The sequence below is a fragment of the Tolypothrix sp. PCC 7601 genome (assembly GCF_025677855.1).
Taxonomy (GTDB): Bacteria; Cyanobacteriota; Cyanobacteriia; order Cyanobacteriales; family Nostocaceae; genus Aulosira; species Aulosira diplosiphon.
The window spans coordinates 5,594,135-5,709,477 of record NZ_CP064879.1 but is presented as its reverse complement, the minus strand read 5'-3'; the positions used below and the strand labels follow the sequence as shown (position 1 = coordinate 5,709,477).

Here is a 115,343-nt window from a genome sequence, read left to right as displayed (position 1 = left end):
ACGATTCGCCCCTGGTGCAGATCGTTTTGAAGGAGTCAAAACTCAGCCAGCCGAAAACGGCGCACCCATCCTCACCGATGCTTTGGCATATATAGAGTGCGAAGTCAAAAGCCGCATGGATTGCGGCGATCACTGGGCAGTTTACAGCACCGTCTACGCCGGACGAGTATCTAACCCAGAAGCCTTAACTGCCGTACATCACCGTAAAGTTGGTAACCATTATTAGGGACTGGGGACTGGGGATTGGGGACTGGGTACTAGGAAGTAGCAACGCAAAAGAGAAATAAAAAATGCCCATTACCCATTACCCCTTACCCATTAGCCATTACCCATTACCCATTACCCAATCATGCCTACAAATAAACCTCGTGACGTTCAAGTTTACCCCATAGCTACCGATACTACCGTACTGCGATCGCGCAGTTGGTCAAGGTTAAGGTTTGAAATCGAATATGCTTTGGCTAAGGGTACTACTGCTAATTCTTATGTGATTCAAGGCGATAAACTTGCCCTGATTGACCCACCTGGAGAAACTTTTACAGAAATCTATTTAAAGGCTTTGCAGGAAAGATTTGATGTTGAAACCATTGAATATGTAATTTTAGGTCACGTCAATCCCAACCGCGCCGCTACTTTAAAGGCTTTGCTGGAAGTTGCACCGCAAATTACCTTTGTCTGTTCTAATCCAGGGGCGATCAATTTACGTGGGGCCCTGGAAAACCAAGACCTAAAAATTCTGGTGATGCGGGGGGAAGAAACCCTGAATTTAGGTAAGGGTCACGATTTGCAATTTATTCCTACTCCCAACCCCCGCTATGCAGACCTCCTCTGCACCTACGACCCTCAAACGGAAATTCTTTACACAGATAAGTTCTTTGGGGCGCATATTTGTGGCGATCAAGTCTTTGATGAAGGTTGGGAATCGATTAACGAAGACCGCCGCTATTATTTTGATTGCTTAATGGCTCCCCATGCGCGCCAAGTAGAAACAGCATTAGATAAACTGGCTGATTTTCCAGCGAGAATTTACGCCACCGGACATGGGCCTTTGGTGCGTTATGCGCTGATTGAACTTACCAAAGCTTACCGCGAATGGAGTCAGCAACAAACCACTGCTGACTTGACAGTAGCCTTAATTTATGCATCAGCATACGGGAATACAGCCACCTTAGCCCAAGCGATCGCACGGGGAATTACCAAAGCTGGTGTCGCTGTTGAATCAATTAATTGCGAATTCACCGATCCAGAAGATATCCGTGCTGCTGTCGAGAAATCTGCTGGCTTTGTCATTGGTTCGCCTACTCTTGGTGGTCATGCACCCACACCCGTACAAACAGCCTTGGGGATTGTACTCTCCACCGCTACCACCAATAAACTGGCTGGGGTATTTGGTTCTTTTGGCTGGAGTGGTGAAGCAGTCGATTTAATTGAAGATAAACTCAAAGACGCAGGTTATCGTTTTGGTTTTGACACCATCCGCGTGAAGTTTAAACCCGACGATCCTACCTTGCAATTGTGCGAAGAAGCCGGAACAGACTTCGCGCAAGCATTGAAGAAAGCAAGAAAAGTGCGATCGCAAAGTGTCCCTGCTACCAATGTAGAACAAGCTGTAGGCAGAATAATTGGTTCTTTGTGTATCGTTACAGCCAAGCAAGGAGATATATCCAGTGCCATGTTAGCCTCTTGGGTTGCTCAAGCCAGCTTTAGTCCCCCTGGGTTAACCATCGCCGTTGCTAAAGACCGCGCTGTCGAAACTTTGACCCACACAGGAAATAAATTTGTGCTGAATATCCTCAAAGAAGGAAATCATTTAGGTTTGATGAAACACTTTCTCAAACCCTTTGGCCCAGCACAAGACAGATTTGCAGGTGTCGCCACTGAAGAATCTGAAAATGGTTCTCCGATTCTGAATGATGCTTTGGCATATTTAGAGTGTTCCGTCAAAAATCGGCTAGAATCTGGCGATCATTGGCTCGTTTATGCAACCGTCGAGAATGGCAAAGTCCTCAATCAAGATGGTGTCACAGCAGTGCATCATCGTAAGTCGGGAACCCATTATTAAGTAAAAGGAACAGGAATTTTAAATTTTGAATTCCCCTTCAGGGGTCATACAGTTCAGTTAAGTCATACCATTTTGAAAAAAGAACACGACAGATTGGTAGTAGGGCACGGCATCCACAATCTTTTGGCATATCAAATATCTTACTGGTGCCCAGTGGTGTCAACTGAACGTGAAACCCGCTCTTGTGCAAGGTTTCGCCCTCACCCCCAGCCCCTCTCCCGCAGGGAGAAGGGGTTAGGGGATGAGGGCGCGAGGTATTTGTACAACGCCCACCCTATATCGCTTTTAGCTTAAGTTGACACCTATGACTGGTGCCGTGCCCGTACAAAGAATTTATCTGTCGCACACAGGATTTGAATTGGTATCAATTAAGAAAATTAATTGACAACAAAACCAAAAAACCAGTTACTCAACAAAAAACTGAACAATAATTTTGGAGGGGGTTTGGGGGACGCAACCGTCCCCCAATCGGGGGTTTGGGGGAGAATCCCCCAAATGAGCTAGCTTTTTCCACAAAAGCATAAATATTTTTTGTCTCACGCATAGACGCGAAGGAGAAGGCGAAAATCGGTGCAAGAAGTCTACTAATTATCTGATCTGTATTGCCTCAAGGAGTTAACCCTTAATTATCATTCCATCAAAAAAGCTCAAGCATGATCGCTTGAGCTTTTACAATATTGTTATGAAGTTGATATAGCCAATGGGGTAAAAACACCCCATCGCTTTTGACATCAATAAAACAGCTTAGTAACGGTTGCGTCCACCGCCACCGCCACCGCCGTAACCACCGCGGCCACCGCCACCAAAGGAACCACCTTTATTTTCTTTTGGTCTAGCCTTGTTGACTTTTAAGTCACGGCCCATCCATTCAGCACCATCAAGTGCTTCAATAGCGGCTGTTTCTTCATCATCTGAACTCATCTCGACAAAAGCAAAGCCGCGTACACGGCCTGTTTCGCGATCTGTGGGAATTTGAACTCGCTTTACAGAACCGTACTCTGCAAAAACTGCAGTTAAAGCGTCTTCTGTAACTTGGTAAGAAAGATTACCTACGTAAATTGACATAAAATGTCTCCAAAATCATAAACGTGTAGAGATTTAGATTTCGGAGAGAGTCTGAAAATACCAAAAGGAAAAAGCCTGTCAATACTAACAAAAACCACTATCACCGAATTAATTCTCATCTTTAATTAATGATATAGCAACTACCTCTTGAAGAGGAACGGTTAAAAAAAACTTTTAAGTAAAGGGTTAAAAATTAAAGTTAAATTATGAAAGTCCTGAATGTTGCTCAAGATTTAAGGGCCTAGGGTCAAAAGTCTCGTTTTGATTTTTAACTTGGAATTTTTTGTTCCCCTTGCCCTCCTGAGACCCCCTATGGAATCATACTGACACTCTCTACTCTGGTTTCCAAATACTGACCAATCATCAACTGTTCACCAGCACGAGAGATAATTGTCTGGCGGGTACGGTATTTACTCCCAATTAGCTTTAACTCTTCTTCAAAAACTGAGTTATTGTACTCTGTTCGTAAACAAAGTGTTTTGGGATTGGGGAAATAGAATTCTGCGGTAATTGGTTTTGATGTCGCAAAACCGCGATCGCGATACAAAATGTTTCCTAAAGCACCAAATAAAGTTGAACCTTGAGATTCTTTTTTACCTGTAACTGAATCTGTACTTTCCCAAATTACTTCAGTACCGCAGACTAAACTGACTGCATCTGGTAATTCATGCAACTTAGCTAGTTGTTGTAATTCTGCGCTTCCCTGTTCTAAATACCGAATAGCGATCGCACTAACAATTTCTTTGGTAGTCCCCGATGACAGGGTGTAATAGCGCCGTTGCGATCGCCATTCACCAACCGATTCCTGAAAAAATTCAGCAATCTCGGATTTTTCAACTGTTTGTACAAGTTTTACTGGTAATGTCACTAATTGCCTGCCTTCAGCACAATGATAGAGATTGTTGGGTTTTGAAACTCGATACATTAAGTTTGTACCGAATACCAAATTTCTTTACTATTTTTAATCTAAACTAGATATTAAAAACATTACTGATAGTTTGGCTACAATGCTAAACATCGGCATTTCAAATTGTTTCTGCCCAAGGATAGAAGCAAAAAGTTAAGAAAGTATTTTTGTAGTCTGGATCGGTCATATATCTTCCGACAGATCTTAGTAAGACTAAAAATACGTATACTAAATTTACCCTTGGATTCAGTATGCTCAAATTCCCTGGCTCTGCATCAGCAGACAAGCCCAGGAAATTTTTCGGATTTTAGATTTAAAGAATAATTTCATACAGCTCGCCAGTAGAAGGTTGTTATTCAACGCCGCCTAATGACGAGCAAAATTCATGATTTTGGACGGAAATCAACCGCACAAATTCTCAACAATGCCAAATACCATCAAAGCATCTCAGTTAATTAACTCTCAATTACACCACACAAGTAATCAAGAACATAGGCGGAAGTTTCCTCATTTTTGTGGATCTCAGTCTAGTTTATTGATTGCTTGCTTCCTAGGCTTGAGCTTGATGACAGTAGGTTGTGGTTCCTCCCCTAAAGAATCAGCCGATGCACAATCTCAAGGGCCGAGTACTGCAAGACAAGGGGGAGGCGCAACACCCGTAGATGTGGCGATCGCCCGCACAGAGAACTTGCAAACAGCACCAGAATATACAGGGACTACCACACCCTTCCGCACAGTTTCACTGCGATCGCAAGTAGAAGGAAGGCTATTAGCTTTAAATCTAGATGTGGGAGATCGAGTCAAGCAAGGGCAAAACATTGGCCAGTTAGATGATGTCCTCTTGCTCACAGACTTAAAGCAAGCAGAAGCAGAGTTAGCATCCCTCAAATCAGAAGTCGCAAGGGCAACAAATCAGGTAAGTAATGCCCGTGCCGAAGTCGAAAGGGCGCGCTTAGAATTGTTGCAAGCCCAAGCCGACTCACAACGCCAGCAGCAATTAGTCAAACAAGGTGCGATCGCCGAGCAAACAGCCCAACAAGCCCGTACAGCAGCTCAAACAGCCGCCCAAGCCCTTCGAGCCGCTACCGAGCAAGTGCGTACAGAACAGCAAGCAGTCGCCGCCGCCCAAGGTAGAGTTGTCGCCCAACAAGCAGTAGTCGCCCAAGCCAAAGAACGCCGATCCTACAGCCGTTTGACATCTCCCATTACTGGTGTTGTTACCGAAAAGGTTACAGAACCAGGCAATTTGCTCCAAGCTGGGGGCGAAGTCTTAAAAATTGCCGACTTTAACCAAATCAAAGTCGTAGTGCAAGTTTCTGAATTAGAACTAGCACAAATTCGCGTGGGGCAATCTGTGCAAGTCCGCTTAGATGCCTTTCCCAACCAAACATTAACCGGGAGAGTGACACGCATTTCCCCAACCGCCGATGCTACGGCTCGTTTGATACCAGTAGAGGTAGTAATTGCCAACAGGGAGGGCAAAATTGGTAGTGGACTGCTAGCACGCGTCAATTTTGCCACCCAAGCCGCACAGCGAGTAGTAGTACCGCAAACAGCTATTCAGAAGCAAGCCACAAATTCCGCCTCTTCCCAACCAAAAACCAGTAAACAAGAGTCAGATAACCAAACTGGAACTTTGTTTGTAGTCACCAATGTCGAAGGTAAAGCCCAGGTAGCCGCCCGTTCTGTCACCCTGGGGAAAAGATCTGATGGCAAAGTCGAAATTTTATCTGGGTTACAACCAGGCGATCGCTATGTAGTGCGTAGTGGTAAACCACTAAAAGATGGAGACGCTGTGCGTCTTTCAATTATTTCAGAAAAATCTTAGTCCGCCCCTACGGGGAATCAACAGTAATTTTTGAAAAAACAATTAGAAAGATGCAGCAGGTTAAAAACGGTAGCGGATTCAGTCTAAGCGCCATCTCCATCCGCCAACATATTGGCACACTCATGCTGACTTTGGCGGTGATAGTAATGGGTGTTTTTTTTATCATTAATCTTCCAGTAGATTTACTGCCATCCATCACCTATCCCCGGATTGGGGTACGAGTACAAGCTCCTGGTGTCTCCCCAGAAGTAGCAGTTGATGAAGTCACTAAGCCTCTAGAAGAAGCCTTTTCCGCCACAGAGGGCGTAGTACAGGTTTTTTCCCAAACACGTGAAGGCCAAATCAGTATAGATTTGTTCTTCCAACCAGGAGGCAATATTGACCAGGCTTTAAATGATGCGACAGCAGCTTTTAACAGAGCTAGAAGCACCTTACCCGACACCATTGAAGAACCACGTTTATTTAAAGTCGATCCTTCCCAGCTACCTGTATATGAATTAGCATTAACCTCACCTTCTTTAGCAGGTGTTGATTTACGGGTTTTTGCCGAAGAAGAACTAGCCAGAGAATTGGGTGTTGTCCCAGGCGTTGCAGGGGTAGATGTATCAGGTGGAGTGCAAGAAGAGGTCAGAATTAATATTGATTTGGATCGCTTGCAAGCTTTGGGTGTAGGTTTAACCGATGTCTTAGATGAACTGAGAGACCGTAACGTCGATGTTTCTGGCGGTCGGATTTTGGGGCAAAATTCCGAACCTTTAACCCGTACTGTGGGGCGTTTTCAAAGTGCTGACGAAATTAGAAATTTGTCGTTTGAAGTAGGCTCTGCTCCAGCTAATGGCACAGCTACCAGTTCCCCAACTACAGTTCCGCAACGCCGCGTCTATTTGCGAGATTTTGCCGAAGTCATTGATGGCTCAGAACAACAGCGAGTTTACGTCCTCCTCAACGGGGAAGAAGCTGTAAAAGTCAGTATTCAAAAGCAGCCAGATGCTAACACCATTGATGTTGTGGATGGTGTGAAAAAACGTTTAGAAGAATTGCGAAAATCTGGTGTCATTCCTGAGGGAACTATTTTTACACCAACTTTAGACGAATCAAGATTTATCCGTAATTCCATCTCTAATGTTACCAGTTCAGGATTGGTGGGTACTGCATTAGCTGCGATCGCAGTTTTACTATTTCTTGGTTCCTTGAGACAAACTTTTATTATCGTCGTTGCTATTCCTTTAGCCACTCTCGCGGCGATTATCTTGATGGGAATATTTGGCTTATCCCTCAACGTTTTTAGTTTGGGCGGTTTGGCGCTGGGTGTGGGTATTGTTGTAGATAACTCCATCGTGATGTTAGAAAACATTGCCGAAGGTGCGGGGATGACTCCAGGTAAAGATACGAAAACCCGCTTGAGTTCTCAGCAACTAATTTCCCAAGCAGAACAAAGTAGCCAAGAAGTAGAATCAGCCTTAATTGCTTCCACGAGTACCAACTTAGTGGCGGTGTTACCGTTTTTGCTCATTGGTGGCTTTATTGCCTTACTCTTTAATGAGTTAATTATCACTATTAGCTTTTCTGTAGCCGCCTCCATTTTGATTGCAGTCACCGTTGTCCCAATGCTGGCTTCACGAATGCTAGCATGGCGATTTTCCAGTCGATTGAGTCAATTTTGGTTTCTGCGGCAGTTTAATCGTCGTTTTGATGCAGCTACGGTTGGATATGGGCGCTTTTTATCAGGAATATTGCGCTGGCGGTTAGTGACAGTCGCCCTAGCCTTGCTGCTATTCGGTGGCGGTAGTTTATGGATGGCTCCCCAAATTCCCCAAGAAATTTTGCCCCGAATTAATACCGGACAAGCAAACTTAAATGCTCAGTTTCCTCCCGGTACTCCCCTAGAAACCAACCAAAAGGTGATGAATGCGGTGAACGAAATTCTCCGCAACCAGCCAGAAACCGAATATGTATTCACTACAATTGGTGGTGCGCTCTTTGGTAATACTACCAATGCCAACCCCCTTAGAGGTACCAGCAACATTACCCTCAAACCCGGTAGTGATGTAGAAGCTTATACTGAACGAGTTAGTCAAGAATTTAACAAGCTGAATTTAGCGGGAATCCGTCTGCGCCTTGCACCAGGACAAGTTCGGGGTTTAATTGTCAACAATTCTCCAGTCCGAGGCGCTGATGTTGATGTGATTTTACAGGGAAATAATGCAGAGACACTGCAACAAGCTGGTCGTCAGGTATTAGCAGCCTTGGAAGAACAAGCCACCCTAGCCAGATTCCGTCCTGATGCTGATGACCGACAACCAGAAATTCAGATTCGTCCCGACTGGGAGAGGGTTGCAGCCGTTGGCTTGACTGCTCAAGAAATAGGAGACACAATTCAAACTGCGATCGAAGGTAGTATTCCCACTCAACTACAACGTGGTAATCGTTTAGTAGATGTGCGGGTGCAGTTAAATGAAAGCTCTGTACAAGCACCTTCGCAATTAGAAAGGTTACCTTTATTTGTCGAGAACAATCGCCAAGTCCGTTTGAGTGATGTCGCCACAATTATCGAAGCTCAAGCACCTGGAGAAGTGCAACGGATTAATCAACGTCAGGTGTTCTTGATTGCTGGTAATTTGAGTGAAGGTGCAAGTTTGAGTAATGCCTTAGCGCAGGTAAATACAGTCATAAATAGTCTTGATTTACCCGAAGGTGTCAGTATTTTACCAAGTGCAGCCGTTGAATCTAATCAACAACTGCAAAGCGCATTACAACTGTTAGGGGGATTAGCTACCTTTTTAGTTTTTGTGGTGATGGCGGTGCAATACAATTCCTTGATTGACCCATTGGTAATTATGTTTACAATTCCGTTAGCATTAGCTGGGGGTATTTTTGGACTTTATATTACCAAAACAGCTATTGGTGCAACTGTGATTGTCGGTGCTGTGTTGTTGGTAGGTATTGTTGTTAACAACGCCATCATCATGGTAGAACTGGCAAATCAAATTCTAGAACGAGAGAAAGTTGACCGCAAAACAGCCATTTTACAAGCTGCACCGCAACGTTTGCGTCCAGTCTTGATGACCACAATTACTACAGTTTTAGGGATGTTTCCCTTGGCTTTGGGAATTGGTGAAGGCTCAGAATTTTTGCAACCATTAGGCGTAGTAGTGTTTTCTGGTTTGTCCTTAGCAACACTCTTGACTCTATTTATTATTCCCTGCTTTTATACCCTGCTACACGATATTTTTAGTTGGGGTTGGACAAAGCCAATTTTTATGCAACTGCGTTTATGGAAGAAAAATTTTTCGTGACATAAACCGCAAAACATCTAAGTTTGTAGGTTAAATTGTTTCAAAATCTTGTAGGGTGGGACGGACAGCCCACCCTGACTATGCATAAATTCCCATTATGCTTTGCCATGCTCCCAAACCTTACGCACCATATTGGCTTGGTAATCATTCAATCAATACAAATTTTTTGAGATGGGAATTACGGTAATTCTGACGGCGTGATAAAGCAGCAGTTACTAGAACCCACCAAGCGATGGGAGATAAAATTCCCCCATCTATCATCTTGAACAGTTCTGTTAACTGCCTATGCTTGAGTGCTACAATAAACCAGTGCAATTTAACGTAATTTCTCGTATTTTCAAGACTAGGTAGATGAAAACGATGTTTCTGCTCAACTAAAGCATAAATCTTCTCTTTCATCAAAATATTTGTATCTAAGCGCTTCAATAGCGAAAATTTTTGATTATAAGCACCAGGCCAAATCGTGCGATAAGCTAGGCATTGATTTAAGAAAATAGCATCGCCAAACTGAGCAATGCTGATCCAAGAATCAATATCATCGCAGTTAGCATCAAGCTGGGGATTCCAACCACCAGTTTTCAAGAAAGTATCACGGCAGCAAGCTACTTGTACAGGCGTGCCAAAAGGTACAAGCTCTAAGAGCATACCGTAATGAATATCAGCTTGGGGAATATAAAAGGCTAACCCTGGCCCAACTTTTGGTGTGCGGCTGAGTTCCTGTTCATTGCTGTCTACTTGAGAGCCAATACAAGAACAGATAACAGCACTGGGATGGAGAGAAATTGCCTTTGCCATCTCTTCTATACAATTAGGCGCAAGATAGTCGTCATCATCCAAAAACTTAATCCAGTCGCCACTGGCTTTGGTAACTCCCGCATTCACTGTAGCTGCATGGCCTTTATTTACCTCATTGCGATGGTAAATTACAGAGTTACCCAAGCTTTTCACGTAAGCTTCAGTTTCATCAGCAGAACAGTCATCAGCCACCACCACTTCACAGGGAATCGTTTGGTTAAGAGCGGAATTAATAGCTCGTTTAAGTAAGTTTAAGCGATTATAAGTGCTGATAACGACACTAAATTTCATAGTTACAACCACTAGAGGTTTACAGTTAAACCCTGATTACAGGGCTGTTTTTCAGGTGTTGACTCCTGAGAAAAATTTGATCAATCCAAGTTGAAAAATGGGTGATTTGCTTTATCACCTAAGCTAATGTTACGAATTAGACTAGTTATAGCTCAGTGAACATCTGCTTTTACAGCTAGGAATGATTGGAAAAATCAAATTCTCAGCTTTATAGTTCACGTTTTACATAAAATTTTTTACATTCTTATGTAACATTTTTTCTCTAAGATAATTTACGTATCAGGAAAATCATCCACTAAAAACTACTGGACTGTCTGGCTGGAATAGATTTATGATTGATGATCGTGAGTTTTTTAAACCAGACAGTCAATGAACGCTCAAGAGATCATCCGTTCCATTGAAGCGGAACAACTAAAAACGAATCTGCCCGAAATTTATGTGGGCGACACCGTCAAAGTAGGCGTGAAAATTAAAGAAGGCGATAAATATCGCGTTCAACCCTATGAAGGTGTAGTGATTGCTAGACGTAACGGCGGTATTAACGAAACAATTACAGTCCGCCGAGTATTTCAAGGCGTTGGCGTTGAGCGGGTATTTCTGCTGCATTCGCCTCGCATTGAAAGCATCAAAGTCATGCGTCGTGGTAAAGTACGTCGTGCCAAGCTCTACTATCTGCGTCAACGTGTGGGTAAAGCAACCCGAATCAAGCAACGCTTTGATCGCCCTCTGTAATTTACAATTACAGGTATGGGAGATGTGTTAGACAAAAAGCGGCATCTGCCGCTCACTTGCCCAAGAGAAATATTTAAGGTAAGATAAGATTCGGAATTGCGTTAGAATAAAAAAGTTCAGCGCAATCACTGAATCGAAGACAGCTTGTGCGCTCTTAGTTCAGTTGGTAGAACGCAGGTCTCCAAAACCTGATGTCGGGGGTTCAAGTCCTCCAGGGCGCGCTCAAAAGCAAAAAACAAAGCCCGAAATAACAACACAGCTGCTATAATTAGCGGTTAGTATTGATATTTTCGGGTATAATTATGTTTGCAGCTTTTTTGCTTCCAGATTTAAGTTGGGGTTGAGTCAAGCTGTAAACCTGAATTACAAAACGGGGGTATGAACGGCTGTGGCCAAGAAAAATGAAGCGGAAATCCCAGAAAACAATAATGGGTCAGCCTTAAACAACTTTTTTCAAGGAACTAAAGAAGAACTGGAGAAAGTAGTGTGGCCAAGTCGCAAACAACTGGTGAGCGAATCAGCAGCTGTTTTGTTAATGGTGACACTCTCCGCATCTTTAATATATTTGGTTGATGGATTGTTTGGCTGGGCAGCAAAACAGGTGTTCTGATGACTTTTGCAACAGACGAACCACGCGACTCAACGTTGCAGTCAGAGGAAGCCGCAGAAGCTGCGCTCAAAGAAGCACGGTGGTATGCGGTGCAAGTAGCCTCAGGCTGTGAAAAGCGCGTTAAAACAAACTTGGAACAGCGCATCCAAACCTTTGATGTGGCTGATAAAATTATCCAAGTCGAAATTCCACATACGCCAGCGGTCAAAATCCGTAAAGATGGCAGTCGCCAGCACACAGAGGAAAAAGTTTTCCCTGGTTATGTGCTGGTGCGGATGGTCATGAATGATGATACGTGGCAGGTAGTACGCAATACATCCCATGTAATTAATTTTGTGGGAGCAGAACAAAAACGTGGCAGCGGTAAAGGCCGTGGTCACGTTAAGCCAGTACCTCTGGGTCATTCAGAAGTTGAACGTATATTCAAACAGACTAGCGAACAAGAGCCAGTAGTCAAAATTGATATGGCGACTGGTGATAAGATAGTTGTGCTTTCTGGGCCGTTTAAAGACTTTGAAGGTGAGGTAATTGAAGTTTCTCCAGAGCGGAGTAAACTCAAAGCCTTACTATCGATTTTTGGACGAGATACACCAGTAGAGTTGGAATTTAATCAGGTAGAAAAACAGAGCTAAATAACAATGGCAAAGAAAGTAGTGGCGGTCATTAAACTGGCCCTGAATGCTGGAAAAGCCAACCCAGCACCGCCAGTAGGCCCTGCTTTGGGTCAACATGGCGTTAACATCATGATGTTCTGCAAGGAGTACAACGCCAAGACAGCAGACCAAGCTGGAATGGTAATCCCTGTAGAAATTTCGGTTTATGAAGACCGGAGTTTTACCTTTGTACTCAAAACCCCTCCTGCATCAGTACTGATTCGCAAGGCGGCGAAGATTGAGCGTGGCTCCAATGAACCCAACAAAAAGAAAGTTGGTAAAATCACCAGGGCGCAATTACAAGAAATTGCTCAAACTAAACTACCTGACCTCAACGCCAACGATATAGATGCGGCAATGAAGATTGTGGAAGGTACTGCCAAGAACATGGGCGTAACGATAGCAGACTAGTCAAGAGTCAAGAGTCAAAAGTCAAAAGACTCAGTACTCATAAATAAAAATTATCGGGGGAGAGGCAAAGCTTCGGAATTACCCCAGGAGAGAAAGATGGGAAGAAAAATTTCACGTCGCTTGCAGGCATTGCAAGCAAAAGTAGAAGATAGAGATTATGCACCCTTAGAGGCGCTAAACCTCCTAAAAGAAACAGCAACAGCAAAATTTCCAGAAGCAGCCGAAGCGCATATCCGGTTGGGAATTGACCCCAAGTATACAGACCAACAATTGCGGACAACCGTAGCACTGCCCAAGGGTACAGGCCAAGAAGTACGTGTGGCAGTAATTGCTAGAGGTGAAAAGGTCAACGAAGCAAGCAATGCTGGTGCGGATGTTGTAGGTTCAGAAGAGCTAATTGACGAAATCCAAAAAGGTAGAATGGATTTCGACAAGCTAATTGCCACACCAGATGTCATGCCTCAGGTAGCAAAGCTAGGTAAATTGCTTGGGCCCCGTGGTTTAATGCCATCACCTAAAGGTGGAACCGTGACATTTGATATCGCTAGTGCGATCGCAGAATTTAAAGCTGGTAAATTAGAATTCCGTGCTGACAGAACAGGCATCGTCCATGTTATGTTTGGTAAGGCATCCTTCTCGCCAGAAGATTTGTTAATTAACCTCAAGGCGTTACAAGAGACAATTGATCGTAACCGTCCTTCAGGAGCTAAAGGCCGTTATTGGCGCACAGTATACGTATCTTCCACAATGGGCCCATCGATTAAAGTCGATATCAGCGCTCTACGGGATTTGAAACTGAACGAAGCCGCATAATAGAGGCTAGAGGGTAGGGGCTAGAAGATTAAGCTACCATACTCAATGACCAATACCCAATCAATCCTAATCGAATAAAGAAAGCCGGAGACAGCAGGAGCCATTGGCTTAATATCCTGCCGAGGTTGAAGCTCTAAATTGCCTGAAGTAGAACCTTTAACGGTGTCATTACTATGGCAGCAAGAGTCTTGCTACTAAACCCCGGCCCTAAAAGCTGGGGTTTATTGTTTGGGTAAGTCATAACAAAACGCGTAGGGGAAATTAATGATTTTGCCCTAGGAGGTGAAATAAAGATGGGAAGAACGCTAGAAAACAAACAAGAGATAGTAGCCGATCTCAAAGAAACTTTGAGTGAGTCAACATTGGCACTGGTAATTGATTATCAGGGTTTAACTGTTGCTGAAATCAGTGACTTACGGCGGCGGTTACGTGCGAGTGGTACTGTTTGTAAGGTAACAAAAAACACCTTAATGGGCATTGCTATTCAAGATCAAGAACAATGGCAACCACTGTCAGAACTGCTAAAAGGATCTTCTGCCTTTTTGTTAGTTAAAGACGATTTTTCTTCTGCAATTAAGGCTTACCAAGATTTCCAAAAAGCTACCAAGAAGACAGAACTTCGTGGCGGCGTTATGGAAGGTCGCTTGCTGAGGGAACCCGATGTTAAGGCTCTAGGAGACTTGCCATCTAAGGAACAACTCATGGGTCAAATTGCTGGAGCAATCAACGCTTTGGCTACCAAGATTGCTGTTGGTATCAACGAAGTTCCTGGTTCACTGGCGCGTGCTTTGCAAGCAGTGGCTGATGCAGAAAAAGGCGGTAGCGCTGATAGTGCTGGCGAATAGAAAAAAGTCAAAAATCAACGGTCAACAGTCAACAGTTAATGACTAATGACTAATAACTAAATCAAACATCACAGGAGTTATATCAATGTCTGCTACAACCGATAACATTCTAGAACAATTGAAATCTTTGACCTTGCTAGAAGCTGCTGAATTAGTTAAGCAAATTGAAGAAGCTTTTGGCGTAAGTGCAGCTGCTCCTGTTGGCGTAGCGATCGCAGCTCCTGGTGCTGCTCCTGCTGCTGAAGTAGTAGAAGAGAAGACCGAATTCGACGTGATTCTTGAATCAGTTCCTGCTGACAAGAAGATTGCTGTACTAAAGATTGTTCGCGAAATCACTGGCTTAGGTTTGAAAGAAGCCAAAGATTTGGTAGAAGCTGCGCCCAAGCCTGTTAAGGAAGGTATTGCTAAGGAAGCTGCTGAAGATGCTAAGAAGCGCATCGAAGAAGCTGGTGGCACAGTAACAGTGAAGTAATTAATTTTTCATTACTGTGTTTGAATGAGGAGCCTAAATCAGGCTCCTTTTTTTGCTATTTCTCAACATTTAGCAATTGAGTGAAATGATTAGGCGATACTTCCACGCTTGCGAGCTTCTTTGTAGGAAGTACCGACATTTTTCAAGCCGGCTTTTATCATTTGTTTTTCCAAGAGGGCAAAAAAACGTGCTTTGTCACCGCCGCGGACTACAGCCTGATTATGTGCTTCTGCGATCGCAACTGGGTAACCATAGCCTTTTTGTACCTGTGCTAGCATCAATCCTAAAGTTTGGTCAAATATAGCTGTATTTTCTGCTACCCATGCTGGAACTTCTATCCGGGCAATTTCGGTGCCTACATGGATGTAGCAAAAGTAAATTTTTTGGTCGTCATATAAATCTAGAATTTTGGCATTACTGCGCCATAAAGGGCCGCGCTGTCCTGGTTTTAGTTGAGTTGACCAAAGGGATGTATCTCGTAAAGGTTCAAAGATTTTACAAGGTATCTTTTCTAACTGGTTAGGGCAATAACTTATACAATCTGGTACGGGGTGGGGACAAGCTAACAGGCGCAGAAAGTTCATACCCTCAACATTGCGTGAGGCGCTAAGATAGCCCATCAGTGGAATTTGAGCATCGCGCAGTCTTTGCCAAGCTTCGATAATCGGCGGTAAAATGCGATCGCGCGCATCAATAGGTAACTGTTCTAAAAACCAATAAATTAAAGAACCATCTACCATTGCGAGAGATGGTGCTTCTCCCTTCACAGCACAAGCCAATTCTGCTAATACTGTGGCTTCACTAGCAGTGCGGCGATAACCCATCCATTCCTCAGTTCTAATTCCCCACTGCCGAGACATATATAAATCTTCTGGACGGTAAAATACCTCTGGCAAGCTATCTAATATAGGATGGCGATTTTGTCCGTAGTGTAAAACGACTCTGCCAATATTGAGCAAATAACAATAAGCAATTTCGTGATGGTTAGGCGCAATTTGCGAACCATCCGTAGCAATTACAGTATGAATTTTTGGGGGAACTGGAATATCAATACAGGTTTCTAATGGCTCCATAGGAGTAGCATTAGCAAAGAGAATGCGATCGCGCCATTTTTCCTGTCGATCAATTAAATCTTTTTGAAATGCGTAAGCTTGTTGCAGATGTTTTTGCGCTAATTCTAAACGCTGGCGACTGGCAGCAGCTTCTACGGTAAGATGCTGACTTAAACCTTGCATTTGTCGCGCTAGTTTTGTCAGATCAAGCATAAAACTTTCTTGTATTTGAAGACTTTGACAGGAGTAGGTTATTCTTCATAACATCGGATGGGATTTTGAAATGAATGAAGCTACCCAAACAATAAATAATTGATTACATTTTTTCTAATGACACTAAACCATTCTCTTGAAAATTTACTTCTAAATGATATCCTGCCATCAGAGAAGTTCCTAGCAAAGGTTTATAACCAGCAGCTAGAACTGGTACTAATTTTTCTATACCATCCCATAAAATTGTTGCAAAATGTATAGATAATAAAGCTTCACTACCATCAGCTAACCTTGCAGATGTACTTGAATATAGGGGAAGATTCATTGCATTGACTGCCTGTGGTGGTAAAGTCAGATGGTCATTAAATCCGGTATCAATCACAAAATCTAAAGAAAATTCTGGCTGCAAAGGTAAGCGAAAAACTACTGGAATGATTGCTTTACCATCAATTACTTTTCCATAAATCATCAAGCAGTACGCTCCATTGCACCACCAAAACTTACGGCTACATCATAACCAATTCTTATAGTAAATAACCTAGCATTAGGGTTTTTCTGTTTTAGCTTTAATGCTGCTTCTACACCAGTTTTATCAATTTCATATTCACCACTTTCTGCATCAATTACAATCATCTTGCCTATATTGTCACCATACTCAACTTTTTGACGAATATCGTTTTCATAAAATTCCTTAGCTCTTCGGGCTACTTCTTCTACCGTCCAGAAAATTGATTGCATAAAAATTACACCTAGATTTGCTGTATTTACCTGAAATTGTAAATCTTTTATGCATAATACCCTACAGCTACCTGCATTTTAGGTGTTACTGTAGGGTACTAGAATTAAACTCAAAATGTAGCAACTACGAATTACGAATTAGTAATTACTTAATGAGATACAGCTATTTTTTCATCAGTTACCTGATTATATTCAGCAACAATTTGGCGGAATAATTCACCTTCAATTGTTTCTTGATCTGATAACAAATCAACAAGACGTTCTAAGGCTATGCGGTTTTCTGTCAGAATTGTTTTTGCTGTTTGATAGCTTTGGCTAATAATGTCTCGGACTTGAGCATCTATTTTGGAAGCTATTTCTTCAGAATACTCTGATTTATTCATCCAATCGCGCCCTAAAAAGACTTCTCCTCCTTGATTTTCTAGGGACAATGGGCCTAAGCTCGACATCCCAAATCTTGTTACCATTTGGCGTGCTAAGTTTGTTACTTTTTGCAAGTCATCACCTGCACCTGTGGTAACTTCTGGCTTACCAAAAACAATTTCTTCGGCAGCGCGGCCACCTAAAATTGAAGTAATTTTGCCAATAATTTGGGCGCGAGAAATTAAACCTTGTTCTTCGTTAGGAGTAAACCAAGTCAACCCTAATGCTTGTCCTCGGGGGATGAGAGTGACTTTCTGTACTGGGTCGTGGTCTTTAATTAAGGTGCCGACTAAAGCGTGTCCAACTTCGTGGTAGGCTATGAGGCGTTTGCTCTTGCTATCAACCAAAGCTGTGCCTTCCATTCCTGCAACTACTCGGTCTACAGCATCATCAATTTCCAGGATGGTAACAGCTTCTTTTCTACGTCTGGCGGTGAGAATTGCAGCTTCGTTGAGTAAGTTAGCTAAATCTGCGCCTGTAAATCCGGGTGTGCGGCGGGCGATCGCATCTAGGGATACACTAGAATCAATTTTTTTATTGCGGGCATGAACTTTTAAAATTTCCAAGCGCCCTTTCAGATCCGGTGCATCAACCATTACTTGACGGTCGAAGCGTCCGGGACGGAGTAACGCTGCATCAAGGACATCGGGACGGTTGGTAGCAGCAATAATAATGATGCCTGTGTTACCTTCAAAACCATCCATTTCGGTGAGCAGTTGATTGAGGGTTTGCTCCCTTTCATCATTACCACCACCAATTCCTGCACCTCTTTGTCTACCTACAGCGTCAATTTCATCAATAAAGATGAGACAAGGAGCATTTTCTTTAGCTTTCTTAAATAAGTCACGGACGCGAGATGCACCTACACCTACAAACATTTCCACAAATTCCGAGCCGGAAATGCTAAAGAATGGGACACCAGCTTCCCCTGCGATCGCTTTTGCTAATAAAGTTTTACCAGTACCAGGAGGGCCAATTAACAGTACACCTTTAGGAATCCTTGCGCCTACAGCTGTAAATCTTTCTGGCTGTTTTAGGAAAGTGACAACCTCTTGCAATTCTTCTTTGGCTTCTTCTACGCCGGCAACATCTTCAAATTTTACGCCTGTCTTCGCCTCCATTTGGAAGCGCGCGCGCGATTTGCCAAAGTTCATCGCTTGACTAGAAGCATTAGTTGAGCGTCTGAGGAACAATAGCATTAAAGCTACAAGTGGCAAAATCCACATCAGGTTAATCAATAACCCAACAGCCGCTCTACTGTTAGCAGAGGAAACTTCCGCAAAATCCACATTTTTCTCTTTGAGTTTATTAATTAACTCTGGGTTTTGCTCTAACAGTTTTACCTGGATGGGTGAATCTGATTTTTGCCCAACTAAATAAACCTTGGCTATCTGTTCAGTTTCATCCAGCTCGACTTTTGCAACTTCTCCCCTTTCGGTTTTTTTAATCAACTCCCCATAAGTCAAAGAGTTACGCTCGGCTTTTTGCGCCAAGGCAGGGTTTCCACCTAAAATGCCTGGCAATAATATTAAGCTGGCTGCTACTGCACCAGTCCAAGGAACACGCTTTGCCGTTCGCTGTTTGTTCAATGCCTTTTTCCCTAAATTTGTCATAATAATTACCCTTTTCCTGCTGGCAAAAGCTGAACGCTGATTTTATGCCTATTCTTCTAGAAGAAATTGAAATAACTGGAAATAATTGAATTCTGATCTAGTTTAACTTCCACATAAAACCATTTCCCAAACTCTCTATCAGCTTTGAGGAATACGCTCCTATCTGCAAGGGGAAATTTACCTACTAGGGGAATGAACCTGAAAACTGATCTGAAGTTTCCTGGATTGCTAAGTGCTGACATTCCTCTCGAAGCTGCATACATAGTAACTATTCTGACAAAATTCTGTCTGAGGTGGGGCTTTTACCCCCTTAACATCAAAATTTTCTTAGAGATGTAATTTGACATATTACGCAACAAATCGCTAAGATAAACATAATCGTAATGATTCCGCCTTTCAAAAATCTTGCTACTTCCGGTCATCTCTGCTAGTAGCAGGATGGTTAAAAGTTTTTGGCATTTCATACTTGGTGTTTGGTAATGGGTAATTGGTCATTTCATTGGTAATTACCCGAATTCCCAATTCTCTAATTAGTAAATTTATTTAGTCTGTGGGTGGATTTTATGGTAAAAATTGTTGGTATTGGTGGCAGTTTAAGACCTAACTCTTATACCCAAATTGCTTTACAAGTTGCAGCGCAAAGGGTAGAAGCATTAGGTGCAGAAGTAGAAATTCTTGATTTGCGGCAGATGCAGCTACCATTTTGCAATGGTGGTAAAGACTATTCCGATTATCCAGATGTTCAACGTTTGCGAGACACGGTAACTAATACTGATGGGTTAATTTTGGCTACACCTGAGTATCATGGTGGCGTTAGCGGTGTACTGAAAAATACTCTAGATTTGCTCAGTTTTGATGAACTGTCTGGTAAAGTAGCAGGGGTAGTTAGCGTATTAGGTGGACAATCCAATAGTAATGCCCTCAATGAACTACGATTAATTTTGCGCTGGGTACATGGTTGGGTAATTCCAGAACAAATTGCGATTGGACAAGCTTGGGGCGCGTTCAATGCTGAAGGTAAGCTGTTAGATGAAAAACTCTCCCAACGCTTCGATCAATTTGCTCAAAGTTTAGTGGATAATACTCGCAAATTGCGGGGAGTACAGTAAAGTAAGCAACTAACATTTAATTTGCATCATCAGGGTTGATAATACTAGATATTTTGTTGAAACCCTGATGATATAAAAGTCATATTTGATTTTTGGATTTCTAGTAGAATGCGTTAGCGATAGCGTAACGCATCAGCGCGAAAGATTTTTGTGGATTACGGCTTACTGAGATTTTTTCAGAAATCAAATCGGATTCCTAATAGATATAAAAATTGGGTTTATTTTAAGTAAGTTTGTTTTAAAACCGCTTCTATAGAATTCAAATGCTGATATTGTTTTATAAGTGCTTGAGCCTTTGTTTCTCCACTCTCTAAAATATTTTTTAGTGGAGTTAAGAAATCAATATCTGGGTCGTTTTTAAGAGCTGCTGCTGCTACTTTTAAAATCTTATTGGCATTGTCAAAAATCTCTGCATTACTAAATCCCTGTTTTGCCGAAACTTGGTGTAATTCGGCATCTGGAATAGTGGCTCTACCTGTCAAAGTTTCATCTAAAACTAAACCTTTCAACAAAGCTAATAGAGCCGCATAAAGTGAAAAATCATCGCAACTATCAAAAGCTTTAAATTCAATTCTACCGACTTCAGCAGGTATACGCGCTACTTTTGTTAATGAAGGAACACTGGTAATTAATTGTTCTGCTTTTTCTACAAATACTAGTGTAGCTGGTCTTTTACCAGTTCTGACAAATGTTCTGACCGACAATCCATCCCATAAATTGCCATTATAAAAAGGCGCACTATAGCTAAAAGGAACTATATAAGGGCTGTAATAAGTTAATTTTCTGCCAACATCAATTAGTTTTTCTACAGACAAGTCTGCTATAGAAATATTTAAATCTGGCCCGTAAGTAACCATGTAGATATTAGCAGTATGCTCGTCAGGATAAGACTGTAGCTGCTGAATTTCATAATCATTTAATGGTGGGTTAGGTTCAAAAATTGTCTTGTAAGGATTAAAGCTAGCTAAAACAGGTGAAAAGCCATAATCTGCTGCTACTTCACGCAATAAGCGAAAACTTTCTGTCAATTCATCAACAGCACCTTGAATATGAGAATGTATAGTTGTTCTAATTTCAATACCTTTAGGTAAGCAATCGATGACTTTATCAGAGTCAGCGAATCTTTCAAATCCCTCAATATACCATCTCTTTTTTTTAATACCAGCATCACCAACGCGTAGCTGAGAATAATCATTAGGATAGGTGGGTAACCTTTCCACAATTTGATTGAATTCTGCATATTTTGTCTCTGCAAAATCAGCAAACTTTCCTGCTTGGTTCAGAAAAGCAACTTCATGTTCAATCCCGAAAAAAAACATCATTATATTCCTTAAAGATTTGGCGTTCAGCTAAATTTGAGTGCTGAGAACTGGTTGGAAAGCTATTTCCACAGCTATTGTTGATGAGAATAGAGTTTTGAAATCCTCATCTTTGCTAGCTACCTGAGATAGTTTTGCAATAGTTAGTGTAACAAATTTGTAATTAATTGCCGCAAAAATCTTGATAATTTGGCTACATCCTATGACTATTCTGCTCTTTGAAGCTCAAAAGCGAAAAAGCTTTTTGCAGATACAGCTAGCTTAAATATAAAAATTATCAATACTTTTTTCTAAATGTGTTTAAATAGTGCTAAAGAAATAAGCACTGTTGCCTATTTTGTTGAGTCATCTCAATTTTTGTTAATTAGTTATAATTCCTGTGTCTGTACAAAAGCGCAAAAACGCTTTTTCCCTTGACTTCCTACTTCTGTTTGATCTGAATGAAAAATCTTTCACTGAACGCGATATCAAGGGCAGATTTCTGCATTGAGGCTGACAAAAAACCAATTTTTACAGTCTCTAAAGTTAAATATGTAACAGTTTAATTACCTTGAAGGTAGCTTAGTATTTAGTGTATGGACTGAGGACAGCTTGAGGCATTGTTTATGAAAAGTGTCGTTCAATCCCCCTACAGTAGTGAACAAGTTGCAGTCTGGCTGCGTGGATTGCTGACTATCGCTTGGGCTGATGGTAACTTTGACCCTCATGAACAGCAGTTAATTGCTAGTATCACAGAGGAAGAATTGGCCCCTGGGATTCAATTTGATTCGCTGGAAGTTATCACACCAGAGGAATTAGCCAAAACTTTGGGCAAAGGTACCGCAGCAGCAGAGAACTTTTTGCGGACTGCGGTGATGGTAGCGATCGCAGATGGTACATATTCTCCCAGCGAAGACCAAGTTCTGCAAGAGTTATGTCATGCCCTGGGACAGCCAAAGGATTTAATTGAAGCTCTGCGTCATACCCTAGAACATATAGATGATGTAGATCCTGTAGAGAGTTTCCTACAGCGCGAAGCATCTGCGAATCCCTCTTTAACAATTGCGCCCTATGCACCTCCTCAGGATGCACTCACTCCCCTGCGCGATTGGATGGATGGATTAGATATTGAAGATCCTAGAGTTGCTCGCTTCTTATGTAAAATGATTCCTTCACAATGCCCTTTTGAACGGGATGTGAAGCTGTTTGGTCGTAAAATTGTACATATTCCGCCACTATGTAAAATTAATCCTTTGTATGAACAAATGGTAGGATTGCGTTTTCGCGCCCTTTCCTATCTAGCAGATGAATGTGGTGAGGATGTCTCGCCCTATATCTAAGTGCTGAGTGCTGAGTTAAAACGATAGAGTAAAGAGAGAAGGCCAATATTGTTTTGTTTAGCCCATAGATACAAACGCAAGCAAGATTGTGGTCTCAATAAAACTTATAATTTAAAACTCTAACTCAGGACTTCAGACTCAGCACTCCAAAAATATGCAATTTATTGATCAAGCAGTTATCGAAGTAGAAGCTGGTAAAGGCGGCGATGGTATTGTCGCCTTCCGTCGAGAGAAGTATGTGCCTGCGGGTGGCCCTTCTGGTGGAAATGGTGGACGTGGTGGTTCAATAATTTTTGTAGCTGTCGAAAATCTGCAAACTTTGCTAGATTTTCGCTACAATCATCGATTTCAGGCAGAAAATGGGGGTCGTGGTGGCCCTAATAATTGCACAGGGGCTTCAGGAAAGGATTTAATTATTGAAATTCCTTGTGGTACAGCTGTTTATGATGCGACAACAGGTGCTTTATTAGAAGATTTAATCGAACCTGGACAAAGATTTCGTGTTGCGGAAGGTGGTAAAGGCGGATTAGGAAATCAGCATTTTTTGAGTAACCGCAATCGCGCCCCAGAATATGCACTTCCCGGTTTACCTGGAGAAATGAAGGTTCTACGTTTGGAATTGAAACTTCTGGCTGAGGTAGGAATTATTGGGTTACCAAATGCTGGTAAATCCACTTTAATTTCATCTTTATCGGCTGCACGTCCTAAGATTGCTGATTATCCTTTTACTACCCTAATTCCGAATTTAGGTGTAGTACGTAAACCCTCTGGTGATGGTACAGTTTTTGCCGATATTCCTGGATTAATTGAAGGGGCTTCTCATGGTGCAGGGTTGGGATATGACTTTTTGCGCCATATTGAACGTACAAGAGTTTTGCTGCATTTAATTGATGCTACCAGCGAAGATGTATTAGGTGATTTCAAAACAATTCAACAAGAATTAAAAGCCTACGGAAGAGGTTTAGCAGAACGTCCACAAATTTTGGCGCTGAATAAAATTGATGCGGTTGATCGAGAAACTGTAGACTTAGAGGCATTAGCTACAGAATTAAATCACCTCTCTTATGCTCCAGTTTTCGTAATTTCAGCTGTTACCCGCACTGGTTTGGAACCGATGTTACAGGAAGTTTGGGGAATTCTTGACCAAATGAATGCTGTCGAAGAAGCGGAAGTATTAGGTTAGGTGAAATCCTATGACGGAAAGAAACAATGATACAAGCCCCCGGATTTATCCGTGGGGTCTTTAATTTTGAATTTTGAATTTTGAATTTTGAATTCGGAGCAAAGCGACGTGACTATTGCACAGACACAAAAGTATTATTCACCGGAAGAGTATCTCGAATTAGAGGTTAATTCTGAGGAACGACATGAATATATTGATGGTCAAATTATCCCTATGACAGGCGGAACACTAAATCACAATCAAATTGCTTTAAACTTTAGCGGTGCGCTAAATTTTGCGCTCAAGCGTCAACCTTATCAAGCTTTTGTAACTGATCAGCGTTTGTGGATTCCTAATAAGAGAATTCATACTTACCCTGATGTAATGATAGTCAAAACACCTTTGGAATATCAAGAAGGAAGACGTGATACTCTGATTAATCCAATATTTGTTGCTGAGGTGTTATCAAAATCTACTAAAAGTTATGACAGGGATGAAAAGTTTGCTGCTTATCGGACTATTCCTGGTTTTCAAGAGTATGTTTTGATTGACCAATATAGAATGCACGTTGAGCAGTATTTTAAAACTGAAAACAATAAATGGATATTTTCTGAATATGAAGATGGAGATGTAATTTTATCTCTAGCGTCTGTTTCTTTTCAAATTACACTAGCTGATATTTACGATAAAGTTGATTTTAATACTGAGGAAGAGTGAGATTAAATAGGTCGGTGTAATTCAAAGATAACTAGTTAAGGCTGTCATTTGTCCTTTGTCATTAGTCATTGGTAAGAGTTTCAAGCCTATTTCTATTTCGTAATCTAGTTTGGTTTATTTCCAATCACTTATTTAATTCAAATTAGGTGACGAGAAATGCTGTGCTAGATTCGATGGAGTCTGGTGTAGAAAGTCGGCGGATAAGCGCAGCTTTTATAGGATACGGCTGACGATTAAAGGATTTCACCCCCTCACTTCACGATTTTGTTGGGTGGACAGTGCAATATACCTCTTGCAGAAGTGCTTTTTGCAAGAGATGGAAAAAGGGGAAAGGGAAAACACAAAACCTTTCCCCCTTAGCCTTTTCCCGACTTATGCAAGAAGTCTAAATATTAATAGTGCGATCGCCTCTGTAAAACCCGATTGTGTCGTAAAATCTAGGTGTCTAATTTTACCCACATATCTGAATTTACAAATCATCATTGATTATTCAGTTATATTGCCTTGTAAGTGGGAATTATAAGAAGGTATTGAATATCACCTAAAGAAAGTTGCAATGATAAATGCGATCGCACCGTTTGCTTATTTTTACAGACTTTACAGTAAGAACAAAAGCAAGCTTTTCCCAAAACGCCATCTGTGGCTAGTATTAGTTGGTGGAATATTAGCGCTGTTGGTGGTGCTAACGGGAGTTCACCCAGGACTAGCCCAAAACCCAGAACCAACACCAACAGCAAAAGTAGCGCCAAAACCAGAAGAAGCATCAACAAATGAATTTGTAGTCGCTACAAGGGTGATAGCACCCTTTGTATTTGCGGAGAAAGGTGAACTATCTGGTTTTAGTATTGATTTATGGCGCAGTATTACAACCAAATTAGGTATCAACTCAAAATTTGTGGAATATCCCAATGTCCAAGATTTGCTTTCTGCTGTTAAGGATGGCAAAGCAAATGCTGGAATTGCAGCTATTTCCATTACAGCTGAACGTCAGCAGAATTTTGATTTCTCTTTACCAATGTTTGCTGCTGGATTGCAGATCATGGTAAGACCACCGGAAACAAATGGTGGTGCTTTATCTAATATTTTGCAATTGGTTTTTTCTGCGTCACTTTTGCAAGTAGTTGGCATTGCACTGCTGCTGATTGTAGTAGCAGCTCATGTTATTTGGCTGTCCGAACGCAATCATAAAGAAGGCATGATTGATAAATCATACTTTCCTGGGATTTTTAAAGCTTGTTGGTGGGCTGCAGCCACATTAGCAACCCAAGCTGACGAAATGCCCAAGGGAGTAGTAGGACGTTTTATCGCCATTATTTGGATGTTTATCGGTGTGTTGTTTGTTGCCTACTTCACAGCCGCAGCTACTACATCGCTAACAGTACAGCAGCTTCAAGGAGATATTAGAAGTGTAGATGATTTACCCGGTAAGCTAGTAGCAACAACATCTGGAAGTACAGCCGCCAAATATCTCAAAGAACATAATATTTCTACCTTAGAAGTTCCGAAAATTGAGGAAGCTTACAATGCTCTGCAAAATAAAAAAGCGGATGCTGTCGTATTTGATGCTCCCGTACTCCTGTTCTATGCGGCTCATGAAGGTCAAGGTAAGGTAGAAGTTGTTGGTAGCGTCTTCCGTGAAGAAAACTACGGTATTGTCCTACCAAATAACAGTACTTACCGCAAACAAATTAATAGTGCATTGTTAAGTCTGAGAGAAGATGGCACTTATCAATCCCTTTATGATAAGTGGTTTGATGTTAAAAAATCTTAAGTTCTGCCAAACAATCACCATTTGCAGTGATGAATAAATGGAAGGCAATAATTTCGCATCTACCTCTGTAATTACGAATTACGAATTACTAATTACGAATTATTATGAGCCTTCTTGTGCAATTTGAGCTTTTGCTTGTTGCCACAAACTTTCCAACTCCTGTAAGCTGTAATCCGAAAGGGGGCGGTTAACAACTGCCTCCATTTTTTGTAACCTTTGGATAAATCGCTGATTTGTACCTTGCAATCCATCACTAGGATCGAGATTATGCCAACGGGCTAGCTGAATAATTGCAAACAGTAAATCGCCTAATTCTGCTTGTTGTGCTTCTTTTGTTTCTGAGGCTAAAGCCTGTTGGAATTCGCTTAACTCTTCATGAAATTTTTCCCATACTCCTGCAATATTTTCCCATTCAAACCCTACAGCCGCAGCTTTTTGGGAAATTTTCATCGCCGCCGTTAATGGGGGAAGGCTACGCCCATAGCGGCTAAGTTTAGTACTAAGTTTTTGATGTTCTGGGGATGGTTCGCCTTTTTCTGCGGCTTTAATTTCTTCCCAGTTTTGCCGCACCTCATCGACACTCGCTACTGTCACATCACCAAATACATGGGGATGACGACGAATCAACTTTTGGGAAATACCGTCAGCAATTTCTTTAAGAGAGAATTGCCCAGCTTCACTGGCAATTTGAGCTTGTAAGACTACTTGTAAGAGTAAATCTCCTAATTCCTCTGCGATCGCATTTTGATCGCCACTCTTAATTGCATCCACCACCTCATAAGCTTCCTCAATGACATAAGGTGTCAAACTTTCCGGCGTTTGTGCCAAATCCCAAGGACAACCACCATCAGGCGATCGCAATTTTGCCACCACATCAATTAATTCTTGTAATGCTGCTAGATTTTCGTTCATAGTAATTTGTTATTGGTCAATGGGCATGGGGCATGGGGCATGGGGCATGGGGCATTGGGCATTGGTCATTTCCTCTTGTTCCCTTGTCCCCCTGCGTCCTCTACCCCTCTGCTTCCTCTGCTCCCCTGCTTTTTCACACCCACTCGCCGACGAGTTGGTTTACGTTTCTTAATTTTGCCACTAGGAAGCAACGCCCGAACACCTTGCCTTTTGACTCGCTTGTATGTGGAATTGCTCCAATCGCTGAGAGTATGGCTCATAGCACCGAGTTCCATGCCTAAGAATAGGGCGAGGAATTCAGTACCGTAACTTGTGAGCGATCGCTCCACTGTTCCACCGACGTTTTGCCAAAGAGAGGCGGTATTCAAGAGCTTTTCGGCAATGGCTACGAAAACGATTGTGGCGATCGCTAGCAAGCAGCAGAGATAAACTACTCGTAGCGTCGTGCCAATAATCGGCCCGTGGGATAAAAAAGAGCGATGGCGTAAACTTTTTTGATAAGGTAGCCAAATCCAGCGCAAGAAGCCCCAGCGTTGGTATTGAATAGAGTAAATATCCAAATCTGGGCCGAACATCAGCCCACCAAACAGAAACCCGCCGGAAACGAATAAAGTTACATTGCTACTGCCAGTCTGCCAGAAAGTCACACCCGCAACAATCGGCAGAGCATACAGCGTAATGCTATCGTGGGTTCGACCAGAGGGCATTTAATAAGTTCTCAAAAATTTTTTCTCAAAAATACTAGCGCGATTCAAAATCTTTTGCTATATTCTATAAATGTGAGTGAAAACGAGCGGGCGGTTAGCTCAGTTGGTAGAGCGCCTGCCTTACAAGCAGGATGTCATCAGTTCGAGTCTGGTACTGCCCATCACTTTAAAAAGACTAGGAGTAAGTTAAAAGCTACTTCTAGTCTTTTTGATTTAAGAGAAGATTTGCACAAGGTATGTAACTCTCATGACTACAGATAGACGTTATAACCTTGGTTAAGAAAATACAAGCTTTGGTCATGAAAACTTTTGTGTTGGTGACCAAGACATAAGCGTTGGTCACGAAACAGCAAACGTTGGTGACCAAAATCATTGTTTGATAAGTAAAACTTTTGTGTTGGTGACCAAGATATAAGTGTTGGTCACGAAACAGCAAACGTTGGTGACCAAAGTCATTGTTTGATAAGTAAAACTTTTGTGTTGGTGACCAAGACATAAGCGTTGGTCACGAAAGAGCAAACGTTGGTGACCAACGCTTCTTTAAGCTCATCCTACACGTAAAAGTAAGTGGGATTTTGCGGGCATGGGGCATGGGAACGGCATCCAACCTTCGCGGCTACACTCAAATTTCTGTAAGGAGTATTTTCATAATGCTTCTCATTGTACGCGTAGCAAAATTATGTTGATGCCAAGCTTGATAGAAATCGGGGTAAGGCATATTCTTGGCACATTCCCAGGCTAAATTGTAGAAATTATCATCTAATCGCCAATAACTGCTTAAAGCTTTAACTGCTGTAAATCGATGCTTATTATCTCGGATAATTCTCCCTAAGCTTGATGCTGCCTCCCTACGAGTGGAGTTATCGAGATTATGTGATTGCAGCAGTTGCACTGAGGCAGCGATCACAAATTCATTGCCTGGATCGATTTTTCCTAAGCTTTCTGCTGCCAACCAACGGGTAGAGTTATCGAGATTATGTGATTGCAGCAGTTGCACCAAGGTGGCGATCACATCTTCATTGCCTGTGCCGATATTGATTAAGCTTAATCCTGCCTGCCAACGGGTGGAGTTATCCAGATGTTGTGATTGCAGCAGTTGCACTAAGGCGGCGATCACATCTTCATTGCCTGTGCCGATATTCCCTAAGCTTTCTGCTGCCTGCCTAATGGTGTCTTCATCCAGATTAGGTGATTGTAGCAGTTGCACCAAGGCCGTGATCGCAACTTGATTGCCTGGGTCGATATTCCCTAAGCTATATGCTGCCTGCCTAATGGTGTCCTCATCGAGATGTTGTGATTGTAGCAGTTGCACCAAGGCCGCGATCGCAAATTCATTGCCTGGGTCGATTGTTCCTAAGCTTGATGCTACCAGCCTACGGGTGGAGTCATCCAGATTAGGTGATTGCAGCAGTTGCACAAAGGCGGCGATCGCAAATTTATTGCCTGGGTCGATTGTTCCTAAGCTTGATGCTGCCAGCCTACGGGTGTAGTCATCCAGATTAGGTGATTGTAGCAGTTGCACCAAGGTGGCGATCGCATCTTCATTGCCTGGGTCGATTGTTCCTAAGCTTGATGCTACCAGCCTACGGGTGTAGTCAGACAGATGTTGTGATTGCAACAGTTGCACTAAGGCAGCAATGGCAAATTCATTGCCTGTGCCGATTTTCTCTATGCTATATCTTGCTAGCCAACGGGTGTAGTCAGACAGATGTTGTGATTGCAGCAGTTGCACTAAGGCAGCAATGGCAAATTCATTGCCTGTGCCGATTTTCTCTATGCTATATCTTGCTAGCCAACGGGTGTAGTCAGACAGATGTTGTGATTGCAGCAGTTGCACTAAGGCAGCAATGGCAAATTCATTGCCTGTGCCGATTTGCCCTAAGCTATATGCTGCCTGCCCAATACTGTAGTCAGACAGATGTTGTGATTGCAGCAGTTGCACTAAGGCGGCGATCGCATCTTCATTACCTGGGTCGATTTCCCCTAATTGCTCTGCTGCCTCCCTAATAGTGTAGTCAGACAGATTTTGTGATTGTAGTAGTTGCACCAAAGCGGCGATCGCATCTTCATTGCCTGTGCCAATTTTATTTATGCTATATGTTGCCTGCCTAATGGTGTCCTCATCCAAATTTTGTGATTGCAGCAGTTGCACCAAGGAGGCGATCGCAAATTCATTGCCTGGGTCGATATTCCCTAAACTTTCTGCTGCCCGCCTACGGATGGAGTAATCCAGATTTTGTGATTGCAGCAGTTGCACCAAGGCAGCGATCGCAACTTCATTGCCTGTGCCGATTGTCTCTAAACTTTCTACTACCTGCCCAATGGTGTAGTCAGACAGATTTTGTGATTGCAGCAGTTGCACCAAGGCGGCGATCGCTTTTGTCCGGTCTGTTTGCTGTAAAGCTGACCTAGCTTCCTCTTTTAGAGAACTGTGACTATCAATTATCCAATTGACGATTTGTGCTATTATTTCATCTGCTCTTACATAATCTTTAAACTCTGCAATCCCTGTGGCTGCTAATAAATAAGCGCGATATTCATAAAATTTTTGACATCCATCTTTAAAACTAATTAAAGTATCAATAAACTGTTGCTTTTGCTGTTTGAAAGTTTCTTCCTCTCTTCCTAACCACAGCAATATTGTTTGCTTCCATTGCGGTTCAAAGACGCGGTATTTTGCGTCTTTAAATTTAACAGGTTTATTTTTGTGTTTACGGGGTAAAAAAAAGTTCCAGTCATCAATTGCTTTAGCAGCAAAATACTCTTGAAATGAGGCATGAAAGAAAGCATAAACAGGTTTTCTATGTGTATCTATCCCTATACTGTTCAGCCAACCTCGATTTAATGCCAAACTCAGCAAAGAATTTTTATCTTCAGCATCTCCTAAAAAGCGATTAACAAAATCCTGCTGCAAGCGAAAACGAGTGGTTTCTTGGTCTATTGCTGTTTTAGCTAATTCTCCTAATTGAATATTTAGTTGCTGAATCTGGGCAGGAGTTATCGCAACTTTGTCTTTTTTCCATTTGTAGAAGTCATCAACAAATTGCTGATAGAGTCCGGATTGAGTATCTGGTAATTTCCCATCTCCTGATTGCCAATTCAAACACAAAAGCGTTAACCGCAAAGGATTTTTCACTAAATCCTGAATCCGTTCTTTCCCCGGTTCTTTCAAGGCTATGCATAACTGCTTCCCAGCTTGGGGAATTTCAATTTTATTGAACCATTTATCAATAAATTTCTCTACATCTTTTGGATAAGAAAAATCTAAAGTGCGATAGGTATCAAAATCGTCAAGTGCATTAATACTGCCATCCCACATATTAACCCGACAAGTCAGCACAATTCGCGATTGAGAAATTGCTCCTGCTTCACGCAATTGACGCGAAATTTCTGTTAGCGAATTACCTGAAGATGCGGACATTTCATCTAACCCATCTAGCAGTAGCCACACATTATTTTGATTAAACAGAGCAACAAAATCATCTTTTAGTTGCTTGGTGGCTTCAGCTTTACCTATTTTCTCAGCTACCTGATTTAACCAAGTCTCAAAAAGATAAGCTTTTAATTCCTTCTCGCGCAAATCTGCTAATGATACCCAAATGACAATCGACTGCTGAATCTCACGAGATACCCAATCAGCAATTTGCTGTAACAGTGTTGTCTTTCCTGCACCTGGTTCACCAATAATGGCAATTCGCTTACCTTGACTTTTAGGCGTGTTCTTCTGTTTTAAAACTTCTTCCAGAAAAGCGTCATGCTCAAAATTTTTGGTAATTTCTGTTTCTTTATAAAGTTCAGATCCCTGTTCTGGAGAAACATCATCTTGAATCTTATCTGTCCCCTGTTCTAAAGAAGTATTATCTTTATGCTTAGATTGTTTTTTGCGCTCAACTAATCCCAGTGGTACGTAAACATCATCAACTTGCAGGGTGACTCCTTCAGTTAATGTCAAAGGATTTGTAGTCAGCTTGCGCCTGTCTGTCAATATTTGACGACAGATTTTCCGCCAGTCATTGGGAGTTAACTTTACCCGCTTTTCCCCGTCGGGCGACTCCAGTCAGTTAAAAGTGACTGAGCCACTAAATGTATTACCTTGGAAGACATTCTTAATCTCATCTGCTAACTTGGCATTGTTGACAACTGAAGGGTTTGAGGTGATTTCTTTTACTAATTTTTGAATTTCTTTCCCAGTCTCAGACTGATCGTTTTTAATGGCTGCTTCTACGTCTACAACTGCTTGAGCAATTTCTGGATCTTGTTCGGCTGCTGCTTTCAATTCCAGCACTGCTTGACCATAATCTAGTCTTTGGGTTTCATCAGCTTCTACAGTCGCAGTCAGCAATGGCAATTTATTCTTCTTACGTAGCTTGTCTATTAACTTGCCACTTTGCGTCCAAACCGCATCACCAATATTTTCGCCAATTTTTTCTTGTGCTTTATTCCAAAGTATAGAGGCGATCGCATTCACCACAACCGTTAGCGTCACAAGTTCCATAAACTCAAAGTCAATGTGGAAATTACTTATATCTGCTCTAATTTGGTATTATGGCAGCAATTTTTACTTACAAGCAACGGATAGTTAAGGAAGCCTAATTTGCGATCATCCACCTTTTAACTTAAATAATCAGGGCATAGCAGTGCTATGCCCCTACAACAGATGATAGATATGACGGATGTTAAGGAACTTCCAGAAAATAAATTATCCCATTTTCAGATTGGCAGAGTCTTTCTCCTCTGCATACACAGCAATGGAATATTTTTTTAGTTAAAAGTCCCTAAGCTGGCAATACTCTTGCAAAGGTTTGATCGCTATATTGCTTACAACATTCTGGACGTAAAGGATTCTTAGCAGTGTACACAAAAAACAGAGTAGACCGTGATTGTGTACGGGGTTTACCGTGATGGAAAATAGCTCTCGGATCTGCAATAACTATGCTTCCAGCTTTCCCTGGACATGATTTCCACAGTGACTTAGGCACAATTTTTTCTATCTCTGCATCATTCAGCCCGACTAAACCTTTTGCGGTTTTGGGTACAATCTTAGAGCGAATTTGCAACTGTTGAATTAATGACAGTTGAGATTTAGGAATATACTCAAATGGGCCATTTTCTACACTCACATCATTTAGGTAGATAATTACCTTAACCATGCGACGGTCTTCTGCATCTAGGTGCCATAATTCTGTAGTTAGTTGCTCATCATTGGCAAAGTCTCGCCGTAAATGTACGCCTTGAAAGGCAATCGGTAGACCGATATAGTTTTCGATAATATTCAGTAACCTTTGTTCACTTCCCCAGTGAAAAAACTCAGGTAAATCTGTGACAGTAAAAATCTGCGGATAAGCTGGATTTTCTAAGCTACCAAATTTTTGCGGATTTTTATATTTAGCAGCTAAAGCTAATTCCATATTAGCCAACTGGCTTTCGGCAGATGGAATCAATGCTGCTGTTTTGGGAAGTGCTAAATCTTGCAAAGAAGTAGTCACAACTCCTTCTTGACGCAGAGTATCAACAATCAACTTATCTTGTGGAGATAGCGCAGGTAATTTCCTGGAATGGCGCATTAAATCTATTCTGTAACGCAATTCGGAGGGGATTCTGGGAATATATTTATACAGTTGATTGAACATAGCAAAATATCAACCTTTGAATGTTGAGTAGTAATTGATGGTATTAGTTACAATTTATGCTTATTGGTTTTGGGTAAAAGGTTAAAGGTTAAGGGTTAAAGGTTTTTTTCCTTTTCCCATTATCCTTTTTTCCCTTAACCGACAAATATTGAGTTTATAGCCAGGAGTTTCGCTCTTAACTTTGCTGCATTGAAGTGCTTGCTACAAACTCATCAAAACTAATGCGATAGATAAATAAAAAATGGCATAATCATTATTAATTAACCGCTTGATTCCTACCATAATGTGACCTAATAAAAATTAGACACTTTATAGTTGGTTGAATAGGTAATTGAAGCTGACACGTAAATAATTAATGCCAAAGCTAACGGGTTGTTGTGGTATTTGAAGGGACTGACATCACGAACAGCAGATGAGTACCACTACTGATGCACCGCCAATTTGGTAGATTGCTTTTCAACTATATAACTGGAAGCGAATTATAGAAGGTGCCGTTAATCATTCTTAATATAATGTGGTGCGTCTGTGTGCCTAGCAATTGCTGAAGGAATGGGCGATCGCATCTTTGTTGAATATTGGAGAGCGATCGCACATTTTTAATCATGGACTTTGCCATCAGGCATAATTGCGCCTTGGAAGTCTACATCTGTGAGAATAGCGCCTGTCAAGTCTGCGCCTTTTAAATTGGCGTTGCGGAGGATGGCGTTGCTGAGATTGACATAGCTTAAGTCTGCATTTTGTAAACTCGCTTTTGTTAAATCTGTGGGCATATCTCCCCACTGCACTCTCCGGCTGAGGTTTGCTCGACACAATTTTGCGCCATCTAAGTTGGCGTGATGCAATGCAGCAGCTCTCAAGTCAGCGTAGCTCAAGTCTGCTCCTGTCAAAACCGCATATCCCAAATCTGTACGCTGATCGGAACTAGGGCGTAAATCTGCTTGAAATAACAGAGAACGAGAAAGCTTGACACCAGTTAAATTAGCGCCACATAAACTAGCTTTGATTAAATTCGCCGCTTCTAAATTACTCTTAATTAAGTTTGCACCAGTTAAATCTGCTTCTCTGAGGATTGCACCATACAAGTCTGCTTCACTTAAGTTTGTTCCCCAGAGGATAGATTCACTTAAATCTGCTTCACGCAGACAACCTTGACTGAAGTTAGTTTTACCGAGCCTAGTCTGACGTAAATCAGCATAGCTAAAATCTGCACCACTGAGGTTGACGTTTGTTAGCTCTGCTTCTTGTAAATTGACTCGCTGAAAATTTCTTTCTCCAGTACCGTAACGCTTAAGAATTTCATCCAAATTCATATCACTCAACTTTTGATTAATAATTAAAGCGCAATCGCCGTTTGAGGCTGGGTTAACTCTGCCATCAGTTCGGCAATAGACACGATTCGCTCAGTGTACCTAACATTCGCGCCAGAAAAGATTAAACCATTCTCTACATCACCTTGTCCTGCTCTAGCAAGGGCTTGTAGCAAACAGTAGGTTTTACCACTATCACGACACAGACATGATTCTAAACAATTGGCAATGCATCGCCGCTCTATTGATGATGAACCTGCGATCGCATTTTCTGCAAATGCATTACGTAAAGCCCGGCTAGGTTTGCCTACAGGACTAGGCACTGTCATAATATCTTCTGCACAAGCCTGAAGATGAAATTCTTTATAACGGCGATCGGCATCACATTCCTCTGTAGTAATAAAGCGCGTACCAATTTGCACACCATCTGCTGCGATCGCTAACATCTTATCAATATCACCCCTATCCCAAATTCCTCCGGTGACAATCAACGGTATACTCACACCTAACTGATTTGCAAAATACTCCCGTAATTGTGCAATCACCGACGCAATTGAAAATCCTGGGGGATTAATCTGTTCGCACTGGCTAAAATGTCCGCCTACCTTCTGGCAATTTTCCACAATAAAAGCATCAGGTAAGCGATTGTAACGTTTTTGCCAAACTTGGCAGATGAACTGCGCTGCTTCCACATTAGAAACACTTGGCACCAGCGCTACATCAGGATAGTCTGCAGTATACTCTGGTAAAGTCAAAGGTAATCCGGCTCCAGTAATAATTAAATCTGCTCCTTCAGCCGCAGCAGTCTGAGCCAATACTGGATAATCTTTAGTAGCAACTAAAATATTTACGCCGATTACACCATCTGGACTGATACTGCGCGCCTTAGCTAGTTCATCAATCAAAGCGAGTTTATTCGCTGTAAAAAAGCTACCGCGTTTGCGTTGGTCAAAATCAGGAGAATACAACCCCAGTCCCAGAGATGCAATGATACCCACTCCGCCTTCATTAGCAACAGCACCAGCTAACTTCGCGCCCGCAACACGCACAGCCATTGCACCTTGAACAATAGGATAGCGGGCAATATGTTTACCAATCCGTAGGGGAGGAAGGACATGGGTCATAACAGACTTGTTCATTTATTAACTAAATAGCTGATAAGTAATTTTATCAGTGAGGTGGTCTGTTTGACAGGTTTTAATTGGGCATTGGGTAATTGGTAATGGGTAATTGGTAATTGGATTTGTCGTTGCTTCTTTCTCCCCTTCCCCTGCTCCCTGCCCCCTTGCCTCTTCCCCCTCATCCGATCGCTCCAGCCGCACCAAGCATCGCTAGTTAGCTTGTAATTGATAGTATCTCTTCTTTTCTCTACTTATCAGCACCCTTGCGCTAAGGGTGCTTTTATTTTTGCTGTATAAAATATGGGTAAAGGTAAAAGGTAAAAGGAGAATTACCGATATTTCTGGCATTTGTAGAGGGTTGTGTATCGTCCGTGCGGTTGTTTTGAAGCAACCAGAGAATAGGGAACAAAGAATAGAAAATAGGGAACAAAAAAGCTAATGGTGCGCGGCTAGTCCGAGGTTATCAAAAACCAGCTGTATTGCCCCTTATACCTTTGAGGCTTTCCACCTGTTGTAGAATGCGTTCACTAATGCGATCGCACGCTAAATCACAGAGTTCAAAAATCATTGGATCTGCAATCTCGTAATAAGCACTGGTACCTTTAGGCTGACGAGATAAAATCCCTGCCTGAGTTAACACTTTGAGATGCTTAGACAAATTTGCCTGTCCCAAGCCAGTCGCTTCTGCAATTTCCATCACATTCATTGACCCTGACTTTAGACAAGTTAAAATGTGTAACCGACTCACCTCTGATAGCACCTTGAAATAGTCAGCAACCGCTGCAATCACAGCAGGTTCAGCCTCGGATGGCTTTGTTTCTAACATATGGAGATTTAATGTTTAGCATAAGAAGGGTGTCTTACTTAATAAGTATATTGACATTATTATGCGTTTAGCTTCATCGTCTCTCTACAGATAGAGGGAAAGGCTATTCCTATGGCAGAAGTCTTGCAGCAAATCAGCAGTTAGGTTATACGTTGATAAAAAAGCCTTCACTATATCAGAGAAGGCTTTTGGCAGTAAGAAAACTATTTCACTCAAAAGGCAATCGCCTGATGCTCAGTGGCTAACCAAAACATTTCAGCGATTTAATATCTTGTTGAGGAACCAGAACCTGTAACTTGATTAGGATCTGCATAAGCTTTGGGTGTTTCGCGCTTACGAGCTAAACCGGCTAAACCAGCTAACCCTAATAAACCTAACCAACTCCAATCAGAACCACCGCGATCGCCTCTGACATCGCTAGTTTCTCGTAATGAGGGGTCAGTTGTGGTGCCTGTGCCAGTTCCCGTAGTTCCTGTACCTGTTGTACCAGTGCCATCAGTACCTGTGGTACCTGTGCCATCCGTGCCAAGACCTGTTGTGCCTGTACCATCAGTAGCCGTGCCTGTGCCTGTAGTGCCAGTACCAGTAGAACCTGTACCTGTTGCGCCTGTGCCAGTTCCTGTGCTATTAATGCCGCTACCTGTGGAACCTGTGCCTGTTGTGCCTGTACTATCAGTGCCTGTGCCGGAAGTACCTAAACCAGAACCATTACCTGTGGTGCCAGAACCAGAGGTACCTAAACCAGAACCGCTACCTGTGGTGCCTGTGCCGGAAGTACCTAAACCAGAACCACCACCTGTAGTGCCAGAACCGGAAGTACCTAAACCAGAACCACTACCTGTGGTGCCAGAACCAGAGGTACCTAAACCAGAACCGGAAGTACCTAAACCAGAACCGCTACCTGTGGTGCCAGAACCGGAGGTACCTAAACCAGAACCGCTACCTGTAGTGCCAGAACCGGAAGTACCCAAACCAGAACCACTACCTGTGGTACCTAAACCAGAACCACTTCCTGTACCAGCGCTACCACCAGAAGAACTGCCACCACCAGAAGAGCCACTTTGGGCTGAGGCAGACATACTTAAGGGTACAGCAGTAAAACTGAGAGCAAACACACCAGCCAAAACAACTTTAGATAAATTCCAATGCCTCATGATTATGGTTCCTTAATTTAATTGATATTTTCGTGATTGATAGATTGTCAAAATGCTGTTGCAAATGAATATGTTACTCAATTCAGTCTTTTGAAACACGACAGATTGAGGAACCCGCCAACTAATGGTGAAAGGTTTCAAAACATCCGGTAGATAAGATTGGAAGAAAGCCTGGGCAGTTTTCAGCGATAGTTAAAGAACAAGAGCGTTCTCATTATTTTCATAAGGATTTTTATCTTCTGAAAAAACTTCTGCTTTTAGTATGATCCTGGTACTTGATTTAGAACTGCAACATTAAAGGAACAATATTTTGTACCCTCGTAAAAACCCCCACGACGGTTTGCTATCCGTCAAGGTAACTTTGATTAAGAATAACTGCTGTCGTTTGCCTAAACGTCTATCAGAAGATTAAAATCACTTCTATCAAAAGTATTAGCCTACCCTTGCTCATCAAGGGCTTTTGTTGAAAATCAATGGTTAATGATTCTTCGAGTATTTATGATAGTTTCCATAGCCAAAAGATTGATTTTCTTAAAAAGACAATATCTATAAAATTTGACAGTTTAATATTTTTTAAATTACATCTTTAGAAATATTGTCAAAATAGCAAAAATACTATTAATTTATCCTCTTTGTTAATAACTAATATTTCTAACTAAAGATACTCATATTTTAGCGATCGCGATTTTAATATACAAATATGACAATAGTTACCAGGAATCGTCTGCATCAATCGGTAATACCTTCTGAGAGTTTAGCTCAACAACGTCTTGCAGACGAGCGAATGCAAGATGTGAAGCTATTACTACAAAATTTAGCTCATAGTGAAGAAGCAACTATTAAACTAATTATTGATTGTCTCTATGATATTGGCTCGGTTAACTTAATTAATCAAAAATTGCGATCGCGTATTTTAAACCGCACCATGAAATCAATTGCCAGAATGTCTAAACCGGTGTTTAGAATTTTTGCATGGCATTGGTTTCAAAAGAACTGTCCGCAATTAATTGCTGATTGGCTAAAACTCAAGGTTGCTTTTGAAGATCCAACAGAATTACCTCAAGAAATCGCTGTAGCAGCTTCAGAAGTTAAACCATACTCTCAGTTAGAAGTAGACAAGATGAGCCGAGAGATTAAAACTTTGCGTCAGCAAGTCCGATGGCTAGCTGGGGTTTCTGTGGCTGCGCTTTCGGCTTTGGGGGTAACAGTGACTATATTAAACCGCACTCCAGAAGCGCCATTACAAAGTACACAGCAAATACAATCGATACTGCATCACTAGCAATACTACTCGGTGAAGCGTTTTGAACCCAAAATTGGTTTTGGGGAAAAGGTTAAAGGTTAAGGGTTAAAGGTTTTTTCTTTCCCTTGAACCATTCCCCTTTTTACCCTTAACCGAAAAGTCTTCGCATCACTAGTTACAGAGACACGCTAAAGTTGCAAATGTGCGTGCATCTAGCTGGAGTTAGGAGGAAAAAACTTATGAAAGCAGTCTTAATGACAGCCGCAGGTAGCCCTGATGTACTAAAGGTACAGGAAATTACCAATCCTGGTGTTCCTGTAGGAGATACGGAACTTTTAGTACGCTTGGTAGCAGCTGGTATAAATCCCATCGATACAAAACTTCGTCAACGAGGTACTTTTTACCCCGAACAAATGCCTGCTGTTTTAGGATGTGATGGTGCAGGTGTGGTGGAAGCGGTAGGTGCTGGAGTGCAGCGCTTTCGCCCAGGGGATGCGGTGTATTTCTGCTATGGTGGCTTAGGCTCACACCAAGGCAATTATGCTGAATATACTGTTGTCGATGAGCGCTTTGTCGCCCATAAACCGAATTCTATATCTTTTGCTGAAGCCGCAGCCGCACCTTTGGTATTGATTACTGCTTGGGAAGCTTTATATGAACGGGGAAGGCTAGAACCCAAGGAAAATGTTTTAATTCATGCGGGTGCTGGTGGAGTTGGTCATGTGGCAATTCAACTAGCTAAACTTAAAGGTGCGAATGTCGCTACCACAGTCAGTTCTCAAGATAAGGCGAACTTCGTTAAAGAACTCGGTGCTGATGAAGTCATTTTTTACAAACAAACTGACTTTGTGCAAGCCGCTTTAGATTGGACGAATGGCGAAGGGGTAGACTTGGCTTTTGATACTGTTGGTGGCGAAACCTTTGGTAAAACTTTCCCCGCAGTCCGAATTTATGGCGATATTGTGACGATTCTAGAACCCGATCCCAAAACTGTTTGGAAAGTTGCGCGAAACCGCAACCTCCGCATTGGTTTGGAATTGATGTTAACACCGATGGTTCAAGGCTTAGTAGAAAGTCTTCAGCACCATGCAGAAATTCTCGAACAATGCGCCACTTGGATCGATCAAGGGAAGTTAAAAATCCATGTTAGCCACAAATTTACTTTAGAAGAAGCAGCAAAAGCTCACCAATTACTTGAAAATGGCTCGATCGCAGGTAAAATTGTTCTGCTGATGAGCGATGAATAGTAAACAACAGTTTGAGTAAATTTTTTTGGCAACACCAAGGCTTGCAAAGGAAAGCGCAAAGGCTCACAGAGAAACTGCAGAAAATCGGTGGGAAAGACTACTCCTTCAAGGGGTGGGATGAACCGCCGCCCGCCGACTTGGGGCATGGGGAATGGGGCAAGGGAAAAGCCACCAATGCCCAATGCCCAATGCCCAATGCCCGCGAAATCTCACTCCCCTTTATGGGTGGGATGAGCTTAATTTGTGTAACTTTGCGTTTTACCTCTGCGTTCCTCTGCGTTTTATTAATTATCTTCTGCTTTGCTCTCCCAGCCTCCGCAGTTCAAACTTCTCTACAACGTACACCCTTAACTCTGGAACTGTTACAAGAAAGGGTGCGTACACCCATACTGCGGGAAGGTAATTTAACAATAGATTTGCGGCAGATGGTGATTGATTTACGCCCAGAAAATGCCAGTTTCCGCGATGCTTTTTATCAACTGCTGCGGAAAGAATTACAAAAAACTGGTGCGAAACCTTTGGGTTTAGATTTGAGCTATTCTCTGATTCAAGGGGATTTTATGGGTAGTGAGTTGGGTTTAAGAACTCCCCTTTACGCCCAAGAAATCGCCCCCATTTTTACCCCAACTGAACAAGAGCAATTAGAAAATTTGCGCCTTGTTTGCTTACAATCATTAGCAGTTTCCTTACCCAACGCTAAAGACTGTCGATCGCTATTAGGAACGCAGCCAGATACATCTAGTGAAATTACTGTATTTCGTGGCTCTTTGACACTAGTAAATACTCGCTTTAATGGCGAAGTATGGTTTCCTAATATTTTCTTCCTGCAGTCTGTAGATGCCCAAGGTGCAACATTTATCCAGCCTACCAACTGGACAGAAACTAGATTCAGCCGGGCTGTCAGCTTTACTGGTGCTACCTTTCGGCAATTAAGTAACTTTCAAGGCAGTATTTTTTTTAACAAGGCTAATTTTAAACAAACTCAATTTCAGGAACCTGTTGACTTTCAAAACAGTATCTTTGAAGATATCGCCAACTTTAATCAGGCGAATTTTAAGCAGTTGGCTAAATTTAGTATTGTGCAATGGTTAGGAAATGCTGATTTTTCGGATGTGCATTTTTTCAATCAAGCACAATTTACTAAAGCTAATTTCGATCAGTTTTTGTTTTTGACAGCAGCGACTTTTGATCAAGCAGTGATTTTTCGCGAAGCGCAGTTTGATCAACCTGTGAGTCTGCAAGGTGCTAGCATTCTTAATCTGGCAGATTTTAGCGATGCTAACTTTGCCAAAGCAGCTTTTTTAGGTGTATCTGGTCTGACTTTTAATTCTAATCAAGCGAAAATATTAGGTAATTCTGGCGAAATTGGCAAGAGATTTTGCGTCACTACCTTGCAAGGAAATCAAAATGTCTTGCGGAATTTGGGGCAAAATTTTCGTCAGCAACAGCAAATAGCCGATGCAAATCAGCTCGAATATACAAAACAGCGCTTGCGGCTAATGGAGTTAACTCGGCGTTTGGTAGGGACAAATATCAATATTGCTACCGTCACCAGGTTAAATAAATTAGGTTTTTCTACAACTCAAGCAGAAGCGATCGCCCAACGTCGTCAAGTAAAACCATTCCGCAATAGCAGCGAATTACTAACTTTAGCAGATATTGATTTAGAAACCTACAGCCAATTGCGCGATCGCCTAATTGTCAGCGAACCTTTATCAATCGGTGTGTGGTTACTCCAAGCTTGGAGTTGGCTAGCGTTGAGTGTGCTGCTGTTATTGAGTGGCTATGGTACAAATATTTGGCTAGTATTTGGTGTTGGTGGTGTGGCGATCGCTTTTTTTGGCTTGCTATTTTGGTTAGTGGATCGCTATCGGCGTTTGCGTCCCGTGCCGATTATCCCCACCTATTATGAAACCATATCTATATTAATTAGTTTTAGCTGCTTAGAATTTTTGAGTTTATTAGCCATTTTCCGCAGCGCAGAACAACCTTGGCTAACCCTGGGGTGTCTTTTGATGATTATTGTCCCCATACCGATAATTTTATTAACTAGACTTTACCAGCAAGGTCGTTATCACGATTTATTAGAAGTTTCCTACTTCACAGAAGACGGTACCTTTCGCCAGCTACGTTTATTAATTGGACGCTTACCTGTGATTCCCCGAAATCCTACCTTTCGCGAACGCTATATGCATCTTTTGTGGGATCGGCGTTGGAACTGGCTGAATTATTATGACTTTAGCCTGAATAACTTAGTCAGGTTAGGATTTAACGATATTCGGATGCGAGATGAGCATTTACCCAGCATTATCGCCACATTAGGCTGGTATGAATGGAGCCTAGGTTTACTATATATTACCTTAGTTCTGTGGACACTCTCCCGCACCATCCCCGGATTGAACTTGCTGATTTACCTCAAGTGAACTAGCTATCACAAGCTTGATGAAATTAACCGCAGATAAACGCCGATACACATGGATAAAAGAGATTTTTGTTAAAGTACCAAATTAGCTGTGTTATGCCAATTTGAAAAAAGAATGCGACAGATGGATTGACAGAACTCTTATATAAAGTATAAAGAAATACAGTTCAGTTAAGAAAATTATATTGATAACAAAACCAAAAAACTAGTTACTCAACAACATAACAGAACAATAATTTTGGAGGGGGTTTGGGGGACGCAACCGTCACCCAATCGGGGGTTTGGGGGAGAATCCCCCAATTGTTCTGGCTTCTTTAATCAGTGACAAATCAATCGCTAATGAGCTTAACCCAAGCGTATTGTTATATAAAGACTAATTCTCAATCCAAAATCCAAAATCTTATTAGTCCACTACTCTGGCTTACCCAATTACAAATTATTCATCCTGTGTCTATACTGTGGCAAAAAAATTGCTCATAAAAAAATCAGTTAAAGGTAGAAACCCTACCTCTAACCGAGTTGAAAGCATTTTGTAACCAAATACCATGTCCAATATCACACAGGGTTTTGACGTGGGTATTACAAAAGCGTGACAAAGATGCGGCCGTCACAAAGCTATCATTTGTAGCTAGTGAGTGACTCTATATTTGAGAGGTTGTAGCCCAGAGAAAAAAATGCTGGCAGAAACTCGAGGTACTGTAGTAATTACAGGCGCATCCACAGGAATTGGCGAAGCGTCTGCTTTACTCTTAGATAAATTAGGCTTTAATGTGTTTGCTGGTGTGCGTCGAGAAATTGATGCTGAAAAACTTAAGCGGAAAGCCTCATCCAGACTCACCCCAATTTTTTTAGATGTTACAGATAATGATGCGATCGCATTAGCAGTTGAAACTGTCAGCAAAGCCAGCAATGGAAAGCTAGCAGGTTTAGTCAATAATGCGGGAATAGCAATTCCTGGCCCTTTAGAACTGCTCCCCATTAGCGAATTTGAACATCAAATGCGAGTTAATGTCACCGGACAACTTGCAGTTACCCAAGCATTTCTGGGTTTACTCCGCCAAGGTCAGGGGCGAATTGTCAATATGGGTTCGATTTGTGGCAAAAGTGCTGCTCCCTTTCTCGGTGCTTATAATGCTTCTAAATTCGCCCTAGAAGCAATTACCGAAGTAATGCGGCTGGAGTTGCGACCTTGGGGAATCTCCGTTTCAATTATTCGCCCAGGTACAATTGCTACACCAATTTGGGATAAATCTCTAACGCAAGCTGACATTGATAGAGATAATCTTCCCGAATTCGCACAAAATCTCTACGGACAAGCAATGAATACAGTCCGCAAACAAGTGGGGATTATGGCTAGCAAGGGAATTGCGGCGGATCTTGTCGCTCAGGCTGTTGTTCATGCATTAACTGCAAAACAGCCCAAAACGAGCTATCTCGTAGGACAAGACGCGAAAATTGCTTCATTGCTCAAGTATCTTTTACCCGGTCAAGTCTATGACCGTTTGGTTTTAGCTTCTATGGGTTTGTAAGTCTTGCTAACTCACCTTTGCTTCCAAAGACTTAAGCAACTCAGTATTCACACCAGATTCACGTGTCAGCGCAATTTTGCCAGTCCGGGCGATTTCCCTCAGACCAAATTTTTGTAACACTTGCACAATCGCCACTATTTTACCGGGATCGCCTACTACTTCCAGCGTGAGAGAATCTTCTGCGACATCTACCACTCGCGCTCGGAAAATCTGAGATAGTTCGATGACTTCAGAACGGTTGCTGCTAGTAGCATTCACCTTGATGAGCATCAATTCTCTTTCTACACAGGGAGTTTCGGTAATGTCCTGCACTTTGAGAACATTAACTAGCTTATAGAGTTGTTTGGTGATTTGTTCGATCACGCGATCGTCACCAGGTACAACCATCGTAATTCGGGATACTCCTCCCTGTTCAGCTGGCCCTACAGCCAAGCTTTCGATATTAAAGCCGCGACGCGCAAATAAACTAGAAATGCGGGACAGAACCCCCGCCTCATCTTCTACCAAAACTGAAAGGGTATGTTTCATCTTTGCCAAAACAGGCTCAGGCATCATTTTACTAATACAAACATTAGCTAATAATTGCCCTACAAGTATTGCCTACTAAAATTTATAAGGAAATCTGTTTTCTAATTTTAAACTCAAGGCTGCACTGATTACACTTTCTGATAGAACTTAAATTTCTGGACAAATCATCCTGTAAGCAGAAACCTCTGAGCGTTGATATCTTTTCACTGGCAGATGTGGAGTATCTGTAAAAATTTTATCCTCAAATTGTACAGACCTCTTACAGGAGAAAAAATATTATGGGTTGGCTAAAAAGACTATTTGGTTTAGAAAAACCGCAAAATGCACAAGTAAATCCTGCTCCCCAAGCAGTACCACAATCTTCTAACGCTACCTTTGCTCCTGAGACTAGCGCTGCGTCTGCTTCTACTCAAACCATCCCCCCAGAACGGTTAGGTTTAAACGGAGAATACGACCAAAGTGGATTAGCCAAGCGTGTAGCATTAGCATTTGACCAAGACCAACAACTTGATGATGTTGATACTCTCTGGGTTGCTCAGACAGGCGGTACTGTAGTCCTCAAAGGTAAAGTTCCCAGCCAAGAGATTCTCAACCGCATGGTTTCTGTAGCGCGTTCAGTCAATGGTGCTGCAGGTGTTGAGACTAACCAAGTCACAATAGGTTAGTGAAATACCTTTGTTTCTAGCACATTAACAATCAAGACTGAAGTCTTGATTAATGACATCAATGATAAGTGCTTAAGCAAAATTATTTATGTCATTGCGAGCGAAATGAAATGTAGCGCAGCAATCTCCAAACCTTTGCGATTGCGTCGTTTCGCTTCCCTTCTCCTGACGGAGACGCTACGCGAACGGGACGCTACGCGAACGCTCCACTCGCAATGACAAATATATATTTAATTGTGCATGACTACTTACACATCAAAATTGTTGAGTTTCTGGGATAGATTCTGCATCGGGGATGACAACAGGCTGTTGGCTATCCTCAAGACATTGATGAATCCAATCTAAAATTACTTGGTTGACTTGCTCTGGAGATTCATCGTGGGGACAATGACCTACATCTTCTAAATTAAGCAGTTGCAATTTCTCATTGTATTGAGCAAATTGGCTACCAAGTATAGGAGGAACAAAGCGGTCTTTTTGTCCCCAAATCAACAGCATAGGAATTTGTAAGGTTGGTAATACTTTTTTGACGCTGGGGCTGAAGTTAACGCCCATAGTCGCTTTGAACAGCGCACTAAAAGCACGAGCTGAACCTCGGTCTTGAGGAGGCCCAGCTAAAATTTCTATGAGTTCATCGGTAATGGCTTCTGGGTTAGCGTAAGCCAGACTAGCCCAGCGACGTAGTACACTTGGTTGGCGTACAAAATTAAACACAGGTTTAAGTATGATTGGGGAGGCGACTATCTTTTTAACTGTCGTAATCAGCGGCATTAAAATTGGTCGCAGTCCAACTGGTATAGCTTCTTGCTCTAATGAAGGATCGGGCAAGCTCATCATCACTATACCCTTTACCATTTCTGGGTGAGCAGCAGCGGCGGCTAAGGAAATTAGTGAACCAGTTGAATTACCAATTAAAATAACGGGTTGACGAATAAATGCCTTCCAAAAATCGTAAACCTGCTCTACCCACAATTCTATGCTGTAACTAGCCGCAGCTTTTTCCGAAGCGCCAAAACCCAGCATATCCAGAGCATAGACTGTTTGGTGTGCTGCCAAAACTTCTAAATTATGCCGCCAATGACCAATAGAAGCACCAAACCCATGCAGCAAAATCAGGGGCGTTGTGTTTTGGTGATTTTGGGCAGAACGGATGTAAGTATAGCGAGTTTGCCAACCTCGCCAAATCCAGTCTCTTTGATTACCAACCCGTTGCTGCCAATGTAATCCAGTGGTCACATATTCCTCCCATGTCTCAAGAGCAAAACCCTCTCAACTTCCATATTAAGAGGGCGAAGAGAGCGATCGCATTTATTGAGAAAGTACATTGCTATGTTCTTGTTCCCTGTTCCCTAAATTAACGAGTAATTTCGTAATTCCTGCAAAAATTGCTATAAATTCAGGATTACTGCCGCAAACAGATTAAAATCAAGAAGCTTCCAAGCTCACGGCTTGACGTTATACGAATTGTAAATTATTGTATAAAATATTACATTTTATTGGCGAAAAGCTATTTTATCTGTAAACTTGCTATTCTGGAAATACACTTGTAAAACTCTATGTCAACCAAGTGTTAAATACTTGTTACAATACTTAACGTTTCGCCAGGTTGTGTAATTTAGATTAACGATTTTAGAGAAATTCTCTCATAATGAGTAGAATGACAAATACAGAATCAGACACAACCATTTTATAGATTAGTTAATCTAGAACTATGGCTGATTTTTCAGTTCTCAGTAGTTTTTATATTTTAACTCTGAGGCGTACCAACCAAAACCTAGGCCAATCAAGACCAAGCCAAATTCTTAAATAAAGAGCTCCCACAAATCATAATGCCTGTGATTGAGAAAAAAAGAACTCGCGATCTGCCCCAAATTAACGAACGTATTCGATTTCCGAAAATTCGCGTCATTGATACTGACGGTAGCCAATTGGGAATTATTACTCCCTCAGAAGCACTACAGCTAGCCGAAGAAAAAGAATTGGATCTCGTGCTGCTTAGTGACAAGGCTGACCCGCCAGTTTGTCGGATTATGGACTATGGGAAATACAAGTTTGAACAAGAGAAGAAGGCGCGGGAAGCCCGGAAAAAGCAGCACACGGCTGATGTGAAGGAAGTCAAGATGCGCTACAAAATAGAAGAACACGACTACAACGTGCGTGTCAAGCAAGCCGAGCGCTTTTTGAAAGATGGAGACAAAGTCAAAGCTACTGTTATGTTCCGGGGTCGAGAAATTCAACACAGTGACTTAGCAGAAGAATTGCTCAAGCGGATGGCTACTGATTTAGAGCCGTTTGGAGAAGTGCAGCAAGCACCGAAAAAAGAAGGCAGAAATATGATGATGCTGATTTCTCCCAAAAAGTAATCTTCCAGCTGTCTTATCTAAACAGTATAAATTACAACTGAAGATTTCACCTCGACATATAAGTCGGTAAAATTTATCCAAAGATGATAGTCCTGAATACTGAGTGGGAAAACTAATACTCAGTTGTTCAGGACTTTTGCCATTTCTAGGTAAGTTCTGTTGGTCAGGGATTGGTGACTGGGGATAAGGGAGATGAGGTAGATGAGGGGGATGAGGTAGATGGGGGAGAAAAAATAGACAAATTCCCATTACCAATTACCTATTACCCATTACCCAATACGCGATAAAACTACCAGAAAGTAAAACTAAATGGAACAGAAAAATAACTGGTTGCCTACAAATAGAGGCACTGTGGCACGGCTGCTACAGTGGTTGAATCTCCGGCCTGAGGAAAGCGAACGGACATGGATGATGTTTGCTTTTTATACAACTGTATCTGTAGGTTTACGGTGGGCTGAAGATAGTACAGTAGCGCTGTTTTTAGATGAATATGGAGCCGATCCACTGCCTTTGATGTATATTGCCAGCGCGGTAATCGGTTTTGGGCTGGTTGTTTTATATTCTTGGCTACAAAAAATATTTCCTTTGCGCTGGGTGATTGTGGCGATCGCACCTTGCATGGTTACGCCATTAGTTTTATTAGTATTTTTACATTGGGAAATACATATTTCCTATTTAACGGTAGTGATTGTATTTTTGATGCGGTTATGGGTAGACGCACTTTATGTAGTCAATGACCTAAATACTTCTATAGTCGCTAATCAACTATTTAATATTCGCGAAATTAAACGCACCTATCCCCTGGTAAGCAGTGGTTTGTTAGTAGCTGATGTGATTAGCGGTTTTAGTTTGCCGTGGCTACTGGAATATGCGAAGCTCAGTAAAGTGATTGTTATTGCTTGTGCAGTAATTATTTTAGGGTCAGTAATTCTTTTATATCTAAGTCATCACTATCGCACTTCCTTTCCCGACGCACCACAACGCCTACAGGCTCCAGAAGAAGCTTCTAGGCACCATCGCCTCAAAGAGCCACTCAAAGTTTATATTTGGCAATTGTTTGCTTTTGTTGGTCTGTTGCAAGTACTGGGATTGTTAATCGATTTTCAATATCTGCGCGAACTGAAATCTAATTTTGACGAGAAAGAACTGGCAAGTTTCTTAGGTTTATTTGGCGGCATGGTAGGACTGTGTGAGTTGATGACACAGTGGTTTATTTCCAGCCGCTTAATTGAAAGGATTGGAGTATTTTTTGCCGCAGCGTTATTACCAATTACGGTAGGTTGTTTCATACCTGTTGGGATTGCTTTATTCAATCTATTTCCCACAATGCAATTCTCCAGTTTTTTCTGGGGGTTAATCATTCTCAAATTCTTCGATGAACTGTTGCGCTACACCTTTATTATGAGTAGCGGCCCAGCACTGTACCAACCAATCCCCGAACGCATTCGGAACAGAACGCAGATATTATCAGGAGGAACAGCAGATGCGATCGCTACAGGTTTGGCTGGTGTAGTCATTTTTCTGACATTATTATTTTGCGCGCAATTTGTTCCTCAAGAATTACAAAAGTGGGTATTTATTGCTGAAACAGTAATCGTAGCTGCTATCTGTTTAAAAGTAGTAATGTTACTGCGATCGCACTATGTCGATTTGTTAGTTTTGAGTGCAGATCGGGGAGAGCTAAGTGCTACAAACGTCGGTTTGCGGGTACTACAACAAGGTGTAGTCAAAGCTTTAGAAGAAAAAGGTAGTTTAGCAGATAAACGCTCTTGTATTGAACTTTTAACCCAAATTGACCTCCAGGGTGCAGTCGAAGTTTTAGCACCTCTGCTCATCAAATTACCTTCAGATTTGCAATGTCAAAGTTTGGAAGTCATGCTGATGGCTGAGGCCAATCCAAAATATTTACCTGATGTCCGGCCTTTATTAGAATATTCCGAACAGCGTGTTACCCCAGAAGTATTTGCTTTAGCTTTGCGCTACGTTTGGCTGGCTGAACCACATCCTAATTTAGCTTTATTAGAAGATTACCTCAATCCCCGACAACACTCACTCATTCGTGCTACAGCCGCCGCTTTACTTTTGCGTCAAGGAACGCCAATGCAAAAGGTAGCAGCTACCACAACTATGCGGAGGATGCTCACTCATAAACTAGAACGGGAACGGGTGAATGGAGTTAAAGCCTTAAGAGAAGCAGTTTATTTGCAAGCATTGCGGATTCATATCCCAAATTTATTACAGGATGAATCCTTACGGGTACGCTGTGCTGTTTTAGAAATGATTGCTTCTACTCGCTTAGAAGAATACTATTCAGCACTATTAGCCGCACTATACTATAAATCCACCCGCAACACAGCAATGAGTGCCTTAGTGAAACTAGAAAATGAAGCCCTAGAAATGCTGTTGCAGTTGGCTACTAATAATTACAAACCAGAAATACTGAGGATGTACGCTTGGCGTACTATTGGTCAAATAGGCACTGTGGAAGCCGTAGATTGTTTATGGCAAAACTTAGAACAATCTTGGGGTGCTACTAGATATCATATTTTGCGTAGCTTATTGAAAATCCATAAACAACCAGAAATTCAGAGTTTAGAAGATAGATTTTATGAAGGTAGAGTGGGAACTTTTATTGAACAGGAATTAAAATTTTTAGGCGAAATCTATGCCGCTTTTATAGACTTTACTAAACAACAAACTACTACAGATGAGCAGTCAAAATTAGTTTTTGATTTACTGCAACGCTCCTTAGCAGAGTTAGAAATCGATGTGAGAGAAAGAATCCTACTGCTATTAAAGCTGCTTTATTCCCCAGACAAAATGCAAGCAGCAGCCTTTAATCTCCGGTCTGATTCCGGCACGAATTTAGCACGAGGCTTAGAAATCTTAGACCATACGATCAATTTACCTTGCAAAACATTGTTGCTGAATATGTTAGATCGGCGATCGCCTGAAGAAAAACTTTATCTGTTGGGCGCAGCCGGGTTAGGAGAATATGAAAAAATGTCAATTAGCGATCGCCTGCGTCGTTTATTAATGTTGTCCAACTTCCTATCTGACTGGTGTTTAGCTTGCTGTTTCCATTTTGCGAAAGTTAGCCATATCCGCCTGACAATCCCCGAAATCATGATTTCTCTGCGCCATCCCACAGGTTTTGTCAGGGAAGCTGCAATTACCTATCTCAGCGTAGTTTCACGTCGTGTTGTTGTAGAACTACTTCCCCAATTGCAAAAAGACAAACATCCCCTAGTGGTGGCTCAAGTTAAAAATTTGATGGCGAAATATCAGCTGCAAAATCCTAAAATTACGCAGGAAGTGTAGGTGGGGATTGGGGACTGGGGAACTCGGGGCCCCCTCTGGGGATAAGGGGGAATGGGGACTGGGGACTGGGGACTGGGTAAAAATAATCCTTGACTCTTGTACAGACGCGATTCATCGCGTCTCTTTGACTCTGGAGTAAAGACGCGATGAATCGCGTCTCTACAATTATGAAAATATTATTATTTTGCTTGACTTTGTTCTGCGCGAACTTCTTCTACCTCACCAACTTCAAAAATTAGGGTAAAGGATTGTCCCATTTCGCGCTCGATAAAGTTTTCTAATAACTTCACTTGTCGAGGTGTGACGGGTTCTTGCGATCGCACAATTAAACGCACTTCTGGCGGATTTGCTAGCCAGTTGGTATTACTATTAATTAAGCGTAAGCGTTGAAAGGTAACAGTTCGATTCAATAATGCTCTGCGTAAGCTCATTTCCAATTGCCCTTGTCTTACCAGCCGAGCAAAGCTGACACCTAGAGGAATGACCAAGACTGCGGTTAAAGCTAATGTCCAAATGAGAGGACGACGGGCACGAGAGAAAGATGTATATCCTGCTACCAAGAATGTCAGCATACAGGATAAAGTAATCCCCAATAAGTTGGTGAGGTAAAGCAGGGTTGCGCCTATACTTAGTGACCAGTTGCCTTGCGCCAAGCCTAAACCAATCACGCAGATAGGGGGCATAAGTGCGACTGCGATCGCAGTGCCCGCCACACTACCAGAAATTTTCGGCTCAACTTTGGCGTAGCCACTGATACCACCTGCGGCGACAGCAATGCCTAAATCTAATAGTGTGGGTTCAGAACGGGCTAGCACTTCACTACCATAGCTGGGTATAGGTACAAGCATTCCCAAGCTGTAAGCCATGACTACCGCCAAGAACGTACCCACCACGACGGCTATTATCCCTTTGCGGAAGAGAATTACATTACCTTCTAATGCGCCAAAGGCTAATCCCCGAATCGGTAGCATCAGAGGCGCAATAATCATCGCACCAATAATGACAGCACTACTATTGGACAATAAACCAAAAGTAGCGATCGCACAGGAACCCACAATCAAAGTTAGGTAGGATGCGTCTAAGGTTGATTCCGCCAGCAAATCCGTTTGGATTTTTTGGAGTTGCTCTGGTTGAGATCCTTGGCGACGAAAATTTTTAAAGCGGTCTCGAATGTTATTACCCAAGACCATCCTCCTTGAAAGGTGAATTTTTAGTCATTGGTTCATTAAAATCCTATATTTGACTGATGTCATCTAGAAATGGTCAGATGCAGAGTAAGTAAAACACTTTACCAGGATTTTCTTTATGACGCTTGAACCAGCAATTGCTGAACAAGTTATTACAGCTAACTTAAAGCAATTTCTTTTAGTACTGTCAGTCTCTTTAGGAGTAGCAACCCTACCGCAAATATTTAGCTGGTTTCGCCAGATACCTTATACCTTGCTACTGGTAATTGTGGGATTGGGTTTGGCATTTGCGGATATTCGCTTAGTCAACCTTTCGCCGCAATTGATTTTATTAATATTTTTACCACCCTTACTATTTGAAGCTGCGTGGAATTTGAAATGGTCTGATTTGAAGCGCGATTTGCTGCCAATTTGCTTATATGCAGTTTTGGGAGTAGTGATTTCTATTGTGGGGGTGGCAATAGGTCTCAATCAATTTGCTGGCTTATCTTTAACTACAGCGTTGCTGATTGGGGCGAGTTTGTCGGCTACCGATCCGGTTTCTGTTACTGCTGTGTTTCGAGAATTGGGAGTAAGCAGCCGACTGGTCACTCTCATGGAAGGCGAAAGCTTATTCAATGATGGTATGGCGGTAGTAGCTTTTGGTTTTTTAGTGGCATTACCTTTAGGAAATGCAGAATTAGAAATCCAAGCAATTTTGTTACAGCTTTTGAAAGTTATTGGTATTGGTGTGGCAGTAGGAAGTCTCATTGGGTTTGGTATTTCCTACCTAACTCAACGCTTCGATTTACCTTTAGTAGAACAATCTTTAACTCTAGTTTCAGCTTACGGAACTTACCTAATTATTGAAGACTTAGGGGGTTCTGGCGTAATTGGGGTAGTAACTACAAGCTTAATTTTAGGTAACTTTGGCTCTCGTATCGGCATGAATCCCCGTACCCGAATTATTGTTTCTGAATTTTGGGAATTTTTAGCTTTTTTTGTTAACTCAATAGTATTTCTATTGATTGGCGACCAAATTCACTTTACAAGTTTGGCAGCAAACCTCCACATCATTGCTATCACACTTGCAGCAATGATTTTGATGCGATTAATTGCGATTTATCTTCTCAGCAAATTAAGTACAAAACTGACTAACTCAGAAATTTCTTTACCTGACCAAACTATCTTGTGGTGGGGAGGATTGCGCGGTTCTGTTTCTATAGCTTTAGCATTGAGTGTACCAACAATATTGCCAGAGCGAGAAGAAATTATCGCTACAGTATTTGGAGTAGTTCTATTTACTTTGTTAGTTCAAGGACTAACGATTAAACCTTTGTTGCAAAAACTCAATCTTTTAGGCGATGCTCCCTTACGCGATCGCTATTTAGAATTATCGGCTCGTCATGTAGCTTTAGAAAGAGTTCTGCAACACCTGCAAACCGATCAGCGTCCAGGTATAGACCCAGAATTTTACCGTTATCAAGAGGCATTAATTAAAGGTGAACTTGAAGATTTACAAGCAGAAATAGACAAATTACAAAATGAATATCCCAACCTAAAAAGCTTTATATTTGAACAGTTGCGCGGAGAACTTTTCTCTATTGAGGCAGACACCTACGCGGAATTTGTGCGTTCTGGTCGCTTAAGTAAAGAACTCGCGCCTATGCTTCAGGAAGTTTTACAAAAGGGAGACTGAAAAGTATTTAGTGTTTGGTGTTTGGTGTTTGTATCAATTACCAATTACCAATTACCAATTACCCATTACCAAAAAAACCCAACAAAACAAAATTGCTTTGTTGGGTTTAATAATTTATCGCAGAGAAATTACCCGCGATTGAGTTGTTAAATTTTCAGTTGCTGCTAAAACTTCTTGCCTTGCCCACTTATCTGCTGCCAAAATGTCATCTAAAGAGGGATTTTTACAGTTATCATTTTGATGGCGATCGCACACCGATTCAATACAACGGGGAATATCTAAAAAGCGAATTTTTTCTTCTAAAAATAAAGCCACAGCTTGCTCGTTGGCAGCGTTTAACACAGCCGGCATGGAACCGCCAGCGCGACCTGCTGCATAAGCTAGCCGCATACAAGGATACTTTTGATGGTCTGGTTCGCGGAAGGTTAAGTTTCCTGCTTTTACCAAATCCAATCTTTCCCAATCTGTGTAAATGCGATCGGGCCAAGATAAAGCATACAGTAGGGGTAAGCGCATATCTGGCCAGCCCAGTTGAGCTAAAACTGAAGTATCTTGTAGTTCAATCAGCGAGTGAATAATACTTTGGGGATGGATAACAATCTCAATTTGGTCATAATCCATGCCAAAGAGAAAATGAGCTTCAATTACTTCTAAACCCTTATTCATCAAAGTCGCAGAATCGACTGTGATTTTCCGCCCCATAGACCAGTTAGGATGTTTGAGGGCATCAGCAACGGTGACTTCTGCTAACTTTTCTACTTCCCAATCTCGGAAAGCACCACCAGAAGCAGTGAGTAAAATTTTTCTTAAACCGCCTTTAGGTACACCTTGGAGGCATTGAAAAATTGCGGAATGTTCGGAATCAGCAGGTAGCAATTTTACGCCATGCTTTTCTACTAAAGGCAGAACTACAGGCCCACCAGCAATGAGAGTTTCTTTGTTTGCTAAGGCAATATCTTTACCTGCTTCAATCGCCGCAATTGTTGGTAGCAAACCTGCACAACCAACAATACCAGTCACAACAGTTTCGGCATCACCATAGCGCGCAACTTCTATAACCCCAGCTTCGCCACCTAGAAGAATTGGTTGCGGATCGAGGTCTTTGATTGCTTCTTGTAGCGCTGGCAATTTTTCTTCTACACAAATAGCTGCTATCTGCGGTCGAAACTGCCGAATCTGAGCAGCTAACATTTCTACATTGCTTCCCGCTGCCAATCCTACAATCCGAAACTGATCTGGGTACTGAGAGACAATATCTAAAGTCTGAGTACCAATAGAGCCAGTGGAACCAACAAGAGTAATAGCTTTCACAATTGTTTAAGGATTTACAAACAATTCTCACTATAAATTGCTGAGGACTCTTAATCACAGTCATGGGTAGAATCAATGCAACTCAAGATAGAGAATTACTCTTGATTAAGAAGTCATACTGCTATCAGCCCTATTGATATCCGCACCAGGAGGATACAAGCTTCTCATTTAACAAATATAGCGATCGCTTTGGCAAGCAGTCCCAATGAAAAAAATTTCCAAAGCCTTGCATAAAAGCTGTAATGGGATTTTTACTCAGAACTCAGCACTTTCACCTCAGAGGAGGAAGAAGACAATTATGGGCTTCGCTCTCTTAAATGGATAATTTAATTTCTGGAAGTCCCTTAGCAGGGAGCAGAGAGGATCAAGAAATCTCATTTGAATAAATTCCCTGATTGATTCGCTGCCACTTTTTAATTCAAAATTCAGAAATATACTTTACCCGGAAATTTTAACTTTTGACTCTTGAGTACAGATGGGATTAATTGCTCTAGACTTCTGTACAGCCCTCTCTAGTTGATTCTTCCTGAGCATTGCTCAAAACAGTGTATATAAATACTATAAATTTAATCATAATTGCCTAGAATTTGTGCAATTAGTAACCGACAGCTATTACTGATTAAGAAAGGCTAATAACATTACAAGCCTTTTTCTTTTACAGTTGATTAATTGAGTGAGTGGATGAGTGTGAGGTGTTGAATGATACTTAGAAATTTTAGAATGGTAGCCATAGTTCAAAGGATGCATCAAGGAGTCGGTTGAAAAACTCAAGTCTATGGCTAAAGTTCAAATATTTATAGCAAAATCTTTATGGAAAAATGAACTCATTTTTCCGGCAGCAGTCTGGGTTTTCAGCCGAATTTTCATCTTCATAGCCATGCTGCTGCTAGCCCCACATTTATCAGATCCAACGGACGGAACGACTCCTAACTTTGGCTGGGAAGTTGTGAATGCGTGGGATAGCGTACATTATCGCTCAATAGTCACGTCTGGCTATGAGTTTGTCGATGATGGCAACCAACATAATCTGGCGTTCTTTCCCCTATTTCCCCTAAGTATCTGGCTGTTAATGAAGCTGGGCTTATCGTTTGAATTAGCAGGAACGCTGATCAATAACATCGCATTTTGCGCCGCCCTGTACTGTGTTTACTTTTGGGTGAAACAGCATTGTGGAATCATCGCCGCGCAGTGGGTGACTGCTGTGATGGCTTGGTGTCCTCAAGCTATGTTTACTGGAGTGGTTTATACAGAGGGGCTGTATTTATTTTTGAGTACTGCGGCTTTGCGGGCTTTTGATCAACAGCAATATCGTTGGACAGCTTTGTGGGGCGCACTAGCCACAGCCACACGGCCAACAGGGATGGCGCTGATTCCAGCATTAGCGATCGCATCTTGGAGACAACGTAGACCTGCGATCGCTTATGTAGCATCTTTGGCTACAGCGATTGGTATCCTGTCATTCAGCCTTTTTTGCCTGATTAAATTTGGTCACCCATTAGCCTTCGTTCAAGCGCAACGCGGCTGGCGACCTTCTCTTGGGTTTGATGGGCAAGGTTGGTGGAATATGGTGATGGAAATTGCCATAGGAACATCCAATTGGCAGGATGCTTGGGTAAAAAATCCTTGGCACCCTCTGTTGTTTAGCATCATACTTGTCAGCGCTTATCCTTTATGGCGCTTCCGCAAATACTTAATTGAGGCTAAGGTATTTTATGGATTGTATGCTTTAGCTGGAATATTTTTCTTTCTGGTTAACGAACAATTCATTAATAATTTCCTGAACCTGTTTACAGTATTGGGTGGTGGCTTCATTTTGTGGCGATTGCGTAAGCAACTCACCCCAGTAACTACAATCTATGGTTTTTGCGGTATAGGTTTACTGTTAGCTTCTGGGGGTACGCTCTCACTCAGCCGTCTTGCTTATGGTATTGTGCCTTTAAGCGTTGGCGTAGGTGTTTTGCTATCTCGGCATTATCGCTGGGGTTATTTAACCTTGGGCTTGTTTGCTGTCTTACTTGCCAGGCTAGCTGTAGGCTTTGCCAAGCAAATTTGGGTAGGGTAAATATTGACGATTTTAGGGTACAGCAATGCTGTACCCTATTGATTTGGCAGCAGATGCTTAGGCGTAAACAATTGTAGGGATTGCCTCAACAGCATCCGAATTTTTGCAGAAAAGGAATAGAAAGATTTTATAATTTCTGAAGAATAGATAATCATTTATGGCGAAAACTTCAGAGCAGACATTTTTTAAATTTATCAAATCTCCGCTCAATTACCCCGTTAGCGTATATTTGGGTCTTGGTATTATTTTCGCTGTATTCATTCGGTGGCTTTGTATTCCCAATAAATCAGTTGATTATAAATATTTTTTAGCGCCTTGGTATGATTTCATCGCTTCCCACGGTGGATTTAGTGCTTTAAAATATGGTTTTGCTGACTATACACCACCCTATCTCTACTGGATTTTGATTGCAGCAACGCTGCTTTCTGGATTGCCAAAAATACTGGGAATTAAGCTTTTTGCCATGTCTATGGATTTTGTTTGTGCGTTTTTCACTTACAAAATTGTTAAATTAAAATATCCATCTGGCAGAATGGCAATATTTGCTTTTTTAGCAGTTATTTTAAGCCCTACAGTTATTTACAATAGTTCCCTTTGGGGTCAATGTGACGTTATCTATACAACGGGATTAGTTGCTTGCGTTTACTTTTTATCTATTTACAAGCAAATTCCAGCTTTAATTAGTTTTGGTGTAGCCGTTTCTTTTAAATTACAAGCGATGTTTTTAGCACCTTTACTCTTAATCATGGTGCTGAAAAAAAGAATCTCTTGGTATTTGCTGCCTATAGTACCCTTGGTATATATAGTTTTAATGCTACCAGCTTGGTTTGCAGGCAGACCCATGCCTGATTTACTATTAGTCTACTTTAACCAAGCTAATAAATATAAGGAACTAGCGAAAGGCTCACCAAATTTATATCAATGGATTCCCAACGATTTTTATAATATTGTAGTGCCGATAGGTTTAGCTTTAACAGTAGCAGCTATGTTGCTATTAGCCTATCTTGTTGTTTTCAAAAATCGGTTAGAAATTACTCAAGACAGACTGATTCATTTGGCAACTATATCGGTTTTGTTTATGCCCTATATTCTGCCGAAAATGCACGAAAGATATTTTTACCCTGCTGATATATTGTCAATTATCTTTGCGTTTTATTTTCCTCAATATCGCTGGGTAGCCATATCAGTACAAATGGCTTCATTTTTTGGTTATCTAGGAACTCCGATATATATCAAACTATTTGCTTTTCCTTTAGGTTTTACGCTTTGGTTTATTGTGCGTCATTGTGATATGATTTATCCGAAATTAAAAGCCAAAATTTCCTAGAGAATCATCATAAATTCTAGTGGATAAAAAAATTCCCAAATTGAATACTGTTGGTGCAATTATTTTGATTAGCACCATCATCTTATTTATCTCTAGTACCCTCAGACATGAATTATTTAACTCATCTGGAGATTTAGCATTTTTTGACCAAGGAATTTACTTAATTAGTCAGGGAAAAACACCAGTTTCTTCGATAATTGGTTTTCATGCTTTAGCAGATCATGCTGCTTGGATATTATATTTTTTGGCTTTACTCTACAAAATTTACCCTAGCGTTTATTGGCTGTTTGCAGTCCAATCTTTTGCCTTAGCGTTAGGTGCTTTACCTACATACTTGCTAGCATTGCAAGCAGGTTTAGACAAAACTCAAGCAGTCGTCATGATGGCTGTTTACCTACTATATCCAGTAGTTTATAACAGCAATTTGTGTGATTTTCACCCCGATGTAATTGCTGTTCCTGCACTTTTAACAGCAATTTTCGCTGCTAGAAGCAAAAAAATAATTTGGTTTTGCATTAGTATTATTTTGGTTTTAGGTTGTAAAGCCGTACTTTCCTTGACGGTAGCGGCTATGGGGGTGTGGTTATTCTTTTTTGAAAAGCAGCGATTATATGGTGCGATCGCACTTTTTAACGGTACAGCATGGTTTCTGATTGCGAATGAGTTGATTATCCCGTTTTTTGGTGGTGAAGCAGCATTACTCAACCGTCATCTTTATCGCTATAGCTATTTAGGAAACTCATTTTCGGAAACGATACAAATTTTACTATCCCACCCAGAAGTTATTTTCAAAAATATTTTTTCATCTATCAATTTAGAATACTTAGTGAGTTTAATAGCGCCTATATTATGGGGTTTAAAACCACAATATATGATACCTTTAATAGGTGCAATTCCTTGTATCGCATTGAATATACTTGCCGATCATCCCTCACAGAAAAATTTGGTTTTGCATTACTCCCTAGCAGCATTACCATTTTTAATGGTAGCGATAATTGCCAGCCTTGCAAGTGGTAAAGCCTGGATAAAGCAAAATCGGGTAATTATTATATGGTCTTTAATAGGGTTTTTAGTTCTAGGTAAATGGGGATTATTTACTTCTAGGTATCTCAGAAATGTAGATAATTCGCAAGCCACTAAAAATGCGATCGCTTTAATTAAAACTCCAGATAGCGTTTTCACTACAGATATAATTACGCCACATTTAACCCATAGAGAATTAATTAGCTTTAAATATAATCTCAACGACGTAAATAATTATCACTATATATTGCTGAATCTGCGCCATCCTGGTTGGGCAGCAAGTCCAGAAGATTATCAGAACTTATACAATCAGTTGCAAACTCAGCCGGAATTTAAATTGCAATATCAGCGTGATGATGTGTATTTATTTAGTAAAGAGTAGTTAATTTATGGTGCAATTAGACTAAATCCTTCAGCTTCACCTTTAACTTTACTCTTACTAAGATTTATTTTTTGCATAGCATCTTTATCTAACAGCAAATAAGACTTTTTAGCTAACATTTGTTGTAAAACAGGCAAAGGAGCAGCTGTAACCTTACAATCACTATAAAAATCTACACTAGGACGACCATAAGCAAAAGAAGTGTAAATTTGCGTTCCGGCTGGTACATTTGCCCGAATTAATGCGCCTACTGGTTTGGCGGGGAAAGTTTCATTTAACTCCCAAACCCAAGATTTTGAACTCATTAACAAGGCTAAAACTAAATACATCCCAGCAAATAATACTGGAATAAACTTACAATTCTGCTGTTTAATCAACCATGCTGTCATACCCATAGTGATTGCTAAAACAATACTCATGGTGATTAAACTAGGCTGTGGATCGGCAATTAAAAAGTAAACGCAACCTCCACAACCAACAACAGATAAGGCAGCAAATAATACAGTTAAGGCTTTCACTTTTAACTTATCTTGTTGCCAGATTTCAGTTAAGTTAACACCTATTCCTAAAGCTAAAAAAGGATATATCGGCATTACATACCAAGGTAGTTTTGTTCTCATCAAGGAAATAATCCCTAAATAGACAATTGTGGAAACGAGAATTAAACAACCCCAAGCAGTTTGGCGTTTTTTCCAGCTTAAATATAAACCTCCGGGTAAAAACAATAGCCAGGGAAAACCATATTTGAGAATCTCTAGTAAATAATACCAAGGCGGGCCAGTATTTCCTTCTACTGCTGTTCCCAGCCTATCTAAAGCTTGGGCTTGAAAATGCACTTGTAAGAATGCATCACCATAATGTTGATATTGAGCAACATACCATGCGATCGCAGGTGCATTACCTAACAACATTCCCACCCATAAATAAGGATTTTTTAATAAAATGAATTGCCTATTTACCAGAATAAATAACCCAGCAATTCCTGCCAACACTACTACTAACATTCCCTTAGTAAGAGTAATTAGCCCTAAACAAAAACCCACACCCAAAGCATACTTTTGCTGATGACGCGCCTTGAATAAACAAAACAGCAATAGTAGAAAAAACGAAATTGTCATTCCATCTAACATTGCTAATCTACCGTGACGCACCACAGGAAGCATAGTTAAGTAAACTAAAGCAGAAAACAGCGCTGGTAAACTTTCTAAAAAAACCAAACGCCCCACCATGTAAAGTAAAGGTACTCCCAAGGCTGTTAACAACGCGCCAGGAAACCTAGTAGTAAATTCTTGCACTCCTGCGATGTGGTAGCACAATGCAATTAACCACTGCATTAAAGGTGGTTTTAATAAAAATGGTTCTCCTTGAAGAGTAGGGTAAAGCCAGTTTCCTTTGCGATAAATTTCTCTAGCGACAATCGCATAAGTCCCTTCATCCCAGTCTCGTAGGGGTAAGTTACCCAAAAATATCAGCCACAAAACCAGGGAAGCTGCTAATAAAGCTAATAACCATTCTTTGTCTGTGAATGGGCGCATATTTTAAAAGTGAATTAACGGCAAAAATTTCATAATATTTGTGACTGTTTTTAAAGTCTTTAATTCGGGTACATCTGGTTTAAGTTTTTCTGCGATCGCTAATTTTGGTTCTGCTTGTCTAGGTTGAAAATTATATAAATAAACAAACGCTAAGTAAAGCCATGCATAAGGATTTTTGGCATCATATTTAGTTATTTCTGTTAAATTTTGAATTAATTCTGGAACTTGACGCTGTAAAAGTTGTGATAAAGCTAGAGTATAACGCCAATTGAGGTTATTGGGTTCATTCTGCAAATAATAGTTAGCCGCGAATTCAATTTGATTTAAATAATCTTTGTTAGCATCATATTGGTTAAAATTCCCTATTTGCACAAAGATATTATCTAGCTTACCCTGCTGAAATTCTCCAGCTAATTGCGACATTCGAGAAACTAAATCTAATGCTGGTGATTTTGCTATATTTCCTGTGTCTGTCACATCCACACTAGTGTTAGGAATATTGAAAGGTGTAACTTTGCCATTTCTTCTATCCAAATACAAGGCTGATAGTTGATATTTCCCGATTGGTAGCGTTGTTGGGATAAATGTAGATAGATTTTCCGTGACTTGAAAACTACCTTGAGGATGGCATTTTAGCCCACAATATAAATTACCTAAGGCAATGGCATGATCGTGATACCAAGCTGATTGTTCATTTTGCCATTTTAAAAGTAATAAGCCATTTTGCAAATCATCCCATGAACCTGTTATTTGATAAGTAATAGGATTATTTTTACCCACAATTAACTGATTAGCTGCTATTACTTGCTTTAAACTAATGGCAGCATTACTCTCATTTAATTTTTCAACCACTACAGCCGGATTTACGCGCTGATATATTCGTAATTGATCAGCATTAGGCAATCCCCATTCACCCTGTAATTTTAAATCAGGAGAGGACTCAACTAAAGATTTTAATTTGCGTTTAGTTTCCCCTCTTTCACCAGGTTCATCTGGTTCATGATCTCTAGTCACATACCAAGAAAAATTCTCTAAATCTTGCTCTACTTGAGATAAGTTAGTAGTTAATTTCCTACCAGAGACGCGAAAATCAGCTAATGTACCAAAATAATCTAATGTAAACTCATTAACTTGAGGCGTAGAAACCGGGATTACTCCTAAAGTTGTCCTTAAATAGGGATTAGTTTGGTTAATTTTATCGATTAATTGCGTTAAAGGATATTTTTTTCCCTCATCATTAGGTAAATGCTTTCCTCCCCATGCTTGAATTAGGGGTAATGGAAATAAATTATTGATTAAAACTATGCCACTAAGTCCAATAGCCGTAAATCTGACTCTATCAAACCATCTATTCTCAATTAAATGCAATAAATAAGCCAAAATCAAACTAATAACAGGAAAGACAGGCAGAATAAATCTAATATCTTTATTTGTGCCTAGGGAACAGAATATATAACTACTGAATAAGAAGATTAATAACCAATTTAAACCAGGTTGATGCCATATAGCTTTAATTGCTGCCTTTTTAAATTTATTTTTAATTAGATAAACCAATAAAATACCAATGCTAGTAAATAATATTGGTAATCCAATACTTTCAGGTAGCATATTTGGATAAACTAACCATCCAGCAAGAGTTGTGGCTGGTGGATCGCCTTCAGCTTTACCAACATTGTTAGCATTTAATGCAGAGGTAATAATCGTCAGCCAATTTAAGCCGTACCAAAAACCACAAATTAACCAAGCTACAGTTAAGGCTAAACCAGTTTGTAGCAATTTAATATATTGGCGTTTTCTAATAAAGCCAATAAATAGCCAAATACTAGGTACTAAAATAAAAATAAATCCTGTTGGTTTAGCCAGCATTATCAACCCTACTCCTAATCCTAGGCTTAGGGTTAATATCAAGGAATAAAAACCTGTAAAACTATCTTTCCAAACCGTTAAAATCGTAAAAGTAAAGATAACAACTGCCATTAACCCATAATCTAATAAATAATCTGTCCGCATAATTCCCAAAATAGGAAATAACAGACAAAATATGCTGGCGGTTATGCCCACCTGACTACGCTTAAATAAATATTTGCCTAAATGATATACAGATACAATAATTATTGCAGTAAATAATAAATTCACTAAAGTAGCCTGATCGTATCCTCTACCAAATAATAAGAAAAAAGGTACAGTACAAATATAAACAAAAGGTGCACGGTAACTCTGACTGCGCTGCCATAAAGATAACCACCAATCGCCAGAGAAAGGATTAAAATCTTGAAAAACTCGATAATGGTGTAATGCCATTGTTAAATGGGCACTTTGATCGTAAGCAGGGATAGATTCATCTAAGAAAAACCATGTCCTATCTATAATTAAGGCGATTAACCAAATTATGAATAATATGAAGTAATCTTTATTGACTCTAAAAAAATTGGGAGCAGCCATATTTATTAAACAAATTTAACCAAAGATTTTGTGCCACAAACTATCAATGCTTACATAGTTAAAACTATGAACTGATATCTTAAATTGTCTACCATCATCTTGACGTTCAATTTCTAGAAACAGATTCTTAGTCAGAAATTTAGTCTGATTGCTTTAGCCCTATACCGTATGTTAGTGCTGACGACTAACTCATCAAAATTGTTGTTGAGCATTAACTGCTGGTATTTTTCCTCTGGAAGGTATTTTAGTACTGAAGTGACACCTGAGTGGCGATCGCATCTCATTCATCATTCCTATTCTCAGCAGTCGTGATCGGAGTATACATTGCTGAGTTTTATTTTTTACTCCAAATGTTTTCCTTAAGCAATACCGCTAACTTGGCTTTAATACTGTTTACATAGGTGCTATACTTTGTGTCATTATTGATGCCCAGCCTCAACCTTTAGTTTAAGTATTAATCCACAATCTGTTAGGTAGAAGAAACTTGATCTATGCAATCAGCATCAATTTTAGGTTACGCAGTATAATCTAAAACTATATATTTTAGAAAAATACTTTAAAACTGCTGATGACAGCCATCACAGTAGAAATTATATTTAAATGAAATCAAAGTTATGATATGATTACAGCCATCTCTTGTAGATTTTTAAGTAAAAATACGGTAATATATAGCTCTTAATTATAGAAATATATACGTGAATTCTTAAACTTATGCATTGATAAAGTGTAGAAAAGTTTGCTGATTTTAACTATTTACAATTAGCAATAATTTTTCAGCCACTTACTGCAGAAAGTATCAGGATCAAAATCTCTAGCTGATAACCAAATAAAATTTTATTTGATGTCATTAGTAAAGAGTATCTAGCTTAACGACTAAGTTTATTTAAGCAATGAGAAACTATATTCGATTGAATGTAGTCTATTTATTTAATGGCATCAAACAGTAACAGTCGGAGAGTTAACAATTTAACTTTTTTTTAAAAAGAAAAAAATCACTCTCAGCAGTACAATATACCTGATAAACTATGAAACTGAATAATCCTTTCAATGCTAGGAGCGTATATGTAGCCTTCTATCTAGGCTAATTGGGGAGCTAACCTCTTGCGTAAAAGTAAAACAAAGCTTATTACTAAGAGGTAAAGAGTGTGCAAATTAATCAACTCATGAGACAAGGTAGCTGAGTCAATATCAGTAATCCTGCTAGCATAAACCTTATAAAAGTGCAGTCAATCATCGGATTGTACTGTTTCTTAGATTTAACTATTGATATTTACAAGTGCAAATACCAATCTTTGTGGTTTTGGGCTTGGGCATTCCACACTACCAAATACCCTATAGATAGGGTTCTCATCAAGCCAGATAATCTGGTGTTCAGAGAAACTTGTTATATCTATATTACCGATTGCTAAATTATCTGTTAATCTTGATTCAAATTTCAGGATTATCAGTAGTTATATTTGTATCTAAGTATCTAGAGAAAATGTGTTATAACTTACCGTCAGGTACTTAACTGATGGTTCGTCCCTTGAAGGAGCTATATTAAGTGGAAAACAGTAAGTCGTTTTTTTGGCCACAAGGAATATTGATTGCATTAGTTGGCTTAGTTGGGACTTTCAGTCTTGGCTTGATGATGCTTGTCAAACCAAATGCCTCTGATGCTCAAGGTCAGCCTAGTATAAGTGAAACCACTATATCTGCTCAAGCAGGAACTCAACAAAGGATAGAAAGTTTAAAGGCGACAATGCTGACAAGCTGGCAACAACAAGCACAAGCTAAGGGTATGGCTTATCCTTTACCAGCAAGTGTTGTAGGGGCGACCATCAAAGCAGCAAAACTCACTCAAGGACAAAAAGTCATTGCACTGACTTTTGATGACGGCCCTTGGCCTGAGAGTACTGCACAAGTATTAGATATTCTCAAAAAAAATGATATCAAAGCAACGTTTTTTGTAGTAGGGCAGAATGTCAAGAATTTTCCCGACATTTTAAAGCGGGTGGCAGCTGAAGGTCATACTGTTGCTAACCATACGTGGCATCACTGGTATCATTTTATGAATGCACAAACAGCTGCTTATGAAGTTGACAACACAACAGACATAATTTTTAAAACGACGGGTGTGAAAACAAATCTGTTTAGACCACCAGGAGGCATGATGCATAATGGTGTAGCTAATTATGCGAAAAATAGTAAGTATGCAGTAATCATGTGGTCTTCAGACTCTATGGACTACTCCCGTCCAAGTGTGCCACGGTTAATCAATAATGTTTTTAGGGAAGCAAAACCGGGCGGAATCGTGTTGATGCATGATGGTGGTGGCAATCGTTCCCAAACAGTAGAGGCTTTACCAACTATTATTGCCAGATTTAAGAAGGAAGGTTACAGTTTTGTGACTATTCCAGAACTTTTAGAAATGCAAGATAAAGACCAAAAGTTAATTGCTAATAAAAAGTAAAAGGTATCACTAATAATTTACTATTTAAGTTAACTTACAAATTAAAATACCCCACCTAAGCTTTAGGTATTGGTGTTAGCCTCTCAAAGCTTATGTGGGGTTTTGTTATGACCTATGAAAAAGGGTATGGGGCAATACAGTTCAGATAAGATCATTAGTGATTAATTTGTCACTTGGGAAAAAGCTAGCATAATTGGGGGATTCTCCCCCAAACCCCCGATTGGGTGACGGTTGCGTCCCCCAAACCCCCTCCAAAATTATTGTTCGGTTTTTTGTTGAGTAACTAGTTTTTTGGTTTTGTTATCAATTAATTTTCTTAACTGAACTGTATTGGGGCATAGGGCATGGGAAAATTTTCATGCTTGTTTGTGCCAAAATCTGCCGTGAATGGATAATTTGAAACAAAAGAGGGCGGGCTTTCCGTCCCACCCTACAAGAAGAATTTAGATTTTGATGATGTTAGGAAATCCCTAACAATTCCACTCAATTACTAAACTGTACTCAACTGTTTAATTTGGGGATTTGCTTCTGCACTATCAGCTTCGGAAGGTGGAACTAATTGCCAGAATTTAGGTAAGAATTCTTGCCAGTTTTGCAGAATTAACTTCGCTTTTGGTGAACCAGTGCGATCGCAATGGGTTTGAATTAATTCTTGCAGTTGTTTCTCCCCGGCTTCTGTGACTACTCGCTGAATTTTGACAATGTCCTTATTGACTAATTCAGGGAAAGAACCATCTTCATCCAAGAAGTAAGCTAATCCTCCAGTCATCCCCGCAGCAACGTTGCGCCCAACTTTACCCAGGACGACAATCACACCACCAGTCATATATTCACAGCAGTGATCGCCTGCGCCTTCAATGACTGCTAAACCTTTGGAGTTACGTACAGCAAAGCGTTCTCCTGCTAGACCGTTGGCAAATAGCACCCCACCTGTAGCACCGTAGAGGCAGGTATTGCCAATAATTACGTTTTGTGCAGGGTTATAGGTAGCATTAGCGGGAGGTTTGATGATGATTTCACCACCATGCATTCCTTTACCGACATAGTCGTTAGCTTCTCCTTCTAGACGGAGAATCATCCCAGGTAGGTTGAAAGCTCCAAAACTTTGCCCTACACTACCTTGGAAGTTGAGATGAATTTGTCCTGCGAAGCCGCTATCGCCATATTCAGATGCGATCGCACCTGCTAATCTTGCACCGACTGTTCTATCGGTGTTAACGATTTTCACAGTTTTAGCGATGGTAGATTGGTGAAAAATTGCCGCTTTAATATCTGGATCGGCTAGCAATTCATCATCTACAACCGGGCCGTTACTGTGAACTTCTTCATGCACTAACCAGCTACGGTCATTTTTGGTATCTGGTAGCTGCACTAAGCAGTTGAGATTGAGTGATTGGGTTTTGGCGAGTTTGATATCCTCACGCTGTTTTAGCAAATCTGCACGTCCAATGACTTCCGATAGCGAACGGTAGCCTAGTTTCGCCAACAGACTCCGCACTTCTTCTGCAATAAAGTAGAAGAAGTTGACCACATGTTCGGGCATACCGGAGAACCGTTTACGGAGTTCTTCTTTTTGGGAAGCAACACCTACAGGACAGTTATTGGTATGGCAAATCCGCGCCATAATACAGCCTTCAGCAATCATGGCGATGGAACCAAAACCGAATTCTTCACCGCCCATCAATGCACCGATTAGCACATCCCAGCCACTCTTGAGACCGCCATCTACACGCAAAATGACGCGATCGCGCAGGCTATTTTGCATCAGGACGCGATGTACTTCACTTAATCCGAGTTCCCACGGTGAACCCGCGTGTTTAATCGAACTTAGCGGTGACGCACCTGTACCGCCGTCATGACCAGAAATCTGGATGATATCAGCGTTAGCTTTCGCTACCCCAGCCGCAATGGTACCAATACCAATTTCTGCAACTAACTTCACAGATACCTGTGCTTTCGGGTTAATTTGATGCAGGTCAAAAATTAGCTGGGCGAGGTCTTCAATAGAGTAGATGTCATGGTGTGGTGGTGGGGAAATTAATGTGACACCAGGCTTGGAACGCCGCAACATCGCAATGTAAGGACTGACTTTCGGCCCTGGTAATTGTCCACCTTCCCCAGGCTTGGCACCTTGAGCAATTTTAATTTCAATTTGTTTGGCGCTAGCTAAGTAACCAGGTGTGACACCAAATCTTCCCGATGCAACTTGCTTAATGGCGCTGGAAGCTGTGTCACCATTCCGCAAACCTCTTAAGTGGGGGAGAGTAGCTGAGTGACCAGATTCATCAACATCATCCAAAACTTTGTAGCGGACTGGATCTTCGCCACCTTCCCCAGAGTTGGATTTACCACCAATCCTGTTCATGGCGATCGCTAAAGTTTCGTGGGCTTCTCTGGACAACGCACCTAAAGACATTCCACCTGTGCAGAAGCGTTTGACAATCTCGCTGACTGATTCCACTTCTTCTAAAGGAATGGAGGCGCGATCGCTTTGGAAATCTAACAAGTCACGCAAAGCCGTAACTGGGCGATTTTTCAGGTGTTCTTTGTACACTTCGTAGTGGTCGTATTGCTTCCCATCGACTGCTTTATGCAATGCTTTGGCCAGTTCGGGGCTATTCATGTGATATTCGCCGCCACGACGGTACTGCACAAAGCCCAAGTTTTCTAGTTTCTTAATTGTGAGTTCGGGGAAAGCTTTGTGATGGAAGGAGAGAATTTCCTGGGCTAAGTCACTGACAGTCAACCCACCAATGCGGGAAGCTGTACCTTTGAATCCTAGTTCTAGCAAATCTCTACCAATCCCAATAGCTTCAAAGATTTGCGCTGCTTGATAGCTGGACAGCAAAGAAATTCCCATTTTCGAGAGAATTTTTAGCAATCCAGAGGCGATGGCTTTGCGATAGTTAGCGATCGCTTGGTCTAGGGTAATGCTAGCAATTTGACCCCTAGCCATAAACTGCTGCGTCTTGGGATCGCCCCACCAATCGCGGACAGTATCTAAAGCCATGTAAGGACAAACTGCACCAGCCCCATAGCCAATCAAACAGCCAAAGTGATGAGTACTCCAACATTGAGCAGTATCAACAATCAGGGATGCTTTCATCCGCAACCCTTCACGGATCAGGTGATGGTGTACTGCACCTACAGCCAACAGTGGTGGAATATAGCTGTATTCGGTTCCTAGGGAAGAGCGATCGCTCAATATCAAAATCTTGGCACCCGCCCGTACTGATTCCGCAGCTTTGGCTTGTAAAGCCTCTACTGCTGCTTTTAAGCCTTCTGGCCCTGCAGCAATTTCAAATAAAGTTGACAATTGAGCAGTTGTAAAGCCAGAGAGTTTGATCGCCTCTAATTCTGCTTCGGTCAGGACTGGTGAATCTAGTTTGATTCTCTTAGCATATTCTGGCTTGACTTCTAGTAAGTTACCCCGTTCGCCTAGCTCGACTTTCAGAGACATAACTAGCTTTTCTCTGAGGGGGTCAATAGCTGGGTTGGTGACTTGAGCAAAGCGCTGCTTGAAATAGTCATACAGCAAGTGGGGTTTTTCAGACAACACTGCTAGGGGAATATCATCACCCATACAGAAGGTTGGCTCTGAACCTTGCATAGCCATTGGCTGAATCACCATTTCCACATCTTCTGTGGTGTAACCAAAGGCTACTTGATGTTGCAACAAGGTTTTTCTGTCAACTGTTTCTGCGGCTAGGTGTTCATTATTAGTTGCAGCATAGCCGTTACCGTTGCTGTTGGTTGCACCATTGCCATTACCATTGCTGGCTGCAGAATAATCAGCTACCAAGGATTTCAGGTCTTGGCGATACTTTTGCAACCATTCCCCATAGGGGTGTTGCTTGGCAATCCGCTGCTTAATCTCCCAATTTTTGAGCACTTCATTGGTAGTTAAATCCACGGCAATCATTTGCCCTGGGCCCAGTCTACCTTTTTCCACGATGCTAGCTTCCGGTAAATCTACTACACCAGCTTCGGAAGCGACGACGATGTAGTCATCTTTGGTGATTGCATAGCGAGCAGGTCTGAGTCCGTTACGATCTAATGTGGCACCAACTTTTTGCCCATCACTAAATACTAAAAGGGCTGGGCCGTCCCAAGCTTCTTGCAAGCCGCTGTAGTACTCGTAGAAATCGGTAATCTCAGGATAATCCTGTAATGAAGGCTGATTTTGATAAGCTTCTGGAACCAGCATCATCAAGCCTTCCAAAGGACTGCGTCCAGAACGCACCAATAGTTCTAAGACGTTATCTAAGGTGGCAGAGTCGCTGTTGTCAATATGAACTAAGGGCTTGAATTCCTCAATGCGAGACTCCTGCGGAGAGGCTGCGCCAACGCCCCAAACTGGATGGGCTAAACTCGCTTCTCGCGCCATCATCCAGTTAATATTACCCAATAAAGTGTTGATTTCGCCATTATGACCCAACAACCGCATTGGTTGTGCTAAGGGCCATTTGGGCATAGTGTTGGTGCTAAATCGGCGGTGATAAACAGCAAAGGCACTTTTGTAAGCGGGATTTTTTAAATCGAGATAAAAATCTCCCAACACCGCGGAACGCACCATGCCTTTATAGACAATTGTCCGGCTCGATAGAGAGCAAACGTAAAAATCCTCGGAGATGTTTTTTGCAGCTTTAAAAATGCGACGACGGGTAATATACAGCGCCCTTTCTAGTTCTTCACCACTTTTGTTGGCAGCAGCTAGAAAAATTTGCTCAATTTGGGGTTGATTTTCTTTTGCTTGTATCCCTAATGTCTCAGGCTTTACTGGAACTACGCGCCAGCCCAGTACCGTGAATTGTTCTTCAGCCGCAATTTCTTCAACCATTGCTCGGGATTTGGCGGCTGCTTGGGGGTCTTGGGGTAAAAAGATCATCCCCACAGCCAAATTACCTGTAGATGAAGATTCTATCCCCCTTTGGATATACTCTTGCTGGAACAACTCCCAAGGTATGGCGGTCAATATACCTGCACCATCCCCGGAATCTTGATCGGCACTACAACCACCCCGATGTTCTAAGCAAGTTAAGGCTGTTAAGGCTTTGGCAATAATTTCGTGGCTCGCAGAATTTTGGCGATGGGCGATGAATCCCACACCACAGGCATCTCTTTCCTCAACTAACCACCTTTGACCCTGATAACTATCTTTTTCCCTATCTGCAAATGACATGTTCTGCACTTGATTCCTTGGTGTATTATTCATAGCCTAATCCTGAAATGCTGAGTTACTAATTTTGCCGCCGCCAATGAGAAAAATTTCTAAGATTTCGCAATGGAGAATATAAACATTCACCGAAATTTAGGGAAAAAAAATTTTAACTTCGGTCAGTTGTTGTTGTTCTCCCGTGTTAAAATAATCGCGTTATTTTTTTATGTGTTTATGCTGAGTTAGACAAATTACTTTTGCCCTAAATGTCTTTATATTGATATCCTGCGTGAAGCTAAGTAGTTTCTCAATTCTTGCTTTTCCAGATGATGGCTATTTTTCAAGTAAAGCTAGTAATAGCTCACCTGAAACGAAAATCAATCTGATCGCTTCACTAAATTTTGTTGCCGAAATTACCTGATTGCGGTAACAAAATCAGCCTATTACACTATATGCCCATTTGACAATTCCTAAATATTTCTGTTGTTATCTAGATTTTGGTTAATTATCGATTGCCACTTGCGTTACTACTAGCTATACCTCACTTAAGTAGCAACAGTAGCAAACATCGGTGAGGAGGGAATATTTTAATCCAGCGCTAATCTCTAAAACTGCCGTTTTAGACTACTGGAAGTGCCAGTTAAAACACTTAATTGCAGTGGTTGTTTAGTCAAAAATGCCCTTTTGTGTCTGCAAGAGACAACAAGCCATCATATATAGTATCACGTTTTTTCAAAGCTTTGATCGTTATTGTTTTAGATTTCTGCATCATCAGTCAATATCAATTTTGGGTGATAGCTTTCACAAGTACCAGCAAATCATGTTAAAAATGCCGCATAATTATCGACACAAATGCCATACTGCTGTGTTTAAAAGAAGTCATAGCAGGTTGGTTTTGGCTCCGATTTCGCCAATAATCGCTACAGCGCTGTGTTTATATACTACCAGTGCTACAAGGGCCCAACAGTTACCCCCAACAAATATTTCCACACCATCAATCAAGCCCCAGTCTACTCAAGCTCCCTTTTCTAGAGTCATCGCCTCTGGCAATCAAATATCGCTCAATGGTCGTACTTTATCAGGAGCTTGGTTGCAGCGACCAGGAACTACCGATCAACTGACAACTCATCTGAGTGATGGTGTACTCAGGCAATTAATTGGCATAGATTTGTTGAGCAGCAACAATCCAGCTAGACAACCCATAAATTGGTTTTCGTATAGCACAGCACCATTAATTTTAGATGCTTGGTTGCAAAGAGGATATCGTTATTTAGATATTACTAGTTTTGCTCAAACAGCAGGATGGCAGATACAAGCCAATGGCAACATTTTAGCAATTTCTACACCTGCTGCGAATGTCACAGAAATCTCACAAAATCAAGAAAGTTTTGGCGATCGCGTCATTATTAATTTAGACCGACCAACTCCTTGGCAAGTTACACAAGAATTACCAGCTAAAAGTCCGCAAGATCCGGATACAGCAACAGCTAAACCTGCGAAAATTCCTCATAGAGTCTGGAAAATTGCTATCGATGGCATTGCTGATCCAGCTTTAATCCAAAGGTATACTCCCTTACCACCAGCACCCTTACCAGCGCCAATACCAAATCTGCTCAAACAATTATTACCCACCCCTGCACCAGAAACACTAATCAAGCAAGTAGAAGTAGCGAACAACCAAACGGTAATTAGTTTGAGCATTCCGTTTGGGTTGTCTCCCCGAATTAATACTGTTGCTAACCCCAACCGCTTAATTATCGAAGTTCGACCCGATGCGTTAGTAGAAAAGAATATTACTTGGGCTAGGGGATTGAATTGGCGACAACAGTTAGTTAATTTAGGCACAGATCGCTTTCCAGTTGTTTGGTTAGAAATTAATCCCCGTGCTTTTGGGCTAACGCTCAAACCTATTCGCGGTAATGTTAATGGTGCGGTAGGGACTGCACCGTTAATTCAAATGGCCCCTAAATTCTCAGCAGCAGCCGCAATTAATGGTGGTTATTTTAACCGCAATAATCGCTTACCACTGGGTGCCATTCGTCAAAATGGTCAGTGGATATCAGGCCCGATATTAAACCGAGGTGCGATCGCCTGGAATGATTCCGGCGAATTTTATTTTGATCGCCTCACCTTACAGGAAACTTTAATTGGGCCGAATAATTTGCGATCGCCAATTCTGTTTGTTAATAGTGCCTATGTTCAGAGTGGTATTGCTCGTTATACGCCTACTTGGGGTCAAACTTACACTCCCCTTACAGATAACGAAATCATCTTAACTGTTCAGCAAGACCAGGTTACCAATCAATTACCAGGTGGTAAAGCTGGGCAAACTAACTTTCCTATTCCTCCAGATGGCTATCTTGTCACTTTACGAGGTAATGCAGTGAATACTGCTGCCCAACTACCCGTTGGCAGCGTAGTTAGCATTACAAGTGGCACAATTCCTCATGAATTTAATCGTTATGCCAATATCATCGGTGCGGGGCCACTACTCATCAAAAACCGTCAAATTGTCCTTGATGCTAAGAGCGAAAAATTCAGTGATGCTTTTATTGCCGAAAAAGCAATTCGTAGTGGTATTTGCACAAATGCTACAGGTAATTTGATGATTGCTGCTGTACATAACCGTGCTGGCGGCCCTGGCCCTACATTAGCGGAACACGCAAGGCTGATGCAACTTCTAGGTTGTGTAGATGCTCTCAATTTAGACGGTGGTAGCTCTACCAGTCTCTACTTAGGAGGGCAATTAATAGATCGTTCTCCCAGTACCGCTGCACGTGTCCACAACGGCATAGGTATTTTCTTAGAACAAAAGTGATTTAGGGCATAGGGCAATTCAATTTTGGATTTTGCGAAAAGTTGCGTGCGGGGGTTCCCCCCGTTGAGCAAACTTTTCAAGACGGATTTGCAATTTTGGATTAAGGTTTAAATCTAAAATCCAAAATCTAAAATCTAAAATTCCCAATTCCTTCATAAAGTTAAGAAAAAGCTGCCCTTGTGTTTGATGAAGAATTGGTATAGACGCTGTAGTTTTAGTAGCAGTCTTTTACATCCTCAAGATTGCTTTTGTTATCGTTGGCAAGGTGCGACACGATTCTCGATTTTCGCAACTGCACGGTAACGCCAGAATTCTCATCAATGGTTCCTAAAGTACAGACGGTTTGTTATGTCTTTAAATGAGGTTACTATGGTTCAAATTTCAGAAACAACACAAACTAACGCTCTGCCCTTACCTCCAGCGATAACTTCCAGAGGCGTTGCAGCAACTGAATTACGCCCTTGGGGTTCTTTTACAGTTTTAGAAGAAGGGCGAGGATATAAAATTAAACGTATTGAAGTAAAGCCAGGACATCGCCTCAGCCTGCAAATGCATCATCACCGTAGCGAACACTGGATTGTTGTGTCTGGTACAGCTAGGGTAGTTTGTGGAGAAAAAGAAGTTTTGTTAAGCAATAATCAGTCTACCTATGTACCTCAATGTACAGCCCACCGCCTAGAAAATCCTGGCGTAATTCCCTTAGTGCTGATTGAAGTACAGAATGGTGAATATTTAGGTGAAGACGATATTATTCGCTATCAAGATGATTATGCCCGTACTGGCGATCAAAGCCGTTAAGATGCGATCGCTCATTTAGCCCTATTCTTGCCTTATAAGTTTTCTATACTCATCCCACCGCATAAAAGGTGGGATTTTTTATGATTTGGGGTTTGGTAATGGGTAATTGGTAACGGAAATTTCTCTCCTGCTTCCTCATCTCCCTCATCTCCCTTATCCCCAATCACCAGTCCCCAATCCCCATTCTGTAATACTGTAAATATGGAGTTGGAAATTTGTACAATAAATTCCATGATGCAATTGAGTCCAGCCGCTGCCAGTGAAATTAAGCGATTAAAGTTGAAGCAGCCGCAAAACGTTTTATTCCGTTTAGCAATTAAACCCGGAGGTTGTTCTGGGTGGTTTTATGATACGTCTTTTGATGAGACAGTAAAAGTCAGCGATCGCGTATTTGACCTGAATGGCATCCAGTTAGTTGTAGATGCAGATAGTTTAAAATACGTTGATGCATTAATAGTTGATTATTCAGAAGATCTGATGGGTGGTGGCTTTCGCTTCCAAAATCCTCTAGCAAGTTCTATTTGTGGCTGTGGTAATTCTTTTAACTTAAATCAAGATTCATTGAGCAATAATCAGTAGTAAAAACAACTATTTCTGAGCAATTGACCCAAATCACAAATAATAATTGACATGAAACCTTGAAAAAAGTTATAATTAGGATTTGTTAAAACTTAGACACTAAGCAGCTTACGCGCTGTAACTCATGCCAACAATACAGCAGCTCATCCGTAATGAACGCGAACAAGCGCGTCAGAAAACCAAATCTCCGGCTCTGAAGCAATGCCCACAACGTCGGGGTGTTTGTACCAGAGTATACACAACTACGCCTAAAAAGCCTAACTCAGCACTGCGGAAAGTGGCAAGAGTCAGGCTGACTTCTGGATTTGAAGTAACAGCTTACATTCCAGGTATTGGTCACAACCTACAAGAACACTCAGTTGTGATGATTCGTGGCGGTCGGGTTAAAGACCTTCCTGGCGTGAGATACCACATCATTCGTGGAACTTTAGATACAGCCGGAGTCAAAGACCGTAAACAAGGGCGTTCCAAGTATGGAACCAAGCGTCCCAAAGCAGCGAAAAAATAGGAAATAGGCGGTTAATCGCATGAATTACGATTAATCGTCTAGCCTAGAATAGCTGAGGGAGAAAAAACTGGCATTTGCGATCGCAGCATTAGTTATAGTTCTTGTGTCTGTATCCACAAATCAAGTCCTGCACTAAGCGAGCAAGTGTAGGATATTTTGATCCGAATCGTATTTGAGTGACAGCAACGCTTTAATCTAAATATTAAGGTTTATTAACGTTGTCGCCTTGTTTGTCTGATGACAGGTAACAAGTAAAGTAAGTTTGCCTGGCTGCATCTGTAAGATGAAAAAATTGAGGAAGTTTGAGCGGCGTTTCCTACCGCTTTTAGTTTCCGGTGTCTGATAGCATATAATTTCGTTGCCAAAACCGAATTAAGGGTGAAGTATGTCACGTCGTGGTGTTAGTCAAAGGCGACCAGTTCCGCCTGACTCAGTTTATAATAGCCGCCTAGTTAGCATGATCATGCGGCGAGTAATGCGTCATGGTAAAAAATCACTTGCAGCACGCATTGTTTATGATGCATTAAAAACTATCGAGGAACGCACTGGTAATCCTGCTCTAGAGACCTTTGAAAGAGCAGTACGGAATGCAACGCCTCTAGTAGAAGTAAAAGCTCGCCGGGTTGGTGGAGCAACTTACCAAGTACCAATGGAAGTGCGTTCAGAACGGGGTACTACCCTAGCGCTACGTTGGCTGGTACAATTTTCTCGTTCTAGAGCCGGACGGACAATGGCAGGCAAATTAGCTAATGAGCTAATGGATGCTGCTAATGAAACCGGCAATGCCATTCGTAAGCGGGAAGAAACACACCGCATGGCAGAAGCCAACAAAGCCTTTGCTCACTATCGTTACTAATTTTAGAAGCGATATATCGCGCATTCAAAAGCGATATATCGCGGATTTTCAAAAAAGACGGTTTTCCGTAAAAGTATAGAATCTTAACAAAGAGTAATATACAAGATATCATGAGGCAAAAACTATAGGAGGCTACTGTGGCACGTACGATCCCGCTAGAGAGAGTACGCAATATCGGTATTGCGGCGCATATAGATGCGGGCAAGACAACAACAACAGAGAGAATATTGTTTTACTCTGGGATAATTCATAAGATTGGCGAAGTCCATGAAGGAACCGCCGTCACAGACTGGATGGAGCAAGAGCGGGAGAGAGGAATCACCATCACCGCGGCTGCTATTAGTACCAGCTGGAAAGATCATCAAATAAACATTATCGATACTCCAGGTCACGTTGACTTCACTATTGAAGTTGAGCGCTCCATGCGTGTGTTGGATGGTGTAATCGCCGTGTTCTGTTCTGTAGGTGGCGTACAACCCCAATCAGAGACAGTATGGCGGCAAGCAGACCGCTATAAAGTGCCGAGGATAGCCTTTATCAACAAGATGGATCGTACAGGCGCGAACTTCTATAGAGTTCACGAACAAATGCGCGATCGCTTGCGAGCTAATGCTATTGCCATTCAACTGCCAATTGGTAGTGAAACCGAATTTAAAGGCATCGTTGACCTGGTACGGATGCGTGCCTATATTTACAACAACGATCAGGGAACAGATATTCAGGAAACTGAAATTCCCGCCGACTTGCAAGAGCAAGCAGCAGAGTACCGCACCAAACTGATCGAAGCGGTAGCAGAAACTGATGACGATCTGATGACTAAGTACTTCGAGGGTGAAGAACTTACAGAAGCAGAAATTCAGGCTGCTCTGCGAAAGGGAACAATTGCAGGTACGATTGTGCCAGTGCTTTGCGGTTCAGCATTTAAAAACAAAGGCGTACAGCTAATGCTGGATGCAGTTGTAGATTACTTGCCAGCACCAATTGATGTACCAGCAATTCAAGGTACATTGCCTAATGGTGATACCGTTGAACGTCGGGCTGATGATAACGAACCTTTATCAGCGCTGGCCTTCAAGATTATGGCTGACCCATATGGTCGCTTAACCTTTGTACGCGTTTATTCTGGTGTCCTGAAGAAGGGTAGCTACATTCTCAACGCTACTAAAGGTAAGAAAGAACGCATCTCCCGCTTAGTTATTTTAAAAGCCGACGAACGACAAGATGTCGAAGAAATGCGGGCTGGTGATTTAGGCGCAGCTTTGGGTTTGAAAGATACCTTAACAGGTGACACAATTACTGATGAAGGATCACCAGTAATTCTGGAATCTCTATTCATTCCTGAGCCTGTGATCTCGGTGGCGGTTGAACCCAAAACCAAGAACGACATGGATAAGTTATCCAAGGCACTGCAATCTCTCTCAGAAGAAGACCCGACTTTCCGTGTCCACGTCGATCCTGAAACCAACCAAACAGTGATTGCAGGTATGGGAGAGCTACACCTGGAAATTCTCGTAGACCGGATGTTACGCGAATTTAAAGTGGAAGCAAATGTGGGTGCACCCCAAGTAGCTTACCGCGAAACAATTCGTAAACCAGTCACCAGAGTTGAAGGTAAATTTATTCGCCAAAGTGGTGGTAAAGGTCAATACGGTCACGTTGTGATCGATTTGGAACCAGGTGAACCTGGTAGCGGCTTTGAATTCGTTTCTAAGATTGTTGGTGGTTCCGTACCCAAAGAGTACGTTGGCCCCGCAGAACAAGGAATGAAAGAATGCTGCGAATCTGGTATTTTAGCTGGCTATCCACTCATTGATGTGAAAGCTACTTTGGTTGATGGCTCTTACCATGATGTAGACTCTTCAGAAATGGCTTTCAAAATCGCCGGCTCTATGGCGATGAAAGAAGCGGCTCACAAAGCTGCGCCCGTTCTTTTAGAGCCTATGATGAAAGTCGAGGTTGAAGTTCCAGAAAACTTCCTTGGCGATGTCATGGGTGACCTCAATTCCCGTCGTGGGCAAATTGAGGGTATGGGATCTGAGCAAGGTCTTGCTAAAGTGACTGCTAAAGTCCCATTGGCAGAAATGTTTGGCTACGCCACCGATATCCGGTCGAAGACTCAGGGTCGGGGCATCTTCTCAATGGAGTTTAGCCACTACGACGAAGTGCCTCGCAACGTGGCTGAGGCAATCATTGCAAAAAGCAAAGGGAACGCTTAATTAAAAAAGGAAACGAGCATTCATGGCACGCGCAAAGTTTGAAAGGAAGAAACCCCACGTTAACATCGGTACTGTTGGACACGTTGACCACGGTAAAACAACATTAACAGCAGCCATCACCATGACCTTGGCAGCTCTTGGCCAAGCTGTAGCTAAAGGCTACGACCAAATCGACAACGCACCAGAAGAAAAGGCGCGGGGTATTACTATTAATACCGCTCACGTTGAGTATGAAACCGAAAATCGCCACTATGCTCACGTAGACTGTCCAGGACATGCTGACTATGTGAAAAACATGATCACTGGTGCAGCCCAAATGGACGGAGCGATTCTAGTAGTAGCTGCTACCGATGGACCCATGCCCCAAACCCGCGAACACATCCTGCTAGCAAAACAGGTAGGCGTTCCCAGCTTGGTTGTCTTCTTGAACAAAGAAGACTTAATGGATGACCCAGAACTGCTAGAACTAGTAGAACTAGAACTCAGAGAACTGCTTTCTAGCTACGATTTCCCTGGTGATGACATTCCCATCATCAAAGGATCTGGTCTACAAGCACTGGAAGCAATGACTGCTAACCCCAAGACCCAGCGTGGTGAGAATAAGTGGGTAGATAAAATCTATGAACTGATGGATGCTGTAGACTCCTACATCCCCACTCCAGAGCGGGCTGTTGATCAACCCTTCTTGATGGCTGTAGAAGACGTATTCTCCATCACTGGTCGTGGTACCGTAGCTACTGGTCGGATTGAACGCGGTAAAGTTAAGGTTGGTGATGTGGTAGAGTTGGTGGGCATTAGAGACACCCGCAACACCACTGTTACCGGGATCGAAATGTTCAAGAAGAGTCTGGATGAAGGTTTAGCTGGTGATAACGCAGGTGTATTACTGCGCGGTATCCAAAAGGCAGATATTGAACGGGGTATGGTACTAGCTAAACCCGGTTCTATTACACCTCATACTCAATTTGAAGGTGAAGTGTACGTTCTGACAGAAAAAGAAGGTGGTCGGAAAACCCCATTTTTTGCTGGTTACCGTCCTCAGTTCTATGTACGGACAACAGATGTAACTGGTACCATCCAAGCTTTCACCGCTGATGATGGCAGCGCTGCAGAAATGGTCATGCCAGGAGATCGCATCAAGATGACTGTAGAATTGATCAACCCGATCGCAATTGAGCAGGGAATGCGCTTTGCGATTCGTGAAGGTGGTCGTACCATCGGTGCTGGTGTCGTTTCTAAGATCGTCAAATAGCACCTTTTCACTTAATTAAAAAGGAGCAGAGATAGCAAACTCTCTGCTCCTTTCTCTTCCTTCAATTCAAGTGATTAGCAATTGGGAATTAGGGATTAGGGATGGAGATTTTATCTCTAGTACCAACTCCTCACTCCCCAATCTCTAATCTCCTAAAGTCCCTTAAATAATCAGAACCTAGAAAACTAAAGATGGCAACTCTACAGCAGCAGAAAATTAGAATCCGCTTACAAGCTTTTGATCGTCGTTTATTGGATACATCTTGCGAGAAGATTGTAGACACCGCTAACCGCACTAACGCCACAGCTATCGGGCCTATTCCTTTACCAACAAAACGTAAGATTTATTGTGTATTGCGATCGCCTCACGTAGATAAAGATTCCCGCGAACACTTTGAAACTCGCACCCATCGCCGGATTATTGACATTTATCAGCCTTCTTCTAAAACTATTGATGCTCTGATGAAGCTAGATCTGCCATCTGGTGTGGACATCGAAGTAAAACTTTAATTTTATAAGTCAAAAGTCAAACAATTTTTGATTTTGGGTTTTAGATTTTAGATTTGTTCCGCCACGCCACTTCTCTGCAGTTGAGCCAGCCGCTTGCGGGGGTTACCACGCCACTTGCTCCTCTTGGGGAAACCCCAAGATCGCAGTCGCTCCCTGTGGTTCGGACTGGCGTGAGAAACTCGCCCACGAGAGTGGCCCCAAAAGAGGCGGGGCTTGTATGAAAAACAATCCAAAATTCCAAATTTCAAATCTAAAATTGGCATGGTCAAAAGTGTAATCACCATTGACCTTCGACGCTTGATAGTCACTTTTGTATTAATACTTACACAGCCCTGAAGAAATATCTCTCAGGGCTTTTTCTGAGCTTGAAAACAAATGATAGAATGTAAACATTGTACGGGAGAAACAGAGACTCATAAATTTTAACGATTAAATTTATACCAGAGTAACTATGACATCCTCTTCTAGAATTGCAGTTCGCGAACTACCTCTGTTCCCGTTACCTGAAGTAGTTCTTTTTCCTAGCAGACCATTACCCCTGCATATTTTTGAATTTCGCTACAGAATCATGATGAATACGATTCTTGAAAGCGATCGCAGGTTTGGGGTTTTGATGGTCGATCCAGTCAAAGGTACCATTGCTAATGTGGGTTGCTGTGCAGAGATTATTCATTACCAGCGATTGCCAGATAACCGGATGAAAATGTTAACTTTAGGTCAGCAAAGATTTCGTGTTTTAGAATATGTTCGCGAAAAACCCTACCGAGTGGCTTTGGTTGAGTGGTTTGAAGACCAAACACCAACAAAAGATCTGCGACCTTTAGCTTCTGAAGTAGAACAACTGCTACGAGATGTTGTGCGTCTTTCAGCAAAGTTAACTGAACAAAATATTGAACTACCAGAAGATGTACCCGATCTGCCTACCGAGTTATCTTATTGGGTAGCCAGTAACCTTTATGGGGTAGCCGCAGAACAGCAGTCATTGCTAGAAATGCGTGATACAGCAGCTCGCTTGGAAAGAGAATCGGAAATTTTGACTTCTACTCGCAATCACTTGGCAGCTCGTACAGTTCTTAAAGACACTTTTAATCAAAAATTATAAGTTAATCAATGGATTCTACTGACTGTAGAGTTGTAATCGGTAGGATACTGTAGCTACCAAAAATTTTTAAAATTTCTGTGTAGGTGCTGAGTTCTGCCAAAGCAGATTGCATTTTGGGTGAATTGCGGTCTGCTTCTAAATCCATAAAAAATAAATATTCTCCCAAAGAGCGCTTTGTCGGGCGAGATTCAATGCGGCTGAGGTTAATTTCTCGTTGAGCAAATATTTGCAAGGGTTTGACAAGTGCGCCTGGGAGATTAGCGGGTAAGCTGAAAGCTAAGGAAGTATGGGTATTTGTTGTTGAATATTTCTGTGGCGAAATCTCAGTTTGAGCTTGACTAATTACCCAAAAGCGAGTGCAGTTTTCTGGATAATCGTTGATACCAGTGGCTAGTATTGGGAGGTTATAGAGTTCAGCTGCTCTCATAGATGCGATCGCCGCAGCTGTTAAATCTTGCTTTAGTAGTTGTAATGCTTCGGTAGTGGAATTGCTGGGAATTATCTGTACTGTCGGCAGAAATTGCCCTAACCAGCTTTGACATTGAGCCAACGCCTGTTGGTGAGAATAAACAGTTTTAATTTGCTCTAAACCTGAGGCACAGGAAATTAGGGTATGGGCAATAGGTAATATCAAAGCCAACTGAATTTGCAAACTATCCAATAGCCACAATGTATCCATTGTCATGGTGACACTGCCTTCTATGGAATTTTCCACTGGCACAACTGCTAACTGCGTTTGTCCTTGAGCAACAGCTTGGAGTGATTGAGCAATGCTGGGATAAGGACGTAACGTAGCTGCAACTCCTGTTGTTTGAGCCAGCCAATTGAGATAAAAAACAGCTGCTTGCTCTGCATAAGTACCGGGAGGCCCTAAATGTGCGATCGCTAGTGTCATCTTTTTAGCTTTGAGGTGCAAGTTGGATTTGTTTACAGATAGGTAAACTACACATTTTTAACAGCCATTTTCTGAAATAAATTCTGCTGATTAATCTGTATTTTAATTCCTCAGAGAATTGCTCAAAATTTTATTATTGGCAGATTTTTAACTGCATACAATACTTAATTTGTCAATGATTAATTTTGATGATTACTGATATATTTCTCTAACTAAAGATAGTCATCAAATTATTAACTTTATTATTTATAATGTATAGTTTATGAGTCACAATAGTTTTTATAATCAATAAAGCTGAGACTTTATCTCAAAATCAATCTAATATATTAAAAAATATTAAAATTAAACAACATATATATTAATTTACTCATGGCTACCCGGTTTACGGCTTCTCAATCAGTTGAAATTGCTGTTCCAAAGCAGCCTATTCCTATTCAGCACTATTTGCGTCAACCACAACGTTTGGTTCATGCTTTAGTTGACAATAATCGCATTCAGCAACTTTCAGAAGAAGTATTTCGGTTAAAAATGCGTCCTCTGACTTTTATGTCACTTAGTTTGCAACCAACTGTAGACATGAGAGTCTGGGCAGAATCTAATGGCACTATTTGTTTGCGATCTGTAGGTTGTGAAATTCTTGGTGTTGAGTATATTAATCAACGTTTTGCTTTGAATTTAAAAGGTTACTTGTCACCATCACAACTCAGTACAGGTACATACCTGCAAGGCAAAGCTGATTTAGAAGTGCAGGTAGAGTTACCACCACCATTTTGCTTTACTCCCAAACCAATTTTAGAAACCACTGGTAATGGCTTACTTAAGAGTGTGCTATTGACGGTAAAACAGCGGCTACTACATCAGCTATTAGCCGATTATCGTCGCTGGGTAATTTCTCAAACGAATGTTCAAAAGCTGAACGAAGATAGCGCAGAATTGCCCATATTAAATATGGAGTAAATTTACTCTAGGAGTCTCTGCGTTTTATTTAACCTCAATTTTGAATTTGACAAGAACGAAAGGACTTACGGTGCAACGGTGAAGGCCCGTATTTTTGTAGAGCTAGTAAATGCTTTTGACTACCATAGCCCTTGTTACTTGTTAAGTCGTACATGGGATACTTGGTTGCCAAGCGCACTACTAGCTCATCACGCCAAACTTTAGCCACAATACTCGCGGCGGCAATATTGAGCGATCGCTCGTCTCCTTTGACTATTGTTTGTTGGGGTAATAACAAGTCTTTTACTGACTGATTCCCATCTATTAAGCACAGTGCAGGCTGTACTTTCAGTTTGAGCACAGCCCGCTTCATTGCTAACAGTGTTGCCTGCAAAATGTTGATTTGGTCAATTTCCGCAGTGGAAGCGAAGCCAATTTTCCAGTCTATTGCTAATGCACAAATCTGCTGTGCTAGTTCCTTTCTGCGAGAGCTAGACAGCTTTTTACTATCTTTGATTTTAGCTGCCATCAATTCTGGCCAAGCACACTCTGGTAGCATAACGGCGGCTGCTACTACAGGGCCAAACAAAGCACCTCGCCCTACTTCATCCACACCAGCTATGCCCGCAGTACCCGCTAAGGTTGACAATTCTAACCACAGCAGTTCACTTTGAGGTATCGCAGAATTATGATTGGCGGCAGTTTGCTCTGGCTCTACCATCATGGCAGTTAGCTGTCTTCATTGTTGTCGTCGATGGCCGAGGAGCGACGACGACGGCGACGGCTAGCAGCAGTACTATTAGATTCCGTGGCTTCAGGTTCTTCTGCGATCGCAGTAAATCCTGGTGATTCAATAACTGGTTGGGGTGATGGTTTTGGCTCTACTTCAAGTTGTGATGTCGGTACTTTGATGGTGCTGACAGCAGTGCTGACTTTTTCCGTGGGGGTAGAATCAGAGGTAGATTCTGTAGTGGGAAGTTGTCCTGGTTGCACAATATTGATAATTACTGATTTCGGATTTTTCACTTCCCGATCCAACTTCACCAAGGGAGAAACACCCATCAAAGCAAAAACATCTTGTTCTTCATGGGTCATTTCTACAGTTCTAATTTCCGGTGGTTCTACCACTGGTTTGATTGGTTCTACTTTGGTAACTTTAGCCCGTTCTCCTCGATCACTCCAACCTTGTTTATTCAAGCTTGGTGGTGGTATCTCTGGTGCTGGCGCTAGTTCATTATCAGCATCTAAGTCTAAGTCGGGGTCGTTGACAAAAGCGAGTGGATTGTTGACAATCCGTCCTTCATCTTTGCCATTGGGCGCACCAATACCAATGCGACTACGACGGGTGCGGGTGCGGCGCTTGTTATGATCGCTCAGTTCTTGATAGCTGGGATGATTGATTAAGTTGAGGGCACCCAAGTCAGAATCGTTATCAAATGTATCGCCAAATCCATCGTAGGTCTCCCGTGGATCGGGAATGCGGGCCACTGGCTGACGAGGTTCTCTGGCTTCCCGTGGTTCTCGCGCCTCTCTTGGTTCCCTATTCGGCAGAGGGATAAAGCGTTCTGGTACTTCTGTGGGTATGGTGGGCAATCTACTTTCTAGTTCTCCCGGTAGACGCACAGTATGCCCTAAACCTCCACAGGTCGGGCAAGTTTCACCAAATAATTCGTAAATATTTTGACCTTGGCGCTTACGGGTGAGTTCTACTAAACCCAGTTCAGTGAGTTGAGCAATTTGGGGACGAGCTTTGTCTGCTTTCAGGGCTTTGTTAAAATGCTCCAGTACTTGCAGTTGATCGCGTCGTGATTCCATGTCAATGAAATCGACCACGATCACCCCAGCAATATTCCGCAGACGCATCTGTCGGGCAATTTCTGTAGCGGCTTCGCAGTTAGTCCACAGTACTGTCTCTCTAGCTGTTGCGGAACGTGTAAAGGAGCCGGAGTTAACATCTATGACTGTTAAGGCTTCGGTTGGCTCAATGATGATATAGCCACCAGAAGGTAAGTCTACTCTTGGTTTGAGGGCTTCTCGAATCGCGGCGTTAATCCGGAAGTATTCTAAAATTGGTGAGCGATCGCGATGATGGTCAATTAACAATCCCTGCGGTGTTTGACCCCCACTCCAGTTTTGTAAATACTGCTTAACGCGTTTTAAACCAGTACTAGAATCGACTACAATGCGATTCACATCCGCGCCGTACATATCTCGCAAGACGCGTTGGATAAAGTCATCATCTCGATTCAGCAATGCTGGGGCCCGGGTGGATTGTGCTTCTTGTTGAATGGCTTCCCACTGTTTCTGCAATACTTCTAAATCTTCGATAATTGCTTCTTCTGGTTTACCTTCGGCTTCTGTGCGGACTAATAAACCCATACCTGCGGGTTTGATCAAAATTGCTAATGCCCGCAGACGGTTACGCTCGCTTTCACTTTTAATCCGCCGAGATAAATTTACACCTCTACCATAGGGCATCAGGACTACGTAGCGTCCTGGCATAGTGATATTACCTGTGAGCCTTGGCCCTTTTGTGCCCGTTGGCTCTTTCATTACCTGCACCAACACTTTTTGTTGTGGTGCTAATAATTCTGTGATTGCGGCGGCTGTCCGCTTCAGCTTTAACGGCCCCAAATCAGTGACGTGAATAAAGCCGTTACGCTCTGGATCGCCAATATTTACAAAAGCTGCATCAATACCTGGTAGTACATTTTCTACCACTCCTAAGTAAATATCACCAATTTGGTGATGACCGGTGGCTACAACAAGTTCTTGTATTTGATCTTCCGAAAATACAGCAGCAATTTGATGCTGTTCCGCGATGATAATTTGCTTTGGCATTCAATTCCCTCAAAAATTCGTTGCACCGATGGGTAAAGGAGGTTTTTTTAGCCTCTCTCCCCTGCAAGCCCCAAAAGGTGCAGCTGATAATAATAATTGTGAATTTAAGCTCCCAGTGAAAGAGCTATGGATACTGTGATTGCGTTTACACGCCTGATTATTCCAGAAAGGCTGCATATGTTTAAGCAATTACATCAACCATCTATGGTTGATTTTTGATGCTATACCTTCACCAGTGAAAGATTAGGTATTCAGCAGTTGTTTAAAAAGCATAGAGGAAGAGTTGCCGACGGAGCCTATTGTGAGTTACTGATTCACACGGTAGCTATAGAGAGAGTGTGTTCTTTAACCTGCCTCAGTTTATCCGGGATAAAATCCTAGAAGTTGCACTCTCATATCTTTGCCTTTGCTCCCTGAGTATCAGGGTTGTGAACCAGCTAATTCAATGCAGCGCCAGAAAATTTCTCTTCATCCCATTCTAACGCAACCTTGCCAAAAATCAATTCCCACGATGTATGATGTCAGGGCAACTACTAGCCAGTTGCCCTTGACGGATTATATACCCAAAACGAGCCGATTGCGCTGGATATGCCAGAGATGAAATTCTGTGTGAGCTACATTTTCTAGCATAAACAGGATTTGTTCGGGACGCAACAGCACACCATCGGGACGACAGATACCTAGATAACGCAAGGTAGCTGTAGGCTCTGGTTGATTAGTGTTAGTTGCGACTAACTCTAGTTCCAACAAGCGATCGCGCAGATTTACGATTTGGTGTTTACCGGACTTGGTAATTTGTTCCCAGAGAATTTCTGTTTTGGTGTGAATTTGCTCAATCCAGCTTTGCCATTGTGCAGGTGTGGCTTCTCCTGTAACAGAAACAGTAATTAAATATTCTGCTGCTTCTATAATTTGGCTAGCTGCGGGAGCTTTTAAATCCAATTCCTTGACATCATATATAGGTATATCTGGGGGTAACTCCTTCGCTAAATTGGCTCGGAATGTCTTGACATCTACTGGCACAGTTAGCTCAAAATCCACAATTTCGCCTGTGCTTGTAGCTCCTAAAGCTAAAGCATTAGCCACAGAAATCCGGGGATGGGGATGAAAACCACCTGTAAAAGAGACTGGTAAGCTGGCTCTTCGCACTACTCTATCAAATAGACGCATCAAATCTAAATGGCTGACTAAAGCCATGTCTTTTTGCTTACCGAACCAGACTCGCACGCGTTGGACTCTAGCGGTATTTGGTACAAATTCCCCAGCAAATTCTGGGACTGCTGGTGGCTCAATGACAATATTATGTCCAAAATCGGTGCCACAGACACCACAGTGAGAACACCCCTCAAAAGAGCAATCAGGAACGATCGCGGCTTCTAAGGCCCTTTGTAGGTCTTCTTTGAGCCACTTTTTGTCAATTCCTGTATCAATGTGATCCCAAGGGAGAGGAGCATCGAGGGAAGGAGACAATCCAACTTCACTGCTTTGCTCTTGGGTGGTGGCAAATAAATTCCATTCACCCTGTTCCACTTGGCGGTATTTCCAGTCTAAACCTGCTTGCGCGATCGCGCTTCCCCAAGCTGCAAACGCTTTGTCCATACTTTCATACCAGGAATCCATACCTGCACCCAATTCCCACGCGCGGCGGAGAACTTTTCCTAAACTGCGATCGCCTCTACCTATAAAGTCTTCCATTGCCGACAGCCGCACATCAGTAAAATTTACTTTTACTCCTCTAATGCGGCGGAATTCTTGTTTGAGTAACTTTTGCTTGCGTTGAAATTCAGCGGTAGAAACTGAATGCCATTGGAATGGTGTATGGGGCTTAGGGGTAAAGTTAGAAATTGTCAAGTTAAAATTTAGCGGTCTTCTGCCCTGTCCGCGACATTCTCTTTGTAACCAACTCACCGTTTCGGCAATGCCAATGACATCGGCATCTGTCTCACCTGGTAAGCCGATCATAAAATACAATTTGATTTTATCCCAGCCTTGCTCCCAAGCTGTTTTTACACCCCTGAGCAGTTCTTCATTGGTCAAACCCTTATTGACAATGTCCCGCATTCTTTGGGTGCCGGCTTCTGGAGCAAAGGTTAGCCCTGATTGTCTGGTTCCGCCTAGAATGTTGGCAATATTTTCATCAAATCTGTCTACTCGTTGGCTAGGAAGAGACAGAGTAATATTTTCATTTTTTAAACGATTTTTAATTTCCATCCCTACTGCTGGGAGGGATAAGTAATCTGAACAACTTAGAGACAGCAGGGAAAATTCATTGTAACCAGTCGCCCGCATTCCCTGTTCAATGGCTTCTACTACCTTATCTGGCGCGACATCCCGCGCTGGACGGGTCAGCATTCCTGGTTGACAAAAACGACAACCGCGAGTGCAACCACGGCGAATTTCAATTGTTAAGCGATCATGTACTGTCTCGACATAAGGCACTAGCCCAATAGAATAAGCAGGTATGGGTGTAGCTACCCGTCTGAGAATTCGTTTGGGGACATTGTTCGCTACAGGATTGACTGAACCATCTGCCGCCATTTGGTAAAACTGGGGAACGTATACCCCTGGGATTTGAGCTAAGTCCAGCAATAATTCCCTGCGGCTCAAAAGAGCTTGTTTACCTTCTTGCAAGACTAAACCAATTTCTGGCAGTAGTTCCTCGCCATCGCCGAGGGCAATAAAGTCGAAGAAGTCTGTGTAAGGTTCTGGATTAGAGGTTGCTGTTTGCCCTCCCGCGAAAATCAGGGGGTAATTACCTGCTGCTCGTTCTTCCCAGGTAAGGGGTATACCTGCCAAATCCAACATTTCTAAAATATTGGTGGCTCCCAGTTCGTAACTCAGACTAAACCCTAAAATGTCAAATTCTGTCAGCGATCGCTTCGACTCTACTGCAAACAATGGTGTGTTTGTTGCTCGGAGTTTAGCTGACAGATCTGTCCCAGGGAGGTATGCGCGATCGCATAACTGCCGCGGCTGGGCGTTGAGGATGTTATAGAGAATGATATGTCCTAGGTTGGAGGCTCCGACTTCATATACTTCCGGGTAGGTTAGCACCCAACGTATTGATGCGGTGTCCCAAGGTTTATGTACTGCTAGGCGCTCATTACCTAAGTAACGCGCTGGTTTTAAAATATCCGGTGTGATTAACTTTTCAACTGCAACAGCCACTGTGCTATCTTCTAGCTACCTTAATTACAGCTACTCACCTCCAACATTAGCATTGATTAGGTCTTTCTACAGAATTGTTTACCGCAACTTACAATTCTGTTACAAAGTTGTCTGTCCCGGTTACCCTCAACAGCAGCATTGCTTAATTATTGTGAAGTCAAGCTGCTGCACATCAGGGCGACCTTAAACGATTTCAAATACCTGATCGAGTTGTGTTAATTCAAAAATAATTCTAATTGACGGAGACACAGAGCCAAGCTGGAGACTTCGTCCTAAGCTCCCAGCCAGTTTCAGCGCAGAGACCAATGCCATTAACCCGGCACTGTCTAATGATTCTACTGCTGCCAAATCCACTAACAAGATCGAAGTATCATCTTGTGTCAACGCTGTAGTTAGATCCCGCTCAAATTCTAAAGCGTTAGCGGCATTAAGGCAGCCTTGAGGACGAATAAATGTAACTTTTGGACATTTAAGTACCGCTTGCATAATGAAATCCTAATTTAAAGTTATTGAACCTTAAAGCTTAGATGTATTTGAACATAAACTTTTTTTCATAACATCGACCATTTGTCTTATGTTTCTTTGCTAAATCTTTATAGGTTTTCTACCTCTATTTAAAGATTGTTGTAATTATTAGTTAAAATGTATGTATATATACTTTTTTTTCACTCAAGTTCAAAAACAATCAACATAGCAATTCCAAGAGCAAAATCAATCTCCGTAGCTATGCTGAGACTGTTGATTTTATCTATAGCTAAGGATGATGTCTATTAACGTTTGGTTACTAGTAAAAGCCCCCAGTCTTCACCCTGTCAGCCGCAGATACTAGCTTTCATCTTGTTGTACTTTTACTAGACACTTGTGATCTATATCACATCGAGTTGGGCATCTGGATCACTTTTTATACCAAACTTTATCTTGGATAATTAACAGCAAATACAAATTGGCTAAGTCTTTATGAGAACTAGACATGCTATTCGTCAATTGGTAGAAAAAGCCCTTTATATTAAAAAATTAACTCCTGAAATTGAAAATGAAATCAATTCAGAATTAACTGAAATGGGTTACATATCTGACGTTGATTATGAAGCTTTAGAGTTATTAATGGCAGAGATGGATGCAGGTCGAATTAAATTAGTTCCTAGCTTAGGTTAGTAACAACAATCGCTGAGAATTGTAGCTTTTGCCTCTATCTAGAGCTATATAAATTGAGAATATTTCCGAGAATTGTAAGACTGTAGCCTTGACAAATAGTACAGCTTGGTAAAATTAAAGCTACCTGAACCTAACCTAGGGAAGCGTTAAAGCGCGAATGGTCAGCATATCCACGGCTACGAATTTCTGAAGCAGCTTGATTTTTTACCTTTTGGTGTTGGTCTGTCACCGCAGCCATACCAACATAATGCCCTGAGCTTGGCGTTATTTTGGCGTGAGTTGGAGATTTCGTTACCTACTCTGGCGTAAACTGTGCTAGTGAGCATCAAAAATTTGCATTAGTAGTAAGTCGCCATGCAGTTCGCTAAACGCCTAGAAAAAATTCCTCCCTACCTGTTCGCTGAAATTAACCGCAAACGGCATGAACTTGAAGCTAAGGGAGTTGATATCATCAATTTGGCGATCGGCGATCCAGATAAACCAACTCCGGCTCATATTCTCCAGGCAATGCATGAGGCGATAGATGACGCTGCTACTCACAACTATCCACCCTATCAAGGTACTCAAGAATTTCGGGAAGCCGCCGCTAAATGGATGGAACGTCGGTTTGGTGTGGCCGATTTAAATCCAAATACAGAGGTTGTCTGTTCGATTGGTTCTAAAGAAGCGATTCATAACACCTTTTTAGCTTTTGTCGAAACAGGAGACTATACCCTCATACCCGATCCTGGTTACCCAGTGTACCGAACTGCAACATTATTTGCTGGTGGTGAGCCTTATACAATGCCTCTGAAGGCAGAAAATAAATTTTTGCCTGACTTGAATATGATTCCAGAGGAAATTGCCCATAAAACGAAACTTTTATGGATTAATTATCCTAATAATCCGACGGGGGCAATAGCAACACTAGATTTTTTTGCAGAATTAGTAGCTTTCTGTAAGCAGTATGATATTTTGCTCTGCCATGACAACGCTTACTCAGAAATGGCATACGATGGCTACAAACCCCCCAGTGTGCTAGAGGTTCCAGGTGCCAAGGATGTAGCAATTGAGTTTCACAGTCTGTCTAAGTCCTACAACATGACAGGCTGGCGGATTGGTTTTGCGGTTGGGAATCCGATTGGGATTAAAGGCTTAACCCAGGTGAAAAGCAACGTCGATTCTGGGGTATTTAAGGCAATTCAACAAAGTGCGATCGCAGCCTATTCTACCAATGAAGCAGAATTACAATCTCTCATCTGCGTTTACCAAAATCGTCGAGACATTATTGTCACAGGGTTGCAATCTCTAGGCTGGCCAATTCAGCCTCCACAAGCTACTCTTTACGTTTGGGTTCCAGTTCCCCCAGGATATACATCCACAGAGTTTGTTACCCTGTTACTTGACAAATGCGGCATTCTTGTGCCTCCAGGTAATGGTTATGGCACATCTGGAGAAGGCTTTTTCCGGATTGCCTTAACCATAACGGATGAGCGAATGCATGAAGCAATTCAACGCCTAAAAGATGCTGGGATTAGATATGAGGCATAAGGGCATTGGGCATTGGGCATTGGGCATTGGTAATGGGTAATTGGTAATGGAACTTTTGAGTTTCTCCCCTACTCCCTCATCCCCCTAGCCCCTAACCCCTTCCTGCCAAACTAAGTGAATAAACTGATGCAGTTGCTGCTTGGCTAGTGCGTCAGGTTCTGTTTTGGGTTCTTTCGCTAAAACCTGACTTAATACTGTAATGACTTCTGTGTCTAAGGCCGGTTGAAATAAATTTACAGGCCATAGCAAATCGGATGCATCTCGTAAGTCAGTGATTTGGGGCGGTTCTGTAAAAAAATCGACCAGCACTAAAGGACGTACCCAGCACAACTGGCGCGAAACCACGACTTGAATGACTTCTGCATATAAATTCTTGTCGCCATGTTTTAACGAAACAATTTGTCCTGATTGAAATTCCAGGCTTATCTCCATAATCAAGCAGCTTCAAGCAGCAGGAATAATATTGTAGTTTTCTTCATGGTAAAACTGAGATGGCGCTACAGCTGCAACCTGAAGGTAATACCATGACAGCTACAATTTTTTAGACCTCGATTTCGCAATCAAACTCAGTCTGAATATAAATGTTATAAAATAGGTGAATAACTGTTAAGCGATCGCAAGACAGATACTCTGTTGTAGTAAATCAACCAAGAAAGAGCAAGAGCCGTGTCAGTCGAAACCATTGAGAAGCGTTCCACAACCCGCAAGCTCGCGCCTCAGTATCGCGTTTTGCTCCATAATGACGACTACAACTCTATGGAGTACGTGGTACAGGTACTAATGACCACAGTGCCGAGCATCACCCAGCCCCAGGCTATTAGCATTATGATGGAAGCCCATACTAACGGGCTAGCTTTAGTGATTACTTGCGCTCAGGAACATGCTGAGTTCTACTGTGAAACTTTGAAAAGTCACGGTTTGAGTAGCACTATTGAACCTGATGAATAATCATACGTCATCAATTATGAGTCTCAATTTAAAATGTTGACTTGTAACTGTTGACTGTTTTTACATGAAAATTAACCTGCTCGATTTAGCTCAACGCCCTGCCCCTATAAGGCTGGGTTGTTTTATTTTGGCTTTGTTATTGCTATGGTTGCCTGTTGCTGCACCAATATACTTACTAGTGGATGATTCTAATTTAGAAAGTATATTAACAATGGTACTGCTATATGTAGAATTTATTTTGCTACTGCGGTTATGGGGTAAGTATGTTGATCAAGAACCTCAAATACTACGGCATTATGGCTTAGAAATTTCTCGTCAGAACGGTGTAGATTGGCTGCGTGGTTTGGCGATTGGATTAATTACTGTATTGATAGTATTTGGATTGCAAGGTGCTTTTGGTTGGTTAGTGTGGCAACAACCGCAAGTTTTTTTATTAAAAATTGTTTTAGAAGGTTTAATTGTTGGTTTCGCTGTAGGTTTTGCTGAGGAATTATTATTCCGAGGTTGGTTGTTGAATGAATTGGAACGTAATTACAACCCAAATATTTCTTTATGGATAGATGCAATTGTATTTGCTGGATTACACTTTATTAAGCCTTTAGCAGCAATTATTCATACACTGCCGCAATTTCCAGCTTTAGTATTATTAGGATTAACGCAGGTATGGGGCAAGCGCTGGCGTAGAGGCAGACTTGGTTTACCAATTGGGTTACATGGTGGTTTAGTTTGGGGCTATTACATTATTAATATTGGGAGATTAATCAAATATTCTGGGCAAGTTCCTGATTGGGTTACAGGTGTGAATAATAATCCTTTACAAGGTGCAATGGGTGTTTTATTTATGACTATATTAGCTTTGTGGATGCGAGGAAAAACCACAAATTTGCTTTCACCAAATAGTGTGAACACTAGATAGTTGAATCTTGCTGTCCCTACTAATCACAGGAACTCCGAGATATAAGGCTGTAGCTGCAATAATGCGATCTGGTAAATCTGGTACTTGTGTGCTATTAACTAAACATAAAGCTTGAGCAATATGACGATCAAAAGGAACTTCAACTAATACAGCATTCCTTGCATCAACAGCTGCAAGCCAACGTTCCCAACGTTAGTGCAGAAATGCGTCCTTTCTCGCTTAAATAAACAATCTCGGCTAAGGTAATCGAAGCAAATGCAATTTGATCGCCATCAGATACTATTTGCTCGATCATATCTTTTGCTGTTGTCGATAGCCGGGAATCGCCAAAAATGTACCAAATGACTGTATGGGTATCAGCTACAGCACGCAGCATTAAATATCCTCCCGTGGGAAGTTGATCCATTCCTCGCTACGGGATTCATCAATTTCCTCTGTGCTGGGGGCTGAACCTAAATCAGCACACAAACCCCACAATGATTTGCGCGGAATGGGCACTCCATACATTAATTCGCGTTCTAAATCAGGGGTAATTTCCTGAATTAATCGCAACTTGTCCACACTAGAAAGTTGCTTTGCTAGCTTAATTACATCATTTAGGCTCACAACTTTTCACCTGCTTCACCTGAGAAAATTCTCACAATGCTTAAGTCTGATTAAACTCTCTCCACAACTGTTCCTACTACGCAAGCCCTATCTAAATTCACACCGTTTAAATTCGCACCTTCTAACTCAGCACATAATAAATTTGCGCCAGTAAAATTAGCTCCAGCTAAGTTCGCTCCACGCAAATCGGCTTCTTCGAGATTGGCTTCGCTTAACAACGCCCCTTGCAAATCAGCACGGGTTAAGTCTGCACCTTTGAGATTTGCTCCTGTGAGGTTAGCACCGCGCAAGTCAGCACTGCGTAAATCAACGCCTTGTAAATTGACGTTCATCAAATTAGCGCCACTCAAAAAAGCACCTGTCAATGACACATCACTGAGTGTCGCACCCATAAAGTTAGCACCGCGCAAATTGCTACCACGCAAGTCAGCACCAGTTAAATCTGCTTGCATCAAATTTGCTCCCATGAGGTTTGCCCGTAAGTCGGTGGCTTGGAGGTTGGCTCCCATCAAATTTGCGCCTTCTAAATGTCCACCTTCAAATTTGGAACCAGTGAAATTGGCACCTACAAGGGTAGCACCTGCAAGATTGATGCGGCTTAAATCAAGTTGAGAGAGTTCCTCGTCTTCTAAATTTGCTCCTGGGAGTTGTTTAAGAGTTCCTAATTTAATAGCTTCAATATTCATTGTGGGTAACTACCAATCTCCTCACTACTCTTACTGTGACTATCCCAACGGGAATCAATTAGCCACATTCCGGCACTGACTTTGGTTTCTATTAAAGGTAAGTCTAATCCTTGTTGCAAACCCATGACTAACAAAGCTAGGGTATCTACAAGTTTAGGGTCAAAGCGGGTTGATTGTTGTTTGCACTCATCTAAAGCTTGAGTAAAAATTTCCTCTCGGCTGATTTGGGGAGATTTTTTCTGATTGACTCGCCATTGAAAGTCTGCAACTAAGGCTAAAATGCGTGATTCTAGGGGAATTTCATCTCCAGCTAAACCGGCTGGCTCTCCTGAACCATCCCACCACTCAGTTTGATGAGTAATAATTTGAGCAACTGCTCGTAACCTGGGCATGGTTCGCAATACTTGTGCGCCGGGTACTAGGGGACAGCTTAAGGGACGATTGGAGTCTTCTTCGTGGTAACGTCTAGAGCTACCTGGCACCAGAACGCTTTCGGCTTTTTGTAAAGGATCTATGCGGTGCAACAAAGCGGCTAGGCGCAATCTTTTAATTTGCCATGCAGGGAGATTTAATAATTGCCCTACTGTTTCGGACAGGGCTACGACTTCCGCCGCAGCCATTGGGTTATTAATATCTGCCAAATCTATTAATTGTGCCATCCGCAAGAATGCTTGGATTTCATTAGAAACCAAGTTGTTGTCTAGTACTTGCTGACGTAGCGCTGTGGGAACGGGTAAATTTTCCTGCCCAGTCTGGAGGTAATCAACGACAAGGGAAACAACTGCACTCAAATCTTCTGGTGTCACTAAACTAGGCTTAATGGCATCTTTATAGGCAGTTAATTTGTCTGCTAGTTCTGGGTTTAATGGTTTAATATGAGCGATCGCTAATTCTGCTGTCTCTCTGACTAACTCTGGCTCAAATGTCCATAAGCCATAAAATTTACGCTCTAAGTCTGATGCGGGTAGCCCACCACTGCCATAATCAGCTTCTGATAATTCTTGACAAATTACCATTGCTGTGTAATTAGGCGAGAGAATAATTAAGTGCCACTCTTGAGCTACAGGGTCGGTGGGATCTAAAGCTACTAAGTCTACATTCGGTAGTTTGCTGGTAGAATGTTCCGCAAAACCAGCATCGGAGGCAGCCATAATCACAATTTGGCCGCTTTTTTGAGCGATGTCTGCGTATCTTTCTGCTTCTTGGAGATACCATTTACCTCGTTGGAAGGCAGTAATCACTAAGGGCTGACCATCATCTTTGAGAATATGGTCTTCCAAGGCATGACACAAGGCAACTAGGGTATTTTTGTAATACACTCCGAAGCGAATTGGTCTAACACTACGGCGATGATTACTTTCTAATTGTTGGAGTATGGAGCCTTCTAACATGGGGTTTGTTTAAATCAACCGCGAAGGTGGGCGTAAGATAAAAAATTTTAATTTTGTCTATAACTTTTTCAGTTTACTTTTTGCTGTATGAATTACGCTACAGACCAAAAGTCTGAATATTTATACAAAAGTTAGCTTACGTAAATTGGGAATGGTGAGACAGCGCTGCGGGAGGGTTTCCCTCCGCAGGCGACTGCGAACCCGAAGGGGGCATGGGGCATTGGGAATGGGGCATGGGAAAGATAGATTTTCTTATTTGGTTGTGGGTTGATTTTGAAGATGCGAGTCTCAAATTTGGAGTAGGCAAAAAGCCTACCCCAGATGCTTAATTAAACACCTACTAATTGTTTGTCGTTTTTCTCCATTGGCGCAGATAGTGCTGCTTCTAAATCAGCACAACCCAATTTCTCTTCCAAGATTTTCATAACTTCACGTCCAAAATCGTTGGGGTTTTGTTGCCAAGCTTGCAAGCAGACTTCACCAAAAAATGAACCCAAGGGTTCTGGATTCCACAGGAGTTTTTTGGCTGTCCACGGCATTAAGCTCATAGGATTATACCCAGGTTTGAGAATACCTTGTTTAAAGGCATATTCTTCTAAATGGGTGTGAGGTTGTAGTCCAATAAAGAAAATGGCTGGTTCAACTTTATCTGCGCCAAAAATGCGTTCGAGTTCACGGTGATAGGCGATGGTTTGGCGGATGGTTTCGGGACGTTCGTCAATAACGTTAAAGGAGTAGTTGACGGAAACTAAGTCATTGAAACCAGCAGCTTTTAAATCGCGACAGTTTTGCAAGACAGTACGCAGGTTGTACCCCATCCGCATTTTCCGCACGAGTTCTTGAGAACCACTGGTAATTCCAATTTCAAAGTAATTCATCCCAGTTTTCGCCATCAATTCGCACAATTCGGGTGTGAGATTGTCGGCTCTGATGTATGCTGCCCAATGGATATCTGTCATCCCAGAATCGACGATTTTTTGTAACAGTTCTGCTGCATCATCGATAAATTTTCTGGCGGGGATGAATTGGGCATCGGTAAACCAGAAGTTGCGAATACCGCGATCGTATAATTGACGTATCTCGGCTACTACTTCATCGGCTGGGTTAATGCGTACCTGTTTGCCTTCAACTACGGTGTAGACGCAATAACAGCAGTTATGAGGACATCCGCGTTTGGTTTGGACACCAATATAAAAGTCTTGCCCTTGGAGATAATAGTTAAATTCTGGCCAGATGGTTTCGATATAGTCGTAGTTACAAGCAGTCTTTTCTAGCGGTGTGGGTTGTTCGTGAATTAAGCGCTGTCTTGGTTGCGCTTCTCCGACTACATAGCAGCGTTCATCACGAAACTCTTTACCACTTAAAAATTTAGTTAAGAGGGTTTCTCCTTCACCTACAGAGATAATTGTGCCTGCAGGTAAGCTTTTACCCAACTGTTCGTAAAATACGCTAACTGCACCACCACCAACAACTGCACGCGCAGTTTTCGCATACCTCTGGGCGCGTTTTAAGCCACGTTTAATTAATCCCAGATTGCGCCATAACTCTACGTAGTAAGCAATGAAAATTCGCAAGCCACCCAAAGCCCCGCGTAATTTTATCAGCGGATTCTTCGCGTAGTAGAATTCAAAAGCGTTTTGTAACGGGTTGCCACCACGACCGCCCACTGGGGCATATATTTGGATATCTCGCCAAGAAAATACTAGCAGTGTAGGCTTAAATTCATCGATACAGCGCTCTAAGGCTTGAGCATAGTCTAAAGGTGGTACGCATCCCAAATCAAAGATACGCTGCTCAATATTAGAAAACTGTTTGTGGACATGATCGCTAAGGTAGACAACCCCAATGGGAAAGATGGGGTTACAGGGAAGGCGAACGTAAAGAATTCGATTTTCCATTGTGCTTGCGTTAACTGCCATCTTGCCGTTTCTGTGGGGAAAGTGAGTGAAAAAACATCCAGTTGTTAACTGTATGTATTGATTTAGGCTGCTTGATTTGAGCGCGATCGCACTTAACATTTAAGCTATGTCTCGCTCAAAGCGAATTCCCTACTGGTAACTTTTGAAATAGCAAAAATTGCTCGGCATACCAGTAGGTATGATAGCCATAGGTTTGGTTTATGAAGATTTTTTGCTTATAGCTTTACCATAACATTGAGTCTATTCCTTAAGCGACGATTCTCATCTATAACTCTGGGAATTAGTCGCTCAAAAAAATTTACTTGTAATACAGCCTAGCGATCGCGGGATCATCGTTATCCTCTACACTCAAATTTCTGCGATTAAAGAAGTTATATAACAACTTGTTTATCAAGGAATGCATATACAAGATCTTCCTTTATAGTGTATAATTATAGAAAAATTAGATATATTTACAAAAGTTTCACAACTTATACATATCTTTAGATAGAAATATTGCAGAAATATGCAGTTGGTAGTCGGAGTTACAGCTTATGGGGATCGCCCAGTGTTACTTTTACAGATGTAATGTAAAATTGTGGCGTAAAGCTCCTCAGCAGTTATGGCTCAAATATTAGATCCACTACCACCTGAGCAATCGGGAACTATTCTCTGCTGCTACGTAAATGCCACGAGCAAAATCCAGGTTGCCCGCATCTCCAACATTCCTAATTGGTATTTTGAAAGGGTTGTTTTTCCTGGACAACGGCTCGTGTTTGCAGCCCCTAAAGAAGCTCAAATGGAGATTCATACAGGGATGATGGCAAGCGCAATATTATCGGATACTATTCCTTGTGTTCGCCTTGCAATTAATGAGGATGGTACTTATGAGTTGGGTAGCAGCTCATCAGTAGCAATAGACTCTATTAATAAAACATCAATAGTGCAGCCAATTAATACAAAAACTGACGATACAACAAAACCTTTAACAATCGCTGGTTTAGCTTCCGTTGATTAAAAAAATTTTCTCAAAATTAGGGGTTGCTGAAGCCAGCAGCCTTTTTTGTTGAGTAGTGGTTTGGTGTTTGGTGTTTGGTATTTGGTGTTTGTTAGAGAAACGTTTTAACAGGTATTAAGGAAGAGATTTGAGAGAATTTACATATTAATCCCGCTTTTGTCACTCCAGGAAAAGAAAAATCAAAGCCAAATTTTGAACTGTAGATAGAAAGGACATTTGAGCGTTTATTTTCTAACACAATGGCTGAAATGATTTTTTCTTGGTAAAAGTCTTATGCTATCAGCATTCCAGATTATTCTTCCCCGAAAAAGATAAAAGAGGGTTAATAGGGTGTTGCTTGTCCCCTTTGCTTTTTTATCTCCTAATTCATTTCTCAGTCCCCAATACCCAGTCCCCATTACCCCTTATCCCCAGAGGGGGCCCCGAGTTCCCCAGTCCCCAATCCCTAATCCTCAGCCCCCATGACCCTTTCTCTTCTACAATCAATGTATGAATTTGCCTTCTTTTCTTTGGTTGTGGAAAATAGCGGCTTGGTCAATGGGGTTATCCTTGCTAGCATACGTGATGTTAGCGACCACCGGTTTTTGGATGTTTAAAGCGAGAAGTTCGCAAAATCCCCCTAATATACCTTTCTTAAATAGAGGAAATGCGGGGATGCGATCGCTCCACTATACAATAGGCATTAGTATGGTCGGTTTAGTGCTACTACTACTGGCGATTGGTATTATTGGCACGTTGGGCCATTTCGGTTCGCTAGGACATTCATCTCACTTGGCTGCTGGGTTGGTAGTAGTAGGATTAGTTTTGCTATCTGCTGTTAGTGCAACCCAAATTAGTCCCGAAAGACCTTGGGTGAGAACTTTACACGTAGGCACAAATATTATTCTGTTTATAGGTTTTGCTTGGGTATCACTCACAGGTTGGAGTGTCGTCCAAAAGTATTTACCTTAATTCTTGAGCTTATTAGTATAAAAGTACTATTGAGATGCGATCGCAAAAGCAATTCTCTAAATTAGTAAGCACTTTAATGCTGAACATAGCACTAAAGTGCTTGCTGTATTTATATGCCAAAGTGTGAAAGCAGCTCTTTAATTTCAGCGAAAATGAACGGCTTGCTCAGTCCTTGGTTAGGATGAAATAAAAGTCAATGATTGTAATTGAGCCGTGACTGCAAACTTAGTTAACACCTCAACTTCTGTTTTTCGCCTCTCGCCGTTGATTAGAATAACGCTGCTGAGTTTATACTTAGCACTCACAGTTCCATTACCATTTTTAGCGCAGGTAACAGCAGCACCTACACCACCAGCTTTATTGTGGCTAGGAATTGGAATTGGTTTTATGGCTTTGTATGCAGTGTTGACAGAACGAGTCATTTTAGATGACCAAGGAATTCAGGTGACTTATCCTGTCTGGGTACCGCGATTTTTTCGTAAAGGTTGGTTATTAAACTGGTCTGATGTCAAAGAATTAAAACCCCGCACCACAGGTCAAGGAGGTATAGTATATTATTTTCTCAGCCAGTCAGGACAAGCTTATTTATTACCAGTGCGTGTAGCGGGATTTGCCAAACTGGTAAGACAAGTACAAGAAAAAACGGGTATAGATACTACAGATGTTCGCCCGTTAGCCCAGCCTTGGATGTATATAATTTTGTTAGGTTTCACGTTATTATTACTGTTGGTAGATAGCTGGACTATCACCACAGCCTTAAATCAATAATTACTAATTCGTAATTCGTAGTTCGTAATTAACAAGGCATAGTAAATCAGGGTATTGAAGGAAAAAATAAATATTTATTTCTTCTTTCAACTCCAGTAAGATTAACTACGAATTACGTAGACGCGCAGTGGTGAAGCAGTGCGTTGGGCGGGTTTCCCGACTTGAAGCAACTGCTGAACCCGAAGGGCTTGCCGCAGGCTATTATCAATTACGAATTATATTGACCCTTTCCCCAGCAACTTGAACTTGGATAATGTCACCCCTAAAGCCACACTCAGGTTAGAGCAAGTCAATCTATTTACAAAGCTCAAAACCCAAATTTCCAGCAATCATCAAGGATACCCAATATTGCAGGATATGAGTTTCGAGGTACGCGCTGGAGAACGGATTGTGATTGTCGGCCCATCAGGCGGAGGAAAAACAGCCTTACTCAAGCTGATAAACCGCCTGATTGAGCCGACTAATGGCAAAATATTTCTGGAAAATCAGGAATATCGCCAAATTCCTATATTCCAGTTACGCCAGGTAGTGACACTGGTATTGCAAGAGTCTAAGCTTTTAGGGATGACAGTTGAGCAAGCTTTAGCTTATCCACTAGTTTTGCGTGGTTTATCCAAACAGACAATTCAGCAACGAGTAAGTCATTGGATAGAACAACTGCGTATCCCTAGTGATTGGTTGGGAAGGACGGAAGTGCAACTTTCTGCTGGACAACGACAGCTAGTAGCGATCGCACGTGCTTTAGTTATCCAACCAAAAATCTTATTATTAGATGAGCCAACCTCTGCCTTGGATGTTGGTACAGCGTCTCATGTTATAGAAAATTTAACCCAGCTGGCTACCACTCATCACATCACAATTCTGATGGTAAATCACCAGCTAGAACTAGCACAGGAATTTTGCACCCGACTTTTACACCTACAACAAGGTCGGTTGTTGGCAAATCAACCAGTGTCTGAAATAGACTGGTTCAACTTACGCACCAGCTTGATGCACGCAGAAGCTCAAGCCTCTGAAGAATGGGGTTGATTAAGAGTCCAGAGTCAAAAGTCAAAAGTCAAAAATCTATGAAATTTTTTAATTTTGAATTTTCTGCTCTGATTCAGCTATACACGTTGAGTACTAAGGGTTGAACGCTGATTGCTAAATCTCTCTTTAGCTAACTTTGCTGGTGAGTTGGGAATATTGGAATTCAAAATTTCCATGTTAAATCGGTATCCCACATTGCGGATGGTTTGAATTAAACTAGGTTGGCGAGGATCTAGTTCAACTTTTTTCCGCAGCGATAAAACATGAGTATCAATAGTTCGGGGATTGTCAATAGCGTCAGGCCAAGCACGACGTAGTAACTCGGATCTAGAAAGAGGTACTCCTCCCGCTTGGGCTAAAACGTATAATAAACTAAATTCTTGGGGTGTTAAGTCAATAAACTCCCCTTGAAATCTCACCCGGCGTTGCACTAAATCAATTTGCAGCGAACCGTAATCCAGATAAGCTGGTGCTACTGGTGTGCGGTTGCGGCGAATTAGTGCTTCTACTCTGGCGAGAAACTCTTGCATTCCAAAAGGTTTACTCAGGTAATCATCTGCTCCCGCCTTCAAACCAGCGACAATATCAGATTCATTACTACGAGCAGATAGCATTAAAATTAAAGGTTGTTGTTGACGATGCAACCAACGGCAAAACTCAATGCCATCACCATCAGGTAAATCAGCATCCAGAATTACCAATGTTGGTTGCTGGTTTAAAAACACTTCCCTTGCTTGATAAATGCTGGCGGCTTGGTGTACTCGATATTCCAACTGTTGTAAGTGCCAACCTAGCAACGACCTGAGATGGGGATTCCCCTCAACGATTTCAATACAAACCGAACCCACGGTGGCAAGACCCCTTAGCGTTGATGAATTTCAAAGTAACAAGCCCAGTCTCAAGGTTTTGTAGTCTTTGTTACTCCTACTACTATTCTCTTTATATTTCCTTATAGAAATATTGGCTAGAAGTTTAACTTATGCTTTAGCCCCAGCCAATTAGTAATTTTATTAAATTTTTGTTATAATTATTTAAATTAGTGCTAGATGAACATCCAAGCTCCTACAACGCAGTAATCCAACACAACTTAATCACCAAAAAGCTAACCCTTAGCTATTTGTCTTTCTTATCTTTCAGCTTGATGGTGAAAACAGATTGCACCTTGCATCAGTTTAGTGTTGACTTACACAGATAAAGCTGAGATGTTACTAAAAGTAAATTATAAAAATAGCTTACCAAATAATCTTATTCTCGCTTTTCTGGAATAGGATCTAAATACGTTGTAGCTGCTGGAGGGTAATGCCCAAAACAGAGATATTGATTTTGACTCAATGCCAGGGGGAAAGTGACACTTCACATTTCCGCGTGAATCATTTACAATTCTCATTCCAAAGAGATTAATTCAGCAGTTATGCTCCAAGACACACAAACCATCCGCTATTACCAAAGACTGACCGACGCCTTCGTCGAGCTATGGAATCGTGGTTATCGCATGGATGATATGCGGATGTATTTGGATGGATATCTCGCCGCTCTGCGGCACGGCAACGCAATCGAGCCTTATCTGATTCATCGTTTAGAAGAGGAAGCAAGCCGCTACCTTTACGACGCATCAAACTTTGCAATGACTCAACCAGAACCGGAACCACAACACGATTACTATTAATGCTGCGCTCCGTTTTTGAGCGTAACCACTAATCAACGCAGATGATTATAACATATTACCTGCTTTGATCAAGGGGTTTAGTGGTGTGAAATACTGGAGAAATTTTTTTGATAAAAACTATCCCCTTAGTGATATTTTAGATTTCCCTATATCACTGAGGGGATTTTTAAGTGGGGATTGGGGACTGGGGGCTGGGGGCTGGGGACTGGGGACTGGGGATGAGGGAGATGAGGGAGATGAGGGGACAAGGGGAAACACCAAACACCAAACACCAAACACCCAATTACCAATTACCAATTACCTATTACCTATTACCCAGTTTGCTAAGAAATGTAAATTGATGGGTTGACTGCATAAAATCTTGATGAAGCGTTGATAGGTTAGTGCAGCTTTAGTAGGACGACCTTATGTGACAGCCGTAGAATTAACTTTCGAGCAAGCAATGCTGGTATTAGACAGAGTGTTGCAGACAAAGCATTTAAGTAACATTCAAGAGTTAGTATTGCGATTGTGCTGGAAAGGATATACCTATGCAGAAATTGCTGAAAGCTCAGGTTATGACGATGATTACATCCGAGATGTAGGCTTTCGGTTATGGCAGACACTTTCAAAAGCACTGGGAGAAAACATCGCTAAAAGTAACGTTAAAACAGTGCTGCGAAGGTATTATGCCAACTTTGTACCAGCAGAATCAGCAGGATCTAACACTACAGCATTTCCCAATGCGAAACCCCAGCGCCGTCAAGATTGGGGAGAAGCGATAGATGTTTCAATTTTTTATGGACGCAAAGCAGAACAAGCATTACTGGAAAAGTGGATTATCCAAGAAAAATGCCGCTTAGTAATGCTGCTAGGAATGGGGGGAATAGGTAAAACAGCTTTGTCTGTGAAGGTAGCAGAACAGTTACAGAGTAAGTTTGATTTTGTAATTTGGCGTAGTCTCCGTAATCGCCCACCGATTTCTACTCTCCTGCGGGATTTAATTCTGTTTCTCTCGCAAGAGACAGAAGTAAATTTACCAGAAACCACAGATGGTCAAATTTCGTGTTTGATTAAGTATTTACGTTCCCAACACTGCTTGATTTTGCTGGATAATATCGAATCGATTTTTCAGGAAGGGGAAACCGCAGGACATTATTCCCCAGGATATGAGGGATATGGTCAACTTTTGCGCCGTGTGGGAGACGAAGTACATCAAAGTTGTTTGATATTTACTACTAGGGAGACTCCCAGCGGGTTTACAGCAAGGGAAGGTGACACTTTGCCAGTGCGATCGCTTCAATTAACTGGATTACCACAATTAGAATCGCAGCAAATCCTCTCAAGTAAAGGATTAGTCAATTCAGTAGCCGAAACTAAGCAGCTAATTCAATCTTATACAGGTAATCCTTTAGCATTGAAAATTGCTGCAACAACGATCCAGAGCTTATTTGATGGCGATATTTCCCAATTTTTACAGCAAGGGCCAGTTGTTTTCGGTGACATTTGGGTAATTTTAGAGCAACAGTTTCACCGCCTGTCTGCTAACGAAAAGCAAGTCATGTACTCCCTAGCACTCAAACAAACCTGGGTAACGCTAACGGAATTACAACAAGATGTTGTACCGAAAATTTCTGAAGGAGAATTATTAGAAGCACTTTTGTCTTTACAAAGGCGATCGCTTCTCGAACAGCAATCAGGACGCTATAGCCAACAGCCTGTAGTTATGGAATACGTAACTGACAACCTGATGGGGCAGGTTTGCTGTGTGCTAAGTTGAAATTGCTTCCTGACTTAGCACTCGTTATGGTGATTGCAAAATGCCCGAATGGAAACTAGTAACAGAATTTACATTTGATAGCGCTCACTACATCAAAGATTACGATGGCCCTTGTGGCCGGATGCATGGGCATACCTATAAAGTCAGAATGGAGGCAAAATCATCACAACTTCACTCTTCAGAATTTTGTCCACATCCGGTTATGGTGGCTGACTTTAGAACTTTGCGTTGGGCGAAACAAGACGTAACTAAAGGAGGACTCGACCACTGCGTGCTTAATGAAGTCTTACCCCCAGAATATGAAACCACTGCTGAGATGATTGCCAAGTATATTTATGACCGAACTAAGCAGCAGTTACCGCCAAATGTAGAACTCAAAGTAAGGGTTTCAGAAACAGCAAATAGCTGGGTTGAGTATCAAGAATAATTTTAGTTAAAGTTTGCTTTGGTTAACCTTTCAGCTTCTCGATGTTAATTCGGGGAGCTATTTTTTATGGGTGACTGAAGATACCCACTATTTATACCATTTTGGATTTTAGATTTTAGATTTTGGATTGAGAATTAGTCTTTGTGTAAGAGTTCTGTCAATCCATCTGTCGCATTCTTGTTTCAAATTGGTATTACTTTTTTTTCTGTACAAATTCAATCAATAAAGGTATAACTATATACTAGCAACAATGAGTTTTTGATTTCAAAACCACTATGGCAAAATACCAGCCTTTGTTTACCACCCTTGCTTTATGCTCTCTCTCCCTGAGTACCATGACTAGCAGTAGCTTGGCTCAAAATAAAGCTGCAAATCAAGCTAGCTTACAAGCACAGGCTAATACTTCTACTTCTGTTTCTACTTGCCCGTTACCCACAGAAATTGCAGTAACATTTTTAAAATCTGAATGTCAAGAAGTGAAACTCACAGAAGCTAAAACTTACTACCGTTACTTCAGTAGTGATACTAATAAATTTGGTAGATATCTCACTACCAATCTTTACAACAATAATGTAGAAGTAATTAGAAAATTAGCCTTAAAACAAGAATGGGGCAACCAAGCGAAAATAATGTTAACAGTCACTGTACCGGCTGGAACGAAAGTGTATCAAGGAATAGTCGCGCCTCAAGAACCTTCACAATGTTATCCAGGCGGCGGACAGCAAATATTTATTCAGAATTCCAAAGATCCAAACTTAAAATGGTCTGAAGGAACCCCATTGCAAGTAGCAGAATTTAAGTGTCCTTTATAAAAGGTGCCAAATTAATCACTTCCAGATAAAATTTGTACAAAGTTGCGATCGCAATTTTGGATATTTAACCGACATCCAAAAACTGAGATGCTCATAAACGGCGATCGCAACATTATTTACCAATATCTCTAATTAAAAAGATGGAAGCAAAAAAAGTAGAATTTCTGAAGCTGATTGATCAAGCGCTAGATGTAGGAAAATCGATGCTTGATACTGGATATCCGTCTTCAGATAGATTAAATAACTTAATCGATCAATTACAGCAAATTAAAGCCGAAACGATTAGCGATCGCTTAGAATCATCAGGTGGAACTGTCACACTAGGCTTGGCGCGGGAAGTTGCTGATTGGATTGAGAATTTAGATTCACCCTTATTAAAAGCTGTAGGCGCAATAGAGATTTATTACCAGCAACAACTATAAAGTCGAAAATTATACCAATTATTATGTAATTCTATTTGGTTGTAGGCAGTTACACTAATTTTGTTTTTTCAAAAAACACTAGTAAAATTAAGCATATATACTGTATAATTTTAGTCAAATCTTCAAAGGAATTTGTCAATTTAAATAACTGATTCTGAACGTTCATAAAGAAATAAATCAGTTTATTAAGGTTTTAATAATACTTATCTCAGCTTCGACATTCATTCCGTTATTTGCTGCTGTAATTGTGTAATCTGAAAACAGCTAAAGCTAATAATGAAATTGAGGTCTGATGACTCCTACGATTATGCGTCAGCTATGGTCTGTGGTTGAAACCGCGCAAACCAAGACCCTATTACAGCTAGACGATGCTAGCTTGGTGCAATGGTTAGTCAAACAAACCAACACCCAAGCATTGTTAGAACCGAAAGAAACAGATTTTCTCTGTGATTACATACAATCTCGTTTGTCTTTGATTCGCGATTTAGCTTATGAACGACAGTGTTAAGACAAGAGCGATCGCAATATCTTAGTCCTCAGTGTCAGGGCAGTAAAATTGGGCTATTGGCTATTGATGTTGTTGGGGTAAATAACCTTCTACCAAGCAATCAGAACCAACTACACGCCAGCGAACATTTTCTAAAGTTAAAGCTTCCGTCATCGTGGTAAAACCCAAATCGCCTACAGGCGTGGGAGCATGACTACCACCAATGATTTTGGGAGCGATAAAGGCAAGAATTTTTTGCACCGCTCTTTGTGCGATCGCACTTGCAGCTAAAGTACCACCACATTCCCACAGAACGCTACAAAAACCCCGCTCATACAAGTGCCCCATGACATTATCTGGTGTGAGTGACGTGAACTCCACCACTTCTACACCCTTTTGCCGTAACATTTCTTGAATATTCGGATTAGCGCCTACCTCCGTTAACACTAAAGTAGGAGCTTCCTCTGTTTCCCACAGGTGAGCATTTTCTGGCAAGTCGAGATGGCGACTCATCACCACCCGCAAGGGATTATGGGCCCCTACCTGATGGCTAGTTAAGTAAGGATTGTCTTGCCGCACAGTATTACCGCCCACAATAACAGCATCACAAGCAGCCCGTAGTTGATGAACTTCACCGCGGGCTGCTTGATTTGTTACCCAAGCACTATGACCGGAAGTAGTAGCAATTTTGCCATCCAAAGTCATGGCATACTTCAAAATACCTAAAGGGCGTTTGTAGAGAATGCGATGTACAAAAGCTTCATTGAGTTGCTGACAAGCTGCTTCTTCCACGCCTACTAAAACTTCTATACCTGCAGCACGTAACCGCGCAATCCCGCCGCCTGCTACTAGTGGGTTTGGATCTACCATCCCCACCACCACCTTTGACACTCCCGCATTAATCAAACCTTCCGAACAAGGCGGAGTGCGCCCGTAATGGTTGCAAGGTTCCAAACTCACATAAACAGTAGCACCGCGAGCGCTTTCTCCTGCTGCTCTGAGCGCAAAAACTTCAGCATGAGGTTCACCAGCACGGGGATGAAACCCTTCCCCCACAATTTCCCCATCCTTAACAACCACTGCACCCACCAAAGGATTTGGGGAAGTGCGTCCCAAAGCACGACGGGCGAGTTCCAAACACCGCCGCATCATCAGGGAATCAAAATCACTTCCTACCCTGTTCCCAGCCGAATCAACTGGAAGCGTATTTTCTGGAGTGTAGTTAGGAGATGCATCTGCTTGAGCGACCACAGGAGAATTATCCATAATTTTGGGGAACACTCTCAATATTTTCCACGCTAGCTGCTCTTTTGCGCGAGATTTTCACAGTAATATTCAGCTTTTACTTTTGGTGATCTTAACTTACAGGGTTGGGCATGGGGCATTGGGCATTGGGCATTGGGCATTGGTAATGGGTAATTGGTAATTGGTAATTGGTAATGGGTAATGGGTAATTGGGTGTTTGGTGTTTGTTATTTCCCCTTATCTTCCTCATCTCCCTTATCTTCCTCATCTCCCTTATCTTCCTCATCTTCCTCATCTCTCATTTCCCCAAACTCTGGGAATCGAGCAAATGTGGCGGTAGCTTATTTACAATCGAATCATCCCTATACTTAAGCTGCTATTCGCCTGAATATGGAATTAAATTTACGTTTTCCGGAAATTAATCAAGTTATTGTCAGGCTTGATGACCAAGAAACTAACACGCTAAATTTTATATCTCCCTTAACAGCCGAAGACTTGGAAGATATTCGCTGGTATTTTGAAGTCTATGCTAAAAGTTACACGGCTGATGTGGATGATGAACGGGCGAAGCGGATTGAAGATAACTTTCAACAATGGGGTGCAGGCTTATTTGAGGCTGTTTTTCAGAATCGCGCCGCCCAGAGGATATTTAATGATTTTCAAGATGCAGATGAACCAGGACGCTTATTAACTATTAGCGCCAGTCATCCGGCAATTTTATCTCTACCTTGGGAGTTGTTACGCGACCCAGCATCAGATATCTATTTATTTAATGAAAATCCCCGGATTTCTGTGCGTCGTCGCTTGGCGGGGGCGGGTGGTGGACGCAAACCGTTTAAAGTTCAGCCAAAAGAGAGTTTGCGGTTGCTATTTGTAGTCAGTCGTCCCAGTGATGCGGGGTTTATTGACCCTCGTGGAGAAGCCAAAGCGGTGTTAGATGCTGTGGCTCAAGAAGCAGCAGGAAAAATTGAGGTAGAATTTTTGCGTCCCGCGACTTTGGATAATTTAGTCGCCCGCTTAGAAGACTCACGCCTACCAGCGATTGATATTGTCCACTTTGATGGGCATGGCGTATATGACCCTGATGGCAGATTCCATAAGCTGGCGAAATCTAGTGACCCAGAAGGAGCGACCAAAGGGGAAAATGGCAATGGCAGCAATATGGGTTATCTGTTATTTGAGAATACAGAAGGCAAGATGGCCCTGATTAGCGCCGAAACCTTGGGAGAAATGCTGCACCGTCAAAAAGTCGGGTTAATTGTTCTCTCTGCTTGTCAGTCAGCAACAGTGGCGGGTGAGGATGCTATGGGTTGTGTCGCCGCCAGATTAACCCATGCAGGGATTCCCGCAGTATTGGCGATGACCTATTCAGTATTAGTAGTCACAGCCCATCAATTGTTTGCCAAATTTTATCAACGCTTAGTGCGGGCTGAAGGTATCGGCGCAGCCTTAGATAATGGACGACGGGACTTGTACCTCAACAAAGAACGCGGCGAAAGGCGAAGAGGAGACAAGCAAATAATTTTCAAATTACAAGACTGGTTTCTCCCAGCCTTATACCAAGCCGCCGGAGATACCCCTTTATTAACCCCCTCATCCGCCTCATCTTCCTCATCTTCCTCATCTCCCTCATCCCCCCCACCTACTACCAACCTCCCCGAACTCCAAGAAGCTGGTTTCTTCGGTCGCAGTCGGGAATTATGGGAAATAGAACGCTGGTTTATTCAAGGAACGCGGCGTATTACCATATCCGGCTTTGGTGGACAGGGAAAAACCTATTTAGCAGCCGAGGCGGGGCGGTGGTTGTCCCGCACGGGGATGTTTGAGAAAGTATGTTTTGTGAATTATGCCGCGTTTCAGGGTGTGGATGCTGTAGGCTTGGCGGTCAGTACCTTAGCGACGGTATTGGGACAGAATTTAATTGATGTGTCAGCCGCGACTGCTGCTTTGGGGCAAACACCGACGTTATTAATTTTAGATAACTTGGAAAGCTTACAGCCAGAAGCATTGCAAGAATTGTTAACCGTGGCGAAACAATGGTCTGAGGTAGGGCAATGTCGCCTATTACTCACCAGCCGCACACCGAATTTTTATCATTCAGATTATGCCATTGAAGGCAGTTTAAAACATCGCTCATTACCATTGTCGGGCTTAGAGTGGGAAGATGCTTTGGCTTATATCCAGAGTTTGTGGAAGCTACCGCCATCACCTGTATATAAACTGCCAGAACGAAATGAGTTGAGGCGATTATTTCGGTTAGTAGATTTTCATCCGCTTTCCCTCGGCTTATTGGCACGACAGTTGAAAATGCGCCCTGTGGCAGAGTTGGGGGAACGGTTGGCAGCGTTAATTGAGGAAACACCCGATAATCCCTTGTTAGCATCCTTGAATTTGTCTTTGGAACGGTTGGATGATAAGGCGCGGGAGTTGTTGCCGAAGTTAGGCGTGTTTCAGGGAGGGGCGATGGAAAATTTATTGTTAGCAATTACCGAGATTTCTGAGTCACAATGGCAACAGCTACGCCCAGCACTGGAAAATACAGGCTTGATACAACCAGAAAATCTGCCTGGTTTTAGTGTTCCTTTCCTGAAATTTCATCCCACCTTAGCCCCTGTTTTGTGGTCGCGCTTGTCACCGGAAGTACAAAGCGAACTCCTCGCCCGTTATCGCCTATGGCATTATGAATCATCTAAATATTTGTATTTTGAAGATCGCAACGATCCTTATTTTACCCGTATTATTGCCCAGAGAGAACTGCCGAATTTGCTGTATGCAGTCAACGGCTCGTTGGATACGGGGGAAAAATGGGTGGTGGAGTTTGTTCGTAATGTAAACCATATTCTCCAGGTATTCGGACTCAACAGAGATAGCGTTGCACTCACCCAACGAGTTGAACAGGTGCAGGTGGAAGTAGGTTCCCAGACATGGTATCTTGCCAGGACTAATGTAGGTCAGCAATTATATAACGCCGGACGCTATCAAGAAGCGGCACAGGTGTTTCGTGAGATACTCACGGGCTTAGGTGAGGAACCGAGTTATGAAGGCTGTCTGACTTTAAATCATCTAGGAAATTGCTTGCGGTTTCAAGGACAAACAGCACAGGCAGCAGAGTTTTACCATCAGGGGTTGGCAATGGCAACGCATTTGGAACAGTCTAACGATGTAAAGAGTCAGATGGGAAATTTGCAGGCTGATCTGGGTGTTGCGCTGATGTATATGGGGCATTACGATCAAGCACGAGAAGCCTATGAGGCTTCATTAGCTATTAAAGAGGAAATTGACGACTTTAGAGGTATTGCAGTAGCAAATGGGGAACTCGGCACCTTATTTCTGCGCCAAGGTAACCTCCGAGAAGCAGAACAATGCTTCATTAAATCACTGACTACTTTCCAGCGACTGAATGAACCAGCAGTGGAAGCTATGTATTGGCATCAACTGGGTAGGGTGTATGGACAAGCTAAGGAGTGGGATGCTGCCGAACATGCCTACCGAGAAGCGGCAAGAATTAATGAATCTCAAGGGAATCTAAAAGGTGCTGTAACGACTTGGAATGAATTAGCTTTAATAAATGCAGACACTGGTAAACAGGAAGATGCAGAGGCTTGGTTTCGCAAGGCGATCGCAGGTGCAAAAACTGCGGGAGATAGGTTACAAACATCAAGGTCACTCAACAACCTCGCTGACCTCCTGCAAAACCAACCCTGCCGCCTCCCAGAAGCGCGGCAATTAGCAGAAGAAGCATTGGCTATCGAGGAAACATTAGACCCTGCTGCGGCTGAGATTTGGAAAATTTACCATATTTTGGCAGATATTACTGAAAAACTAGGCGAAACCACCCAAGCTAAAGACTATCGTCGCCTGTCGCGGCAGGCAAAGGCAGCATTTGCGGGGACGCGCTATGAGTTACAACGGTTTGGGTGGTTTATTGCTACGGTAGTTACGACGGTAAATGATGCACAAGTGAAGCAACAGCTAGAACCTGTGCTGGAAGAATTGATCAAAGCTGGTTTGGTTAATCTCGTAGCTGCCATTCACCTGATATTAGACGGTGAGAGAGATGAAGATTTGCTGTGTGAGCCTTTGGATTTTTATGATGCTCCAATTATCAATGCTATCCTGCGGGGTATTGCCGATCGCAACACACTCAACGAGTTGTTAGACGAGCAGGGTTAAATAACTAGTCAGATAAATTAATTACACAACGTAGCAGAGCGGAAGGAAGGCGATCGCAAGGGCTGGGATTGCTTCGCTTCGCTCGCAATGACTGTAAAGATTTTTACCCATTTACTGAATTTGTAGTTAAAGGCGATCGCGCAGTGCATAATTTGAGTTCAGAAGGCGAAAGTTGAAGCTCAAAGCTCGAACATTGGACTTCAAAACGAGAATGTTCCAGTTCCAAACAAGAACGTTGCACCTCAGAACGAGAATCTTCGAGTTCAGAAGGCGAAACTTGAAGCAAAAAGCTCGAACATTGGACTTCAAAACAAGTACGTTGAAGCAAAAAGCATGAACGTTGCACCTCAAAACGAGAATGTTCTAGTTCCAAACAAGAACTTTGCACTTCCAAGCCTGAATGTTGCTGAAAAATCAAAAGGACACAACATTGTTGTGCCCCCAGCTTGGTATATTTACTTGCAAAATGGTGTTTTCCTTAATCTCGACCACACCTAAACACTAGTTGACGCAGCAAATTTAAGATTGCTCGAACAATTTCATTTCTTGCCACCAACGATTCAGGGGATAGTAAACTACTGGAGCCCAAAGACTGCTGAGGATAGCAGAAGCTAAGGCAACACGCTGATAATAAGTCCAGATGTATTCGGTTTTGCGATCGCCCATTAAACTCAACTCCACTCCAAAAATTGCCTCAGCGACAACTGCCATCACAAAGACAATCAAGGCAATAGAAATAAAGTCTTCTTCAATAAAACGCTGCTTCTGAAGCAAACCAGTCAACATCCCCACTATTCCTAGCGATAAGGCATGAGTGGGGTTAGGCGATGTCATCCCATCCTGAAGTAAGCCCAAAACTATACCAGCAAAAGCCCCAGACCAAACTGTGCGTTTTACACTCCAAGCCACCACCCAAATTAACAACCAGTTCGGCCCAATCCCCAATAATTCCATCCCTGGTAAGCGGGCTGGTAACAATAGCAAACATAACAACACAGATCCCGCTGTCACCGCCCAATCGACAAACTGACGTGTGCGAGGATTCCAACGTGCGATCGGCGGGATTTTAAATTTGGCTCTCCGCGCTGACGGTTTTGACTTATTTGGACGGCGACCAGTAAATGCAGGCATCTTCATGTTGGTGCAACAGTTATGGGGAGGGTAAGAATTAATTACTAATTCGTAATTTCTAGTTCGTCATGAGGATTTACGCAACAAAATTATAGAGTT

At 41.9% G+C, this 115,343-nt stretch carries 97 protein-coding genes, 2 tRNA genes and 1 other annotated feature (1 of these 100 cut by a window edge); of the genes, 56 read left to right on the top strand and 43 right to left on the bottom strand.

The genetic code is table 11. From position 1 onward, the window contains the following. Together HG267_RS23440 and HG267_RS23435 are read left to right on the top strand one after the other, a co-directional pair. On the top strand, nucleotides 1–226 hold the final stretch of the coding sequence (locus tag HG267_RS23440; RefSeq protein ID WP_045868222.1) for a diflavin flavoprotein. Its footprint begins 1,499 nt before the window's first position; the window shows 226 of its 1,725 coding nt (coding positions 1,500–1,725); its start codon lies off the left edge, out of view; the stop codon is at nucleotides 224–226. Between the two features lie 123 nt (nucleotides 227–349). Next, nucleotides 350–2,062 (top strand): diflavin flavoprotein, encoded by a 1,713-nt coding sequence (locus HG267_RS23435; protein ID WP_045868221.1) that lies wholly within the window; start codon nucleotides 350–352, stop codon nucleotides 2,060–2,062. 744 nt (nucleotides 2,063–2,806) lie between these two features. Here the strand turns inward: HG267_RS23435 and HG267_RS23430 are convergent. Both HG267_RS23430 and HG267_RS23425 read right to left on the bottom strand, forming a co-directional pair. Further along, entirely contained in the window at nucleotides 2,807–3,127 is a 321-nt protein-coding gene (locus HG267_RS23430; RefSeq protein ID WP_045868220.1) for an RNA recognition motif domain-containing protein, read from the bottom strand. 310 nt (nucleotides 3,128–3,437) lie between these two features. Further along, complete coding sequence (locus HG267_RS23425) at nucleotides 3,438–3,995, bottom strand: phycobiliprotein lyase (RefSeq protein ID WP_045868887.1); 558 nt, start codon at nucleotides 3,993–3,995, stop codon at nucleotides 3,438–3,440. Between the two features lie 424 nt (nucleotides 3,996–4,419). On the opposite strand from HG267_RS23425, the gene HG267_RS23420 reads away from it, so the two are divergent. Continuing rightward, nucleotides 4,420–5,862 (top strand): efflux RND transporter periplasmic adaptor subunit, encoded by a 1,443-nt coding sequence (locus HG267_RS23420; RefSeq protein WP_045868219.1) that lies wholly within the window; start codon nucleotides 4,420–4,422, stop codon nucleotides 5,860–5,862. A gap of 50 nt (nucleotides 5,863–5,912) precedes the next feature. Next, a complete protein-coding gene (locus tag HG267_RS23415) occupies nucleotides 5,913–9,158 on the top strand; it encodes an efflux RND transporter permease subunit (RefSeq protein ID WP_045868218.1) in 3,246 nt (1,081 codons plus the stop codon). Between the two features lie 144 nt (nucleotides 9,159–9,302). On the opposite strand, the gene HG267_RS23410 is transcribed toward HG267_RS23415, so the two are convergent. Continuing rightward, complete coding sequence (locus HG267_RS23410) at nucleotides 9,303–10,244, bottom strand: glycosyltransferase family 2 protein (protein ID WP_045868217.1); 942 nt, start codon at nucleotides 10,242–10,244, stop codon at nucleotides 9,303–9,305. Nucleotides 10,245–10,613: 369 nt separating this feature from the next. On the opposite strand from HG267_RS23410, the gene rplS reads away from it, so the two are divergent. The 8 genes from rplS to rplL all read left to right on the top strand — a co-directional run bounded on the left by rplS (nucleotide 10,614) and on the right by rplL (nucleotide 14,780). Beyond that, the gene (gene rplS, locus HG267_RS23405; protein WP_045868216.1) at nucleotides 10,614–10,976 is read left to right on the top strand and encodes a 50S ribosomal protein L19; all 363 of its coding nucleotides are present in this window, start codon (nucleotides 10,614–10,616) and stop codon (nucleotides 10,974–10,976) included. A gap of 148 nt (nucleotides 10,977–11,124) precedes the next feature. Next, nucleotides 11,125–11,197: transfer RNA gene (locus HG267_RS23400), tRNA-Trp, on the top strand. 167 nt (nucleotides 11,198–11,364) lie between these two features. Further along, on the top strand, nucleotides 11,365–11,586 hold the full coding sequence (gene secE / locus HG267_RS23395) for a preprotein translocase subunit SecE (RefSeq protein ID WP_045868215.1): 222 nt from the start codon (nucleotides 11,365–11,367) through the stop codon (nucleotides 11,584–11,586). Further along, nucleotides 11,586–12,218, top strand: a complete 633-nt coding sequence (gene nusG / locus HG267_RS23390; protein WP_045868214.1) for a transcription termination/antitermination protein NusG — start codon at nucleotides 11,586–11,588, stop codon at nucleotides 12,216–12,218. Before secE ends, nusG begins: the two co-directional genes overlap by 1 nt. Before the next feature lie 6 nt (nucleotides 12,219–12,224). Then, a complete protein-coding gene (gene rplK, locus HG267_RS23385) occupies nucleotides 12,225–12,650 on the top strand; it encodes a 50S ribosomal protein L11 (RefSeq protein ID WP_045868213.1) in 426 nt (141 codons plus the stop codon). A gap of 96 nt (nucleotides 12,651–12,746) precedes the next feature. Then, nucleotides 12,747–13,463: a 50S ribosomal protein L1 gene (rplA, locus tag HG267_RS23380; protein WP_045868212.1), complete on the top strand. Its 717-nt coding sequence runs from the start codon at nucleotides 12,747–12,749 to the stop codon at nucleotides 13,461–13,463. A 66-nt stretch (nucleotides 13,464–13,529) separates the two neighbouring features. Then, nucleotides 13,530–13,698 (top strand) — a sequence feature (ribosomal protein L10 leader region). A gap of 58 nt (nucleotides 13,699–13,756) precedes the next feature. Next, entirely contained in the window at nucleotides 13,757–14,308 is a 552-nt protein-coding gene (gene rplJ / locus HG267_RS23375) for a 50S ribosomal protein L10 (protein WP_045868211.1), read from the top strand. A gap of 85 nt (nucleotides 14,309–14,393) precedes the next feature. Next, a complete protein-coding gene (rplL, locus tag HG267_RS23370) occupies nucleotides 14,394–14,780 on the top strand; it encodes a 50S ribosomal protein L7/L12 (protein WP_045868210.1) in 387 nt (128 codons plus the stop codon). 89 nt (nucleotides 14,781–14,869) lie between these two features. Here rplL and HG267_RS23365 read toward each other — a convergent pair whose 3' ends face one another. The 4 genes from HG267_RS23365 to ftsH form a co-directional block, all read right to left on the bottom strand. Then, nucleotides 14,870–16,045 carry a DNA double-strand break repair nuclease NurA gene (locus HG267_RS23365; RefSeq protein WP_045868209.1) on the bottom strand — a complete coding sequence of 392 codons (1,176 nt, stop codon included), beginning with the start codon at nucleotides 16,043–16,045 and terminating at the stop codon, nucleotides 14,870–14,872. Nucleotides 16,046–16,148: 103 nt separating this feature from the next. After that, on the bottom strand, nucleotides 16,149–16,514 hold the full coding sequence (locus HG267_RS23360) for a clan AA aspartic protease (RefSeq protein ID WP_045868208.1): 366 nt from the start codon (nucleotides 16,512–16,514) through the stop codon (nucleotides 16,149–16,151). Then, entirely contained in the window at nucleotides 16,514–16,783 is a 270-nt protein-coding gene (locus HG267_RS23355) for a hypothetical protein (RefSeq protein WP_045868207.1), read from the bottom strand. The genes HG267_RS23360 and HG267_RS23355 overlap by 1 nt, the downstream gene beginning before the upstream one ends. A 149-nt stretch (nucleotides 16,784–16,932) precedes the next feature. Then, the gene (ftsH, locus tag HG267_RS23350) at nucleotides 16,933–18,819 is read right to left on the bottom strand and encodes an ATP-dependent zinc metalloprotease FtsH (protein ID WP_045868206.1); all 1,887 of its coding nucleotides are present in this window, start codon (nucleotides 18,817–18,819) and stop codon (nucleotides 16,933–16,935) included. Nucleotides 18,820–19,382: 563 nt separating this feature from the next. Here ftsH and HG267_RS23345 point away from each other — a divergent pair. Next, on the top strand, nucleotides 19,383–19,928 hold the full coding sequence (locus HG267_RS23345; RefSeq protein WP_045868204.1) for an NADPH-dependent FMN reductase: 546 nt from the start codon (nucleotides 19,383–19,385) through the stop codon (nucleotides 19,926–19,928). Between the two features lie 218 nt (nucleotides 19,929–20,146). Here HG267_RS23345 and HG267_RS23340 read toward each other — a convergent pair whose 3' ends face one another. Beyond that, on the bottom strand, nucleotides 20,147–21,247 hold the full coding sequence (locus tag HG267_RS23340; protein WP_194007791.1) for a glutamate--cysteine ligase: 1,101 nt from the start codon (nucleotides 21,245–21,247) through the stop codon (nucleotides 20,147–20,149). 605 nt (nucleotides 21,248–21,852) lie between these two features. On the opposite strand from HG267_RS23340, the gene HG267_RS23335 reads away from it, so the two are divergent. The 4 genes from HG267_RS23335 to HG267_RS23320 all read left to right on the top strand — a co-directional run bounded on the left by HG267_RS23335 (nucleotide 21,853) and on the right by HG267_RS23320 (nucleotide 26,216). After that, nucleotides 21,853–22,566, top strand: coding sequence for a Mo-dependent nitrogenase C-terminal domain-containing protein (locus tag HG267_RS23335; protein ID WP_045868202.1), 714 nt, complete (start codon nucleotides 21,853–21,855; stop codon nucleotides 22,564–22,566). A 154-nt stretch (nucleotides 22,567–22,720) separates the two neighbouring features. Then, complete coding sequence (obgE, locus tag HG267_RS23330; protein WP_045868201.1) at nucleotides 22,721–23,749, top strand: GTPase ObgE; 1,029 nt, start codon at nucleotides 22,721–22,723, stop codon at nucleotides 23,747–23,749. 108 nt (nucleotides 23,750–23,857) lie between these two features. After that, a complete protein-coding gene (locus HG267_RS23325) occupies nucleotides 23,858–24,445 on the top strand; it encodes a Uma2 family endonuclease (protein WP_045868200.1) in 588 nt (195 codons plus the stop codon). Between the two features lie 556 nt (nucleotides 24,446–25,001). Then, nucleotides 25,002–26,216: a transporter substrate-binding domain-containing protein gene (locus HG267_RS23320; protein WP_045868199.1), complete on the top strand. Its 1,215-nt coding sequence runs from the start codon at nucleotides 25,002–25,004 to the stop codon at nucleotides 26,214–26,216. 102 nt (nucleotides 26,217–26,318) lie between these two features. On the opposite strand, the gene mazG is transcribed toward HG267_RS23320, so the two are convergent. Both mazG and HG267_RS23310 read right to left on the bottom strand, forming a co-directional pair. Next, complete coding sequence (gene mazG, locus HG267_RS23315) at nucleotides 26,319–27,128, bottom strand: nucleoside triphosphate pyrophosphohydrolase (RefSeq protein ID WP_045868198.1); 810 nt, start codon at nucleotides 27,126–27,128, stop codon at nucleotides 26,319–26,321. 65 nt (nucleotides 27,129–27,193) lie between these two features. Continuing rightward, the gene (locus HG267_RS23310; protein WP_045868197.1) at nucleotides 27,194–27,835 is read right to left on the bottom strand and encodes a metal-binding protein; all 642 of its coding nucleotides are present in this window, start codon (nucleotides 27,833–27,835) and stop codon (nucleotides 27,194–27,196) included. A gap of 88 nt (nucleotides 27,836–27,923) precedes the next feature. Here HG267_RS23310 and HG267_RS23305 point away from each other — a divergent pair. After that, nucleotides 27,924–27,996, top strand: a tRNA-Val gene (locus HG267_RS23305). 461 nt (nucleotides 27,997–28,457) lie between these two features. Here HG267_RS23305 and HG267_RS23300 read toward each other — a convergent pair. The 9 genes from HG267_RS23300 to HG267_RS23260 form a co-directional block, all read right to left on the bottom strand. Continuing rightward, the gene (locus HG267_RS23300; protein WP_263419967.1) at nucleotides 28,458–31,820 is read right to left on the bottom strand and encodes a HEAT repeat domain-containing protein; all 3,363 of its coding nucleotides are present in this window, start codon (nucleotides 31,818–31,820) and stop codon (nucleotides 28,458–28,460) included. A 72-nt stretch (nucleotides 31,821–31,892) separates the two neighbouring features. Next, a complete protein-coding gene (locus HG267_RS23295) occupies nucleotides 31,893–32,330 on the bottom strand; it encodes a hypothetical protein (protein WP_045868196.1) in 438 nt (145 codons plus the stop codon). A 280-nt stretch (nucleotides 32,331–32,610) separates the two neighbouring features. Then, nucleotides 32,611–33,465 (bottom strand): phytanoyl-CoA dioxygenase family protein, encoded by an 855-nt coding sequence (locus tag HG267_RS23290; RefSeq protein WP_045868195.1) that lies wholly within the window; start codon nucleotides 33,463–33,465, stop codon nucleotides 32,611–32,613. A gap of 460 nt (nucleotides 33,466–33,925) precedes the next feature. Next, nucleotides 33,926–34,081 (bottom strand): hypothetical protein, encoded by a 156-nt coding sequence (locus tag HG267_RS23285; RefSeq protein ID WP_155538983.1) that lies wholly within the window; start codon nucleotides 34,079–34,081, stop codon nucleotides 33,926–33,928. Then, on the bottom strand, nucleotides 34,062–34,775 hold the full coding sequence (gene hetL / locus HG267_RS23280) for a heterocyst differentiation pentapeptide repeat protein HetL (RefSeq protein ID WP_045868194.1): 714 nt from the start codon (nucleotides 34,773–34,775) through the stop codon (nucleotides 34,062–34,064). Before hetL ends, HG267_RS23285 begins: the two co-directional genes overlap by 20 nt. 23 nt (nucleotides 34,776–34,798) lie before the next feature. Next, the gene (locus tag HG267_RS23275; RefSeq protein ID WP_045868885.1) at nucleotides 34,799–35,896 is read right to left on the bottom strand and encodes an NAD(P)H-dependent flavin oxidoreductase; all 1,098 of its coding nucleotides are present in this window, start codon (nucleotides 35,894–35,896) and stop codon (nucleotides 34,799–34,801) included. Between the two features lie 18 nt (nucleotides 35,897–35,914). Further along, on the bottom strand, nucleotides 35,915–36,094 hold the full coding sequence (locus HG267_RS23270; RefSeq protein ID WP_155538981.1) for a hypothetical protein: 180 nt from the start codon (nucleotides 36,092–36,094) through the stop codon (nucleotides 35,915–35,917). Between the two features lie 262 nt (nucleotides 36,095–36,356). Further along, nucleotides 36,357–36,719 carry an ArsR/SmtB family transcription factor gene (locus HG267_RS23265; RefSeq protein WP_045868193.1) on the bottom strand — a complete coding sequence of 121 codons (363 nt, stop codon included), beginning with the start codon at nucleotides 36,717–36,719 and terminating at the stop codon, nucleotides 36,357–36,359. Between the two features lie 263 nt (nucleotides 36,720–36,982). Beyond that, nucleotides 36,983–37,873, bottom strand: a complete 891-nt coding sequence (locus HG267_RS23260; RefSeq protein ID WP_045868192.1) for a WGxxGxxG-CTERM domain-containing protein — start codon at nucleotides 37,871–37,873, stop codon at nucleotides 36,983–36,985. Between the two features lie 700 nt (nucleotides 37,874–38,573). On the opposite strand from HG267_RS23260, the gene HG267_RS23255 reads away from it, so the two are divergent. The 4 genes from HG267_RS23255 to HG267_RS23240 all read left to right on the top strand — a co-directional run bounded on the left by HG267_RS23255 (nucleotide 38,574) and on the right by HG267_RS23240 (nucleotide 44,314). Next, a complete protein-coding gene (locus HG267_RS23255; protein ID WP_045868191.1) occupies nucleotides 38,574–39,155 on the top strand; it encodes a hypothetical protein in 582 nt (193 codons plus the stop codon). A gap of 200 nt (nucleotides 39,156–39,355) precedes the next feature. Further along, nucleotides 39,356–40,363 carry a zinc-dependent alcohol dehydrogenase family protein gene (locus HG267_RS23250; RefSeq protein ID WP_045868190.1) on the top strand — a complete coding sequence of 336 codons (1,008 nt, stop codon included), beginning with the start codon at nucleotides 39,356–39,358 and terminating at the stop codon, nucleotides 40,361–40,363. Between the two features lie 221 nt (nucleotides 40,364–40,584). Then, nucleotides 40,585–42,786, top strand: coding sequence for a pentapeptide repeat-containing protein (locus HG267_RS23245; RefSeq protein ID WP_228045417.1), 2,202 nt, complete (start codon nucleotides 40,585–40,587; stop codon nucleotides 42,784–42,786). 673 nt (nucleotides 42,787–43,459) lie between these two features. Further along, a complete protein-coding gene (locus tag HG267_RS23240) occupies nucleotides 43,460–44,314 on the top strand; it encodes an SDR family oxidoreductase (RefSeq protein WP_045868189.1) in 855 nt (284 codons plus the stop codon). 6 nt (nucleotides 44,315–44,320) lie between these two features. Here HG267_RS23240 and ilvN read toward each other — a convergent pair whose 3' ends face one another. Next, nucleotides 44,321–44,842 (bottom strand): acetolactate synthase small subunit, encoded by a 522-nt coding sequence (gene ilvN / locus HG267_RS23235; RefSeq protein WP_045868883.1) that lies wholly within the window; start codon nucleotides 44,840–44,842, stop codon nucleotides 44,321–44,323. 278 nt (nucleotides 44,843–45,120) lie between these two features. On the opposite strand from ilvN, the gene HG267_RS23230 reads away from it, so the two are divergent. Next, complete coding sequence (locus HG267_RS23230) at nucleotides 45,121–45,507, top strand: BON domain-containing protein (protein WP_045868188.1); 387 nt, start codon at nucleotides 45,121–45,123, stop codon at nucleotides 45,505–45,507. 255 nt (nucleotides 45,508–45,762) lie between these two features. On the opposite strand, the gene HG267_RS23225 is transcribed toward HG267_RS23230, so the two are convergent. Next, entirely contained in the window at nucleotides 45,763–46,743 is a 981-nt protein-coding gene (locus HG267_RS23225; protein WP_045868187.1) for an alpha/beta fold hydrolase, read from the bottom strand. A 593-nt stretch (nucleotides 46,744–47,336) separates the two neighbouring features. On the opposite strand from HG267_RS23225, the gene infC reads away from it, so the two are divergent. Together infC and HG267_RS23215 are read left to right on the top strand one after the other, a co-directional pair. Further along, nucleotides 47,337–47,870 carry a translation initiation factor IF-3 gene (gene infC / locus HG267_RS23220; protein WP_045868186.1) on the top strand — a complete coding sequence of 178 codons (534 nt, stop codon included), beginning with the start codon at nucleotides 47,337–47,339 and terminating at the stop codon, nucleotides 47,868–47,870. 309 nt (nucleotides 47,871–48,179) lie between these two features. Beyond that, the gene (locus tag HG267_RS23215; RefSeq protein WP_045868185.1) at nucleotides 48,180–51,191 is read left to right on the top strand and encodes a hypothetical protein; all 3,012 of its coding nucleotides are present in this window, start codon (nucleotides 48,180–48,182) and stop codon (nucleotides 51,189–51,191) included. A 179-nt stretch (nucleotides 51,192–51,370) separates the two neighbouring features. Here HG267_RS23215 and HG267_RS23210 read toward each other — a convergent pair whose 3' ends face one another. After that, complete coding sequence (locus HG267_RS23210; protein ID WP_045868184.1) at nucleotides 51,371–52,381, bottom strand: DUF389 domain-containing protein; 1,011 nt, start codon at nucleotides 52,379–52,381, stop codon at nucleotides 51,371–51,373. A 115-nt stretch (nucleotides 52,382–52,496) separates the two neighbouring features. On the opposite strand from HG267_RS23210, the gene HG267_RS23205 reads away from it, so the two are divergent. Next, the gene (locus HG267_RS23205; RefSeq protein ID WP_045868183.1) at nucleotides 52,497–54,056 is read left to right on the top strand and encodes a cation:proton antiporter; all 1,560 of its coding nucleotides are present in this window, start codon (nucleotides 52,497–52,499) and stop codon (nucleotides 54,054–54,056) included. Nucleotides 54,057–54,170: 114 nt separating this feature from the next. On the opposite strand, the gene dxr is transcribed toward HG267_RS23205, so the two are convergent. Next, nucleotides 54,171–55,367, bottom strand: a complete 1,197-nt coding sequence (gene dxr / locus HG267_RS23200) for a 1-deoxy-D-xylulose-5-phosphate reductoisomerase (protein ID WP_045868182.1) — start codon at nucleotides 55,365–55,367, stop codon at nucleotides 54,171–54,173. A 775-nt stretch (nucleotides 55,368–56,142) separates the two neighbouring features. Here dxr and HG267_RS23195 point away from each other — a divergent pair. The 3 genes from HG267_RS23195 (at nucleotide 56,143) to HG267_RS23185 (ending at nucleotide 60,161) form a co-directional block, all read left to right on the top strand. Further along, nucleotides 56,143–57,429 carry a mannosyltransferase family protein gene (locus HG267_RS23195; protein ID WP_045868181.1) on the top strand — a complete coding sequence of 429 codons (1,287 nt, stop codon included), beginning with the start codon at nucleotides 56,143–56,145 and terminating at the stop codon, nucleotides 57,427–57,429. A gap of 157 nt (nucleotides 57,430–57,586) precedes the next feature. Then, complete coding sequence (locus tag HG267_RS23190; protein WP_045868180.1) at nucleotides 57,587–58,756, top strand: membrane protein; 1,170 nt, start codon at nucleotides 57,587–57,589, stop codon at nucleotides 58,754–58,756. A 19-nt stretch (nucleotides 58,757–58,775) separates the two neighbouring features. Next, nucleotides 58,776–60,161, top strand: a complete 1,386-nt coding sequence (locus HG267_RS23185; RefSeq protein WP_045868179.1) for a DUF2079 domain-containing protein — start codon at nucleotides 58,776–58,778, stop codon at nucleotides 60,159–60,161. Between the two features lie 5 nt (nucleotides 60,162–60,166). On the opposite strand, the gene HG267_RS23180 is transcribed toward HG267_RS23185, so the two are convergent. Together HG267_RS23180 and HG267_RS23175 are read right to left on the bottom strand one after the other, a co-directional pair. Next, complete coding sequence (locus tag HG267_RS23180; protein WP_045868178.1) at nucleotides 60,167–61,696, bottom strand: ArnT family glycosyltransferase; 1,530 nt, start codon at nucleotides 61,694–61,696, stop codon at nucleotides 60,167–60,169. Between the two features lie 3 nt (nucleotides 61,697–61,699). After that, the gene (locus HG267_RS23175) at nucleotides 61,700–64,138 is read right to left on the bottom strand and encodes a hypothetical protein (RefSeq protein WP_045868177.1); all 2,439 of its coding nucleotides are present in this window, start codon (nucleotides 64,136–64,138) and stop codon (nucleotides 61,700–61,702) included. A 1,543-nt stretch (nucleotides 64,139–65,681) separates the two neighbouring features. Between HG267_RS23175 and HG267_RS23170 the strand changes: the two genes are divergently transcribed. Beyond that, on the top strand, nucleotides 65,682–66,590 hold the full coding sequence (locus tag HG267_RS23170; protein WP_045868176.1) for a polysaccharide deacetylase family protein: 909 nt from the start codon (nucleotides 65,682–65,684) through the stop codon (nucleotides 66,588–66,590). A gap of 490 nt (nucleotides 66,591–67,080) precedes the next feature. On the opposite strand, the gene gltB is transcribed toward HG267_RS23170, so the two are convergent. After that, on the bottom strand, nucleotides 67,081–71,805 hold the full coding sequence (gene gltB, locus HG267_RS23165; RefSeq protein ID WP_045868175.1) for a glutamate synthase large subunit: 4,725 nt from the start codon (nucleotides 71,803–71,805) through the stop codon (nucleotides 67,081–67,083). A 763-nt stretch (nucleotides 71,806–72,568) separates the two neighbouring features. On the opposite strand from gltB, the gene HG267_RS23160 reads away from it, so the two are divergent. Beyond that, nucleotides 72,569–74,566 carry a phosphodiester glycosidase family protein gene (locus tag HG267_RS23160; RefSeq protein ID WP_071989342.1) on the top strand — a complete coding sequence of 666 codons (1,998 nt, stop codon included), beginning with the start codon at nucleotides 72,569–72,571 and terminating at the stop codon, nucleotides 74,564–74,566. A gap of 369 nt (nucleotides 74,567–74,935) precedes the next feature. Further along, a complete protein-coding gene (locus tag HG267_RS23155; RefSeq protein ID WP_045868881.1) occupies nucleotides 74,936–75,364 on the top strand; it encodes a phosphomannose isomerase type II C-terminal cupin domain in 429 nt (142 codons plus the stop codon). Nucleotides 75,365–75,396: 32 nt separating this feature from the next. Here HG267_RS23155 and HG267_RS23150 read toward each other — a convergent pair whose 3' ends face one another. Beyond that, nucleotides 75,397–75,597: a hypothetical protein gene (locus tag HG267_RS23150; RefSeq protein ID WP_045868174.1), complete on the bottom strand. Its 201-nt coding sequence runs from the start codon at nucleotides 75,595–75,597 to the stop codon at nucleotides 75,397–75,399. On the opposite strand from HG267_RS23150, the gene HG267_RS23145 reads away from it, so the two are divergent. From HG267_RS23145 to HG267_RS23115, 7 genes are all read left to right on the top strand, one after another. Beyond that, nucleotides 75,596–75,943: a HesB/IscA family protein gene (locus tag HG267_RS23145; RefSeq protein WP_045868173.1), complete on the top strand. Its 348-nt coding sequence runs from the start codon at nucleotides 75,596–75,598 to the stop codon at nucleotides 75,941–75,943. The genes HG267_RS23150 and HG267_RS23145 overlap by 2 nt on opposite strands. Before the next feature lie 124 nt (nucleotides 75,944–76,067). Continuing rightward, the gene (rpsL, locus tag HG267_RS23140) at nucleotides 76,068–76,451 is read left to right on the top strand and encodes a 30S ribosomal protein S12 (RefSeq protein WP_045868172.1); all 384 of its coding nucleotides are present in this window, start codon (nucleotides 76,068–76,070) and stop codon (nucleotides 76,449–76,451) included. Between the two features lie 385 nt (nucleotides 76,452–76,836). Continuing rightward, a complete protein-coding gene (gene rpsG, locus HG267_RS23135; protein ID WP_045868171.1) occupies nucleotides 76,837–77,307 on the top strand; it encodes a 30S ribosomal protein S7 in 471 nt (156 codons plus the stop codon). Between the two features lie 137 nt (nucleotides 77,308–77,444). After that, the gene (gene fusA, locus HG267_RS23130; RefSeq protein ID WP_045868170.1) at nucleotides 77,445–79,523 is read left to right on the top strand and encodes an elongation factor G; all 2,079 of its coding nucleotides are present in this window, start codon (nucleotides 77,445–77,447) and stop codon (nucleotides 79,521–79,523) included. A gap of 22 nt (nucleotides 79,524–79,545) precedes the next feature. After that, a complete protein-coding gene (tuf, locus tag HG267_RS23125; protein WP_045868169.1) occupies nucleotides 79,546–80,775 on the top strand; it encodes an elongation factor Tu in 1,230 nt (409 codons plus the stop codon). A 191-nt stretch (nucleotides 80,776–80,966) separates the two neighbouring features. Then, nucleotides 80,967–81,284 (top strand): 30S ribosomal protein S10, encoded by a 318-nt coding sequence (gene rpsJ / locus HG267_RS23120; RefSeq protein WP_010998474.1) that lies wholly within the window; start codon nucleotides 80,967–80,969, stop codon nucleotides 81,282–81,284. Between the two features lie 451 nt (nucleotides 81,285–81,735). Then, entirely contained in the window at nucleotides 81,736–82,386 is a 651-nt protein-coding gene (locus tag HG267_RS23115) for an LON peptidase substrate-binding domain-containing protein (RefSeq protein ID WP_045868168.1), read from the top strand. Nucleotide 82,387: 1 nt separating this feature from the next. On the opposite strand, the gene pheA is transcribed toward HG267_RS23115, so the two are convergent. Further along, the gene (pheA, locus tag HG267_RS23110) at nucleotides 82,388–83,281 is read right to left on the bottom strand and encodes a prephenate dehydratase (protein WP_045868167.1); all 894 of its coding nucleotides are present in this window, start codon (nucleotides 83,279–83,281) and stop codon (nucleotides 82,388–82,390) included. 369 nt (nucleotides 83,282–83,650) lie between these two features. On the opposite strand from pheA, the gene HG267_RS23105 reads away from it, so the two are divergent. Then, entirely contained in the window at nucleotides 83,651–84,238 is a 588-nt protein-coding gene (locus HG267_RS23105; RefSeq protein ID WP_045868166.1) for a DUF1997 domain-containing protein, read from the top strand. Nucleotides 84,239–84,272: 34 nt separating this feature from the next. Here the strand turns inward: HG267_RS23105 and HG267_RS23100 are convergent, their stop codons facing one another. From HG267_RS23100 to HG267_RS23085, 4 genes are all read right to left on the bottom strand, one after another. Continuing rightward, a complete protein-coding gene (locus tag HG267_RS23100; protein ID WP_045868165.1) occupies nucleotides 84,273–84,938 on the bottom strand; it encodes a ribonuclease HII in 666 nt (221 codons plus the stop codon). A gap of 8 nt (nucleotides 84,939–84,946) precedes the next feature. Next, entirely contained in the window at nucleotides 84,947–87,058 is a 2,112-nt protein-coding gene (locus HG267_RS23095; protein ID WP_045868164.1) for a ribonuclease E/G, read from the bottom strand. Between the two features lie 555 nt (nucleotides 87,059–87,613). Beyond that, nucleotides 87,614–90,226 (bottom strand): TIGR03960 family B12-binding radical SAM protein, encoded by a 2,613-nt coding sequence (locus HG267_RS23090; protein WP_045868163.1) that lies wholly within the window; start codon nucleotides 90,224–90,226, stop codon nucleotides 87,614–87,616. 183 nt (nucleotides 90,227–90,409) lie between these two features. After that, complete coding sequence (locus HG267_RS23085; RefSeq protein WP_045868162.1) at nucleotides 90,410–90,712, bottom strand: STAS domain-containing protein; 303 nt, start codon at nucleotides 90,710–90,712, stop codon at nucleotides 90,410–90,412. A 471-nt stretch (nucleotides 90,713–91,183) separates the two neighbouring features. On the opposite strand from HG267_RS23085, the gene HG267_RS23080 reads away from it, so the two are divergent. Beyond that, nucleotides 91,184–91,381: a hypothetical protein gene (locus HG267_RS23080; protein ID WP_045868161.1), complete on the top strand. Its 198-nt coding sequence runs from the start codon at nucleotides 91,184–91,186 to the stop codon at nucleotides 91,379–91,381. Nucleotides 91,382–91,735: 354 nt separating this feature from the next. Then, complete coding sequence (locus HG267_RS23075) at nucleotides 91,736–92,911, top strand: pyridoxal phosphate-dependent aminotransferase (protein WP_045868160.1); 1,176 nt, start codon at nucleotides 91,736–91,738, stop codon at nucleotides 92,909–92,911. Between the two features lie 84 nt (nucleotides 92,912–92,995). Here the strand turns inward: HG267_RS23075 and HG267_RS23070 are convergent, their stop codons facing one another. Beyond that, complete coding sequence (locus HG267_RS23070; protein WP_194007915.1) at nucleotides 92,996–93,343, bottom strand: hypothetical protein; 348 nt, start codon at nucleotides 93,341–93,343, stop codon at nucleotides 92,996–92,998. Nucleotides 93,344–93,577: 234 nt separating this feature from the next. On the opposite strand from HG267_RS23070, the gene clpS reads away from it, so the two are divergent. Together clpS and HG267_RS23060 are read left to right on the top strand one after the other, a co-directional pair. Beyond that, nucleotides 93,578–93,859 (top strand): ATP-dependent Clp protease adapter ClpS, encoded by a 282-nt coding sequence (gene clpS, locus HG267_RS23065; RefSeq protein WP_045868159.1) that lies wholly within the window; start codon nucleotides 93,578–93,580, stop codon nucleotides 93,857–93,859. Nucleotides 93,860–93,923: 64 nt separating this feature from the next. Continuing rightward, complete coding sequence (locus HG267_RS23060) at nucleotides 93,924–94,775, top strand: CPBP family intramembrane glutamic endopeptidase (protein WP_045868158.1); 852 nt, start codon at nucleotides 93,924–93,926, stop codon at nucleotides 94,773–94,775. Nucleotides 94,776–94,938: 163 nt separating this feature from the next. Here HG267_RS23060 and HG267_RS23055 read toward each other — a convergent pair whose 3' ends face one another. The 5 genes from HG267_RS23055 to HG267_RS23035 all read right to left on the bottom strand — a co-directional run bounded on the left by HG267_RS23055 (nucleotide 94,939) and on the right by HG267_RS23035 (nucleotide 99,377). Further along, nucleotides 94,939–95,181 carry a type II toxin-antitoxin system VapC family toxin gene (locus tag HG267_RS23055; RefSeq protein ID WP_263419966.1) on the bottom strand — a complete coding sequence of 81 codons (243 nt, stop codon included), beginning with the start codon at nucleotides 95,179–95,181 and terminating at the stop codon, nucleotides 94,939–94,941. Further along, nucleotides 95,151–95,381, bottom strand: coding sequence for a hypothetical protein (locus tag HG267_RS23050; RefSeq protein WP_045868157.1), 231 nt, complete (start codon nucleotides 95,379–95,381; stop codon nucleotides 95,151–95,153). Before HG267_RS23050 ends, HG267_RS23055 begins: the two co-directional genes overlap by 31 nt. A 50-nt stretch (nucleotides 95,382–95,431) precedes the next feature. Further along, nucleotides 95,432–96,067: a pentapeptide repeat-containing protein gene (locus HG267_RS23045; RefSeq protein WP_045868156.1), complete on the bottom strand. Its 636-nt coding sequence runs from the start codon at nucleotides 96,065–96,067 to the stop codon at nucleotides 95,432–95,434. Next, a complete protein-coding gene (locus tag HG267_RS23040; protein ID WP_045868155.1) occupies nucleotides 96,064–97,458 on the bottom strand; it encodes a DICT sensory domain-containing protein in 1,395 nt (464 codons plus the stop codon). The genes HG267_RS23045 and HG267_RS23040 overlap by 4 nt, the downstream gene beginning before the upstream one ends. 329 nt (nucleotides 97,459–97,787) lie before the next feature. Further along, nucleotides 97,788–99,377 carry a photosystem II high light acclimation radical SAM protein gene (locus HG267_RS23035; protein WP_045868154.1) on the bottom strand — a complete coding sequence of 530 codons (1,590 nt, stop codon included), beginning with the start codon at nucleotides 99,375–99,377 and terminating at the stop codon, nucleotides 97,788–97,790. A gap of 601 nt (nucleotides 99,378–99,978) precedes the next feature. On the opposite strand from HG267_RS23035, the gene HG267_RS23030 reads away from it, so the two are divergent. From HG267_RS23030 to HG267_RS23015, 4 genes are all read left to right on the top strand, one after another. Continuing rightward, nucleotides 99,979–100,374 (top strand): DUF1830 domain-containing protein, encoded by a 396-nt coding sequence (locus HG267_RS23030; RefSeq protein ID WP_045868153.1) that lies wholly within the window; start codon nucleotides 99,979–99,981, stop codon nucleotides 100,372–100,374. 489 nt (nucleotides 100,375–100,863) lie between these two features. Then, complete coding sequence (locus HG267_RS23025) at nucleotides 100,864–101,325, top strand: DUF4079 domain-containing protein (RefSeq protein ID WP_045868152.1); 462 nt, start codon at nucleotides 100,864–100,866, stop codon at nucleotides 101,323–101,325. Nucleotides 101,326–101,538: 213 nt separating this feature from the next. Beyond that, nucleotides 101,539–102,093 carry a hypothetical protein gene (locus HG267_RS23020; protein WP_045868151.1) on the top strand — a complete coding sequence of 185 codons (555 nt, stop codon included), beginning with the start codon at nucleotides 101,539–101,541 and terminating at the stop codon, nucleotides 102,091–102,093. 246 nt (nucleotides 102,094–102,339) lie between these two features. Then, complete coding sequence (locus HG267_RS23015) at nucleotides 102,340–103,122, top strand: ATP-binding cassette domain-containing protein (protein ID WP_045868150.1); 783 nt, start codon at nucleotides 102,340–102,342, stop codon at nucleotides 103,120–103,122. A gap of 77 nt (nucleotides 103,123–103,199) precedes the next feature. Here the strand turns inward: HG267_RS23015 and HG267_RS23010 are convergent, their stop codons facing one another. Continuing rightward, nucleotides 103,200–103,970, bottom strand: coding sequence for a response regulator transcription factor (locus tag HG267_RS23010; RefSeq protein ID WP_045868149.1), 771 nt, complete (start codon nucleotides 103,968–103,970; stop codon nucleotides 103,200–103,202). 563 nt (nucleotides 103,971–104,533) lie between these two features. Between HG267_RS23010 and HG267_RS23005 the strand changes: the two genes are divergently transcribed. The 7 genes from HG267_RS23005 (at nucleotide 104,534) to HG267_RS22975 (ending at nucleotide 108,716) form a co-directional block, all read left to right on the top strand. Beyond that, entirely contained in the window at nucleotides 104,534–104,788 is a 255-nt protein-coding gene (locus HG267_RS23005) for a DUF6761 family protein (protein WP_045868148.1), read from the top strand. Nucleotides 104,789–104,873: 85 nt separating this feature from the next. After that, a complete protein-coding gene (locus HG267_RS23000) occupies nucleotides 104,874–105,137 on the top strand; it encodes a hypothetical protein (protein WP_155538979.1) in 264 nt (87 codons plus the stop codon). Between the two features lie 60 nt (nucleotides 105,138–105,197). Next, complete coding sequence (locus tag HG267_RS22995; protein ID WP_052335063.1) at nucleotides 105,198–106,547, top strand: NB-ARC domain-containing protein; 1,350 nt, start codon at nucleotides 105,198–105,200, stop codon at nucleotides 106,545–106,547. Between the two features lie 40 nt (nucleotides 106,548–106,587). Next, complete coding sequence (locus tag HG267_RS22990) at nucleotides 106,588–106,974, top strand: 6-pyruvoyl trahydropterin synthase family protein (protein ID WP_045868146.1); 387 nt, start codon at nucleotides 106,588–106,590, stop codon at nucleotides 106,972–106,974. Between the two features lie 275 nt (nucleotides 106,975–107,249). Further along, a complete protein-coding gene (locus HG267_RS22985) occupies nucleotides 107,250–107,786 on the top strand; it encodes a hypothetical protein (RefSeq protein WP_052335062.1) in 537 nt (178 codons plus the stop codon). Between the two features lie 140 nt (nucleotides 107,787–107,926). Beyond that, nucleotides 107,927–108,208, top strand: a complete 282-nt coding sequence (locus HG267_RS22980; RefSeq protein ID WP_045868145.1) for a hypothetical protein — start codon at nucleotides 107,927–107,929, stop codon at nucleotides 108,206–108,208. Nucleotides 108,209–108,500: 292 nt separating this feature from the next. Beyond that, complete coding sequence (locus tag HG267_RS22975; RefSeq protein WP_045868144.1) at nucleotides 108,501–108,716, top strand: hypothetical protein; 216 nt, start codon at nucleotides 108,501–108,503, stop codon at nucleotides 108,714–108,716. Between the two features lie 60 nt (nucleotides 108,717–108,776). Here HG267_RS22975 and ribD read toward each other — a convergent pair whose 3' ends face one another. Together ribD and HG267_RS22965 are read right to left on the bottom strand one after the other, a co-directional pair. Next, complete coding sequence (gene ribD, locus HG267_RS22970; RefSeq protein ID WP_045868143.1) at nucleotides 108,777–109,961, bottom strand: bifunctional diaminohydroxyphosphoribosylaminopyrimidine deaminase/5-amino-6-(5-phosphoribosylamino)uracil reductase RibD; 1,185 nt, start codon at nucleotides 109,959–109,961, stop codon at nucleotides 108,777–108,779. A gap of 91 nt (nucleotides 109,962–110,052) precedes the next feature. Then, the gene (locus HG267_RS22965; RefSeq protein ID WP_155538977.1) at nucleotides 110,053–110,190 is read right to left on the bottom strand and encodes a hypothetical protein; all 138 of its coding nucleotides are present in this window, start codon (nucleotides 110,188–110,190) and stop codon (nucleotides 110,053–110,055) included. Between the two features lie 140 nt (nucleotides 110,191–110,330). Here HG267_RS22965 and HG267_RS22960 point away from each other — a divergent pair, with 140 nt between their 5' ends. Next, complete coding sequence (locus HG267_RS22960; protein WP_045868142.1) at nucleotides 110,331–114,113, top strand: tetratricopeptide repeat protein; 3,783 nt, start codon at nucleotides 110,331–110,333, stop codon at nucleotides 114,111–114,113. Between the two features lie 103 nt (nucleotides 114,114–114,216). Here the strand turns inward: HG267_RS22960 and HG267_RS22955 are convergent, their stop codons facing one another. Next, nucleotides 114,217–114,507 (bottom strand): hypothetical protein, encoded by a 291-nt coding sequence (locus HG267_RS22955; protein ID WP_155538975.1) that lies wholly within the window; start codon nucleotides 114,505–114,507, stop codon nucleotides 114,217–114,219. Between the two features lie 125 nt (nucleotides 114,508–114,632). Then, a complete protein-coding gene (gene mreD / locus HG267_RS22950) occupies nucleotides 114,633–115,250 on the bottom strand; it encodes a rod shape-determining protein MreD (protein ID WP_045868141.1) in 618 nt (205 codons plus the stop codon). Between the last annotated feature and the right edge of the window lie 93 nt (nucleotides 115,251–115,343).

Excerpts from the sequence above, each read along its gene's own strand:
- gltB (WP_045868175.1), bottom strand. The coding sequence starts at position 71,805 with ATGAATAATACACCAAGGAATCAAGTGCAGAACATGTCATTTGCAGAT.
- HG267_RS23320 (WP_045868199.1), top strand. The coding sequence starts at position 25,002 with ATGATAAATGCGATCGCACCGTTTGCTTATTTTTACAGACTTTACAGT.
- infC (WP_045868186.1), top strand. The coding sequence starts at position 47,337 with ATGCCTGTGATTGAGAAAAAAAGAACTCGCGATCTGCCCCAAATTAAC.
- rplL (WP_045868210.1), top strand. The coding sequence starts at position 14,394 with ATGTCTGCTACAACCGATAACATTCTAGAACAATTGAAATCTTTGACC.
- HG267_RS23080 (WP_045868161.1), top strand. The coding sequence starts at position 91,184 with ATGAGAACTAGACATGCTATTCGTCAATTGGTAGAAAAAGCCCTTTAT.
- HG267_RS23210 (WP_045868184.1), bottom strand. The coding sequence starts at position 52,381 with ATGGTCTTGGGTAATAACATTCGAGACCGCTTTAAAAATTTTCGTCGC.
- HG267_RS22960 (WP_045868142.1), top strand. The coding sequence starts at position 110,331 with ATGGAATTAAATTTACGTTTTCCGGAAATTAATCAAGTTATTGTCAGG.
- HG267_RS23040 (WP_045868155.1), bottom strand. The coding sequence starts at position 97,458 with ATGTTAGAAGGCTCCATACTCCAACAATTAGAAAGTAATCATCGCCGT.
- rplJ (WP_045868211.1), top strand. The coding sequence starts at position 13,757 with ATGGGAAGAACGCTAGAAAACAAACAAGAGATAGTAGCCGATCTCAAA.
- tuf (WP_045868169.1), top strand. The coding sequence starts at position 79,546 with ATGGCACGCGCAAAGTTTGAAAGGAAGAAACCCCACGTTAACATCGGT.
- HG267_RS23195 (WP_045868181.1), top strand. The coding sequence starts at position 56,143 with ATGGCTAAAGTTCAAATATTTATAGCAAAATCTTTATGGAAAAATGAA.
- HG267_RS23145 (WP_045868173.1), top strand. The coding sequence starts at position 75,596 with ATGATGCAATTGAGTCCAGCCGCTGCCAGTGAAATTAAGCGATTAAAG.
- rplK (WP_045868213.1), top strand. The coding sequence starts at position 12,225 with ATGGCAAAGAAAGTAGTGGCGGTCATTAAACTGGCCCTGAATGCTGGA.
- HG267_RS23345 (WP_045868204.1), top strand. The coding sequence starts at position 19,383 with ATGGTAAAAATTGTTGGTATTGGTGGCAGTTTAAGACCTAACTCTTAT.
- HG267_RS23175 (WP_045868177.1), bottom strand. The coding sequence starts at position 64,138 with ATGGCTGCTCCCAATTTTTTTAGAGTCAATAAAGATTACTTCATATTA.
- pheA (WP_045868167.1), bottom strand. The coding sequence starts at position 83,281 with ATGACACTAGCGATCGCACATTTAGGGCCTCCCGGTACTTATGCAGAG.
- HG267_RS23025 (WP_045868152.1), top strand. The coding sequence starts at position 100,864 with ATGAATTTGCCTTCTTTTCTTTGGTTGTGGAAAATAGCGGCTTGGTCA.
- HG267_RS23075 (WP_045868160.1), top strand. The coding sequence starts at position 91,736 with ATGCAGTTCGCTAAACGCCTAGAAAAAATTCCTCCCTACCTGTTCGCT.
- ilvN (WP_045868883.1), bottom strand. The coding sequence starts at position 44,842 with ATGAAACATACCCTTTCAGTTTTGGTAGAAGATGAGGCGGGGGTTCTG.
- HG267_RS23365 (WP_045868209.1), bottom strand. The coding sequence starts at position 16,045 with ATGCTTGATCTGACAAAACTAGCGCGACAAATGCAAGGTTTAAGTCAG.
- HG267_RS23215 (WP_045868185.1), top strand. The coding sequence starts at position 48,180 with ATGGAACAGAAAAATAACTGGTTGCCTACAAATAGAGGCACTGTGGCA.
- HG267_RS23355 (WP_045868207.1), bottom strand. The coding sequence starts at position 16,783 with ATGCAATCAATTTTCTGGACGGTAGAAGAAGTAGCCCGAAGAGCTAAG.
- HG267_RS23335 (WP_045868202.1), top strand. The coding sequence starts at position 21,853 with ATGAAAAGTGTCGTTCAATCCCCCTACAGTAGTGAACAAGTTGCAGTC.
- HG267_RS23060 (WP_045868158.1), top strand. The coding sequence starts at position 93,924 with ATGAAAATTAACCTGCTCGATTTAGCTCAACGCCCTGCCCCTATAAGG.
- HG267_RS23030 (WP_045868153.1), top strand. The coding sequence starts at position 99,979 with ATGGCTCAAATATTAGATCCACTACCACCTGAGCAATCGGGAACTATT.
- HG267_RS23155 (WP_045868881.1), top strand. The coding sequence starts at position 74,936 with ATGGTTCAAATTTCAGAAACAACACAAACTAACGCTCTGCCCTTACCT.
- HG267_RS23410 (WP_045868217.1), bottom strand. The coding sequence starts at position 10,244 with ATGAAATTTAGTGTCGTTATCAGCACTTATAATCGCTTAAACTTACTT.
- mazG (WP_045868198.1), bottom strand. The coding sequence starts at position 27,128 with ATGAACGAAAATCTAGCAGCATTACAAGAATTAATTGATGTGGTGGCA.
- HG267_RS23265 (WP_045868193.1), bottom strand. The coding sequence starts at position 36,719 with ATGTTAGAAACAAAGCCATCCGAGGCTGAACCTGCTGTGATTGCAGCG.
- mreD (WP_045868141.1), bottom strand. The coding sequence starts at position 115,250 with ATGAAGATGCCTGCATTTACTGGTCGCCGTCCAAATAAGTCAAAACCG.
- HG267_RS23205 (WP_045868183.1), top strand. The coding sequence starts at position 52,497 with ATGACGCTTGAACCAGCAATTGCTGAACAAGTTATTACAGCTAACTTA.
- HG267_RS23115 (WP_045868168.1), top strand. The coding sequence starts at position 81,736 with ATGACATCCTCTTCTAGAATTGCAGTTCGCGAACTACCTCTGTTCCCG.
- rplS (WP_045868216.1), top strand. The coding sequence starts at position 10,614 with ATGAACGCTCAAGAGATCATCCGTTCCATTGAAGCGGAACAACTAAAA.
- nusG (WP_045868214.1), top strand. The coding sequence starts at position 11,586 with ATGACTTTTGCAACAGACGAACCACGCGACTCAACGTTGCAGTCAGAG.
- HG267_RS23250 (WP_045868190.1), top strand. The coding sequence starts at position 39,356 with ATGAAAGCAGTCTTAATGACAGCCGCAGGTAGCCCTGATGTACTAAAG.
- HG267_RS23180 (WP_045868178.1), bottom strand. The coding sequence starts at position 61,696 with ATGCGCCCATTCACAGACAAAGAATGGTTATTAGCTTTATTAGCAGCT.
- HG267_RS23295 (WP_045868196.1), bottom strand. The coding sequence starts at position 32,330 with ATGGAACTTGTGACGCTAACGGTTGTGGTGAATGCGATCGCCTCTATA.
- HG267_RS23085 (WP_045868162.1), bottom strand. The coding sequence starts at position 90,712 with ATGCAAGCGGTACTTAAATGTCCAAAAGTTACATTTATTCGTCCTCAA.
- HG267_RS23310 (WP_045868197.1), bottom strand. The coding sequence starts at position 27,835 with ATGCCCTCTGGTCGAACCCACGATAGCATTACGCTGTATGCTCTGCCG.
- HG267_RS23420 (WP_045868219.1), top strand. The coding sequence starts at position 4,420 with ATGATTTTGGACGGAAATCAACCGCACAAATTCTCAACAATGCCAAAT.
- obgE (WP_045868201.1), top strand. The coding sequence starts at position 22,721 with ATGCAATTTATTGATCAAGCAGTTATCGAAGTAGAAGCTGGTAAAGGC.
- HG267_RS23105 (WP_045868166.1), top strand. The coding sequence starts at position 83,651 with ATGGCTACCCGGTTTACGGCTTCTCAATCAGTTGAAATTGCTGTTCCA.
- HG267_RS22975 (WP_045868144.1), top strand. The coding sequence starts at position 108,501 with ATGACTCCTACGATTATGCGTCAGCTATGGTCTGTGGTTGAAACCGCG.
- rpsG (WP_045868171.1), top strand. The coding sequence starts at position 76,837 with ATGTCACGTCGTGGTGTTAGTCAAAGGCGACCAGTTCCGCCTGACTCA.
- HG267_RS23275 (WP_045868885.1), bottom strand. The coding sequence starts at position 35,896 with ATGACCCATGTCCTTCCTCCCCTACGGATTGGTAAACATATTGCCCGC.
- HG267_RS23290 (WP_045868195.1), bottom strand. The coding sequence starts at position 33,465 with ATGTTCAATCAACTGTATAAATATATTCCCAGAATCCCCTCCGAATTG.
- HG267_RS23150 (WP_045868174.1), bottom strand. The coding sequence starts at position 75,597 with ATGGAATTTATTGTACAAATTTCCAACTCCATATTTACAGTATTACAG.
- rplA (WP_045868212.1), top strand. The coding sequence starts at position 12,747 with ATGGGAAGAAAAATTTCACGTCGCTTGCAGGCATTGCAAGCAAAAGTA.
- HG267_RS23190 (WP_045868180.1), top strand. The coding sequence starts at position 57,587 with ATGGCGAAAACTTCAGAGCAGACATTTTTTAAATTTATCAAATCTCCG.
- HG267_RS23095 (WP_045868164.1), bottom strand. The coding sequence starts at position 87,058 with ATGCCAAAGCAAATTATCATCGCGGAACAGCATCAAATTGCTGCTGTA.
- hetL (WP_045868194.1), bottom strand. The coding sequence starts at position 34,775 with ATGAATTTGGATGAAATTCTTAAGCGTTACGGTACTGGAGAAAGAAAT.
- HG267_RS22980 (WP_045868145.1), top strand. The coding sequence starts at position 107,927 with ATGGAAGCAAAAAAAGTAGAATTTCTGAAGCTGATTGATCAAGCGCTA.
- ribD (WP_045868143.1), bottom strand. The coding sequence starts at position 109,961 with ATGGATAATTCTCCTGTGGTCGCTCAAGCAGATGCATCTCCTAACTAC.
- HG267_RS23035 (WP_045868154.1), bottom strand. The coding sequence starts at position 99,377 with ATGGCAGTTAACGCAAGCACAATGGAAAATCGAATTCTTTACGTTCGC.
- HG267_RS23005 (WP_045868148.1), top strand. The coding sequence starts at position 104,534 with ATGCTCCAAGACACACAAACCATCCGCTATTACCAAAGACTGACCGAC.
- HG267_RS23230 (WP_045868188.1), top strand. The coding sequence starts at position 45,121 with ATGGGTTGGCTAAAAAGACTATTTGGTTTAGAAAAACCGCAAAATGCA.
- HG267_RS23260 (WP_045868192.1), bottom strand. The coding sequence starts at position 37,873 with ATGAGGCATTGGAATTTATCTAAAGTTGTTTTGGCTGGTGTGTTTGCT.
- HG267_RS22965 (WP_155538977.1), bottom strand. The coding sequence starts at position 110,190 with ATGAGGAAGATAAGGGGAAATAACAAACACCAAACACCCAATTACCCA.
- HG267_RS23160 (WP_071989342.1), top strand. The coding sequence starts at position 72,569 with ATGTTAAAAATGCCGCATAATTATCGACACAAATGCCATACTGCTGTG.
- HG267_RS23360 (WP_045868208.1), bottom strand. The coding sequence starts at position 16,514 with ATGATTTATGGAAAAGTAATTGATGGTAAAGCAATCATTCCAGTAGTT.
- HG267_RS23415 (WP_045868218.1), top strand. The coding sequence starts at position 5,913 with ATGCAGCAGGTTAAAAACGGTAGCGGATTCAGTCTAAGCGCCATCTCC.
- HG267_RS23255 (WP_045868191.1), top strand. The coding sequence starts at position 38,574 with ATGACAATAGTTACCAGGAATCGTCTGCATCAATCGGTAATACCTTCT.
- HG267_RS23245 (WP_228045417.1), top strand. The coding sequence starts at position 40,585 with ATGGGTGGGATGAGCTTAATTTGTGTAACTTTGCGTTTTACCTCTGCG.
- rpsL (WP_045868172.1), top strand. The coding sequence starts at position 76,068 with ATGCCAACAATACAGCAGCTCATCCGTAATGAACGCGAACAAGCGCGT.
- ftsH (WP_045868206.1), bottom strand. The coding sequence starts at position 18,819 with ATGACAAATTTAGGGAAAAAGGCATTGAACAAACAGCGAACGGCAAAG.
- HG267_RS23055 (WP_263419966.1), bottom strand. The coding sequence starts at position 95,181 with ATGGATCAACTTCCCACGGGAGGATATTTAATGCTGCGTGCTGTAGCT.
- HG267_RS23240 (WP_045868189.1), top strand. The coding sequence starts at position 43,460 with ATGCTGGCAGAAACTCGAGGTACTGTAGTAATTACAGGCGCATCCACA.
- HG267_RS23100 (WP_045868165.1), bottom strand. The coding sequence starts at position 84,938 with ATGGTAGAGCCAGAGCAAACTGCCGCCAATCATAATTCTGCGATACCT.
- rpsJ (WP_010998474.1), top strand. The coding sequence starts at position 80,967 with ATGGCAACTCTACAGCAGCAGAAAATTAGAATCCGCTTACAAGCTTTT.
- HG267_RS23285 (WP_155538983.1), bottom strand. The coding sequence starts at position 34,081 with ATGGCAAAGTCCATGATTAAAAATGTGCGATCGCTCTCCAATATTCAA.
- HG267_RS23430 (WP_045868220.1), bottom strand. The coding sequence starts at position 3,127 with ATGTCAATTTACGTAGGTAATCTTTCTTACCAAGTTACAGAAGACGCT.
- HG267_RS22985 (WP_052335062.1), top strand. The coding sequence starts at position 107,250 with ATGGCAAAATACCAGCCTTTGTTTACCACCCTTGCTTTATGCTCTCTC.
- HG267_RS23070 (WP_194007915.1), bottom strand. The coding sequence starts at position 93,343 with ATGGAGATAAGCCTGGAATTTCAATCAGGACAAATTGTTTCGTTAAAA.
- HG267_RS22990 (WP_045868146.1), top strand. The coding sequence starts at position 106,588 with ATGCCCGAATGGAAACTAGTAACAGAATTTACATTTGATAGCGCTCAC.
- HG267_RS23340 (WP_194007791.1), bottom strand. The coding sequence starts at position 21,247 with ATGTTTTTTTTCGGGATTGAACATGAAGTTGCTTTTCTGAACCAAGCA.
- HG267_RS23435 (WP_045868221.1), top strand. The coding sequence starts at position 350 with ATGCCTACAAATAAACCTCGTGACGTTCAAGTTTACCCCATAGCTACC.
- HG267_RS23045 (WP_045868156.1), bottom strand. The coding sequence starts at position 96,067 with ATGAATATTGAAGCTATTAAATTAGGAACTCTTAAACAACTCCCAGGA.